The sequence below is a fragment of the Flavobacterium sinopsychrotolerans genome, from assembly GCF_900110375.1.
Taxonomy (GTDB): domain Bacteria; phylum Bacteroidota; class Bacteroidia; order Flavobacteriales; family Flavobacteriaceae; genus Flavobacterium; species Flavobacterium sinopsychrotolerans.
Genome location: NZ_FODN01000002.1, coordinates 115,343 through 230,685, shown reverse-complemented (window position 1 = coordinate 230,685; position 115,343 = coordinate 115,343). Strand labels below are relative to the sequence as shown.

Below are 115,343 nucleotides of genomic sequence, written 5' to 3'. Positions count from 1 at the left end.
ACTAAGAAATTTCCAGCAGGAGATTTTCAAGTACCTTGTGCGTTAATCATTGGGACACGCAAGCCTTCAACTGATTTGAAAACATCATTGAATAATGCTTTACGTGAATATGACGTAGCGGTATAAATTATTGAAGCTCCAATTTTAAGTTCCAAATTCCAATCGATACGTCAATTGGAATTTGGAATTTATTTTTTTCCAATTTTCCTCTTCAGATATTTCTTTTTGGTAATTTTTCTTTTGAATTGGGTTGTTTTTTCTAGAAGGATCGCGTGTAATTTTTCCTCAGATTGATTGCTTAACTTGGCGTAAGCCTTTGCTACCACTTTTACCATCGTTTTGGACAGCCACATTTTCTTGAAATTATCCATTCTAGCTTCTATAGATAAATCTTCGAACTTCATTCTATTTAAATCTATCAGATAGAAATCATATTTCCCAGAATCCTTTTTCACAACTAGGGTATTTCCAGGCGAATGATCCAAAAAATTGACCTTTCCCTCATGCATTTTATAGGTAAAGGCCGTAAATTGCTCCAAAATCACATTGCGTTCCCCAAATAACGGATCATGTATCAATTCGCGAATGGTAAAATCATAATCTATTTGTTGACAAATGTAATAGCTATCCCCCAAAAGCCCGAAACGGTTGCGATTCTCGATGTAGGCAATGGGAAAAGGAGTTGGTATGTTATGGGCCAACAAATAATTGGCATAATCAAAAGAACGCTTTGCTTTGGTACTTCGAAAAAAAGAATAAATAATAGATTTTAACAGTCCTGGTTTATCAAAAAATTTGATATTTACTTTCTCATCGCCCAATATATTAGATTTTATGGTATTCCGAGAGCCTTTAACAATCAAATCTCCCTCAACAAAAAAACCTGCAACCAATTGAAGAATAGAATTTTCCTGATGTATATATTGGGGATGAATGATAATTTGCACGATGTTTTTATTTTATTTTGGTTTAAAAGTATAAAAAATAGTACTTTGCACCAAGAAATAGTTTTATGAAGAAAGTTTTAATTATCCAAAATAAGCGCATCGGTGACGTTTTAATCAGTTCAGTGATTGCTAATAATTTTAAAGCAAAATATCCAAATAGCGAAGTTCATTTCATGGCTTACGATTTTACAAATGGTGTTCTCATGAACAATCCAAATATTGATAAAATTATTTCAATTAATGATAAGGAATTAAAAAAGCTTCCCGTTTTATTAAAATTAATTCTTCAAATTAGAAAGGAAAAATATGATATTATTTTTGATCCCTATTCCAAAACACAAAGCAGATTAATCTGTAAATTTTCAGGTGCTAAACAAACAATTGGCCACAAAAGCCGAAAAAAAATAGGAAATTTTGGCTATTATACACATCCGGTAACGATCTCTAAAGAAAAAACCAAAATTTGCGGGAAAGCCATTGAAGACAGAATCCATTTATTAAATCAAGCCGGTAATTTTGAACCTATAGATTACGAACCTAAAATATTTTTATCTGAACAAGAAAAAAAAGAAGACTGGTTAAGTAAATATTCAAATAAGAAAGTTATTGTTCTGGGTGTTTTAGGAAGTACCCCTCAAAAATCAATGCCCTATGAATATGTAGCCGAAATAGTTGATTTTATATCCTCTAAATATGATGTAAATATTCTTTTTAACTATGCACCACATCAAAAAGAAGAGGCAGAAAAAATTTACCAAATGTGTAAAAACAAATCCAATATCATTTTGGACGTTTATGCCAAAAATATTCGTGATTTCATCAAAATAATGAACCATTGTACTCTTTTAGTTTCAAATGAAGGAGGAATAGTTCACATTGCAAAGGCTTTGAATAAACCTACTTTTACTATTTTTTCCCCATATGTTAACCAGGATCACTGGGCAAGTTTTGAAGACGGTAAATTTCACCATTCTGTTCATTTACTGGAAATGAAACCAAATCTATTTGATAGTTTTACTTTTGAAGAACGCAAAAAAATAGAAAAAAATCCTGATGAACTATATAAACAATTAACTCCTGAAATGATACTTCCTGCACTGGATATTTTCTTGAAGAATAATTTGTAAATAAAATTATTCTTAATTATTTCAGAATACCATAATCAGTCCAATTTTTATTTTGCTGTTTAGTCTCTTCTCGGATATTTCTATTCTTATTTATTGATTCCGGAGTTGCGTATCCTCGAGGGTGATCTAAGTGTAAACAAACGGTGCTATAGCGTATTTGTTTTGATTTAATTCCATGATTGATCAGTCGTTCTCCTAACTCTCTGTCTTGGCCTCCGTATTGCATTCTTTCATCAAATCCATTTACAGCTAGAATGTCTGTCTTCCATCCAGAAGCATTATGTCCATTCCAACTTGGAGTAGTAGGTGTTAAAAAATTTAATATAGTGCTTAACAAACCCGTTGCATCAACTTTGTTATTTTTAAACGATATTTTCATTCCGTTTTTCTTTAACCAAGAAACATCAAAACACAAATCCGAATAGATATCTTCCTTTGTAATTTTCTTTGATAATTCAATGGGCAATTTATGATACCCGCCCGAAAGAAAATATCCTTCTTCTCTAAATTTTATATGTTGCTCTACAAAGTCTGGTCTAGGAATACAATCTCCATCAGACATCATAATATAATTGGTAGTACAGGCTAAAATTGCTTTATTTAAAATCGCTGATTTCTGAAACCCTTTATCTTCATGCCAAACATGAATAATTGGATAAAACACTTCTTTTTTTAATTCTTCGATTAAATCTGATGTCTCTTGACGGGAACCATCATCGGCAATAACCATTTCGAAATTACGATATGTTTGTGTATTATAGCCCCAAATTACTTTTTCAAGCCATTCGGGTGAATTGTAGGTACTGATAACAACTGAAATATTCTTTTGCATAATGCGGCAAAGATAATCTAAATTTGTTAATTTTGTTTTTCATAAAAAGAAATAATAAGGATGCTTTCTGTAATAATCCCCACATATAATGAGATTGACTACATCGAAGACGCCATAAAATCGGTAGCCTTTGCAGATGAAATAATCGTAATAGACTCCTACAGTTCCGATGGTACCAAAGAAAAATCGCTTAGTTTAGGTTGCACTGTTTTAGAAAGAAAATTTGACAATTTTTCCAATCAAAAAAATCATGCGATCTCTTATGCAAAAGGGGATTGGATTTTATTTCTCGATGGAGACGAAAGGGTAAGCCAAAAACTTAAACTAGAGATTTTATCAGTGATCAAAAATGGAAAACACTCCGGTTATAAAATCAGTTTTCCTCATTTTTACATGAATCGTTTTTTATACCACAAAGTAGATCGAGTAATCAGGCTAGTTAAAAATAAAAATATCAAATTTACTGGTGATGTCCATGAGAAATTAGTTGTTGAAGGAAGTATTGGGACTCTAAAAAATTTCATGATCCACTATACCTATAAAGGATTATCCAATTTATTACAGAAAAAAGATTCTTATGCTTGGTTTCAAGCGAAAACATCTTATGAAAGAGGGAAAAAAGCAACTTATTTCCATTTAATCTTCAAACCTTTTTATCGTTTTTTTTCTTCTTATATTTTAAAGAGAGGTTTTATGGATGGTGTTCCCGGACTAGCTTTGGCTAGCATCAATGCCTATGGTGTTTTTTCTAGATATGTAAAAATTATTTTAATCCAAAAAGGATTAAAATAATTTCAATTTACCAAAACGCAGTTTCAATTTGAATTTCAATAGACTATCCTCTCCCTTTATATCAATTCGCATGATTTCAAAAGGATTTTTAAAGGGAAATTTATTGATTTTATTTCCTATTCTCAATCCCATTTTAATATTATTTTGTTCCAAAACTGATTTAAACAATGTTTTCTTAGACTCTTTTTTAGGAAAATTACCATAGGGATAAGCTACAGCATTATAAACTTTTAAATCATTTTCTTCAATAATCTTAAAACATTTTTCGAAATCTTCATTAATTTGAGTCTCGGTTAAAGTTTCATATTTTTTATGTGCATAGGAATGTAATCCCAACTCAATCCAAGTGCCTAAACTTTGCAGTTTTTGCATTGTCATTATTGGCTCTTTGCCTTCATTCCATAAATCGGTTTTTCCAATATAACCAAAAGGAATAAAAAAAGTAGCTTTCAAATTGTATTTTTCAAGCAAAGGAACTGCATAAATAAACTGATTATCAGTTACATCATCAAAGGTGATAACAATACTTTTTTGAGGAATGGCAGTCAAATTTTCTAATTCAGAAAGGTGAAAAGTGGTAAAACCACTTTCAGCTAAATGACAAAGCTGCCTTTCTAGCTTTTGTACAGAAATAGTAAGTCCACTACTAACCTTCTCAATGTTAGTAATATTATGATACATTAAAATGGGTAATCGAGTCATTATACAAATTTAAGTTTAGTAAATAAATGTAAAATTATTACATTTGCTTTGAATATACCTCAAAATAGAAATCAAAATAATTTGGAACCAAAAATAACTGCATTAGCAATCACTTTAAACGAAGAAGATAACGTGAAAAGATATATCCAAAGTTTATCTTTTGCCGATGAAATTATTTTTATAGATTCGAATAGTACGGATGCCACAGTTGCAATAGCTAAAGAACTTGGTGTAAAGGTAATCCAAAGAAATTTCGATGATTTTTCAAAACAAAGAAATTTTGCCGTTGAACAAGCTAAAAATGATTGGATAATTTTTTTCGACTTAGACGAAATTATCACTCCGGAACTAGGAAAAGAAATTGTCTCTACAATTTCATTACGAAACGATTTTGTGGCATATTATATAAATAGAAATTTTTTTTTTCTAGGAAAACAAATTAAACATGGTGGTTGGCAAACTGATAAATCCATTAAAATATTCAACAAAAAAAATTGTTCCTATAACGGTAATCTGGTCCATGAGTCGATTAAAACGAAGGGCAAAATAGGTTTCTTAAAAAATCGCGTCAATCATTACAGTTATAAAAGCTTTGATAAATACAATGAAAAACTAAATTTATACAGTCAACTACAAGCAGAAACTCTATATCTAAAAAACAAGCGACCTAATTTATATCATTTTTTTATTCGTCCATGTTACCGCTTTTGGTGGCAGTATATATGTAGGTTAGGTTTTTTAGATAAAAAAGAGGGCTTCATTTTAGCTTATGTTCATTCTTTTGCAGTATTTAAACGATATTTGCAACTTTGGATGATGTATAGAAAAATCGAGTAACTTATTCGACATATATTGAGAATAAGTAGAATACAAACCTATTCAATGCTGAATTCTAAAATGCACTTGTTTAGTACCAAATTAAGCAAATACATTTTTTTTATGACCCATAAAAACAAGCAATTAAGAGATTAAAATTTCACAACAATCGCCTGCATAAGTTAAACCCTTCAAGTTTATTTTAATTAACAAGATAGTTTTATCCTAAAAATTTAATTCAGTACTGGTTTAATATTGGCTTCCAAAAATCAATCACTTTAGGTTTATTGATACCATGACAACCAAACGGAAGTTGGTTGTTATTTAATCTTAAAGCAATTTCTGGCTTACGATCAATTGCAAAATTTAGGGCTTCCTTATAGTCTGGGATTCTAAAGTCCGCACTTAATTCAGGGGCTTTAATAGACCAAAAAACATCTTCAATGGCATAAATTTTCTTCTCTTTCGCATTCAAAAAATCAAAAATAAAAGACTCATTTCGTTTTGCAATAAGATAATGTGATGCCGTTTTACGTAACGAAAAACCACCATTACCAACTTTATAAAAAATCTGCTCGCGTTCATTTTTCTTTTCGGATCTAAACTTCCTGGCGATTTTATTAAAATACTTTAACCAAATAGAATCTTCAGGAGTAGCAATCCAAGGAGCACCTATATAATCATAACCTTTTCTACACCATTCCATTAAATCATCTTTAAAAACAAAAGCATCCAGTTGATAAATCAAAATAAACTCAGAATTGATGAATCGTTCATAAAACGGAGCTGATAAAAGCAATTCATTATAGCCGTCAATGCTTTCAAAATATTTTTTAGGAAAATTTTCTACACTTATATTGGTAAACTCACTGGTAATATAGCTATTGTCTAATCCTTCTGGTTGAACTAGGACAATTTCATAATTTTTTAGCACTTTAGCACATTGCAAAAATGATTTCTCCTCAAGTTCACCAAAATAAGTCCTATAAATGGGGATAATCACTTTTACTGTATTTTTCATATTTTTTTCGAGTTAATTTAAATCTAATAATAAACAAAACACTATTAGCTATTAATACTTTTTTTCGTAATCGGAGTTCGCAATTTTACCCGATTGATCAATCTTCCATGAGCTCGAATTATTGGCCGATTCAAAATAATAACTTTGCTCCTCGGAAAGATTATTGATGTCTAAATACCATCCTCCATGGACAGCTACATAAGGGTAATCCGTACGCAAAGCCGATTTAAACTTCTTGTTTTTTCTGTGATAAAAAGGTTTATACAATGCGAAGGTAGTATCGATGTCTGCATCAAAAAACCCTTCTCCAGCATTTTTTTTCCAAAATTTAGATTCCCAATTAACAACTTTGTCTCTATTAGGATTGGTTAGCGGGATATCATCTATTTTTAATCCAAAGCCAACTTTTGTTCGTTTTCTGTTCGCTGACAGGATCGACTGAAATTTTACTAAAAAATCCTCCAAACAACTGTCTAAAGGAACAATGTCAGGATCCGTTACAACATAGTAACCATTAGCATATTTAACAAATAAATCATATTTTTTCCAAAAAACCAAATGCCCATAATTTTTATTTAATCTATGAATAGTAACCTCATTTTGAATTTCATCAAAATACTTTAAAAGAGGCTCATAAGTGGAATTATTGTCAATAATGACTATCCGTGAAAAACCTCTTGACAATAAGAAATTAATTAATTTCCTCAAGTATTCAAATTGATTAAAACTGGTTATAATAATCGGAACGGATTTTGACTCGGCCAGTGTGAATTCTTTGTAGTTTAACCTCAACAATTTGTATGTATAAAAACAAATTCGAATATAGAAATATTTAAAAATCATCTAAAATATTAAATTAAGACATAGAAGCAAATCATCATACATTTGTAAAATTGATTGTACAAAAGTCATACAAAAATACTCATATAATCGATAAAAACGATCTAATTTAGAATTAAATTTAGGATTAATCCCAGTTATAATAGTTATTTTTGCAACTGAAACTATTTTGAATTCCATGAATACAAACGACGAAATAAATAAAGCCTACGAAGTCATAAAAGAAGGCGGAATCATTCTCTATCCTACGGACACCGTTTGGGGAATTGGCTGTGATGCTACAAATCCGGAAGCAGTTGCCAAAATTTACAAACTCAAACAAAGAGCCGAAACGCAAAGCATGATTGTTTTGATGAATGGCGAGAAGATGATGTACAATGTTTTCAAAGACATTCCTGAAGTAGCCTGGCAAATCATTGATCTATCCGAAAAACCTACGACCATAATCTTGGACAAGCCAAGAAATGTAGCTCCAAATTTAGTTTCAGGAGACAACTCATTGGGAATTCGTATTGTAAAAGAGCCTTTTTGTTTTAAGTTGATGGAAAAAATGAAAAAACCATTGGTTTCAACATCTGCAAATATCTCCGGACAGCCTACTCCTATTGCCTTCAAAGATATTAGTCCGGAAATTATAAAAGGTGTAGACTATGTTGTAAATTTGCATCGCGAAAAAATCGCAGGTAAACCTTCGACAATCATAAAATTGACGAACGATTCTCAGGTGAAAGTGATTCGAAAATAGTTTGCAGTATTCAGTTTCCAGTTTTCAGTTTAGCAACTTTAGACTTTAGACTTTAAACATTTTTAAAATGAGCATTAAAACTTCATATAAAGAAGCCTTAAATAATAAAATTTTCGAAGTCATCTCTCAAGCTTCCCAAGAACTTAACGTTGACAGTTATGTGATTGGTGGCTTTGTTAGAGATTTACTTTTGAACAGAGACTTTAAAAAAGACATTGATATAGTTGCCGTTGGCAGCGGAATCGAATTGGCTTTAAAAGTTTCTCAACTACTTCCTAATAAACCAAAAGTTCAGGTTTTCAAAACCTACGGAACAGCGATGTTACGCTTTGAAGATACCGAAATTGAATTTGTGGGCGCTCGTAAAGAATCCTATCATTTTGAAAGCAGGAATCCAGTTGTAGAAAACGGAACACTGGAAGACGACCAAAACCGTCGTGACTTTACCATAAACGCCTTGGCTTTATCCTTAAATGCTGAAAATTTTGGAGAATTATCCGATCCTTTTAACGGGCTTGAAGACTTAAAAAACAAAATAATCAGAACACCTCTGGATCCAGATATTACTTTTTCTGATGACCCGTTGCGCATGTTGAGAGGAATTCGTTTTGCGAACCAACTAGGCTTTGAAATCGAAGGAAATTCGTTGAACTCTATAACCAAAAACGCAGACCGAATTAAAATCATTTCCGGAGAACGTATTGTTGATGAATTGAATAAAATACTTTTGACAGACAAACCTTCTGTAGGATTCTTGCTATTATTCAAAACTGGACTTTTAGATATTATTCTTCCAGAATTGACTGCGCTGAATCAAGTTGAAGAAATTGAAGGTCACACACACAAAAACAATTTCTATCACACATTAGAAGTCGTTGATAATATTTGTCCAAATACGGATGATGTTTGGCTGCGTTGGGCGGCATTGTTACACGATATTGGAAAAGCACCAACCAAACGCTTTAATAAAAAACAAGGATGGACTTTTCACGGACATGAATTTCTTGGTGGAAAAATGGCGAAAAAAATATTTGAACGTTTGCACATGCCTTTGAATCACAAAATGAAATTTGTACAAAAAATGGTGATGATGAGTTCGCGTCCAATTGTTTTATCCCAAGATACAGTTACAGATTCTGCCGTACGCCGTTTGGTTTTTGACGCTGGAGAAGATGTTGAGAATTTAATGACACTATGCGAAGCGGACATCACTACCAAAAACCCTAATAAGTTCAAGAAATACCATAATAATTTCGAAATCGTCCGCAAGAAAATTGTGGAAGTCGAAGAGCGTGATCAGGTACGTAATTTTCAACCACCAATATCAGGTGAAGAAATTATGGAAAAATTCAACTTAAAGCCTTCAAAAGAAATTGGAATGCTGAAAGAAGCTATAAAAGAAGCTATTCTGGAAGGAGAAATTCCGAATGAATATGAAGCAGCATACCAATTTATGCTAAAAAGAGCAGCAAAAATTGGATTAAAGATTAACGCTTGTTGAATTAACAATTAATTACATTTCAAATATCTTTGTACAAATTAATTTCAAACAATGAAAAAAGAGAATAATTACGTTATCATTTGGTTGTTATCAGGATGCTTATTATTGTTTATGATGGTTGTAGTGGGAGGAATTACCCGATTGACAAATTCCGGTTTATCAATGACCGACTGGCATTTAGTTACGGATACTTTTCCGCCACTGACAGAGGAAAAATGGTCACAAGCCTTTGAAGAATATAAAAAATTTCCTGAATATCAAAAAATCAATATCCACAATAATTTTACGCTAAGCGATTACAAATTCATCTATTTTTGGGAGTGGTTTCACCGTTTTATAGGACGCATTATTGGATTAGCATTTATAGTTCCATTTGTGTATTTCTTGTTCAAGAAACGTCTTTCGACAGAAACAATCAAAAAATGTGTTGTTTTGCTTTTCATGGGCGGTTTTCAAGGATTTTTGGGCTGGTTCATGGTTCGCAGTGGCTTAATTGATAATCCGGACGTAAGTCATTTTAGATTGGCATTACACCTCACATTTGCCTTTATAACGTTTGCTTACACACTTTGGGTCGCTTTGGATTTAATCTATCCAAACAAAGCGACAGTTATACTTCCATTGCGAAAACTAGCACGCGTTACATTCATAGTTTTAATATTACAAATTATTTATGGCGGATTTGTTGCCGGTTTAAATGCGGGTTTAATTCATAATCACTGGCCATTAATGAGTGATGGACAATTCATTCACGACAGTGTTTTCATAGAGAAAAGCACCTTATTTCTGAATCTAATCGAAGGAAAAAGCGGCGTTCAGTTTGTACATCGAACCATGGCATATGTTGTAGTTGGATTGATTCTTGCACTTTATTTCACCAGTAAAAAACACACTCTTTCCTCGTTACAGAAAAAAGGAATCAACATCTTGGTATTAATCGTATTTTTGCAATTCACATTAGGTGTCTTTACGTTGCTTTACAGTGTTCCACTTTGGTTGGGATTATTACACCAAGTAATGGCTTTCTTTTTACTGACAGCAATGACATTCACTTTACATCGATTATCAAAATAAAAACATACTAACGAATACACCTGACTATATTGTCGCATTTCTTTGTTCATAAACATAAATGTCTAAACTTGCTGCTCAAGATAAATTTTTAGATTTATCAGATTATGGAAGACCATTTGGAAAGTTCCTAGCCAATCAATTAAAAAATACCCGCTTTACTCCCATTCATGTTACGTTACTTTTTGGTATTTCCGGTCTGATAGCAATTTATTGTATTCTGGACGGATCTTACTTTTTAGCAACTTTTTTCATCTTGCTTAAATCTGGAATTGATGCTGCCGATGGTGAACTGGCTCGCTTAAAAAACACACCTTCTTACACCGGAAGATACTTGGACAGCGTATTCGATATCATCCTGAATTTTCTCTTTTTAATGACGATTTGTTATGTCTCAAAAACATCATTTTGGCTAACTATTTTGGCCTTTATTGGTATTCAATTACAAGGAACTTTATACAATTATTACTATGTGATTTTACGAAATAAATCCGTTGGCGGAGATACGACAAGTAAAATTTTTGAGTACAAATCACCAAGAGCTTTACCAGGAGAAACGCAAAAATCGGTCGATATTTTGTTTCGTATTTACACTATCGTTTATGGAACATTTGACAAGATAATTCACTTTCTCGATAAAGATGCATACAAAGTAAAAACCTTTCCTAACTGGTTTATGACTTTGGTTTCTATTTATGGTTTAGGCTTTCAGTTATTAATTATAGCAATTATGTTACCATCAGGTCTAATCAATTATATCATCCCTTTTTTCATTCTCTTCACGGTATTGATTTTTGTACTAATTGGCATTCGCAAGACGTTTTTTAAGGTATAAATTCATCATAGAGAATATCTATATCCAAAACACAAATTTCTCATTACCATTAATTTAGAATCAAACACTTGTAGTTATAATTTAACATATATTTCGATTTAATAAATCCCCTCAATACATATTAGACAATCCCATCTATAGGAATTATACAACAGATTCACAGAATTGTATAACAATCAAACAGCTTAAAATCATCAAATTTGTAAAGAACAAATAGTAATTTAAAACTTAGATATTATGCCAAATTCAAAAGAGATTGAAGGAAACTGGAATGAGTTGAAAGGAAAACTTAAACAGAAATTTGCCGATTTGACGGATGATGATTTACTATACGAGGAAGGTAAAGAAGATGAAATGTGGGGTAAATTACAACAAAAATTAGGCAAGACACAAAAAGAAATTAAATCATTATTTGATTAATTTTTAAATCCTAAAGGTACTTAAACTGTTTCAATTGTTAGACTCAAAAATTTCCTTTTAGGATTTTCTGAGTCTCTTTGAAACAGTTTTTTTTGTGCTCTAAAACTACCCAATCCACGTCTTAAAATCGGATACTTTTTCTCTACTCACAATCACATCTTCATCCTTAAAAGAGGGCAAAATAACTTTCAAACGAGAGTTGCTGTACACAACAATTTCTTTGATTGCTTTCAGCGGAATTATAAATTTTCTGCTGATTCGAAAGAAATCTGCAGGATCCAATTCCTGCTCTAAAAGTTCCAAAGTACATTCGATTAAATAATTCCTATTGTCAAAAGTATGCAAATAAGTGCCTTTATTTTCGCTAAAAAAACATTCGATTTCATCTATCGAAATCACTTTCAAATGTTGGCCTATTTTTACCGTAAATCGTTTTTTATAGTTTTTCTCAAACGGATTGATCAACATTCTTTTGATTTGCTCAAAATCGATTCCCAAGCTTTGTGGTTGTGTTTCCTGTTTTGGCAAAAGCGACTTGAATTTAGCGACTGCAATTTCGAGATCATCTTCGTCAATGGGTTTCAAAAGATAATCGATGCTATTTAATTTAAAGGCACGAAGCGCATATTCATCATAAGCGGTCGTGAAAATTACGGCGCTCTTAATTTCAACTTTTTCAAATATTTCAAATGACAACCCATCCGACAATTGAATATCCAGAAAAATCAAATCCGGGTGCTCATTTTTAGAAAACCAATCAAGTGCTTCTTCAACGGAATGCAACATCACTCCTACTTGAATATTTAGTTTTTCCAGTTTTCTTTGCAGCAATCTGGCAGCTGGTTTTTCGTCTTCAATTATTATTGTTTTCATTTTTTAAGTTAGTGGTTAGAAAATAGAGAATGGAAGTTAGAGGTTTTACTGAATATTGAACATTTATCTTACTCCCATTTTTCACTTTTTTCTTTCTCCATCAACTCTTTTATTTTTTTCTCTTCCCAGTTTCTTCCAAAAATCCAATTGGGCAAGAAAACAGAAAATCCGTGCGCCACTATTCCTATTCCCCAAAAGAATGCCGTGAAGAAATTCTCTAATTTGAAATAGCTTTCTCCTGGATCTAAATCTCTAATATTAATGAATACGATCATTATGTTTACGGCTATATACACTACTAAATGCGTATAGAAACCTTTCAATCGCTTCACTTCCCGCTGGGCGGCAGCGTACTTATCTTCCGGCTGAAATTCTCCAAACTCAGAATTAAAATTTCTTTTCATCTCGATGTTATTAACTGACATTTATTTTTTAAAAAAGTAATTAAATTGTAATAGAAAAATTGTGAATTTATGTCCAAGTATCTTTTCTCCTATTTTCTTTTTCCATAAACTCCTTAATTTTTTGTTCTTCCCAATCTTTACCAAAAAACGGCATATAGTTAAAGACTTTCATACCATGAAAAATCACTCCAATTCCCCATCCTAACATTGGCCAAAAAAACCATAAATGCTCCGGAGATGTTACTAAATTTATGATTAGCAAAGCAATATTAAAGACAATATAGGCAGTCAAGTTCCCATAGAAACCTTTAATTTCTTCCACTTGTTTTTTCGCTTCAAAATAGCGCTCTTCATTTTGATATGTATTTTCCATGATTTTTTATTTAAATTTTTCTACGTTTAAAATGCTGTGATTCTTATTTCCAAGTTTGTTTATGCTCATCTTTGCGCAAAATTTCCTGAATTTTTCTTTGTTCCCAATTGGAACTGTAACCAAAAACCTTGAAAGCATGCATCGTTAATCCAAATCCCCATCCGGCTGCAGAAAACCAAAACCATTGAAAATGGGGCGAAAACGTCAAATTGATGAAGATTAAAAATGGAATTACACAACAGTAAGAAATCAAGTTCCCGTAAAATCCTTTGAGTGCATCCACTCGTTTTTTGGCTCTGTAATAAGCGCTATTTTCATTGGTGGTCGTCGTTGTTTCCATAACCGTAATTTGTTTTGTTAAAATAGGTATTTTAACCGTAAATGTTTGTTCATTTTGAGCAATCAGAACTTTTCTATTGGAGATGATTCCATATCGGTTAACGATATTTTGCAACCCAACTCCTTGTCGATCTTGCAAAAATTCTTTCTTTTGATAATCGTTTTGAACCGCCAGATAATCGCCCTCCACGAAAATCCTGATGTGCAAGGGTCTTTGCTCACTAACCACATTATGCTTCACCGTATTTTCCAATAAAAGCTGTAAAGAAAGCGGTACGACTTTGGCTTCAGCCGAAATTGCAGTTGTGGGCATTTCATAAAACAAGCTGTTCTCAAAACGCATTTTTAATAAATTCATGTAGGTTTTGGCAAAAGCCAGTTCTTCCTCAACCGAAACCAATTCCTTGTCTTTTTGTTCCAAAACGTAGCGGTAAATCTTGGATAACGAGGTTGTAAATCGCTGCGCATTGTCTGGATTTTCCTCAATTAAAGAACTTAAGACATTAAGGCTGTTAAAAAGAAAATGAGGATCAATTTGGTTCTTTAAACTTTCAAACTTCGCATTTGCTGTTCCTGCGATGATTTTCTGTTCTTTGACTTTATTTTCATTGTACGCTTTGTAGAAATGTAAAGCATGAACTCCTAATAATATGATGAAAGTGATAATTGACGATTCAATGTAATTTGAAGGAGTTTCATTTGCTAAAAAATCTGTCATTGATTTTTTTTCTACTATAACGTTCAAAAAGATACGAAGTAAAAAAATTGTAAATAAGGAAATGAGAAAAGAGCCGACAAACCCAATAATTATTCGCTTTACAGCATAAATATTATCTTTAAAAACTTTGTCCAAAAATACAAACAACGCTGCGTTAACAAGATACAATGCAACACTGTAAAGCATGCAATATAAAAAGTGAACGTATAATCTAGGGCTAAAAACCTCATTCCCAACTGAAATAAATTCAATTAGAAGGGATACTAAAAAAATCACAACCCCAATAAATAAAGCTTTAAGTAAATGTGGTTTTATATACATCATTCTCTTTTTTTCAATAGTTACTATTCTCTATTTTGTTTCTTAAAAACGAATAATTAGAAACAATCAATAGATTTACTTACAATTCTTCTGTGCTGTTAAAGCTCTTTCTAAACCCCATTTTGGAGAGAAAGGTGTTTCCGGTTTAAAAGTAGCAAAAAGTCCAATAGCTTTTTCAATTTGCGCACACATTGGTTTGGTATCGGTTCCCCAAAATTGAGCACCACCAATTTCAAATTCGGCTTTACCAAAAACAACTCTTGGATTTTCCGGAGCAATTGCCTGTGCTTTTCCGTACAATTCCATAACCGTTCCGGATAATTTTTGCCCGTTTGTCATTGGGTCAAAAGCAATCCAAGCAGTATGAATCATCGCTTGCATCACCAATAATTCGGCATTATTTGGATTTTTATCCATTTCTATATCCAATGATTTTTGTGCTTTAGAAAGTAATAAAGTCATTTGATCTTTATCCTTGGTTCTAAAAGCAGTTGTAGTATTTACTAATGCAACGTAATAATTAGGCAACCAACTTGTTTTTTCCGCAGCGGAAATTCTTTCAAATAAATCCGAAGCTTCGGTGTTTTTTCCTTCGCCCCATAACTGGAACGCTTTCCCCATTCCTTGTTCGAATTGCCCTTGAGCAGATACTAAACTACAAATAAAAAATGCGATTGTTGTGATAATTTTAGTCATGATTTCTTGGTTTTAAATGGTTATTTTTTTGATGATTGAAACTTTCTAATTAATTTATACTTCAAAAGTATATCGGTTTCTATTGGTTTAAAATTTATAAATACTGAACTGTAGAATTTGATGGATGAATTGTATTTTTTTTAGTTGCAAAGGTTCAAAGGTTCAAAGTAACAGAGTTAAAGTTTCGCAGTCTTTGAACCTTACTATCTTTGCTTCTTTGAACCTTTACAAATTCCTCAACTGATTGTCTTTTTTATCATTACTAATTGTCCAAAAGAATCCTACGAAGAAAAAACGATCTGCAGTAGGAATAATTTCTTTTCTGTTGTAAAAGCCTACATTATCTGGATTGTTAGCATATTCGTATCCAAATACATTCTGAGAACCTAAAACATTGGAGACTGAGAAATATAAAATCTTTTGTTGACTCAATAAATACGCCCAATTGAAACTCAAACTGTTGTACGATTTAGTTTTTCCATTCATGAATTTCGTTTCGTTAGGATTGTTGTAGGGACGCCCGGAACTGTAGGAATTCGTGAAACCAATTTGCGATTTCCAATCATTTATCCAGTATTTAGTGACGATTGACAAGCTGTGATCCGCAACAAAACTTGGTGTGACTTGAGAACTGAAATTTTTATAATCTCTCTCCGTATCGATGTACGAATAGGAAACCCAATATTCTAAGTTTTTGATTGATTTTCCGTCTCTCCAGAACAAATCCAGACCTTTCGCATAACCAGATCCTGAATTATCGTAAACCGAATTATACGCTGCCATTTGGGTGTCGAATTTTACTAAATCACGATAGTCTTTGTAATAGGTTTCAGCACGAAATGTTTTTCCGTTTTTACTGTACTGAAAATTCAAAATGTAATGCGAAGCTTTTTCGCTTTCAAATTGATTGTTGTTGGAATATTTGATGTATTCCGCACTTGGAGTTTGGGTAAAATCGCCATACGCAAATGAAAACTGACTATTTTTAGCCATTTTATACGCAAATGAAATTCGAGGTGAAATAGCAGTTTCGTCAAGCAAATCATTATTCGAAGCCCTTACCCCTATTTTGGCAGCCCATTTTTTAGAGAAGAAAATATCAGCTTCAGTATAAACAGCTGCTATGTTCGAATCGTACCCATTGGTGAAAACCAAACCTGAATTTTCGTTGAAATCTTCATTGAATTGGGTCGCAAAATAATCCGCTCCAAAGGAAAGTTTCACTCTTTCTGAAAAGCTTTTTCTTAATTTTAATTTCAAATGAGCTGTATTTTCATCATTCGCCACTTTATCTGAATCTAAATTTATTTTGTTGTTGCTGTAGCCATAACTCAATCCAGAAGTAATTTGCCAATTGTTCCCAAAAACGCCTTTGTAAGACGAATTCAAATAAAAATTATTGTTATTTAAATCCACTCTGATTTTCTCAGGCGAATTGATATTTTCCTGATTAATGTCAAATTTAGACGAATCAAAAGCAGCGTAGACTTTCAAAATTCCATTATTGAAGTTATAGCGATACACCGTTTCTCCTGACAACGATTGAAAAGGACTGTTCCAATCCACGTTTTGAGGTATAGCAGCTTGATATGGTGCTAAATTGAGGTAATTCGCATTGACGCTCAACGAACTTTTTTTCCATTTTTGGGTATTTCCAATACCTAAACCTACAGTCATTAATGATATTTCGGTTTTATTTTGGTCTGGCTCATCTTGTGTATTCAACAATAAAACACTCGATAACGCTTCGCCATATTCCGCTGAATAACCACCTGTAGAAAAAGACATTCCACTGAACAGAAAAGGAGAAAACCTACCTCGTGTTGGCAAATTATTTGTACTTGCGCCATACGGTTGCGCCACCCGAATTCCATCTATAAAAGTTTGTGTTTCATTGGCCTCGCCACCCCGAACAAACAATCTTCCGTCCTCACCTACCGTTTGTGTTCCCGGCAACGTTTGCAAAGCCGCAATAATATTTCCCGCAGAACCAGCAGTTGTTACAATATCCAATGGTTTCAAAACCGAAACTCTGGCTTTGTCACCGGCTTCTAATGTTCCGGCCGTAATAACAACCGCATCGAGCGATGTAACACTTTCTCGTAATTTGATGGTTTTATTTTGGAAAGTAGCCACATCAATCACTGTTTTAGAAGTCTCATAAATCAGGAAACTCACTACCAAAGTTTGATTTCCTTTTGCAGTAGTCGTAAAACTAAAATCACCCGTTTCGGTTGTTGAGGCGCCATCATAAGTCCCTTCTATAAAAACATTAGCGCCAGAAACCGGTTTCCCTTTCTCATCCACCACTTTCCCTGAAATTGTATTTTGTGAAAAAATAGTCAGGCTGAATAATAGAATTGCAAAAGTGAAAATCGATTTAAGGCTTCTTTTCAAATGATTGGATTGTTGAGTAAATGATGGTTTCATGATGTTTGATTTTGATAAAGCAAATATCTATCGCAAAAATCAGAAACAGAAAAAGTTAATACTGAACTGTTGAAATTATAGGATGAGTTGTTTAATCAATAAATTTTATGACCTCTGCAAAACATCTTAGTGTTTTTTCTGCCACTGATTTATAATTTGATTCCTTTTAGAAATTGAAATAATTAAAAAAACAGGTAATAAATAAGGTCCTATTTATTGCCAATAATATAATTTTAACCTGTGAATCTGTGGCTGATTTTGTAAAACCGTTTGTTTTCTATTTAATTGGTATTGTTAATGATAATTTTATTACCATATAATGAAAAACCTTAAATTTGTGTACATTCAAATTCTGAAAAAATGAAAAAATCTATCTTTTTACTTGTATTACTTTGCTTTAGCACGACAATATTCTCTCAGGAAAATACACCCACATTTGATGAAAAACTGGCAAAATCCCTGAATGCAGATAAATATGGTATGAAAAAATATGTTTTTTGTTTATTAAAAACAGGAACTAATACAACCGCAACTAAAGAGGAAACTCAAAAATTATTTGAAGGACACATGGCTAACATCAGTAAATTGGCCGTGGAAGGAAAGCTGGTTGTGGCAGGCCCTTTTATGAAAAATGATAAAAATTATCGAGGTATTTATATTTTTAATGCCAGCAGTATCGAAGAAGCCAAAACATTTGTGGCGACAGATCCTGCGGTACAATCGAAACTTCTGGAAGCAGAATTAACGCTTTGGTATGGAAGTGCTGCTTTGCAAGAAACACTGAAAATTCATTCTAAAATTGCCAAAACTAAAATGTAACAACATATACCGCAATTTGTTTTGCTCAAATTTATAAACTATGATAACCGAAAAAGAAAAAATGATTGCCGGAGAATATTATTTGGCAGGCGATCCTGTTTTAGTAAAAGACAGACGAAAATCTAAAAATTTACTCCACCGATTAAATGTTACCGAATACAGAGTAACCAAAAAAGCACGGGAAATTCTAAAAGAACTCATTCCTAATGCAGGAGCAAATCTTTACATTGAACCTCCATTTTTTTGCGATTACGGATATAATATCAGTTGTGGAGAAAATGTCTATTTCAATGTAAACTGTGTCGTTTTGGACTGCGCAAAAGTCACTATAGGTTCCAATGTATTTTTTGCTCCGGGCGTTCAATTGTACACCGCAACACATCCGCTGGATGCTGAACTGAGAAAAACACTAGAAAATGCATTGCCAATAACCATCGGCGATGATTGCTGGATTGGCGGAAATTCCGTTATTTGTCCGGGTATTACCATTGGAAATGGTTGTGTTATTGGCGCAGGTTCTGTGGTTACAAAAGACATTCCTGACAATTCTTTGGCGGTAGGAAATCCGGCAAAAGTGATTCGGAAATTGAATGAATAATGAATATTGGAATTACAATTTCTCAAAACTAAATTTTCCTATCTTTGTTATAACAACTTAAACAAATCATAATGAAACATCTTAAAACATTTTTAGTCTTGGCACTTATTGTTGTCGCAAACTCTGTTTCGGCACAATCCACTTTTGATAAATGGCCTGCCATAAAAGAATTTCACGAAGTAATGTCGCAAACTTTCCATCCTGCAGAAGAAGGAAATTTGGCTCCAATAAAAGCACGTTCGGAAGAAATGATGAACAAAGCAGCGATGTTATTAAAATCAGATATTCCAACAGAATTTAGAACTGATGCAATTTTAGCTTCAGCGGAACGATTACAACTAAAAAGCAAAGCACTGCATAAATTAGTGAAGTCTAATGGAGCCGATGCCGCAATTGTGAAATCAATTACTGATTTACACGACACTTTCCATGAAATTGTGGGACTTTGTTCCGATGCAAAAAAATAAAAAACTAAAGCCTAATCAACCGATTAGGCTTTCTTAATTAAAATACAAATGCTACAACTCAATAAGATTCATCATATCGCTATTATTTGTTCCGATTATCAAAAATCAAAAACGTTCTACACGAGCGTTTTAGGACTAACAATAATTCAGGAAATTTACCGTGAGGAAGACAATCGTACAAACTTGATTTGGCACTTAACGGAGAATATGTGATAGAATTATTCTCATTTCCAAACCCGCCAAAACGTCCTTCCACGCCTGAAGCGGCTGGTATGCGTCATTTAGCTTTTGAAGTGAATGACATTCAAAAAACACGAGATTATTTAGTGAATAAAAATATAACTGCAGAAGCAATTCGTGTAGATGAATTTACTCAAAAAAAATTCTTCTTTATCGCAGATCCAGATAATTTACCAATAGAATTTTATGAAAAATAAATCGTTTTTGTTTGCAAAAAAGTAAAAATACTACCAAAATCGTAAAAGAAAATAGTCTAACCTTTTTTTCAATTCAAATCTGATTTTGTTTCTTTAATTTTGTAATACTCAGACACATTACTTTTTTCAAATGAACAATACCACACAAATTAAAAAAAATTATCGCTTCATTAAAGTTCAAAAACTAGTTATTGTATCCATACTAATTGGTTTTCTAGCGGCTTTTTTAGGTGTTATTTTAAAAAACACAACCGAATATTATGAAGAAATCTTTTTTCATCAAACGGTAGTTAATCCAATATTTTTAGTTATTTTTCCCGTTTTTGGATTGTCAATTATTTATTTTCTGCGCGAATATTTATTCAAGAAAAAAGAAAACAAAGGCATAAAAGAAGTTTTTGAAAGCACTAATTCCAATTCGAAGAATTTACCCAGTTATAAAATCCCTTCCCATTTTATTAACGGCTTTTTGACCGTTGTTTTTGGTGGCTCTACCGGAATAGAAGTTTCAACAGTTGTCGCTTCGGCGACGATTGGTTCTGTTGCGCAAAGGAAACAAAATGTATTCCGACAATATAAAACAGAGTTAATTTGTGCGGGAGTAGCGGCCGGAATTACTGCATTATTCAGTAGTCCAATTGCCGGTCTTTTATTTTCACTTGAAGTAATCTCCAGAAAAGTAACTCGGGCATTTGTATTAACAAACTTGATAGCAGTTTCAATCGCTTTTGGACTTATTTATTTGTTGGACGAAAAACCTTTATTTGCAGTACATAATATGATTTGGCATTTAAGAGCTATTCCCTACTTTGTACTTCTTGGAATTATTGCAGGAATAAATTCGGTTTATTTAACCCGTTGCGTGTTATTTTTCAAAGAACAATTTTCGAAAATAAAAGTGCCTTATTTCAAAATCATCTTCGGATCTGTGATTTTAAGCGTTTCTCTTTTTGTATTTCCTCAGCTTTATGGCGAAGGATATCATGCCATCAAAACTATTTTTATTAATCCAAATGGGATGGTACTTTCAGTTTCAATGGTACTTACTTTTATTGGAATTTTAGTTTTGAAACCTATTGTAACATCAGCCACTTTAGCTTCAGGAGGAGATGGCGGCGTTTTTGCTCCAAGTTTGTTTATTGGTGCTTTTTTAGGATTATTACTTGCATTGATTCTCAACACATATTTCAATGCCAATATAATTCCACTAAACTTCATCATAATAGGAATGGCAGCCGTTTTGAGTGCCAGTATTCATGCGCCTTTCACAGCACTATTTCTGGTTTGTGGTTTAACCAATGATTATACATTGTTTCTTCCAATTCTAGTAGTTTGTTTGATTTCAAAATACACGGCTAAAATGATTTATCCGTTCACCGTTTACACCTATTCTCCAAGTTTAGTAAAATAATTATCCATGCCAGTTCAAAAAATAAAAAGGAAATATCGTAAAACCAAATACATTCTGTATAAAGAAACTTTGGTTGATTTCAAAGAACATTTCTGGGCTTTTCTCGGTTCTTTTATAGGCATTGGAATAATAGCATATTTACAATCTCACACATTACCACAATCTGATGTGGTTTATTTAATCGGTTCCTTTGGCGCATCCAGTGTATTGGTTTATGGTGTCATTCAAAGTCCATTGGCACAACCCCGAAACCTTATTGGAGGACACTTGATTTCTGCAATTATTGGGGTTTCAGTATATAAATTCGTTCCGGATATAGTTTGGTTAACCGCTCCGCTTGCTGTTTCTCTATCTATCGTTTTTATGCAAATGACTAAAACATTACACCCTCCAGGCGGAGCCACCGCTTTGATTGCAATAGCTGGTTCTGAAAAAATTAAAAATCTGGGCTATTGGTATGTATTTTCTCCTGTTTTGAGCGGTGTACTTATTTTACTTGCCGTTGCTTTAATTTTTAACAACATGGCACACAGTAGACTATATCCAAATCATAAAAAATACCATCAATTTAGAAAAAGAGTCGTTACTATCTTTAAAAATAAAACAGACGAGTAAAAAACTATTAAAATGATATCATTCTAATCAAAATTCTAATTTATAAATATTATTTCCACTTAATATCCTGACTTGGCTGAACTTCCTATTAGCTCCATTCTTAAATGAATCTATACGCAAAAATATTATCAACAAATCGAAAATCTGAAATCTAAATCTAAAATTATATTTTACCTTTGGGCTTTCAATAAAAACAAAGATTATGGTTTATAAATTTAGAGTGATTCTAGACGCGGAAGAAGATGTTTTTAGAGACATTGCAATACTTGAGGACGATACTTTAGAAGATTTACACAATGCTATTTTCAATTCCTTTGGTTTTGACGGAATGGAAGTGGCTTCTTTTTATACTTGTGATGAAACTTGGAATCAAGAAGACGAGATTTCACTTTTTGATACCGGTGATGTTCCAGGCGAACAAAAAATCATGAGCGATTACCAATTATCAGATATTTTAGATAAGCAAAATACCAAAATTCTTTATGTGTACGACTTCATCAATATGTGGACGTTCCTTGTTGAACTTGCTGCCGTAGAAGATCAAGTTGTCGGTAATTTATATCCGGAAACTATTTTTTCTCATGGAGAAATGCCTGACGAAGCGATGGAAAAAAACTTTGAATCAGACAATGCAGATGATTACAATGATGAATTTGAAGATGGCTTAGACGAAGATGATTTGGATATGTTTGAGGGCGATGACAGTTTTGAAGACTATGGATTTGAGGAGAACTGGAATTAATTTTCAGATACAAAGATTCAAAGGCTTTTAAAATAAAGAGGTATGAGTACATTTAGAGACTTATTAATTTGGCAAAAATCTATGATTTTAGTTACGGATATCTACCAGTTAACAAATTCATTTCCAAAAGAAGAAATTTACGGTTTGACTTCACAAATCAGGAGAAGTTCAATATCAATTCCAAGTAATATTGCTGAAGGATATGGCAGAGACGGTAACAAAGATTATTTGAAATTTTTGAATATTGCGATAGCTTCATTATTCGAAATGCAAACACAACTTGAAATATCATTCAATTTAAAATATACCAACGAAATTCAATTTAACAAAATATACGGAGAAAGCAGAGAAATAGAAAGAATGTTAAGTTCATTCACTCGAAAAATTAAAGAGGGAATTTAAAACCTTAGTATCTTTGTCTCTTTGCTCCTTTGAACCTTATAAAAAAAATGATCAACTTATATAACACACACATCGAAAATTTATCCATTCACAGAGTGGGTAATAAAAGTAGAAACGAAGCTATTTTTTTATCGGAGCAACCGTTTAATCTGAATGATGAGATTGTGCCTTTGATGAAAGAATTTTTCTTTAAACCTTTTAGGGAAAAAGAAGAAAACTATTTTCAGTTCGCCCATGAAATTGATTTAGACTATAATGATATGTTCAAATTTGCAACGGAAGTTTTTGATAATCCAAGTACGATTCATGACGTTTCTAAAAAAATTACTACGCACTTATTTGAGCAGTCCAACCATCCTCACATCAAGAACGGTGAAGTTTATGTTACTTATTTAACGAACGTGAGCATTGATAATAATGTGGTGGATGCTATAGGGATTTTCAAAAGTGAAATACAAGCGGATTTTTTGCAATTTGAAGAAAAAGCAACACACTTAGAAATGATTTTACAACAAGGTGTCAGTTTGAATAAGCTAGACAAAGGTTGTATTATCTTTAATTACAAAAAAGAAGAAGGATACAAAATCTTAACGGTTGACAGTAACCGCTATGATGCCAGATATTGGCTAGAGCATTTCTTATCTGTAGATGCTTTTGAGGACGAAAACTTTATCACTAAAAAATACCTTAAATTCTGTCAGAACTTTGCGAAAGATGTCGTTTTCCCTGCCGAGGACAAGAAAGAAGAAGTAATGTTTATGAACCGTTCGGTAAACTATTTTGCAAAAAACGATGAATTTGAAGAGACAGAATTTTTAAATGAAGTATTAGACAATCCAGACCTTATTCCAGAGTTTAAAAACTACAAAATGGACAAAGGAGAAAAGTACAGCATTGAAGATGTAACCACTTTTCCTATTGCTAATGCCGCCGTTTCTGATGCCCGAAAATCAATCAAAAACGTCATTAATTTAGATACGCACATTCAAATCAAAATGGATTTCATCAATCCTGAAAGTGCCGAAAAATATGTTGAAAAAGGCTGGGACGAGGAAAAACAAATGTATTATTACTTAGTTTATTTTAACAAAGAAGAGAAAAGTTAGCATGCAGTAATTAGTATTCTGTCGCAGTTTAAAGAGCGATAATTAAAAATATATCAATCTCCAATTACGAAAGTAGTTGGAGATTTTTTTTGAAATAAACGCAAAAATCAACCTCTCAAATTTGGTTTATTTGTAAATTTACGACTCCAAAAGCCAATAAAAAATGACGCCTAATTTTTTCAAAGAAAGTCCGTTCAAAACCTTGATTTCATTCCATAAGCTTATCGAAGCTTTGGAAGAAATTGCCATTAGCAATGTAGATTATCGAGCGAATTATGCCAAAGCATTACTTAAAGAAATTAAGCCCTTTCCTGAATTTAGAACTGGCATAGAAAATTTGGATTTAATTCACGAAAACGAAACTTTAATCCAACATTTACTGGCTGATTTGTTCCCGACCGCTTTAACGAACAATGAAATCAAAGCAGTTACGATTCCGTTTCAGAATTTTACTTTTAATTACACCGAACGCTTCAAAAAAATAGTAAACGAAGCAGGTGTATTATTTGACATGGCGATTCGTGATTTTGACGAACATCAATTCTATGTTATGAGTTGTACGCTGATTTTGAATGAATTTTATGGTCAGAAAATTGATTTTAACAAACCTTTATTTTACGATATTCCAAACAAAAAAGGAATTATGAATCAGTACCGTATTTTGTACAATGCTGATTTTTTAGAAATAATTGCAACTGATAAATCACCAAAACTATCACAAGACGACATCGATTTGTTGATGGATAATTATGATGACCTTGCTTTATGGAAAGAGAAATTTCCGGTTGAGAGTTGGATTCTAAAAGGTTTTGGCATTGCTATTCTTTTTGATGCAACTACCGAAAGTTCCATTTCTAAGTTGAAAAGTAATCTCTTGAAACCAGAAAGAGAACAAATAGCGCTACAAGAAAATTTCGAATCCATTTTTCGTTCCATTTTCAAAATAGCCGATTTAAGAGTTGGCGTAATTATTTACAATGCAGAGGAAGATAAATTTGTAAAACCTAGTTTGAATGATACCAGTCTGACTAGTTTTATCCTGTCTAACACAGAAGAAGTAACTTGCAAAAATGCACTGTTGGGTTGCTCTTTTGAAAATTTATTGGAAAACAATAAAGTCCTATCCATTTCTAATGTTGAGAAATTTGCACTCGAACCCGGAAACCAAATACTTGGCAATCATTTATTAAAACAAAATATTCAAAGTTGTATTTTTGCACCAATTATAAAAAACGGAATCCTTTTGGGAGTTGTAGAACTCGTTTCTGCAAGTCCAAGAGACCTGAACAGTATTAATGCCAGTAAATTAGACTTGATTTTACCTTATTTAATTGATACGGTGGAACGTTACAATACGGATATGCAAAACCAAATTGAGGCGATAATTCAGAGAGAATACACGGCCATCCATCCAAGTGTATATTGGAAATTCCGAAAAGAGGCTCAGAAATATTTTCAAACTCAGACCAGAGATTATATTTTCAAAGAAATTGTATTCAAAGAAGTCTATCCTTTATATGGACAAATAGATATTAAAGGATCTTCCAATCACCGAAATGAAACCGTAAAAGAAGATTTAAAAAGCCAATTAAAAGCCCTTATCCATATTTTCAAAAATCAAAAATCAAAGACCAATTTAGTTTTATTGGAACAACGAAAATTTGAACTGCAATCCCTTCTGAAACAACTTGAATTTCCATTGAAAGCAGATACAGAACAGCAAATTCAGCTGTATATTGAAAATGAAATTCATCCAATTTTAAGAAACACCAAAACGGATTCGACCGGAGTAATTCTAGAAAAAAATTATTTTGAGAGTCTCGATGAAAAATCAGGAATGTTTTATCATTCCAGAAAGAAATTTGATAACGCCATGTCGATTATCAATAAAAAACTAGCTTCTATTTTGGATAAAAAACAAGCCGAAGCACAAAAAATATATCCTCATTATTACGAACGTTTCAAAACGGATGGTGTAGAACACAATCTTTATATTGGATCTTCTATTGCTCCATCAAAACCTTTTAACACATTGTACCTCCATAATTTAAGGTTGTGGCAGTTGCAAACCTTATGCGAAATGGAAATGGAACACCACCATCTCAAATTTTCTTTACCGTACGAACTCGATGTAACTTCATTGATTTTAGTTTTTAGTTCTCCCATTTCCATCCGATTCAGAATGGATGAAAAACGTTTTGATGTCGATGGCACATACAATGCCCGCTACGAAGTCGTTAAAAAACGCATTGACAAAGCCAATATCAAAGGAACCAAAGAACGGATTACCGAGAAAGAAAAAATCACTATTGTTTATTCGCACAATAATGAGGAAACCGAATATTTGAATTACATCAAGTTTTTACAATTCAAAAAAATATTAGAACCTGCAATTGAACAATTTGAAGTGGAAGAGTTACAAGGAGTCTCAGGCCTAAGAGCTATCCGGGTAAAAGTCTGCAATAAAAACACGGAGCAAAATCAAAAAAACTATTCCTATCAGGACTTATTGGACGAATTAAATTAAAGTTTAACCATTTTGAAGGCAATTACAAAAGCAACAACGGATATAATAATTCCTATCATAAAAAAATTATAAGCGACTCTCAATAAACGGTATTTTTTTTCGAGAACGACTCCCAAAAAATATAAATCTTTGATCATCGAATTATACAAATACCCTCTATCTTTCATCATTTCGTTGATTGCCCATTGATACTCATTTAAAGGCATTTTATAGAAATTTCCAAAGAAAAGTAAATTCACTTTTTGGTCTTCGATATCTTGTCGGGTAAAAAAACCTTTGGTCACTTTTGGTCGTGTAGAAAGTATTGCAAAAATAATGGTAATCACACTGGACATTAACATGATAAAAGTAGGAATCATCAAATGAGAATTACTTGGACTGTCTAATTTGGGAATTAAGGTAGAAAGTGCTATGGAAATAATAATGGCATTTACAGACAGTAATATATTAGCTTTACTATCGGCAATACCACTCAAAGTAGTGTGATTATTCAATGTTACCCTAAATAAAGTATCAATCGCGCGATCTGGTTTTTCTTCCTTTTCTCGTTTTTTTAATTCTTTATCAAATTCTTTACTATTATTCAATTCCATTTTGTTCCTTTTTTTCTGTAGCCGTTTTATATTTTTCTCCTTTAATGGTTGCCAAATTTTCAAGGCAAAATCCGTATAATAGTGATGTTTGTGTGTTAAAAAATCTAAATTTTCAATAACCCAATCGGCATCGGAATACGTCTTTTCACTCATACTTTGCCATTCTAATCGCAAAGCATTGCAGGTTACTGTGTATTCATCACTGGAGAGATGGTAATGATCCGCATCCCTGATTATTTTTTCAACAAGTGTTTTCGGCACATATCCATAGGTTGTAGCACGAATTAAACCAGCCACTTTCTCTATGTAAGTCGCTGATTTTCCTTTCTCTTTTAAAAAATCAGTCACAATTACTACACTAGACTCTTCATGATTATCACAACCCTTAATGTATCCCGTATCGTGAAACCATGCTGCAAGGAGCAAAATCTCTTTATCGGAAGGGTCTATATTTTCAGCATCAACGAGTATATTGACCGCCGCAACAACATCAATTGTATGATTTAGATTATGATAGGTATATGAGGAAGAAAGTTTATCTTTGAACAATTTATCAACAAAATCTTTGGCCTGTTCTATTAGATTCATGGACATATTTTTATACTACTAAATTATGAAATTATTTTCGGATAATTGTTTTATTACTTTCAATAAAGCAGGTTTTATATTATTGTTTACGGGACTTATTTTTCAATCATGTGCAACTCATCATGCACAATTTGGAAAAAACATCAATAATCCGGTTACCCAAAACGCAACAGACAGTTCTAAAATTGCGCATACCTTTTATTTAATTGGTGATGCAGGTAATGCCAATGAAAAAAAAGCGCAGCAAACACTACGTTTATTGGAAGAACGATTAAAAAAAACAAATAAAAACAGTACTCTTTTATTTCTTGGTGATAATATTTATCCAAAAGGATTGCCTACTGCTGACCATCCAAATGAACGAATTATTGCCGAAAGTAAATTGACAAACCAACTCAAATTATCCAAAATTTTCAAAGGACAAACTATTTTTATACCTGGTAACCATGATTGGTACAGCGGAATTAAAGGATTAGAACGACAGGCTAAATTTGTAACGGAATACCTCAACGATAAAAAATCATTCCTTCCCAGAAAAAGCTGTGGTATCGATGATTTAGAAATAAATAAGAACCTGACACTCATAACTATCGATAGCCAATGGTTTTTGGAAGATTGGGATAAAAGTCCAACAATAAATGATGACTGTACTATCAAAACTAGAGAAGCATTTTTTGTCGAGTTGGAAAGTGTTCTGAATAAAAACCAAGAAAAAATAATTATTCTGGCGGTTCATCATCCTTTGATGACTAATGGATCACATGGTGGCCAGTTTTCAGTAGAGAAACAACTTTTTCCATTGGAACAAAAAATTCCGCTACCCGTTTTAGGTTCTTTACTAAATCTTATACGAAAAACATCTGGGGCGAGTCCACAAGACATTCAAAATAAACAATATGCACTTTTTACCAAAAGAGTAAAAACGCTGTTACAAGATAACGATAATGTTATTGTGGTGTCAGGTCATGATCATAATTTACAATATATTGAAAAAGATAATATTAAACAAATTATCAGTGGTGCCGGTTCTAAATCAGAGGCTGCAAAAGCAATTTACCCTAATGATTTTTCTTATGGTCGAAATGGATATGCTAGATTAGCTGTTTATGAAAATGGGGCTGCTAAAATTTCTTTTTATGGTAATGAAAACGATAAAGAAAAACTCATTTATGAGCAATTGGTATTAAATGAGAAGGATGATTACAGCACAAAAAAATTTCAAACATCATTCGATAAAACTACCACAACGACAATATATTCAGAACGACAAACTAAAAAAAACGGATTCTATACATTTCTTTTTGGAAAGCATTTTCGAAAATACTATAGTTTACCAATAGAAGTAAAAACAGCTACTATTGATACTCTTTTTGGCGGTTTAAAACCAAAACGTGCAGGTGGTGGCCATCAGTCACGATCGTTGCAACTCATTGATAAAGATGGAAAAGAATATGTCATGCGGGCATTGAAAAAAAGTGCCTCCCGTTTTCTGCAATCAGTAGCATTCAAAGATCAATTCATAGCAAATGAGTTTGAGGATACTTATGCAGAAAATTTCTTATTTGACTTTTATACAACTGCCCATCCTTATATGCCTTTTACAGTTGGCAATTTAGCTGAAAAAATTGGCGTTGCACATACCAATCCTGTACTGTATTATATTCCAAAACATAAAGCATTGAGTCATTTTAATGCTGATTTCGGAGATGAATTATACATGGTAGAAGAGCGTCCAACGGATAGTCAAATAGCAGTAAAGAGTTTTGGAAATCCTCCAGCGATTATCAGCACGGATGATTTAATGAAAAATCTTCACAAAGATGAAAAATATACAGTAGATGAAAGTGCTTACATAAAAGCTCGCTTATTTGACATGCTCATTGGAGACTGGGACAGACATGAAGATCAATGGCGTTGGGGAGAATATAAATACGGCGAAAAAATTACTTACAAACCTATTCCTCGTGACAGAGATCAAGTGTTTACGAAATACGATGGTGCCTTACTTTCTTTATTGATGAATATGCCGCTATTACGTCATATGCAGACATTTAAAAAAGACATAAAAAATGTAAAATGGCTCAACCGAGAGCCTTATCCGTTAGACCTCGCTTTTCTTAAAACTTCTGATGAAAATGATTGGCTTAAACAAGCAAAATACATCCAGGAAAACCTTTCAGATGCTGACATAGATGCTGCTTTTCATAATTTGCCGGTTGCTGTTATGGATGAAAGTGTTGACGATATTAAACTTAAATTAAAAGCACGAAAAAACCAGCTACAGCGTTACGCATCAGAGTACTATAAAGTATTACAAAAAACTATTTTGATTGTTGGCACCGATAAAAAAGACAAATTTATACTACAACGAATAGCAAAAAACAAACTTGAAATCAAAGTATATCGATTAAAAAAGGAAGGTGAAGAATTATTATACACCAAAGATTTCACATCCCCAAAAACCAAAAATATCTGGGTTTACGGATTAGATGACGACGATATTTTTGAAGTAAAAGGAACGGCAAAATCCGCAATAAACATTCGATTGATTGGAGGACAAAATAATGATTCCTACGTAGTAGAAAACGGAAAAAAGGTAAAAATTCATGATTTTAAATCAAAAGCAAACATGTATACTTTAGATTCAAAAACTAAAGTTAAGATGTCAGACGACTATGAAACCAGTCTTTATGATTATGAAAAGCCGAAATACAATGTTTTTTCAGGATTACCAAATATGGGATTTAATCCAGATGATGGAGTAAAACTAGGTTTTATTACAAACTACACTGTTAATAATTTCAATCAAAATCCATACACACAAAAACACACTTTTAAGGCCAATTACTTTTTTGCCACAAAGGGTTATGAACTTACCTATAATGCTCATTTTCCAAAATTAATTGGCAAATGGGATTTAGATTTAAAAAGTCAATTTACAAGTCCAAATTTCACTATTAATTATTTTGGGTATGGAAATGAGACTGTTAATAATGACGAAATTTTCGGAAAAGACTTCAATCGAGTGCGCATACGCATGCTAAAAGTTTTACCATCCATTAAAAAAGTGGGGCTCTATGGCAGCGAAATCAATTTTCAAACCAGTTTTGAAAGCATCACCATTGAAGAAACTATGAATCGCTTTATAGCTATGTCAGGAACTATTAGTCCTTCCGTTTTTGAAAACCAACAATTTGCTGGAGCAACATTAAAATACAGTTTTGATAATTATGATATTCCATCATTTCCTTCCATTGGAATGGGATTTTCGATAGCAGCAAGTTGGAAAGTTAATTTGAACAACACCAAAAGAAATTTTCCAACTTTGGAAAGTAAGCTCAACTTCAATCACAAAATTGATGCTAACGGCAAATTAGTTTTAGCAACTATTTTGAAAGGAAAAGTGTTATTAAATGGCAATTTTGATTTTTACCAAGGCGCTACTTTAGGAGGCGATTATGATTTGAGGGGTTTTAGAAACGAACGTTTTTTAGGAAACCAATCTTTTTACCAAAGCAGTGACTTACGTTGGAATCTAGGAAAAATTAAAAGGAGTATTTTACCCATGTCTTACGGCATCTTAGGTGGTTTTGATTACGGTAGAGTTTGGCAAAAAGACGACAATTCGGACAAATGGCACCAATCTTTTGGTGGTGGAGTTTGGCTCAATGGATTGAATGTATTGACAGCCAGAATGACATATTTTAAAAGTGCAGGTGAGGAAGCTCGATTTGTTGTTGGTTTAGGATTTGGATTTTAGCTTTCTGATACTGACTTCATAGACGCTGCCTCCAACACTTTTAGTTCTTTCATCTGCAAAGAATAATGTATCGTTGTCCTTAAAAGAAATAGCTTCTTTTTGAGAAAAATGGTTTAATTGGAGTACTGTTTTGGTTCCTTTTAAAAAATTATCATCTTTAAAATTTTCAAACATGAAAATTTTATCATGGGTCAAAACAGCAATTTTAGTTTCGTCTGGACTTATAGTTGCACTAGTTATGGCGCAATGATTATAATTCGTACAAGTTTTAAATTCTCCCATCAAAACGGCTTGATGAAAGCCTGGTGTATTGGGAATTTTATATAAAAAAGCAGTACCGTCAAACCCTTTACTTCGGTTTTTAGTGAAGAGATAGAAATTATTTTTAAATTCAAAAAAACCCTCAACATCATAAAACATTTCTGTTTTTTTTGGTGGAAAATCTTTTTGTTCCGGATAGGCAAATGAAATTTTATAAACAGGATTTGTACTTTCAGTAGATAATGCGTTTTTATCAATTTTGTAAATGCTTAAATCTTTTCTTTTATTATCATTGTTGCCAAAATCGCCAATATACAAGTTTCCTTCGGCATCTTTTGTAATGTCTTCCCAATCGATATTCTCCGTATTCTCAATCGTTATGGTTTTCTCGATTCTGCCTTCTGCATCTATTGCATAAATTGAATTGGGATTACCTCTGTCTTCTAGTGTCCAAAGCAGATTCGTTTTTGGAAAAAAAACAATTCCTGACACTTCCTTCAACTTTTTAGGCAAAGAATACAGTGTTGTTAAGCCTTCAGTATTTTGCTGACAAGCCAATAAAACGAAAATAAATGAGAGTGAAATATATTTTTTCATCTTTAATACCAATCAAATTTAAATAATAATAATAATAATAATAATGCTATTCTTAAGTAATTCCCAAGGCTTTTACCCCATTAAAAGCACAATACAGTTTATATTTTGCCTGTCAATGAGTTGCTACTTTTAAAATTCCGAGTAATAAATTGAAAAGCGGCACTCATGATTCTTCCCATTGATTTCGCCTTTTTAAAATTCAAATCATTCGTGTACCGATAGAGTTCTAATTTTAATTGATTCAGGTTCTCTTGTGGAGCAATAACATCTTCTCCCATGATTTCCAATAATCGCTTAATCCGATTTTCGGCAGAAATAATTCTTTTTGCCAAAACTGATCTTTCCTCATCTTTATATTGTTCAATGGAGCTATTTTGAAGTTTTTCTTTTACCAATTTTACCATTGGATAATTTTCTTTAAAAAACTGAGGTCGATATACTTTAAAATTGCCTTCATAACATTGCTGATCAAAGTCTATAGCTCGTATTTTATAGACGACATGATCAAAATCGTGGGTTGGGACAATTACATAATTATAAGAACGCATATCTCCCAGCAATCGGATCATACAGCGTTCATTAAATTTCACAAACTCTTTTGCTATTTGTGCCTTTTCTGTTTCGGTGCAGTCTGCCAAAAGTGTTTTTATAAACACATCACCAGGAATTCCCATGATATGTTCCTCAATCAAAGTGTCTTTATAAACCAGAAAATTTATTTTATCCGGAGAAAGAATATGTTCTAATTCAAGTCCATAAACGCGGGAAGCATCAGCTTTTTTAATATAAAAATGGGTATAATTGTCATTTAGAATGTTTCTGACTTTTATTCGAAAAGGCTTCGAATTTCCAAAAGTGCAATAATCAATTGAATCTACATGCAAAAACTTGATAATCCCCAGATTTCCATCAGAATGCAACAGTGAATAGATTTTTTTCAGATTCAAATCAATTTCTTCTCTTTCAAATTCGGTGTAGTATACTCTAATCCACAAAGTATCCTCATCGTTTTTATCGTAGACCGTCACAGATCCAGAAAAACGTAATAAATCATCGTAGAAAATAGAAACTTTTGAAATCCGATCAAACCGTTCTAAATACTCCAAAAGGGAATCATTTATAGGGTAAGATGGTTTTTTGAAAAGCATGACTGGCTCACTCATTTGGAAAAAAATTTAATACAAAATTACAATAAATTAAGCTGTTGGATGGGAATAGTTTTGAATTTTATAGTTATCGATGTCAGACCAATTCCTAGATAAAAATATTTACAATTCATGCATAACAAGATTCATAAACTGATTCATATAGAATTAAAAATAGTAATTTACTTTTCTCTATAAATGCTAAATAAAATAAAAAACTTACTATTTAAAAACGGAAAAAACCTTCTTATAGAGTATCTGAATATTTAATTAATGGATACAATCTGATCTTTTAAATCTTTTTTAGACACACTAAAATCAAAAATATAAACATAAACACTTAATTTTAAGAAAGTTCTCATTAATAATTATATCACTGTCCGAAAAATATCTTTATTTTGTAAAAAAAATGGACTTCGATATATAAACTTTATATTTGAATAACCACTATATTTAAAATATTAAAAATATACTAATGACAGATAAGCTTGACCTCTATTTCAAGGCTGCACAATCAGCTAAGATTGGTATTTGGAAAATGAATTTATTAACTAATCATATTTTTTGGGATGCAGTTACAAAATGTATTCTTGAAGTTTCTGATGATTTTGAACCTGTTAACGGTAGTGGAATAAATTTTTACACTGTAGGTGAGAATAGAGATAGAATTAAAAGTCACATCGAAAGTGCTATTCAGGAAGGAATTTCTTTTGACGATAAATTTCAAATCACCACAGCTAAAAATAATATCAAATACATCGAATGTATTTGCCAAGTAGAAATCATTAATGGAAAACCTGTAAATTTATTGGGTACTTTTCAAGACATCACAAATGAGCAAAATTTAATTAATGAACTTCAGTTAAATGTAGAAAAATTTTCGTCCATTTTTTCCAGCGCTAATGATTCTATATTTATTATTGACACTTCGAATGGAGTTATAACCGATTGTAATCCAAGATCGTCTGACCTTACCGGATATGATTTTTTAGAATTAAAAGGCTTCCACAATTCAAAACTATTCCCAGAAGAATCTAGAAAACAAGTCCGTTTTATTTTGAATAATAATTTACACAAGAACGAATATACTGTAGACGAAACGTATATAATAACAAAATCCGGAAAATCAATACCTGTAGAAATAGCTTCGGGTAAAAAATTTCAGGTAGATAACATCACCTATCTAGTTTGTTTTATTAGAGATATCAGCGAAAGAAAAAATGTCGAAAATAAATTGAATTTGCTTTCACTCGTTGCCTCCGAAACTACAGATACAATAGTAATTGCAAATCCAAACGGACAAGCACTATGGGCAAATCAGGCTTATTTAGACCTTACAGGTTTGACTATGGAAGAAGTAATAGGCCAAAAACCTGGTTACTTATCCGCAGGGCCTGAAACTGACTTACAGACCTCCCTATTGATGCAAAAAGCGATTAAAAATAAGGAAAGCATAAAAATTACAATACTCAATTATAATAAAAAAAAGGAAAAATATTGGTTTGAATTGAATATTACTACAGTATTTGACAACAATAATAATTTCATGAACTTTGTAGGTGTAGGCCGAAATGTGACTTCAAGAATTGAAAAAGAGCTAGATCTTAAACGTTTGTTAGATGTTACAAGCAGTCAGAACAACAAATTATATAATTTTACCCATATTGTTTCCCATAATATCCGTTCCCACACTAGCAATTTATCGATGATCATTGATGTGATTGAAAACACTGAAAATATTTCAGAGAAACTTTCCTACATTGATTTGTTTAAAGAAGGAACCGAAAAATTATCAGAAACAATTGAATATCTGAATGAAATTATAACGATTCAGCAAAAAACAAATATTGAGAAAACTAAAATTTATTTAAAGCACGAAATCGAAAAAACAAAAATGGCATTGAGTTTAGCTATTAAAGAAAGTAAAATAACAATTACAGACACTATTCCAGACAACCTGATTGTTACTGCCATTCCTGCGTATTTAGATAGTATTTTACTCAATTTATTCACTAATGCAATAAAATACAAATCTCCGGAGCGTAATCCAACATTAGAAATAGGATATGAGATTATTGATGATTACACTATTTTAAAATTCAAGGACAATGGATTGGGGCTGGATTTAAAGAAAAACGGACATAAACTTTTTGGAATGTATAAAACCTTTCACGGCAATGAAGATGCAAAAGGGATTGGATTATTTATAACAAAAAACCAACTGGAAGCTATGAATGGTAAAATCGAAATAGAAAGCGAAGTGGACCAAGGTTCTAATTTTAAAATTTATTTAAATGAAAAATAAATTAACCTACATCATTGACGATGATAAATTAACATTGAAATTAATGAGTATTCTCATTTCTAAAAATAAGTTTTGTGAAGAAATTCAGTCTTTTAATAATCCACAATTTGCAATAGATAAATTGAAGCAAAATTACCATAATGATGAGACTCTTCCTGATGCCATTTTATTAGATTTAAATATGCCAGTCATGGATGGATGGCAATTTTTAGATGAATTCATTTTGTTACCTATAGAAAAAAGAATTTCAATTTTTATCATGACTTCGTCAATCGACCCGATTGATATTGAAATGGCAAAAAAATACAAAGTCGTAAAAGACTATATTGAGAAACCGATTACTACTATAAAATTAGATGCGCTTTGCAAATTAATTGGAGATATAAACTAATTTTAATTGAAATAGTAACAAATTCCTTTCTTACTCGTCCTATATAAAAATATAAAAGATGAACCCATTGGAAACGATACTCTCTATTAAAAATCTCAACAAGCGTTATGGTACATTACAAGCCTTGAATAACGTTTCGTTTGATATCCAAAAAGGTAATGTTTACGGAATTCTGGGACCTAACGGTAGCGGAAAATCAACCACGTTAGGAATTGTTTTGAATGTGGTCAATAAAACATCCGGAGAATACAACTGGTTTGGTGGCACAATGGAAACACATGAAGCACTAAAAAAAGTAGGCGCTATTATCGAAAGGCCAAATTTTTATCCTTACATTACTGCTAAGGAAAACTTAGAATTGGTTTGCAAAATCAAAGGAATCAACTATGCTAAAGTCAATGAAAAGCTAGAATTAGTTGGTTTAGTGGACCGTCAAAACAGTAAATTCAGTACTTTTTCTCTAGGAATGAAACAACGATTAGCAATAGCTTCTGCACTATTGAATGATCCTGAAATATTAATTCTAGACGAACCTACTAATGGTTTAGATCCACAGGGAATTCATCAAATTAGAGATATAATCAAACAAATTGCCGCAAAGGGAACTACTATCCTACTCGCTTCACATTTATTGGACGAAGTGGAAAAGGTCTGCACACATGTTTTAGTTTTAAGAAAAGGCAAAATTTTATATACCGGTTTAGTCGACGGAATGTCAGCAAACGATGGTTTCTTTGAGTTACAGGCAGATGATATTGAAAATTTAATAACAGTTGTAAAAATTCATCCTGCCGTTAAGAATGTTGTGAAAGGGGATGGAAAAGTTTTGGTTTATTTGAAAGATACTCTGGAAGCAAAAGATTTGAATCGATTTCTTTTTGAAAAAAACGTAGTATTAAATCATTTAGTTAAGCGTAAAAATAGTTTGGAAGAGCAATTTTTAGAATTGACAAAAAATCTATAACAAATGCCCTCTTCAATCTTATTATTACATCTAAATCCTAATTTAAAATGAAACGACTTCTCTCTATAGAACTACAAAAAATCTGGAAAAATAAAGCAAGCCGCGTTTTGACTTTGACTTATTTTATTCTTCTAACCTTTATCGCATTAATAGCTTCTATCAAATTTGATCTTGGTATTTTCAAATTTCATCTGGCGGAGATGGGAATATTCAATTTCCCATTTATTTGGCATTTCAATACTTATATTGCGGCTATATTAAAATTATTTTTAGCCATTGTAATCGTATCCATGATGGCAAACGAATACAGTTATGGCACTCTTAAACAAAATTTAATTGATGGAATGAGTAAAAAGGAATTTATTCAGTCTAAATTTCTAACTGTTGTTTTATTTGCAACAGTATCTACTATTTTTGTTTTTATAATGTCAATCATTTTAGGATTTAGTTTTTCTTCATACACTGAATTCAGCATTATTTTCTCAGATTTAGAATATTTATTAGCATATTTCATAAAATTAGTTGGTTTTTTCTCTTTCTGTCTGTTTTTAGGAATATTGGTCAAACGTTCTGCATTTGCACTTGGATTCCTATTAGTTTGGAATATTATCGAGGGAATCATCAAAGGAATTTTGACCTTCAAAATATTCCCGGAAAGCAACACAGCGGCTTCAATTATGCAGTTTTTCCCTTTAGAATCAATGTCGAATTTAATTGTTGAGCCATTTACCCGATTATCAGTGGTAAAAAACTTAGGAACTCAAATTGGATTGGATAATATTAAAAAATATGATGTGGAATTATCATCCATTATTATTGTATTATGCTGGACAATAATTTTTATTTACCTATCCCACAGACTATTAAAAAACAGAGATTTGTAGTATATTTGTAAGGCTATGAAATGTGTACAAATAATTTTGGTATATGCCTTTGTATGTTGCTATATTTCCGTAGCCTCTGCACAATCCATTTTGGTAGATGATACTAAAAATGCACAACAACTTGTAGAAAATGTATTAGTAAACAGCTCTTGTGCTACAATATCAAATACTGTAGCTACAGGAGATGATTATTCCAGCAGTGCTAAAAGCTATGCCTATTTTAATGCTGGAACCAGTAATTTTCCTTTTAAGGAAGGAGTGCTTTTGAGTACTTGGAGCAGCCAAAATTCCGTAGGTCCATTTGTAATTAACAGAGGCGGTGGAGACTCCCAATGGCTAGGTGATTCTGATTTAGAACAAGCATTAAATCTAACACAAACTAAGAATGCTACTGTTCTGGAATTTGATTTTATACCATTGACAAATTTCATTAGTTTCAATTATATTTTTGCTTCTAATGAATACCAAGATTATTTCCCTTGTGCATTTTCAGATGGATTTGCTTTTTTGATAAAAGAAAAAGGAAATGCAGATCCGTATCAAAATTTAGCAGTAATACCAAACACATTAACCCCTGTGTCTTCAATGAATATCCGTCCCACTATTTCTAATTTCGATACAGGAGATGGAATAATAAATGGATGTTCAGCCAAAAATGAGACTTATTTTGGAGGATATAACAATAGTTCCAGCCCAATAAATTATAGTGCTCAGACAATCGTTCTAAATGCCCAAACTAACGTTATTGCGGGTAAACTGTATCATATAAAATTAGTGATTGCCGATGATCAGAATAATGACTATGACTCAGCAGTATTTCTTGAAGCAGGAAGTTTTTTACCAAAAATTGACTTGGGTCCGGATCGATTATTATCAACAAATAATCCTATTTGTTTTGGCGAAAGCTATACCATAGATCCTAAGTTAGCATCAACTTATACTTACAAATGGTTTAAAAATAATCAAGAATTACTAGATACCACTCCTACTTATTCTGTTACCAGTCCAGGAATCTACAGAGTTGAAGTACTCTTGACACCAAATTGCATCGCATCCGAAGACATAAAAATTGAGTATACTCCTGCAATCGATTTAAAGAATACCACACTTGCACAATGTGATGATAATAATGATGGAATAACTGTTTTTGACTTAACTAAAGTAGATGCCATTGTAAAAAACAACTTAGGGAATTTAAGCATGGTTGCATATTACGAATCTTTAGTTGATGCTGAGGCCCAAATCAATTCAATACCAAATCCATCTTATTATACAAATACCAGTACGAATCAAGCCGTATTCGCTAGGGTTACTAATTCTTTTGGATGTGAAAATTATGCCGAAGTAAAACTAATTATTTCAAATGCTACTATTTCTATACAAGATCCTATTTCAACTTGTGACGGAGATGGCATTGAGGATGGTTTAACTGAATTTAATTTAAATACTCAAGTCACACCTCAAATAGTGACAGGTTTGCCAGCGGGATCTATCGTTGAATATTACTCAAATCCAACAGATGCTATTGCTGAACAAAATCAATTATCAAATGCTTTTATAAATACGGTTCCGAACCAACAAATTATTTATGCCAAAATTTTAAATGGTCCTGATTGTTATTCTGTAACTCCTATAACACTGAAAGTAATCCAGTTTGACCCACCAAATTTTCAAGAAGAATTTTTATTTCTATGTGAAGGATCTACAATTAGTTTAACTGTGGATACTGGATTTTCAAACTACTTATGGAGTACAGGAGCAACTTCAAATAGCATAAGAGTTAATTCTCCCGGTGAATATTCTGTAACTGTTACAAATGGAAATGGATGTCAACAAACAAAAAAATACAGTGTAACAATTTCTGGAATTGCAACAATTACAGGAGTAAAAACAAATGATTTTGCTGGAAAAGAGAATTCAGTAACAATAGAGTACACCGGAATTGGAAATTATGAATTTTCTATGGATGGATCTTTTTTTCAGGATAATCCAATTTTCAATGGAGTCGCATCAGGAGAATATCTAGTATATGCCCAAGACAAAAATGGTTGTGGTTTGTCACTGCCTTTTGTGGTTTACGTATTAGATTACCCGCTTTATTTTACCCCAAATAATGATAACTATAATGATATTTGGCAAATTAGAAATTTGAATACTTTGCCAAAATCGACTTTATTTATTTTTGACCGTTATGGGAAGTTATTAAAACAATTGACTTCATCAGACATTGGTTGGAATGGAACTTTTAATGGTTTACAGTTACCTGCTGATGATTATTGGTTTCATCTCAATTTTGAAAATGGCAATAAAATAAAAGGTCATTTTTCATTAAAAAGGTAAGAATTATTTTTCTATTTTTAGCAAATGAAAAAAACATTACTATTTCTTTTTACTCTTTTTTCCATAAGTTGTTTCTCGCAGTTTAGCAAAACACATTATATTCCGCCATTGACTTGTGCTACAAATTTAGCAGGAGATCATTATTTATATATTTCTACTCCAAGTACCACCGATGTTAATTTCAAAATTATAGCAAATGGAGTAACTATTGTTAGTGATGTAATAAAAAACACTGCGCCTTATATTTACTTTGTAGGACAAGGTTCCGACACACAGTTATTTACTCCAAAAACTAGTATTGGTATTGTAACTAACAAAGGATTTATAGTAGAAGCTGAGGATTTAATTTATGTAAGTGTTAGGGTTAATGCTGGATTTTCAAATCAAAATAATTCATACAATCACGCAGGTGGACTAGTATCCAAAGGAAATAGTGCTCTTGGAAAAGAATTTAGATTAGGAGCAATGTTAAATCCTCTTTACGATCCGAGTCTGCTGAATTTTGCTTCAATACTGTCAACAGAAAACAATACCAAAGTCACTATCTCAAACATTCCAATTGGTACAGTGCTGTCAAACGGTCTCATTATTTCAGGAGACATAAACATTACTCTGAATAAGAACGAAAGTTATGTTTTAGCTTTAGAAAATTATAACAATACTGTTTCCAATAGCTCTAAAATGATTGGCGCCTTAGTACAATCCGATAAACCAATAGTGGTCAATTCAGGTTCTTTTGGAGGAAGCAACAGTTCAATTCTTAATGCGCAAGGAAATGTGCCTGGTAGAGATGTAGGTTTTGACCAAATTGTTCCATTAGAAAAAACGGGGAAAGAATATATCTTTGTAAAAGGTCTTGGTAGTGATGAATTAGAACGTGTTTTATTGATAGCCAGTACAGACCAAACTAAAGTTTTTGTAAACGGTTCTAGTAGTCCTATAACAACTTTAAGTAAAGGAGAATATACAGTTATAGACGGCAGTCAATTTATTGATGGAAATTTATATATTACAACTTCCGAAAATGTTTCTGCTTACCAAAGTATAGGGGGCGATTTTTCACCTGCAAATCAGAATTTATTTTTTGTTCCGCCCTTAAATTGTGCGACACCTAACATTGTTGACAACATTCCAGCTATTGAATCCATTGGAAATACCTATTATAACGGCGGACTGAATATCGTTACTGAAGCGGGTGCTACTGTAACCATAAATAACAATCCGATTAATGCCACTGCTGTTCCTGTAATAGGGAATACAAATTATGTGAGATATACTCTTTTTAATTTGACAGGAAATGTTGCGGTCAAATCTACGAGACAAGTTTATGTTTCTTATTTTGGTACAAATGGCGCTGCGACATATGGCGGTTATTATTCCGGATTTGATACTAAACCGGAGATTGTCACTGATAAAATTTCGGTAGCAAACTCTACATGTATTCCTAATGTTATTTTAAAAATAAGTACTTTGTCCTCTTACGATACTTTTCAGTGGTACTTCAATGATAATCCAATCAATGGAGCTAATTCAAATTCATACACACCCATACAATCAGGATATTACCAAGTAAAAGGGAGTATTGTAGGTTGCCCAAACACGGTTCCTATTTTCTCAGACAAGATTCCTGTGAGCGATTGCCCATTGGATTCAGATAACGACGGTACCAATAACAACATTGATATTGATTTGGATAATGATGGAATAACTAATAATCTTGAAGCCAATTTTTCGCTGTTCAATCAGTCAAATACCACCTTAAGTCCTGATTACAATGCTACGATAACAGGTAGCGGAACCATTACTGGAAAACCATTATATGGATTTGTATCTGAAGTTCCGGCCGGAATAACAAATTCTGTATCCTATAGCTTAAATTTAACAAAAACAGAAAGCATTGCCATTAATTATATAGCACAGGATAATCCAAACCAAACTACCGATATTTCTGAATATTTAAATGCTGAAGGGGATTTTATAATAAAAGTACCTACCGATAAAACGATTACTTTGACAGATCCGAAAAATCAATTACTAGTGGATACTAACTATGACGGAATTTTTGAAAGCGGCGTAACTGAATATTCATCTTTCGAAATCCGTTTCAGACTAAAAAGCACAACTCCATTAGCTGCTGGTTTAGGAAGCTTTCAATTTTCATCCTATCTTACTAATTCAGTTACTCTGTCTCATACCAATCTTTCTGACACAAAAGTAAACAAAGCTATTTTTACAATAAGTCACATGCAAACTTATGATTCGGATTCAGATACAATTCCAGATTTATTAGATATTGATAGTGACAATGATGGCATTCCAGATACCATAGAGTCACAAGGAAAGGGTTATACCGTTTTTTCTGGAACTGATTACAATAAAAATGGATTAGACAATGCATTCGAACCCGGAATTATACCAATAGATACCGATTCAGATGGAATTCCTGATTCTCTGGATTTAGACAGTGATAATGATGGTATTTATGATTTAGTAGAATCGGGCCATAATGCTAATGATACCAATAAAGATGGAATTATAGATGGAAGTGTTGTTTCTTCTGGTACAAATGGTTTATTTGACGGACTTGAGACGAGTCCAGATAGTGCAAAACTAGATTATACTATTTCTGACACCGATGCTGATGAAACTTTAAATTACATCGATTTGGATAGTGATAATGATCTTTGTTTTGATGTAACAGAAGCCGGTTTTAATGACCCTGATAATGATGGATTATTAGGAAATTCTCCCGTACTGGTAAATTCAAAAGGTAAGGTTACAAGTGGTGTTGGCTATACAACTCCAAATAATGATTACACCATTACCGCTCCAATAGAAATTACTGTTCAACCACAAGCATTGCCGACGTGTGAACTAGAAAACACATCAATTACACTGGTAGATAATGGCGGGAATGCATATCAATGGGAGCTTTCAACAGATGGAACTACTTGGAACCCCATTTCAAACAATGCAGTTTACAATGGTACTACAACAAATACTTTACTTATTACCAGCGTTACAAATGCTATGCAAGGTTATAAATATAGAGTGCAATTAGAAAAAAGTGGTAATTCCTGTGGGTTAATTTCCGCTGAAACGTCTTTGACCGTTTATGCTTTACCCATCGTAAATAGTGTGACAATTGTTCAGTGTGACAATGACAGCGATGGTTTTTCTGATTTTAATTTGACCGTAAAAAACGGGGACATTTCTTCTAATACAGTGGCGGAAAAATTCACCTATTACACTTCACTTGTTGGTGCGGAAAGCGCAGATCCTGCACAATTAATTCCAAATCCAATAACTTTTACCAATACCATAGCAGGAAGTATGTCAGTTTGGGCACGGGTAGAAAATTCAAATGGCTGTATCAAAACCGCCCAACTTAATTTGATAGTTTCAACGACTCAAATTCCAGCCTCATACGTTAAGACTTTTAGCATCTGCGACGATTTAGGCGCGGTAAATGATGATACGGATGGTATCGCTACATTTGATTTTAGTACCGTTACAACTGATATCCTAGCAATTCTTCCTCTGCAAAGTTTTCCATATTCCATAAAATACTATAGAAATGAAGCTGATGCCCTATCCGAAAACGACGAAATCATAAATACAACAAACTATAGAAACGAGGGCTATCCCAATGAACAAAAAATATGGGTTCGTGTAGAAAATACCGCTGATAATGCCTGTTATGGTTTGAGCCCTATAATAACATTGAAAGTAAATCCAAAACCTAATATTGACACAAACGAAGATTTTGAAGAAAATGAATTGGTATGTTCGAATCTTCCTGCTTTTTTTGTAACACTCAACGCTGGAATTCAGGACGGTTCACCAACCACTGATTACACGTATATCTGGTATAAAGACAACAACCTTCTTGCAGGTGAGACGAATTATACTTTGGATGTAAATCAAGAAGGGAATTATGCTGTAGAAGTCAGTTCTCTTGCCGGCTGCAGCAGAACCAGATACCTAAAAGTAACCGCTTCAGATGTTGCGAAAATCACCAGTATTGACATAGTAGATTTATCCGATACAAACACCATAACGATAAATGTTAGTGGACAAGGAAATTATGAATACAGTGTTGATGCCCCTTCTGGACCATTTCAGCAATCTAATTTCTTTACTGATGCACCTGCCGGAATTCATGAAGTATACATCAATGATAAAAATGGTTGTGGCATTGTTAACCAAACGATTGCTGTAATTGGCGCTCCTAAATTCTTTACTCCAAATGGCGACGGCCAAAATGATTATTGGAATGTAAAGGGAGTAAATGCTGATTTCAATAAAAACGCTACCATCTATATTTATGATCGTTACGGCAAATTGCTAAAACAAATAGTTCCGTCTAGTCAAGGTTGGGACGGTACTTTTACAGGACAGCCTTTACCTTCTGATGACTATTGGTATACTGTAAAACTAGATGACGGAAGAGAAGCCAAAGGACATTTTAGCTTAAAGAGATAAAATAATCATTGAGGCATGTCACCATAAATAGAAAGAGCCTACACATCATAGTGATGAGTAGGCTCTTTCTATTTATGGTGTCGGGCTATCCACGCTACTTCGGTAGCTCGCTGCTATCCCTCATGCAAATCCCTGATTACAAGAAAATCCCACATTCCAGCAATTGAAATTTAGGAACTAATAGCATTAAATATATTCACAACTAATTCCAATTCTTTTAATTACAATTCAATTGTATAAACCTGCATCATAAGCAGAGTCATAAGGCATTGACAAAATTTAATACAAATTCTTTAAATTCACATGTGAAAAAGCTTTGAAAATCTCAGTTAAAAATACAATCGTACCACTAAAATTAAATCATAAAAAAAGCCATTCGAATCAACGAATGGCTTTTCAATCTTATAAAAAATAAAATTAGATTTTAAATCTTTTTCTATCAGTTTCCGTCAAATATATTTTTCTCAAACGAATAGATTTTGGAGTAACCTCAACATATTCATCTTTTTGAATGTACTCTAAAGCTTCTTCAAGAGAGAAAATGATCGGTGGGATAATTCTCGCTTTTTCATCATTTCCAGAAGAACGAACGTTAGATTGTTTTTTCTCTTTAGTTACGTTTACACACATATCATCACCACGAGAGTTTTCTCCAATTACCTGACCTTCGTAAATTTCAGCATTTGGTTCAACAAAAAACTTACCACGATCTTGCAATTTATCGATTGAATAAGGAATAGCTTTTCCTTTTTCCATAGAAATCAATGAACCTTTGTTACGTCCAGCAATTTCTCCTTTGTAAGGCTCATACCCAATGAAACGGTGTGCCATAATAGCCTCACCAGCAGTAGCAGTAAGCAATTGATTACGCAATCCAATAATTCCACGTGATGGAATATTAAATTTTACAATCATACGGTCCCCTTTTGTTTCCATACTTAGCATTTCACCTTTACGCATAGTAACAAACTCAACCGCTCTACCCGATAGTGTTTCTGGTAAATCAATAGTTAATTCCTCAATTGGCTCACATTTTTTACCATCAATTTCTTTGATGATAACTTGTGGCTGACCAATTTGTAATTCATAACCTTCTCTTCTCATTGTTTCAATAAGAACAGATAAGTGAAGTACTCCACGACCAAAAACCATAAATTTATCAGCAGAATCAGTTTCACCTAACTTCATAGCTAAGTTTTTCTCTAATTCTTTTGTCAAACGATCTCTAATATGACGAGAAGTTACAAATTTACCCTCTTTACCAAAGAAAGGAGAGTCATTAATTGTAAACAACATACTCATAGTAGGCTCATCAATAGCAATAGTTTGTAAAGCTTCCGGGTTTTCAAAATCAGCGATAGTATCTCCAATTTCAAAACCTTCTACTCCAATAATTGCACAAATATCACCAGCAATTACTTCTTGAACTTTTTTACGACCAAGTCCTTCAAAAGTATGTAATTCCTTAATACGTGATTTGATTATTACACCATCTCTTTTACACAAAGATATTGGCATTCCTTCTTTCAAAACACCTCTTTCTAAACGACCAATAGCGATACGACCTGTAAATGCTGAGAAATCTAAAGATGTAATCAACATTTGAGGAGTTCCTTCTGATACTTTAGGAGCTGGAACATTTTCAATAACCATATCTAACAATGCTTCCACATTATCAGTTACATTTTCCCAATGATCAGACATCCAGTTATTTTTAGCGGAACCGTAAACAGTTGGAAAATCCAATTGCCACTCTTCAGCACCTAATTCGAACATCAAGTCGAAAACTTTTTCATGCACTTCTTCAGGAGTACAGTTCTCTTTATCAACTTTATTAATAACAACGCATGGTTTTAAACCAAGGTCTAATGCTTTTTGTAATACAAAACGCGTTTGTGGCATAGGCCCTTCAAAAGCATCTACAAGTAGACAAACTCCATCAGCCATGTTCAATACACGCTCTACCTCACCACCAAAATCGGCGTGACCAGGAGTATCGATAATGTTGATTTTTGTTCCTTTGTATACTACAGAAACATTCTTTGAAGTAATAGTGATACCTCTTTCACGCTCTAAGTCGTTGTTATCAAGGATTAAGTCACCTGTGTTTTCGTTATCACGAAATAACTGACAGTGATACATAATTTTATCAACCAAAGTTGTTTTACCGTGATCGACGTGGGCAATAATTGCAATGTTTCTAATAGATTCCATCTGTGATTTTTAATAGGTGCAAAGGTACACTTTTTTTTTGTATAAAAATATATTTGTGCAATAGTTTACATATTGTTAATCGTTTAGGACCTAAATAAACATTTAAATAAGTTTAAAATCTTATTTAATAATTTCGCATTAATTATTTATATTTGATTAATGAAAAATCAATCCAATCAAATCGCCATAATTTACATTCTCATTTTAATGTTCATTTCGATTATTTATTATAAATCACTCCAGAATTATACTTTTGATAGCAGTCATCAGTATTTGTATTTCATAAAAGACATCTTGTTTGTACTTTTTTCAGGAACAATTCTGAAATTCATTCTAACTCAAAACAACACAAAGAGCTTTGCCATTTACCAGAAATTAAAAGATACTAATCAAGAAATTAAAGAATCAAATGACAAATATGATATTGTTGCAAAAGCCACAAGCGATACTATTTGGGATTGGAAAATTCAAGAAGACAGCTTTAATTGGAACAAAGGAATCAACAATATTTTTGGTTACACAGAAAACCAGATAGGAGATAATTCTAATTGGTGGTTTGATAAAATTCATCCAGAGGACAGCATCAAAATGTCTGTTAAATTATATTCTTTTCTTGAACAAAAAACAGAAAAATGGCAGGATGAATATCGATTTAAGTGTGCTGACAACACCTATAAATATGTATTAGATAAAGGTTTTCTTTTAAAAGATGAAAACGGAAAGGCAATAAGAATGATTGGCGCCATCCAAGATATCACTAAACAAAAAGAAGAAGAACAACGTCTTAAACTTTTAGAAACCGTAATTACACAATCTAAAGACTCAATAATTATCACCGAAGCACAATCCTCTGAAGGAACAATTCCTAAAATCATTTACTCGAATCCTGCATTTTCTATTATGTCCGGATACCATTTCAATGAAATTATTGGTAAATCCCCTAGTATTTTTATAGGTCCAAATTCCGATATGGAGGAGCATAAAAAACTAATCAAAGCTATAAATGATAAAAAAGAATGCCAAATAGAAACCATTAGTTATACCAAGAAAAACGAACAATATCTCGTCCGATTTTCAATGATTCCTGTTTACAATTCTGAAAACGAACTTTCGCATTGGATTTCGATTCAAAGAGACATTTTCCAAGAAAAAAAGCAAGAAAAAGAGAAAGAAAAATTAATAATAGAATTAATTCAAAAAAATAAAGATCTAAAGCAGTTCTCTTACATAACTTCACATAATCTCAGAGCGCCATTATCTAATTTAACTGGCTTACTTAATTTAATAGAAGATATTCCAATTGAAAATTTAGAATTAAAAGAAATATTAAATGGTTTTAACAAATCAACTCATTTATTAAATGAAACCATCAATGACTTAGTAAAAGTTATTGTAATCAAAGAAAACTCTTCGTTACAAAAAGAAGCTATCCAACTAGAAGAAATCTTCGCTAAAGTTATTAACCAGCTAAGTTTTCAAATTGAATTATCGAAGCCTACAATAAACATTAATTTGAAAAAAGTTGCTGTTTTAAATTCAAATAAAGCTTATCTAGAAAGTATAATCCTAAATTTAATAACTAATTCTTTAAAATTCAAATCCGAAAACCGAAAACTTGAAATAAACATTACCGCAAGCAAAATTGGAAGCTCAGTAATAATCATCTTTTCAGATAATGGTATTGGTATTGATTTAAAAAGAAATCGCGATAAAGTTTTTGGCCTTTATCAAAAATTCCATAAATATCCGGATAGCAAAGGATTAGGCTTATATTTAGTAAAATCACAGGTTGAAACTATGGGAGGCACAATAAATATTGATAGCGAAGTCAATAAAGGCACTACATTTACGTTAACTTTTAAAAGCTAATAACAAATGTTTAATCAAATTTTATGCATCGATGACGACCCCATAACACTTATGTTATGCAAAAAAGTTATTACCAAGTCCAACTTTTGCAATGAAATTATCACTTCACAAAATGGAGAAGAAGCGCTTCATTATTTCAACACAATCAAAACCTTAAACACAAAGAATCATCCTCAGTTAATCTTTTTAGATTTAAATATGCCTATAATGGGGGGATGGGAATTCTTAGATCATTTTAATAGCGTCGAGTATTCCGAATTCAATTCCATAAAGGTCGTTATTCTCTCCTCAACAATAGACCCTGAGGATTTAGAAAAAGCAAAAAACTACCCTATGGTAATTGACTTTCTATCGAAACCCATCACCAAAACAATGCTTGAATACTTAAGAAATAAACTAGAATAAACCAAAATAAAAAATAAGGATATAAAAAAAGCTCCCAATAATTGGGAGCTTTTTTTATATATTTAAATTTGTAATAATTACAATTTAGCTACAAGTTTCGTTAATTTAGATTTTAAATTAGACGCTTTATTATCGTGTATGATATTTTTCTTCGCCAATTTATCAATCATAGATATTACATTTGACAATTTTGAAGTAGCATCAACTTTATCAGTAGCTATTCTTAATGCTTTGATTGCATTACGAGTAGTTTTGTGTTGGTATCTGTTTAATACTCTTCTCTTTTCGTTACTTCTAATTCTCTTTAGAGCTGATTTATGATTTGCCATTTTATTGCTTTTTTATCTTTTACTATTTTTTTGTAGTCCGTAAGGGAATCGAACCCCTGTTACCAAGACGAAATCTTGGCGTCCTAACCCCTAGACGAACGGACCATTATCCCCTAAGTTTTATCAATCTAAATCAAAAATTGAATTTTGTAGCCCGTAGCGGAATCGAACCGCTCTTACATGGATGAAAACCATGCGTCCTAACCGATAGACGAACGGGCCATTTTCCCTCTAAGTTCAGGAAGACTTTAATCTGCATTTTAAGAATTGTAGCCCGTAGCGGAATCGAACCGCTCTTACATGGATGAAAACCATGCGTCCTAACCGATAGACGAACGGGCCCTGCTTCTCTAATGCGGATGCAAAAATACAACTATTTTTGAGACGCACAATAGCTTGTGCTAATTTTTTTTATTTTTTTTAATATGCCTTCGCAAATAGCACTCTTCCTACTGAGCTTTCCCCAGTAAAAACACAGCTTCCCGCCTCTTCTACCCTATCTAAAGGGATGCATCTGATGGTAGCTTTAGTCAGGTCTTTAATCTTCTCTTCAGTAGCTGCAGTTCCGTCCCAATGTGCTGATACAAAACCTCCTTTAGTATCCAAAACTTCTTTAAACTCTTCAAAACTGTTTACTTCAGTAATATGCGTATTTCTATAATTCAATGCTTTTTCAAACAATTCTTTTTGAATTTGCACCAATAAATCGCTGATATAAATTGCGATTCCGTCTTTAAAGACAACTTCTTTACTTAATGTATCTCTTCTTGCTACCTCGAAAGTTCCATTTTCTAAATCTTTGGGACCTACAGCAATTCTAACTGGCACTCCTTTTAACTCCCATTCAGCAAATTTAAAACCGGGCTTTTGAGTGGTTCTGTCATCAAATTTCACTGAGATGCTTAATTTTCGTAAAGCGGCTGTCAAAACATTTACCTCAGCTCTTATAGCATCCAATTGCTCATCTGTTTTATAAATAGGAACAATCACTACCTGAATAGGCGCTAAACTAGGGGGCAGAACCAATCCTTGATCATCTGAATGCGTCATTACTAATGCACCCATCAAACGAGTCGAAACTCCCCAAGATGTCCCCCAAACATGTTCTTGCTTTCCTTCGGCATTTGCAAATTTTACATCAAACGCTTTAGCAAAATTCTGACCTAAGAAATGTGAAGTTCCCGCTTGTAATGCTTTCCCATCTTGCATCAAAGCTTCGATACAATACGTCTCTTCCGCTCCGGCAAAGCGTTCGGTTTCAGTTTTTAATCCTTTTATAACTGGAATTGCCATGAAATTCTGAGCAAAATCAGCATATACATTCATCATTTTTTCTGATTCTTCCACAGCTTCTGCTTTTGTAGCATGAGCAGTATGTCCTTCTTGCCATAGAAATTCCGCTGTTCGCAAAAATAATCTGGTTCTCATTTCCCAACGCACCACATTAGCCCATTGATTAATCAACAACGGTAAATCTCTGTATGACTGAACCCAACCTTTGTATGTAGACCAAATAATAGCTTCACTTGTAGGACGAACGATTAATTCCTCTTCTAATTTTGCATTAGGATCGACCATTAACTTGCCCGGTCTGTCCGGATCGTTTTTCAATCTATAATGAGTCACAATTGCACATTCTTTTGCAAATCCTTCCGCATTTTTCTCTTCCGCTTCAAACATGCTTTTTGGAACGAATAATGGAAAATAAGCATTTTGATGTCCTGTTTCCTTAAACATTCGGTCTAATTCAGCTTGCATTTTTTCCCATATCGCATACCCGTAAGGTTTAATAACCATACAACCTCTAACTCCTGAATTTTCGGCTAAATCGGCTTTTACAACCAACTCGTTATACCATTTTGAATAATCTTCCGATCTTGTAGTTAAGCTCTTACTCATATTGAATAGTTTGGCACAAATTTTGCATTAATAATTTTACATAAATAGTTCAGCAAAACTAACTATTTTTGCAATGTGCAACAATAAAAAACTCCATATATATGAAAACGAGTACTCTTTCCTTCCAAAACGCATCATTATACTACATTGTTGGATTTTTAAGCATCCTATTGACATCTTGTGGCTCCTATCAAAACAGCTCTTACTATGATTCTGATGGAATATATGGTAACCGTTCCGATAGAGCTGTCGAGACAGAAACACCAAATAACCCGAACAATCAATATAAAGACTACTTTGGTTCTTTGCAAAACAATAACCAACCAGTTGAAATCTTTACAGATGTTGAAAATTACAATGATTATAGCTTAGAAAACGATACACTACAAAATAACGGATCTAACTATCCCGGTTGGGGAAGCAACCCTAAAAGCGTAAGCATTAATGTATATGATACTGGTTGGGGAATGAACAATTGGTATGGAAATAGTTGGTACGGAAATAACTGGGGATGGAATGGCGGATACGGTTGGGGCTTGAACGTTGGTTTCGGCTGGAACAACTGGGGTTGGAATAATTGGTATGGAAATAATTGGGGTTGGAACAACTGGTACGGAAACAACTGGGGATATTCAAATTATTACAACAACAGAGTGTACTCCCACAACCCAGGCCGAAGAGGGTCTGTATACGTAAATTCTGGGAACAGTAATAGAAATTCTGGGAATTATACAAGAACACAAAGCACTACTATTAATAGGAGAGCAGTAAATTCCGATTATAGAAACAATAATAACTCTAATTTCGGAAGAGGAACATCTAATCGCATGAACCAGACTAGTCCTACTTTTTCAAGGAACCAAGGACAATCACAAAACAGATCTTACAGCACTCCAAACAGAAGAGACAACACTAATAGTACTCGTAACCAAAGTAACACGCCCACAAGATCGTACACACCAACTTCTAGAAACGACAACAATTCTAGATCATACAGCCCAAGTTCTAACAGCAGCTCTAGATCTAGTAATTCTAGTGGTAGCGGAAGATCAACTGGTGGCGGAAGAGGTGGCAGAGGATAATTTAATTCCACTACTATATTATATAAATTAAAACTTTAGAAATAGATGAAAAAATATATATTTTTATTTGCCTTAGGCCTGACTGTAAGCGTTGCTCAATCACAAGAGATCTCTGATGCGATGCGGTATTCACAAGATAATTTGAATGGAACAGCTCGTTTTAGAGCGATGAGCGGTGCTTTTGGAGCACTTGGCGGCGATTTATCTTCTTTGAATGTAAACCCTGCAGGTTCTGCCGTTTTTTCAAATAACCAAATGACTGTAACTCTAAGTAATTTTGACACCAAAAATAAGTCCAATTATTTTGGCACCGCAACAACCGAGAAAGAAAACACATTTGATTTGAATCAAGCTGGAGCTGTTTTTGTTTTCAATGACAAAAACTCAAACAGTGATTGGAAAAAGTTTTCATTAGCGATAAATTATGAAAACACCAATAATTTTGATAATGCCTTGTTTTCGGCGGGAACAAATCCAAACAATTCTATAGATCAATATTTTTTGAGTTATGCCAATACCGGAAATAATGGTGCACCGGTACCGCAACAGTTTGTAAATACAGAATTTGGGGAATCTATTTCAGATTTATATTCTTTTTTAGGCAGTAATTTACCAAACAATCAATTCCCTAAATTAAATGGTTTTGATGCACAACAAGCTTTTTTAGGCTATCAAGCTTTTGTCATTAATGCAGCAGATGAAACCAACAATAATTCTACTTACTCCTCAAACGTGCCTGCAGGCGGAAACTATTATCAGGAAAATTCGGTTTACAGCACTGGATATAATGGAAAATTATCTTTCAATGCCGCAACTTCATACAAAGATAAGTTGTTCATCGGACTGAATCTAAACTCCCATTTTACTGATTACCAAAAGTCATCGAGTTTTTATGAAGACAATAATGCTCCATTAACTAGCGAATATACTGTTTCAAGACTGCGTTTTGACAATGATTTATACACTTATGGAACTGGATTTTCATTTCAATTAGGAGCCATTGCAAAATTGACGAATGAAGTTCGTTTGGGATTGGCGTATGAATCTGCAACTTGGTATAGATTAACAGATGAACTATCACAAAGTCTTGTTGCTGTAAGTGCTAACACAAGTGGAGAATTACCTTCTGATATTGTAGATCCGCAAATCATCAATATTTATGAGCCTTATAAATTACAAACTCCTAGCAAGTTAACCGGAAGTTTTGCATATATTTTTGGAAAATCAGGATTAATCAGTATCGATTATGCAATGAAAGATTATAGCAACACTAAATTCAAACCAGAGAATGATTTTTATTTTAATGGTTTAAATAATAACATGAATGCATTACTTGACACCACCGGAGAATTAAGAATTGGTGCTGAATATAAAATTGAGGCTTTGAGCCTGAGAGCAGGATATCGTTACGAGCAAAGTCCTTATAAAAACAAAGTCACTATTGGTGATTTGACTGGCTATTCAGCAGGTTTAGGATACAGTTTTGGTTCAACCAAAGTAGACTTAGCCTATTCGTATGCTAAAAGAAATTCCCAACAAGGATTTTTTGGTCAAGGATTTACTGATGGCGCAAAAATCGATGCCATAAACAACAATGTTTCGCTAACATTAGCTTTTGAATTGTAAATTCATCCAATAAATAAAATTTTAAATCCGTTTCGTGATTATGAAACGGATTTTTTTTTAGCCCTGATGGTAGTGAAAATCCTCCCGATTTTTTTCGGGAGATTGCAACATACAGCAGGAATAGCTCCACAAAAAATCTGAAAAGAAACTGAAACAAGTTCAGTTTGAATAAAAAATTGTAATTTTGCAAAATTCCCAAATTATCGGGATTCTAATGTTATGAGAACTAAGTCGTTAAAAAAGAATAAAATAAACGTAATCACTCTTGGGTGTTCAAAGAATGTATATGACAGTGAAGTGCTTATGGGTCAGCTTCGCGCGAGCGGAAAAGACGTTACACATGAAGCACCTGAAGCCGAAGAAGGAAATATTATTGTAATAAATACCTGCGGATTCATTGATAATGCCAAGGCTGAATCAGTGAATATGATTCTGGAATATGCTGATAAGAAAGAAAGAGGATTAGTTGATAAAGTGTTCGTTACCGGATGTTTGTCTGAACGCTACCGTCCAGATTTAGAAAAAGAGATCCCAAATGTAGATCAGTTTTTTGGAACTACAGAGCTGCCACAATTATTGAAAGCTTTAGGAGCAGATTACAAGCATGAATTATTGGGAGAGCGATTGACTACTACCCCAAAAAATTATGCATATTTAAAAATTTCAGAGGGTTGTGACAGACCGTGCAGTTTTTGTGCAATTCCATTGATGCGAGGAAAAAACGTTTCGCAAACCATTGAAAAATTGGTAAAAGAATCAGAAGGTTTAGCCAAAAATGGTGTAAAAGAATTAATCTTGATTGCTCAGGATTTGACCTATTATGGCTTAGATATTTACAAGAAAAGAGCTCTTGGAGAATTACTGGAAGCGTTGGTAAAAGTAGAAGGAATCGAATGGATTCGTTTACATTATGCTTTCCCTACCGGTTTTCCAATGGAAGTATTAGAAATCATGAAACGCGAGCCTAAAATTTGTAATTATATTGATATTCCGTTGCAACACATTTCAGATTCTATTTTGAAATCAATGCGTCGTGGAACCACTCAAGAAAAAACAACAAAATTATTGAAAGATTTCCGTGCTGCTGTTCCCGGAATGGCTATTCGTACGACTTTGATCGTGGGATATCCAGGAGAAACACAAGAGGATTTCAACATACTGAAAGATTTTGTTCAAGAAATGAAATTTGACAGAATGGGTTGTTTTGCTTATTCTCACGAAGAAAATACGCATGCATATTTACTGGAAGATGATGTTCCTGACACTGTAAAACAAGAGCGTGCCAATGAGATTATGGAATTACAATCTCAAATTTCTTGGGATTTAAACCAGGAAAAAGTAGGTCAAACGTTCAAATGTATTATCGACAGAAAAGAAGGCGGGCATTTTGTAGGTCGTACTGAATTTGACAGTCCTGATGTAGACAATGAAGTCCTTATTGATGCATCCAAACATTATGTAAAAACGGGTGAGTTCGTAATGATAAAAATTATTGAGGCTACAGAATTTGATTTATATGGAGAACCAATATAATTTTTCTTGAGATCATTTTAAACTCATTTTAAAACGCTATTTATGAAACACATTCAATCTATTCTAATTTTCGCATTTGTATTATTATCCTCCAGTATAATTTCCGCACAATACGGGAATGGGGGATATAATAATGGTTACGGTAGTAATCGTCGAATGAATAGCGGAATGGATCAAACCAGAACACAGGAAAAACCAAAAGAAATACCTGTTGAAGTAACGGTAGGAAAAATAATGGAGCGACTAAAACCAGAACTCATTCTTGATGAACTTCAAGCAATTGCAATCTCTAATATCCTCAACGAAAGTATAAGAACTCAAGGTATACTAATAAAAGCTGAAGTTAGCCAAGAAGATAAAATAAAAAATATTCAAGCTCTTTCAGAAACCACTGATAGAAAAATAATGGAATTATTGAATAAAGATCAAAAGGAAAAATATATTGCTCTGAATGAAGAAGCAAAAAATCCAAAAAAATCTAAAAAAAAATCTAAATAATTGAGTGCAGCCCATTGTTAAATAAACCTACATGAGAAAAATTTTTTATTGCCTTATTTTTGCTGTCATCGTGAGTTCTTGCTCAACAAATCCTTATAAAAAAAGTGAGAAAGTTTATGACTCTCAACTCAAAACATTAAAAGAAAAGATTTCAAGCAAAGAGCCACAAACATTACCCGTTATTCCTCACGTAGAAATAAACATTGATACCTTATACACCAAACAATTACATACCTATAAAGACACTCTTTTTAAAATGGGATCGACTCCGTTGCAAAACGGAATTAATACGGAATGGATAGGCACAGTAAATTTTAATTTACGAAAGCCTAACTTCGTTATCATTCATCATACTGCGCAAGATTCGTTACAACAAACTATAAAAACGTTTACTAAAATAGAAACTCAGGTAAGTTCCCACTATGTGATTTCTGATGATGGAAAAGTCGTTCAAATGCTGAATGATTATCTTAGAGCTTGGCATGCCGGTAATGGTTCATGGGGGAAAAACACAGATATCAATTCGACATCAATAGGAATTGAATTGGATAATAATGGCTCTGAAGTTTTTTCCGAATTACAAATCAATAGCTTACTGGCACTTTTAACTAAATTAAAAAAAGACTACAATATTCCTACACAAAATATCATAGGTCATTCTGATATTGCACCTACACGAAAAAAAGACCCAAGTGCTTTATTTCCTTGGAAAATTTTAGCAGAAAAAGGTTTTGGAATTTGGTCTGATGCGTTTTTAGAAACTGCTCCGAGTGATTTTAATGTAGAACAAGGATTGCGAATTATAGGTTATGACACTAAAAACCTACCCGCTGCAATCACTGCATTCAAATTACATTATTTACAAACTGAAGTAAACGAACTTTTAGATGAGAAAACAATAAATACGATTTACTCTATTTATAAACAGCAATAATTAGTTTAGAATTATACAAAAAAAACGGTTTTTTGAATTATTCAAAGAGCCGTTTTATATTTAAATCATTTTCATACAACATATTTAATAGCTCTAAAATAGACTTAAAACTATTTATAAAACTTAAATATAAAAAAACTGCCAAAATACTAAAACAGTATCTTGGCAGCAAAAAAAAAAAAAATATTGTAGGAATTAGAACGAATATGTTGTTGCCAATAAAGCATAGGCAGTCAAACCTTTTGGTGCAGCATCGCTATCCGCAAAAATATCTTCTGAAGCAGTATCTAAACGAAATTCAGGAATAATCGTTAAATTTCCCACCTTATAATTTAATGATAAAGTGTTTCCAATGACACTGGTACCGGCAAGCAGACCAAGTCCTGGAGTAGCTTCTTTGGCGTCTAAATATTCTAATCTGTAAGCAAGACTCAATGATTCTTTCAAAGCAATATTTGCATATCCAACTAAGGCAAACCATTCTCCATCCATGTCACTGTCAAAATCATTAGTAGTCATTGCATATGTGCCATTAAAACCTAAAGAAAAGGTATCACTCAATTTTTTTGTCCCTACAAAATCAAACTGTGTTTTATTTTCATCAGATGAAGGATTGCTACTTCCAGATGTTACATTAAAATAAGCACTTCCGGTGTCCCCCAAAAATGCAAGTTGTCCAATAAACGTTTTTTGTGTAGAACCTGCATCAATTGTAGATTTGAAATCAGTTGGGTTAGAAACTCCAGCCATGAAACTAAATTTTCCTGAAGTATATTGCGCTTTTACACCCGTATTAAAAAATGGACCATACGTAAATGCATAAGACATACTGTAGTTTTTATTATCTACTGCATCCAATAATTCATATCCTATGTGAGTCCCAAAACTACCAGCAGTTACTTTGAATTTGTCTGAGAACTCATAGGTAAAATTCAATTGCTTAATCATAAAAGTAGTCGAATCGTCATTATACGTAAATTGAGCGGCTCTGCTACCAAAACCCAAGTCAACAAAAACAGAAGCTTTCCCCATTTTATGAGAAGCTTCGATGGAAGCCATTCCCAATTCAAATGAGTTATGAGAATTTGTGAAACTGGTTAAGCTATTATCTATTCCGGAAAAATCATATTTGTAATACGCATCAGCAGATCCGGCAAAAGTAGTAGAGGGCGCCGGTGTAGTTTCTTGTGCAAATGTTAAAGTTGTTGTTAGCAATAATGCTATGGCTGCTAATTGTTTTTTCATCTTTAGTTGGTTTTAGTTAGTAATCTAGTTGGTGATTTTTTGGTCTTGGTTAATACTATTTAGAAATTCAGGAATTCGGTATTTCACGAAAAACATGTTTTTTTACCGCTTTTTTGACCTGAACTTTCCTTTGATCTGAGGCGAATTTATTAACTTTTATAACACTTGAAATACTATTTCTAACTTTTTTACTTTGATTTGAGAAGAATTATCAATAACGAAAAATGAACAAAAAAAAATGGGTATTCCATATTTATACGTAATTATTTTAAAAATTCAATAATAACTTTTTAAAGACAATACCCTAATTTTTACATACTAATTTATTAAAATAAGTATTTAAAATCAAAAATAAGCTTTAAAAAACTAAATTTTAAATTTTAACCATACAAAAAATACACTTTAATAAATATTAAAAAAAACAAGCTGGAACTATACTTTTTAAATACGAAATAATAAACAGCTTAAATTCCACTGCCTTTTTACAAAAAAAGCACTTAAATTGGCGTGCATTTGAACCTTATCATTACCATTATAAAAGCCTCAATAATTTTACTTTTTTATGAAAATTTTAATGGTACGTAAATTCCTTTTTTAGTACATTTAATACATGATTCAACTACTATGCAGAACTTTTGTATTGTTGTTATTTATCACTTTCTCCTCAGTATGGGTTAGTGAGCAGTTTGCTATGCTGGATAACGAGAAAAAATATGATTTTTACGAGCAATCCGAAAAGAACTCAGAAGAAAATAATTTGGAAAATAAAACAAAAACAGTTTTTATAGATACAATTGAAAGTATCAATTGTTTCGAATACTCCACATTCAAAGACAAGAACATCAATTCCTCCGACTTGTTTAGAGCAAAAGAATATGCTTTAAAAAATGTGACTCCTCCACCAAAGCACGTATAACTGATTACAGTTTCGCTAAAATAATAAAATGGGCTTCACAAAAACTTCATTAAATCTATCTATATCCCAAAAAAATGAAAAATATATTCACAATACTCACGCTATCAATAACAGTGTCATTAGTGGCGCAAACACATCAAATCACCAAACATAACGGAATAAAAATGGAAGTAAATTTCATTAAAACAGCAAATAATTTAGTGTATTACACCACCTTAGAAAGCAAAGAAGAAAAAAGCATTAGTCAATTTGCAATTTCTCAATTGCTAGAAAAATCAAAAACAGAAGCTAAAACTATATCTGAAAAAATAGCGCTTTCAGGAAAAGCCGATTATAAGAAAGTTATTGTATTGAAACCGTCTCAAACCGAAGGCTTACAAGAATCCGGAATTATCACGAGTTTTTTAGGAAAAACAAAAGGAGAAACCAATCAATCTTTTTTGGATGAAGCAGAAAAAAGATTAAAACAAAATGCAGCGCTCAAAGGATCTCCATTTATTGTAATTGTTTCCGATAAACCGAAAAATTTGAAAGCGGTAATGTACACCTATTAATGGAACAGCTTACGTTAAAAGTTTTTTAACCAAAAAAATCGAGAATAGATTTGCTGTTGCAAATTCCGTTCTCGATTTTTTAAATGTATCTTCTTTTGTTTCAGAAAATAGTAACTGCTATTCGATAATCAGGGATTTCATATTCATGAATTCTTTGATTCCTATTGTTCCCAATTCTCTTCCATAACCGGATTTCTTTATCCCTCCAAAAGGGATTCTGGAATCCGAACGTACAAGGGAATTTACAAAAACATTACCCGCCTCTATCTTTCTCGCTAACTGTAAAGCATTCTCACGGTCTTTGGTCCAGATTGCAGAAGCTAATCCATACCTGTGATTATTGGCAATTGTTATGGCATCATTTTCATCTTTAGCTCGAATAATAGTTGCCAATGGTCCAAAAGTTTCTTCCTGAAACGCAACATTATTTGAATCCACAAAATCAATTACAGTAGGTTGAAAATTACACTTTTCCCGCTCCCCGCCTACTATTAGTTTTGCTCCTTGTTGCAAGGATTTCTCCAATTGTTCCGCTAATTTATCGGCTAAGTCCAAGCGGGCTAATGGTCCCATTTGGATTCCATCCTGCAAAGGATTCCCCTGTTGTAACAATTGCACTTTTTGAGCAAAAAGCGCAGCGAATTCATCCGCAACTTTTTCGGTAACAATAAATCGTTTGGCACAAATACAAGCTTGTCCGGCGTTGAGCATTCTGGACTGGGTTGCTACTGTCGCCGCTTTTTCAAGATCAGCATCATTCAAGATGATAAAAGCGTCCGAACCACCCAATTCCATTACCGATTTTTTAATGTGTTTTCCAGCCAATGAAGCTACAGAAGAACCAGCCATTTCACTTCCAGTTAAGGTTACGCCGCAGACAATATCTGAAGCAATTACACTTTCGACTTGAGGAATATCAATGCTTATTTGTTGAAAGATGCCTTCGGGAAAACCAGCTTCCAAAAACGCACTTTCAATAGCTTTGGCACAGCCTATAACATTTGGAGCATGTTTTAAAAGAGTTACATTACCCGCCATAATCGCTGGAGCAGCATATCGTAATACTTGCCAAAAAGGATAATTCCAAGGCATAATAGCAAAAACAGCTCCCATTGGATCATAAACAGACATACTCTTGAAAGGGGTATCATAATATTCATCTTTCAGCATCTGTTCGGCATTTTCGGCATAAAAATCACAATTTCCTGCTGATTTTTCTACTTCAGCAATGCTTTCAGGTAAAATTTTCCCCATTTCATTGGTAATCAGCAATCCTAATTTTCCTTTATTTTCTCTTAAAACATGAGCAAGGTTTTGCAACTTACCTGCTCTTTCCTGAAAAGAAGTAGTTTTCCATTTTTTAAAAGCACTTTCGGATAATTGTAGTTTTTTATTGAGTTGTATATTCGTCAAGACTTCATGCTCTGCAATAACTTCTTGTGAAAATGGGTTTATCGATTTAAATATCATGGTCTTTATATTTTAGTATTTTGAAAAATTAGAACTTGTTTTCTGAATTAATTAAAAAAAGGCTACACTATAAAGCATTCACATTTAAAGAAACCTAATAAAAGCAAAAGCTTAATTTGATTTTTAAAAGCTACTAATTTAGACAACTCTTAGATTACAAAAAACACATTCAAAGGTTCTTTCAGAGCACTACTTACTTTTCAATTTTAAGAATTAATTTCCAAAAAAATAGTGTCCAACAGCTCAAAAACTTTTTCTTTATCCAATGGCTTTGTGATGTAGTCATTAAAACCGCATTGCATTATTTTTTCTCTATCCTCAAAGGAAGAATAAGCCGTCTGGGCAATAACCGGGAGTTCTGGTCTAATTATTTTTATTTGTTCAAATGCTTCATAACCGTTTAAGATCGGCATTTTTATATCCATAAAAACCAAACTAATATTTGGATTTTCGGCACAAATTTTTACTGCTTCCTGTCCATTTGAAGCACGCAAAACAGTATGTTTTTTAGATTCAATAATTTTCTTTAATAACAGGAAATTAATGTTATCATCTTCGGCAATCAAAATAATTTCATTCTCGTGATTTCCTGAAAAAGATATTTCTTTTCTTGGTATTAGCACTTTTTCTGTGTAATCAAATTTCAATGGAATTGAAAATGTAAAAACGGATCCAAAGCCAATTTTAGATTCTACTGTTATTTCCCCACCCAACATTTTGACATATGCCTTAGTGATGGATAAACCTAGCCCTAATCCCGTTAACTCTGTAGATGCATCATCTTCAATTCTTCTGAAACGATCAAAGATTACTTTCAAATAATTTTCACTAATTCCTAAACCCGAATCTTCAATAATAAACTCTAAAAGCCCTTTTTCTTTGTTTATTGTATATCCAAAAGCAACAAAACCTTTGTCCGTAAATTTTATGGCATTGGTAATTAGATTAACAATAATTTGCTTTAATTTAGTTTCGTCAGTTAGGATATTTCCTTGAATTTTATCTGAATTTTCGAAAATATAAAAATCAATATCTTTCTCTTTAGGAATGGTAACTTTGATAGAATTATACAGTTCCGTAATGCATTTTTCTAAATCCAGACCTTTATAATTTGGTGCAATTTGATTTGCATCAATTTTAGACATTTCAATTAAATCTTCAATAATAGAAACTAAATTAGTTCCGCTATTTTTTATAATTTTTAAATATTCTACTCTTTCCTTTTCCGTCAGATTAACATCTGCTAATAAATCACTAAATCCCATTATGGCATTCATTGGAGTCCTGATTTCATGCGATAAATTAGCTAAAAAAGAAGATTTCAACGTATCGCTTTCCTCCGCTTTTTGTTTTGAAATTTCTAATAATTTCCTTTGATTGTTATTTTCTTCAAAAAGGTTACCAATATATCCAAACTCACCCTTAGCTTTCTTTAAGGCTTTTATTGCTTTTGTATTGCCTGTTTCCAGTATACTTTTAATTAATTTTAAAGGATTATAAACCCATCTTTTAGTATAATAAACAAAAATCAAAATATTTATTAAAGAAGCAACAACAACAATAAAAAGAATTTCTTTTGTTTTGCTGTAATTTAAATTGAAAGGTCTTTTAAAAAGTAATTTGCTCACCACTTCATTTTTCCAGTCCTTTAAATCCAATCCAACAGTTACAAAATCGTCCTCAGCACTGATTGCATAATCAGCAGCAGCCAAACTTACTTTAGAACTACTGATACCGCCTAAAGAATTAAAAAAAGATTCGTCTAAAAGTCTGGCCATAAAAAAATAACCTGAAGGTTTTGTTTTATTTTTTTTAGGGTCATTTGAAGGATGGATTGTTGCGCCAAAAACCTCAACAATTCCTTCTGGGATTCTCAAATAGAATCTTTTTAATCTAGATTTATAAAGCGCAGCCATCATTGCTTTTGGAATAAAATCAAAACTTTTAATCTTAGCTGAGTTTGTTTTATTTATAATTTGTTGGTCTAAGCCATAAACGCCTATATAATCTGCTTCATAAGATTCAAATTCACTTAACAGGTGTTTATTATACCATTTCTCATCCTCTGTTTTAGTAAAATTCACCAACTCATCCCAAAATGTAACATCAATAACTACTGCTGTAGGTGTTTTAGAATTAAGCCTGAATAAAGACTTTACTTCATTATGATATTGGTTGTATGTAGTTTTATAAAAATGATCCTCTTCTTGGATTGTGTAGAGGTATAGTGAAGTGTAAAGTATTAAAAAGAATACACTTGTTGATGCTATTAACAACAACATTTTAAAATAGGTATTTAATTTAAATAATCTCTTCATGATATGGACAAATAAAAAGGCAACTAAATCATCTTACCCATATTTTTGTAGGATATATCACTTTTTTTTACTGCGCAAGTTACCTTTTTTTATTCTAAAAAAAAACTCCATTCAATAAATCTGACGGTATTAATTAGAATAACACTTTACTTATCAACGTAATACTTTCTTGGAAGCGATTTAATCTTAATACATGACACTTTCAAATCACTTCTTTTCAGTTCAGTTCTGATTTTGTTGATTTTTTAAATAATATATTTTTCCAATTTCTCCAAGATGAACCAATAATCCAGCTCTATTTTCTGATTTTATTTTATTAAAAAAAATCTTCCATTATGGAAAACCGTAAAGAATGTATAAAAAATAGACTGTAATTTGTTTAAAATAAATATTTTAAGTCATATCTAAACAAATTAAACATACTGATTAATACAAATAATAACTAAAAATTAATAACCAATACATTATAAAATCATGGATTTAAAAGACCAAATTAAAGTAATTGCAGACCGAACAAAACACAAAGATCAAATACAAACTGAAGAAGCTACAAAAAATGCATTTGTGATGCCTTTTTTACAAAGTCTCGGTTATGATGTTTTTAATCCTTTAGAAGTTGTTCCCGAGTTTATCGCAGATATTGGAATTAAAAAAGGAGAAAAAATTGACTATGCTATTTTTAAAGATGGAAATCCAACAATCTTGATTGAATGCAAACACTGGTCACAAAACTTAAACATTCACGACGGACAACTATTACGATATTTTCATGTTTCAAAAGCCAAATTTGGAATTTTGACGAATGGAATAGTGTACCGGTTTTATTCCGACTTGGTTTCTCCAAACAAAATGGATGAAAAACCATTTTTAGAATTCAATATTACAGATGTAAAAGACAATCAAATTGAAGAATTGAAAAAATTTCATAAAACCAATTTTGATGCTGAAAGCATTGTAAATACTGCAAGTGAATTAAAATTCATGAATGAATTAAAACATATTTTAAATCAAGAGCTTACAAATCCAACATCCGAATTTGTCAAACATTTTGCAAAACAAGTGTATCCAAGTGTTGTAACCGCCAAAGTTTTAGAACAATTCACAGAATTAACAAAAAAATCTATTCAGCAACATATTAGCGATTTAATCACAGAAAGATTAAAAACTGCGTTATCAAAAGAAGATGAAAAAAATAGTGAGGTTAGTATTTCAACAGAAAAAAATTTAGAAGATATAAGTAAAGTAAATACAACTGAAGAAGAATTAGAAGGTTTTATGATTGTTAAAACAATTTTGCGTCAAAAAACTGCTGTGAACCGAGTAACTTTTAGAGATGCTCAATCCTATTTTGCTGTTTTCCTTGACGACAATAATCGAAAACCAGTATGCAGGCTTTACTTAAATGGAGGTAAAAAATTTATCGGAACATTTGACGAGACAAAAAAAGAAACTAAAAACGAAATAAAAAATTTAGATGAAATCTTTGATTATTCTGAACTGCTATTAAAGACAATAGAAGCGTATGAAAAATAAACGTTTTACAGTTACTGGAAGAATAGCTAAAAAGACGAAAATTTTTATCCGAAATGTTTAAATTAAACCAAAAAAACTACCTTAATCAGGTGGTTTTTAAATTCTTATAAAATGCTACAAAGGAATATTTTCGTATTTTCTCTTAGGAGTGATGCTTACTTTATTTTCAAGCATACTAAAGACTTTTATCAATTTGCGTCGGGTATCTTGCGGTAGGATAACCTCATCTACAAAACCACGCTGCGCTACAGTATACGGATTCGCAAACAAATCGGCATATTCTGCTTCTTTTTCTAAGAGTTTTGCTTTATGGTCTTCGGCTTCATTAATTTCTTTCTTGAAGATAATTTCCGAGGCGCCTTTGGCTCCCATCACTGCAATTTCGGCAGTTGGCCAGGCAAACTTCGTAATTGGGAAGTATTGTTTCATACTTGCGATTCATGAAAATAATGGGCGACAAATAAAGTGGTTTTTACCGTAAAGCGAAGTAGCTTACAATCAAAATTTTTACCTTTTCTTAAATGAACATAGTGCATATTCTAAATATAATATATAAATTTAATAATCTATTAAATATTTAAAAATCATTTATTTACGAATAAAAATATCCTGTTTTTAATTTAAAAATAAAAATCATGAAACTACTTATTCTTTATGGAACTACAGAAGGGCAAACCCGCAAAATTGCTCATTTTATAGAAGCTATATTACATAATGCGGGACACCAGGTAACAATTGCTGATACCACCGACGAACCACCAGCACCGAAGGGTTACGATGCTGTTTTGATTGGTTCTTCCATACATATGCACAAATACCAATCTGCCGTGAAGCATTATATAAAAAAACATGTTGCTGATTTAAATCAAATTCCCGGAGCTTTTTTTTCAGTATCTCTTGCTGCGGCATCTGGTATTGAGGATGAACATCGCGAAGTTCAAAAAATAACAACTGATTTTTTGGAACAAACCGGCTGGAAGCCTTTGATGACTGCCCAAATTGCAGGTGCATTGAAATATACTGAATATGATTATTTTAAACGACTTATCATGAAAATGATTTCTAAAAAAGAAGGCGGTGCAACCGATACCTCGCAGGATTATGAATACACTAAGTGGGATGAAGTGACAAAATTTGTAAATGAATTTGCAAATAAAATATCTCACAAGTCTTAATTTATATATTTTAGCTTTTAAATTCAGTTTTATTTCCTGTAAACAAATCACATTATGAGAAAAAATAATTATCCTCTTTTTTTAATATTAATAATTACTTATTCAGCCTGTTTCGCCCAAAAAAAAGCTTTAAAAGAAACGGAATATAAATACGTTCCAGATAACTTGGAATTATACAACACCATAGTTGCAATGGATAGTACTTTTTTTCAAGCGTATAACACTTGTAATTTAGATAAACAAGCTGCCATATATTCAGATAATATCGAATTTTACCATGATAAAGGAGGCTTAATGACGGTTAAACAAGACTTAATTGATGGGACTAAAAATAACATCTGTGGTAAAGTGACCCGGGAATTAGTGAAAGGAAGCATTGAGGTTTATCCCATAAAAGATTTTGGAGCCATTGAAATGGGACTCCATAAATTTCATAACAATACTGAAAAAGAAAGAATGCCTTCTCAATCCAGTAAATTTATCATTTTTTGGAAAAACGATAATAATATCTGGACTATCACAAAAGTGGTTAGTTTGCATTAATACTCCTTACAAACCAAAAAACCACCTTCATCAGGTGGTTTTTAAATTCTTAAAAAATGCTATAAAGGAATATTTCCGTGTTTTCTATTAGGAGTAACACTTACTTTATTTTCGAGCATACTAAAGGCTTTTATCAATTTGCGTCGGGTGTCTTGCGGTAGAATAACCTCATCTACAAAACCACGTTGCGCTGCTGTATACGGATTTGCAAATAAATCAGCATATTCCGCTTCTTTTTCCAAAAGTTTTGCTTCATGGTCTTCGGCTTCATTGATTTCTTTTTTGAAGATAATTTCAGAGGCTCCTTTGGCTCCCATCACGGCGATTTCAGCAGTTGGCCAGGCAAAATTCATGTCGGCACCAATGTGTTTCGAGTTCATTACATCATACGCTCCACCATACGCTTTACGGGTAATTACAGTCACTCTCGGCACGGTTGCTTCACTAAGGGCGTACAACAATTTCGCACCGTGAACGATAATCCCGTTCCACTCTTGGTCGGTTCCCGGTAAAAAACCCGGTACATCCACCAGAACCAATAACGGAATATTAAAACAATCGCAAAAACGGGTAAATCGTGCTGCTTTTTTCGAACTGTTCACATCGAGACAACCGGCTAAAATCATAGGTTGGTTGGCTATAATTCCAATGCTTTTTCCTCCCAATCGAGCAAAACCAACAAGGATATTTTCGGCATAATTTTTATGAATTTCAAAAAACGAATCTTCGTCAATAATTCCACCAATCACCTCGTGCATATCGTAGGGTTTGTTGGGATTATCCGGAATGATAGTTGCTAATTTTGTACGAACCTCATCATTCAATTCATAAGGTAAATTATGTGCTTTTTCTTTGTTGCTCTGTGGCAAATAACTCAACAAGCGTTTCAAATCCTCCAGACATTCCACATCATTAGTCGAAGTGCAATGCGCCACACCCGATTTAGTCGAATGCGTACTCGCTCCACCCAATTCCTCCGAAGTTACGGTTTCATTGGTTACGGTTTTTACCACATTCGGCCCGGTAACAAACATGTAACTGGTATCTTCAACCATCATCGTAAAATCAGTCATGGCTGGAGAATACACGGCTCCACCGGCGCAGGGTCCCATAATTGCGGAAATTTGCGGAATCACCCCTGAAGCTTGTACGTTTCTATAAAAAATATCGGCATAACCGCCCAAAGAACGAACTCCTTCCTGAATACGTGCTCCACCAGAATCATTTAGACCAATCATAGGCGCTCCCATTTTGACTGCCATATCCATCACTTTGCAGATTTTCTCAGCATGGGTTTCGGATAATGAACCCCCAAAAACGGTAAAATCCTGAGCGAAAATATAAACCAATCTCCCATTTATGGTTCCGTATCCGGTAATGACTCCGTCGCCGTAATACAGTTCTTTTTCCATTCCAAAATCAGACGTTCGGTGCGTCACCAATATCCCAATTTCTTCAAAAGAACCTTCGTCCATCAAATAATTCACACGTTCTCTTGCCGTCAGTTTTTTATTCGAATGTTGTTTTGCAATTCTATTTTTACCACCACCCAAATGCGCTTCGGCAATTTTATCGTTTAATGTATTTATTTTGTCTTTCATATTATTCTTTTTTAACCGCTAATTCGCTAATTTTATTTAAAACCATTATTTTAATTTAGTAAGCGTACGATTTTTTGATCTTCAAAATATTGTTTTAAAGCTACCTTCGCAGCGATTTCGGCTTCTTGCGCTATTTGATTTTTTAACATTTCGGCACTGTAGTAATTCTTGACAAAATGCGTGTCAAATTTCCCGGAACGAAAAGCCTCATGTTCAAAAACAAATTTCCCAAAAGGCAATGTTGTCTGAACTCCTTCTACATGATAGTCTTCAATAGCCTTTATCATAATTTGAATGGCTTCTTCACGAGTTTCTCCATAAGTGATTAATTTGGCCAACATTGGATCATAATAAATAGGAATATCCATGCCTTGTTCAAAACCATTATCCACACGAATTCCTTCGCCAACAGGCAATTGGTAAACATCCAAATGACCCACACTAGGCAAGAAATCATTCATAGGATCTTCGGCATACACACGCAATTCCATCGCGTGTCCTTTTATTCTCAAATCTTCTTGTTTGATTGTCAATGCTTCTCCTCTTGCCACTCTTATTTGCAGTTCGACCAAATCGGTTCCGGTAATCCATTCTGTAACGGGATGTTCAACCTGCAAACGCGTATTCATTTCCAAGAAGTAGAAATTATTATTTTCGTCCAATAAAAACTCGACCGTTCCAGCCCCTAAATAATCACAGGATTTAGCCACCAAAACAGCAGCTTCACCCATTTTTTTACGCAATTCCGGTGTTAAAACCGAAGAAGGCGCTTCTTCAATTACTTTTTGGTGACGACGCTGGATGCTGCATTCTCTTTCGAACAAATACAAGACATTCCCATGACTGTCCGCCATAACTTGTATTTCGATATGCCTTGGAGAACCCACATATTTTTCAATAAAAACGGAACCATCTCCAAAAGCAGCAATTGCTTCACTGATGGCACGATCCATTTGAGATTCGAAGTCAGCTTCGCTTTCTACCACACGCATTCCTTTTCCACCACCTCCAGCAGAAGCTTTAATCAGTATTGGAAAACCAACTTCCTTGGCAACGACTTTTGCTTTTTCGACATCCGTAATGGCTTCGTCAAAACCGGGAACCATTGGAATATTGTATTGCTTAACGGCTTCTTTAGCCGCCAGTTTACTTCCCATGATTTTTATTGCTTTCGACTTTGGACCAATAAAAATGATGTTATTTTTTTCGGCTTCTTCAGCAAAATCAGCATTTTCACTCAAAAATCCATAACCAGGATGAATAGCATCCACGTTTAAAGATTTTGCAACTTCTATAATTTTACTTCCTAACAAATACGATTGACTCGAAGGTGCTTCTCCAATCCAAACGGCTTCATCAGCAAATTTTACGTGCGGTGCATTTCTGTCGGCAGTTGAATACACTGCTACGGTTTTTATGCCCATTTTTTGTGCGGTTTTCATCACCCTGATGGCAATTTCCCCTCTATTGGCAACTAATAATTTTTTCATAATCTTATTCGAATTCAATTAACAACTGACCTTTATCAACGGCATCTCCCATCAATACCGAAATGGTTTTAATAACGCCATCGCGCGGAGAAAGGAAACTATTTTCCATTTTCATGGCGCCAAGAATAATTAAATTATCGTTTTCTTTTACAGTTTGTCCTACCACAACACTAATTTCTAGAATTAATCCGGGCATAGGTGCTTTGATAAAATTGACTTGTTTGGTAAGTCCCGTTTCGAATCCCATTTCCTTAATTAAAATGTCCAATGGATTTGAAATGGCAACGGTGTACGTGTTGTTGTTTACCTTGACAGTATAGCTTTTTTGAAGAAAATCTGAAGTGACGATTTCCGCTTGATAAGGAGTGTTTTCGTGTAAAATATGGAACTTATTCGTTTCCACACGCACTGCATCCAGTTGTGAAACACTTTCCTTTTCCAAATCAAAATGGAAAGTATCATTTACATTTACTTTATAACCAATACTCATACATGTATTTATTTAATTGGTTGTAAAAATAAGTAAAGAAAACGTTTTCGTAATCGAAAAATAAAAGTTTTATGCTAATTTGTTATAGTTATCAGAAAATAAATTTATAACACTAACAATCCAAATTCTCGCAGCGTTTTAATAGGTTTTGAGTACCAAAATAATTCAAAGTCCTCCAGATGTAATTCGAAATCAGCTTTAACTTCTTGATAATTATAAATTTTAACATTCGAAACAGAAATTTTCAGCAGCATTTCAACCAACCATTCTCCTTCCTTTTTATTCGTTTGAATAGAGAAACTTTCCTTTTTATCATGAAAAGTCAAAGTCATCATTTCCCAAGAATTACCTTTTTTGGATTTTGTAAAATGTTCTACAAATGGCTTCCCACCTAACCAAACGATTTTTGCGGTAGGTTTACTGTTGAAATCATCGTCTTCCTGTAAGGCATCAAAAATAAAATCGGGGGAAATTTTAGTCTTTGGAATTTTAAACTCGAACCAATCCTGCAATTCATAATCAAAACATATTCCGTGCATGAAATTGAACAAGGATTTCTTGAGTCCAAAACTGAATTTATCATGATCGATTCCTGTTGAATCCGTATAATTAATATCGTTATTGGCGAAAGTTCCAATCACTTCGGTTTCTTTTATCACACCAAATTTCTCCGGGTACAAGCCCACTGGACTGTGCGCAGTCATCGCAAATTGATGCCAAAATCCGGATTGTAATACACCAACTTCAAATAATTGACGCACCATTTCGAGACTGTCCACCGTTTCCTGAATGGTTTGTGTAGGATAACCATACATCAAATAGGCATGAACCATAACGCCTGCTTCGGTAAAATTTCTGGTGACTTTGGCGACTTGTTCTACCGTTACGCCTTTATCTATTAGTTTTAATAATCTATCGGAAGCAACTTCGAGACCACCAGAAACCGCGATACAACCGGATGCTTTTAGAAGCAAACATAAATCTTTAGTAAAACTTTTTTCGAATCGAATGTTCGTCCACCACGTCACTGCTAATTTCCTGCGAAGAATTTCAAGAGCCAAAGCACGCATCAAAGCCGGAGGAGCCGCTTCGTCAACAAAATGAAATCCGTTCTCGCCCGTTTGAGCTATCATTTCCTCCATTCGATCGCACAATAAATTGGCCGCAACTGGTTCGTAAATTTTGATATAATCCAACGAAATATCGCAAAACGTACATTTCCCCCAATAGCAACCGTGCGCCATGGTGAGCTTATTCCAGCGACCGTCGCTCCACATGCGGTGCATTGGATTCACAATTTCGATAACCGAAATATATTTATCCAAAAGCAAATCCGAATAATCCGGAGTTCCCACTTGCGATTGTTTATAATCGTGTTTTAGGGAATTATTTTTGTAAACGACTTTTCCGTCTTCCAACAGAAAAGTTCTTTTATACAAATTGTAATCTGTCTCGAAATTTCGGGATTCAATATTGGAAACTAATTCTTCGATTGGTGCTTCGCCATCATCCAATGTTATATAATCGAAAAACTCAAAAACGCGAGCATCCGAAAGCGAACGCAATTCGGTATTCGGGAAACCACCGCCCATTGAAATTTTAATACTCGGATAATGCTTTTTCACCCATTGTGCGGAACGAAAAGCCGAATATAAATTCCCTGGAAACGGAACCGAAATCAAGAATAATGTAGGTTGAATAGTTTCTATTCTCTCTTTTAGAATTGAAAGAAGTAAATTATCAATATAGGTTGGTTCTTGTTGCAAGGCTTCATACAATTCGTCAAAAGAATTAGCAGACCGTCCCAAACGTTCTGCATAGCGGCTGAAACCAAAATTAGCATCTACACATTCGACTATAAAATCAGAGATGTCTTCCAGATACAAAGTTGCTAAATGTTTCGCTTTATCTTGCGTTCCCATTGTTCCAAAAGCCCAATCGAGTTCTTCCAATTGCGCAAATCGGGACGCTTCCGGCAAGAAATCCTCCTGACAAATTTGAAGCGCCAATGTTGGATTTTTCCCTTGAAGGAAAGCAATTACAGGATTGATTGTTTTTATATATTCATCTTGCAAAGCGAAAATACGTTTCGAATTATCTGAGATTTCTCCAACTTTAATCTTTAAACCTGAAACTTTAAACAAATTTTCAAGTCCTTCTTTCGAAAACAATTTCAAAATCACTTCGATACCCAAATCCGCTTGAACAGACGCAATATTTTTGGTATTCAGAAACCCTTTGATATAAGCAGTTGCCGGATACGGCGTATTCAGTTGGGTAAAAGGAGGCGTAATTAAGAATAATTTGGTTTTCAAAAGAAATAAGTTTGGTGCAAAAATAAGGGATATTTATTGTTTTTCAACAAAAGAAACAACTTGCAGTTATTCGAGTAAAATTGCGTAATTAATTGAATTAAATCTCTCGAAAAACAATGTCATTTCTGCATTTTGATACTTACCATTTCAAATATAAAATTCATACAAAAATTAATATCTTTCAAGCTAAAACCCTGATTTTTTATTTACTTTTGTGTACAAAATTCCCACAATGAAGCTTAAAGTCCTACTGCTGTTTATTTTATTTCACCAATGTGTTGTTGTTTTTTCTCAAGAAACAAATCCAAACTCATCCAATAAAATTTTATTGGAAGATAAAAATGGTCATTTAATTCAAACTTTGGATGAGCAAAACGAGTTTTTGAAAATTCGGGAAGAAAAAAGGAAAAAAGAAATCCTGAATTTAAAAAAAGTAAATCTGAATTTGAAAACAACAGCTACACAACAAGCTGTAGAAATGTGTACCAATGGAAGCTTCGAACAATATGAAACTATCAGTGGAAGTAGTTCTCTCAAGAATTTTCTTTATACCATAGGTGATCCTCCTGGACCAACGCAATGCCGCTCTATTACCAATACCGCCAATTCATACATCAATCGGCATGACCCTAATAATATGAATATTATGGCAACGGGAATTTCTTCAAATTTAGTTGATCCCTATATGGGAGATATTAAAGCATTTGATCAATATGCTCTTAAAATTAATTATGAAAACTCATCTACTTATGGTTCTATTGTTCAAGGCAAAAGGTTTAAAACCAATAATGAAAATTATCTAAAATTCAACTACAAAGCAGTATTACAAAGTGTATATGACAATAGCCATACTGATAATCAAGCATTTGTAAAAGCACGAATTTTAGATAAAAACGGGGTTGTCGTAAATGAATTTTGTTTGGTGGGTGACGAAAAAAATTGCATTTTCACTAAAGTTCCGAGTCAAACTTCTTCTTATGTTACTCTATATACTGCCAATTGGCAATCTGGACTATTAGACATTTCTTCTATACCTAATAATGAAGAATTTACCGTTGAATTTATGGCTTCAAGATGTGGATTGGGTGGACATTTTGGGTATATGTATGTAGATGATATTTGCTTATTACATTCTGCAGAAAATTTACAAGGATCAGTAGAACTAGACCCATTGAATAAAGTTTGTCCTAGTTTACCAATTTCTGTATGTGGAAATTATACCGTTCCTAATTCGGGTGGGATTTCTGCAACGGTAAAAAAAATCACTTTAAATGTATATAACAGTAGCAACGTATCTGTTTATAACACCTCTACAACCTCAAGCTTAGACACCACAAATAAAAAGTTTTGTTTCACCCTGAATGCTGCTGATTTTACAAATAGCACCAATGCCAATTATAATGTTGGAGTACTAGTAGATTATGATATTTCTGGAACTTCTTGTACGGGAACTACATTTAATTCGGCGACAGATCCTGACGCAAATCCAGGCTGGGATATTTCTTTTTTAAATTGTACTTCAAGTTGCGCTATTAATGTAACGACTGCAAAAATATCTCAATGTGATGCAAATCGTGACGGAAGCGAAAATTTTGATTTATCAAAATTAAATTCTTTGTTGGTAACTTCAACTACAGGTTTAAATTTTAATTATTACAAAAATTACAATGATGCAGAAGCTAACTTGAATGCAATTGCCAATTTTACAAGTTATCCAAGTTCTAGCACTTCTATTTTTGTTAGAGTGAGTAAAGATGCCACTTGCTACAAAATAATTTCTGCAAGTTTAGAGGTAAAAAATCCAACGGCAAATATTACAGGTATTCTAAATGTTTGTTCAGGAAGCACTGTATTAACAGCTTCTTCAGGATCATCCTATCTATGGAGTACAGGAGGTACTTCGCAAAGCATAATAGTAACTTCTACAGGAAATTATTCTGTTACTGTTACTGATTCTTTTGGATGTAGTAGCGATGCTAGTGTTTCTATAGAACCTAGCCAAACTGCTGTTTCACCAATTTTGCAAATCACTCAACCCTCCTGTTTTTCTACCACAGGAAGTATAAAAGTAACTTCAACTGCATCACAATATAGTTTTGATGATGGTTCAACTTGGAGTACAAACGATACAAAGAGTAATTTGTATCCCGGAACGTATTTAGTGAAAATAAAAACCATAAATGGATGTACTTCTTATTCTCAAAGTGTAACCATTACAGCTGTCTCAACTTCATATCCAAATTATAACTATACCAATCCTTTATTTTGTGGGGATGTAGGCAGTATTACTATTACGACGCCATCTGCATATTATAGTTTTGATGATGGTGTAACTTGGGTAAATTATGCTACTGCAACCAATCTTTCTCCAGGGAATTATAAAATTCGCACAAAAGATTTACAAGGTTGCATTTCTTCGGCTAACAATGTACTTATTAGTAGTAATACGCTAGAAACTCCAACTTATACTTTGGTACACCCTGCATGTAATGTAGCTGGGAGTATCACCATTAATACTATTTCAGATTTTTATACTTTTGATGGAGGTACAACATGGGTGACGAGCAACACAACGAACAATTTAAACTCAGGAAGCTATTCGTTAGGGATTAAAAACGCTTTAGGTTGTACCTCCTATTATACTTATGTTTATTTAAATGATTTTAAATATTTATATCCTGAATATACTACTGTGCAACCGGTTTGTGGCAGCAATGGAAGCATCACTATTACTACAGTTTCAGATTTTTATAGTTTTGATAATGGTGCAACTTGGACTACCAATAATGTAGCAGATTTACCTTATGGGAATTATCAAATAAAAGTAAAAAATAGTGCGGGATGTATTAGCGCTGCTAATTATGTTTATTTGTACCAACCCTACTTGTATTCACCAATTATTAGCATCGAACAGCCAACCTGTGGTGTAAACGGAAAAATCACGATTAATTCTCTATCAGATTTTTATAGCTTTGACAATGGTGCAACTTGGACAACCCTCAATACTAAATCATTACCTCCAGGAGTTTACACAATAATTATAAAAAACAGTATTGGTTGTACTTCCTATCCAACGGGTGTTTATTTAAATAATCCAAATATAGCCGCACCAACTTATACTGTTATTCAGCCAACATGTACTACTGCAGGTAGTATTACAATAAATACAATTGCAGATTTTTACAGCTTTGATGGAGGTTATACTTGGGGAACCTCTTCTTCCCTATCAAATATTAATTCTTATGGATATTACAATATTTCTATAAAAAACAGTTTAGGATGCATATCAAATAGTATAAATATTTCGATTAATAATCCTAGTCTTCCAGATCCCGATTATATCGTTACAAATCCAAGTTGCGGAAATATTGGCAATATTACATTCAACAGCACCGCAGATTACTATAGTATAGATTATGGTACAACCTGGAGTACAAATCCTATCTTTAATAATTTAAGCACAGGATATTACTATCTAATGATAAAAAAGGCGAATTGTTCATCCCGATATATTTCTGTTTATTTGGATTCTGCACATTTAGCATCACCAAAATACACAATAGTAGAACCCGCTTGTGGAACAAAAGGCAGTATTACAATCACTACCACTGCTGATTTTTACAGTATAGATGGTCAAACTTGGGTTACAAGTCCTATTTTTTCAAATCTTTCTTCAGGATATTATTACCCATATATAAAAAATACTCAAGGTTGTGTTTCGAACTCGAATTCTGCAAATCTTCAAACTTTTTATCTTCCTACTCCTACTTTTACAACAACACAACCCACTTGTGGAAACGGAGGAAGTATAACTTTTACAACTACTGCAACAGAATACAGTATAGATGGAGGTAATACATGGAGCACCAATCCTACATTTACCAATCTTAATTCTAGCTCTTATTATTTGGTAGTAAAAAATGCTTCTGGATGTACTTCTTATTCTTATAACACCTATGCTACATTAAATTCATATTATTTACCTAATCCTGATTTTACATTGGTTCAACCAACCTGTGGTATCAATGGAAGCATCGCTATTGCAACAGTTGCCGCTTCATATAGTTTTGATGGTGGTAATACTTGGTCAACAAACCCTACCCTCTCTGGACTAACGTCGGGATATTACAATATTGTTATAAAAAATGCAACTGGCTGCAAATCTTATGGCATATCGATATACATTAACCCTTTTTATCTTCCGAATCCAAATGTAAAAGTGATACAACCTAGTTGTGGAAATGGAGGAAGTATTACCATCACTACTCCTGCTGATCAATATAGTTTTGATGGAGGTACAACTTGGACTACCAATCCTATTTTATTAAATCCTGCATCATCATCCTATATTATTGTTATCAAAAATACGACTGGTTGCAAATCACAGTCACAATATTTCTACATTAATAAATATTACTTACCCTCACCAAATATAACTTCCATTCAGCCAACTTGTAGTTCTCCTTCTGGGACTATAATAATAAATACTACTGCAGATCAATACAGTTTTGATAATGGTGTAACTTGGACCACAAATCCTATAAAGAAAAATCTAACTGGTGGTTCTTATAATATAGTAATAAAAAACACATTAGGTTGTATCTCATACGGCAGTTATATCTATATTAGCTCACCACCCGCAGTTCCAGCTGCACCTGTTGTTCAGATTGTTCAACCTTCTTCTTGCGGAGCAACTGATGGTAGCATTACCATAGCAACAACTGCTATAAGCTATAGTTTTAACGATGGAAACAGCTGGACCACAAACCCAACAAAAATAAATGTAGGGGCTGGTACGTATATTATTAAAATCAAAACAAATTCTTATAGTTGCGAATCATCAACAACAGTTGTAAATTTAAGTTCGGGCACTACAATTGCCGCTCCTACTTATACTTCAACTCAGCCAAACTGTAGCTCTGCAAAAGGCTCTATTACAATTACTACAAGTGCTACAACATATAGTTATGACAATGGATTAACCTACTTTTTTTCCAATACAAAAACGGATCTTTCCCCAGGAATTTATTACATAAAAATTAAAAATTTAGCTGGTTGTGTTTCAGATGCTGCCACAGTCACTATTTCACCATTATCAGCGCTTCCTGCACCTGCCTACAAAGCAAGCCAACCAGATTGCACCAACTTTACAGGATCACTAACCATCGATACCGTAGCCGATTTTTACAGCTTTGATAACGGAATCACATTTGGTACATCAAATACAAAATCTAATGTATCACCCGGAACTTATAATTTAATGATTAAATATAATTCCGGCTGTATTTCCCTGAGTGCACCCATTACTATAGATTCTGCTCCTACAATTCCAGCAGCACCACAAGTTGTAGTTACAGACCCTACTGGTTGTGGCTCATCTACAGGAAGTATTATGGTTTCTACTGTTGCAAATCTATATAGTTTTGATGATGGTGTAACTTGGAATACGAGCAATACTGCTAGTTTATCTCCTGGAAATTATTTAATCCGAATAAAATATACAAATGGTTGCCCTTCGATTGCCTATGCTGCAACCATCAATACACCTCCAAACGCACCTTCAACTCCAATCTTAAACGTTTCTCAACCTGTGAGTTGTAGTAATCCGTTTGGTTCAATTTCCATTACAAGTGCCGCTTACCAGTATAGTTTTGACAATGGCGCAAATTATTCGACCAATCCAATTTCAGGAAATTTAGCAGCTGGAACCTATTTAGTTCGGATTAAAAATAGTAGCGATTGCGAGTCTGTAGCATTATCTGTAAAAATTAATCCTCCAACTGATTATCCAGTAAATCCTTCATTTATAACTATTCAGCCAGACTGTAATAATCTTAAAGGGACTATTATAATTACCGATATTGCCGCAGAATATAGTTTTGACAATGGAGTTACTTGGAAAACAAATACAATGCAATCAAATCTTGACCCTGGAACATATCATATAAAAGTAAAAAACAGCATTGGTTGTATTTCAAATGCTACCACAGCTACACTAATTCCTTTTACAAATTTTACTCCGAAACCTACATTAACAAATCCTCAAATCTTCTGTATCCAACAAAATTCAACTTTAAGTTCAATTGCAATTACGGGTCAAAATATAAAATGGTATGACGCTCTAACAAATGGAACACTTTTATCAGACACAACTCCATTACAAAACGGAATCACTTATTATCCCTCGCAAACTACTAATAGTTGTGAAAGCGAAAGAATTCCAGTTCTTATAAACATCCAAAATACACCTGCTCCAACTGGAAATGTAAATCAAAGTTTTTGTACGACTCAAAATCCTACGGTAAGTTCAATTGTAATTTCGGGTAACTACATAAAATGGTATAATAGTCTTGGATTTCTTTTGTCTAGTTCAACTCCTTTACAAGATGGGATAACATATTATGCTTCGCAAACAGAAAACAACTGCGAAAGTCTTAATAAACTAGCTGTTACTATTTCGCTAATAAACACTTTACCCGCAAATAATTATGCTGAATTATTTTGTGATGATTTGAATGACGGATCCGAGAAAGTGAATCTATCAGTTTACGATTCTAAGTTAATTTCAAATACTTCAGGATATACTTTTTCTTATTATTCGACTTTTTCAGGTGCAGAAAATCAATTGACAGGTAATCAAATCAATAATTTTTCAAATTACAACTTAACTTTAGGCGACAACAAAATTTACGTTCGCATCAATTCAAATACCCCTTGTTATGCCATTGTTGAATTGAAATTAACCCTTGTATCGAAACCAATTATTACAATTCCTGATGTTGTTCCCATTTGTGAAAACAATTCCATTACTATTGATGCCGGATTAGGTTTCGATACTTATTTGTGGTCAACAGGTGCAACGACATCTACGATAGTTGTTGCAAATCCAGGAATTTATTCTGTTAACGTTACTACTAATTACAGTACAATTTCATGTTCGACTACTAAGAATTTTGAAGTACGAAAATCAAACGTTGCCAATATAAATTCTGTAGAGACGAAAGATTGGAGCGACGATCAGAATACAATCACCGTTTTTGCATCCGGAGAAGGCGATTACGAATATTCAATTGACGGTATTCATTTTCAGGATAGCAATCAATTTTCGGCATTATATAGTGGTGAATATACCGTACATGTCAGAGATAAAAATGGTTGCGGAACCGCCACAGATGAAGTCTTTTTATTAATGTATCCAAGATACTTCACCCCAAACGGTGATGGTTTCAACGACACTTGGAATATTAAATTTTCAGACTTGGAAACCAACTTGACTGTAAAAATATTTGACCGTTATGGAAAATTAATCAAAGAATTAATCCAAAATAACGATTGGAACGGAACCATGAATGGACACGAACTTCCATCCGATGATTATTGGTTTGTAGCAACCAGAACTGATAGAAATGAATATAAAGGCCATTTTAGTTTGAAGCGATAACAAATTATCAAAATTTATGTTCTTTTTTGCTTACCATCAACAACGAAAATAAAGAGATACAGGCTGCCGTACTTAAATAAAACCCAACATAGGTTAAACTATACTGAGTTGCTAACCAAATCGCAATCATAGGTGCAAAAGCGGCTCCAATAATTCCTGCCAAGTTAAATGCCAAAGAAGTTCCTGAATAACGAACATTAGTAGGAAAGAGCTCCGATAAAAAAGTCCCCAAAGGACCATAAGTAAACCCCATCAAAGCCATTCCAACACATAAAAACAAAGTAACAAGAACTGAACTGCCGGAATTCAAGAAAAAAGAAAATGCAAAACCAAAAATAGCAATCGCAATTGTTGCGTAAATAAGCATTTTTCTTCTGCCAATGCGATCCGCAAATAAAGCCGAAACAGGAATAAAAAGTGCAAAAAACAATACCGAAAACAATTGCATCAATAGAAAATCTCTTTTGGAATAACCCAAATCAGAAGTTGCCCAGCTAAGTGTAAAAACCGTCATGAGATAAAAAACCAAGAAAGTAGTAATCGCTGCAAATGTGCCAAAAATCAGTTGGTTTTTATAAAATTTTAGTAAAGTAAAAAATGGGATTTTAACTTCTTCTTTCTCTTTTTTAGCGTTTTCGAAAGCAGGAGTTTCGGTGATTTTTAATCGGATATAAAAACCTACGACAACCAATAATGAACTCGCTATAAACGGAATTCTCCATCCATAATCAAGAAAATCTTCGGAAGTCAGTGTATCGGTCAAAATCAAGAAAGTACCACCCGAAAGCAGCAAACCTATTGGCGCTCCAAGTTGCGGAAACATTCCGTACCACGCTCGCTTATTAGGTGGAGCATTTTCGATAGCCAGTAATACCGCTCCACCCCATTCACCACCTAAACCAACTCCTTGACCAAAGCGACACAACATCAATAATAAAGGAGCTGTAATTCCAATACTGGCATAACTTGGTAAAAAACCAATACAAACTGTTGAAATCCCCATCGTTAATAACGCAATTACTAAAGTGGTTTTTCGGCTAATTTTGTCTCCATAATGACCAAAGACCGCAGAACCTAAAGGTCTGGAAAGAAAAGCAATCGAAAATGTCGCTAAGGATAACAAAACGGAATTAGTACTATCTGTTGAAGGAAAAAACAATTGAGGAAAAACTAAAACTGCAGCATTAGCATAAATATAAAAATCAAAAAATTCTATAGTGGTTCCAATTAAACTGCCAAAAAGAACATGTTTTAATGAGTTTTCATTGGAATGCTTTAAATTATCTTTCATAAAATTGTTAATTTTTCTTGATAAAAATGACACTATTTTTCGAAAGTAACAAATATTATAGTTCCAATTATTATTGGTAAATTAGCAACATATAAAACTTTATTATGCCAACCGACTGTATCAGCTATCAGAATTCAGGATATTTCTCTTCTTTGATGAATGATTATTTAGAAAAAAAAACAAAATTACAATCCTTATACAACCGATTTCCAACACTTGAGAACTTTGAAGCACAAATTCAAGAAAAGCAGTTAAACTTCAATGAGAACGGTACTCTTAAAAGACAAATATTAGTTTCCTCATTAGAAAAACAATATTCAAAAGTTGAAACTTCGGTTTTGACCAAACAAAATATTGAAGATTTAAATAACCCAAATACATTCACTGTTACAACAGGACATCAGTTAAATTTGTTCAGCGGACCTTTATATTTTTTGTATAAAATCATTTCGACAATTAATTTGACAACCGAATTAAAAGCGAAATATCCAACGTATAATTTTGTACCCATTTACTGGATGGCGACCGAAGACCATGATTTTGAAGAAATCAATTATTTCAACTTTAAAGGTAAAAAATTCCGTTGGAACAAAGAAAGCACAGGTCCTGTTGGGCGCTTGTCAACTGAAGGTTTAGCTGAATTTCTTGAAGTATATACTTTGGAATTAGGCTCCAGTACAAATGCAGATACGCTAAAAAAACTGTTTGAAGATTCCTATCTCAATCACGATAATTTAGCCGATGCTACTAGATTTCTGGCTAATGCGCTTTTTGGCGCGTATGGTTTGGTTATTTTGGATGCCGATAATGCTGACTTAAAACGCAACTTTATCCCTTTTATAAAAGAAGAATTGCTACAACAATCCTCCCATAAATTAGTTTTGGAAACTGCTGAAAAATTAAAAGAGTATACAGTTCAGGTAAATCCTCGTGAAATCAATTTGTTTTATATCGAAGATGATTTACGAGAACGTATCATCTTTGAAAACGATAGATACAAAGTAAATCATACAAAAATTGAGTTTTCTGAAACAGAAATTCTAATATTATTAGAAAATCATCCGGAGAAATTCAGTCCAAACGTGATTATGCGTCCATTATATCAGGAAGGGATTTTACCTAATCTTTGCTACATTGGCGGAGGCGGAGAAATTGCCTATTGGTTAGAGCTAAAATCTTTTTTTGCTGCTGCAAAAGTAACTTTTCCAATCCTATTGCTTAGGAATTCTGTACTATTGGCAACCGAAAAGCAAGCTAAAAAAGTAGATAAACTAGATTTGAACTGGGAAGATTTATTTTCGAAACAGGCGAATTTAGTAACTACTAAAACCAAAGAATTGTCAGATTTCCCAATCGATTTAACGCATCTAAAAAACCAATTGCAAAAACAATTTCAGGAGCTTTATGATGTAGCGAACAAAACCGACGAATCTTTCCTTGGAGCTGTAAAAGCGCAAGAAACCAAACAAATAAAAGGATTAGAAAATCTGGAGAAACGTTTACTGAAAGCACAAAAAAGAAAACTGAGTGATGTTTTACAACGCATAACTGAGTTGCAAAACGAATTATTCCCTAACCAAAGTTTACAGGAACGCCAAACTAATTTTTCGGAATTTTATTTGGAATTCGGTGAAAATCTGATTCCAACATTGGTCAAACAACTCAAACCATTGGACAATAAATTTGATATTATTGTACTTTAATTAGATAACTGTTATTTGAATGCCGAATTTGTAAAAATAATCAATAAAAAAATCCTATTTTTGCACAAAATTTAAAAAATAAAAGATGGCTACTAATAGAACATTTACAATGATTAAGCCTGATGCTGTTGCTAACGGACACATCGGAAACATACTTTCAATGATTACAAATGCAGGTTTCAAAATCGTTTCTTTGAAATTAACACAATTAACTGTTGCTGATGCACAAGCTTTTTACGAAGTACACGCTGCAAGACCTTTCTACGGTGAATTAGTTGAATTCATGTCAAGAGGACCAATTGTTGCTGCTATTTTAGAAAAAGACAATGCAGTAGAAGATTTCAGAACTTTAATTGGTGCTACAAACCCAGCTGAAGCTGCTGAAGGAACTATCCGTAAAGCATACGCAACTTCTATTGGAGAAAATGCAGTTCACGGTTCTGATAGCGATGAAAATGCAGCTATCGAAGGTGCTTTCCATTTTGCTGGAAGAGAGCAGTTCTAGTATTCAGTTTCAGTCGCAATTGACAGTTACGAATTATAATAAATTAGAAAATCCCGTTTCAAAATTGAAACGGGATTTTTTTATATCAAAAATCTGAAATCTAAAATCGTTAATCAACAATCTAAAATCACTACCTCAAAACCACATCTTTCAACACATCACGTCTTAATTCCTCATTAATCATCGCCACAATTTTAGACTTTCCGTGACTTAATTCTTCACGCAAAACAGACGAAGTCAACTCAACATACAACGTACTTCCTTTCAAAACCACATTATTCGTATAACTGTTCACACCATTACCCATTAGATTTTTCCACGCATCTTTCACGTCAATTTGATCCATTCCGGGTTGCAGTTTATTCACGTGAATAATTTGTTTCAAAACATCCCCTATCGTACTCTGATTATTTAGTCGTTTTGCCATCGCCCAGTAAATTTATTGGTGTTGCTTTCTTGTAATGATATTCTGTTTTTTCCTTGTTCAACAGTACTAATTCTTCCGCTGATACAGCAATCAACTCCTCACTCCACTTCATATAAGGCGTAGAATAATCTAAAAAAACTTTGTCATCCACAAATCGAAACGTTACGTTTTCATACGTATCATTCACTAAAAAAGTTCCGTCTAATTGCGGCATCACTTTCTTCCGAATCCCTTTATTATTCTTTATTTCAAAATAATCATACACTTCATTCATCCCGTATTCCTTATCCTTTATGGAATCAAAAACAACCTTCTCCACTTCCCAATACCCGTTTATTTTCGAAATATCTTCTGGCTTAATCTTTTGCTGACAAGCCACAAAAAGAAATGCTAAAAATAGAATGCTAACTGTTTTTTTCATAATACTAATTATTTTTAGGAGCTGTTTCCTGCTTTTCGCTTCAATCTTTTTATACGCTGAAAAAGCGTCTAAAAAGGATTTACGCTGCAATCAGGGCTGGAGAATTCGATATAAATCACGTTTGTTCTAATTACAAAGTTACTCTTATTAAATTCAAAGAAAACAAAAATAGTGGAAACACATTAAACTATTTTCTATATTTTTGGTCTTAAAGGAATTAGAAATAAATCAGTAGCAAAATGTCAAAAATAATCTATAGTGTCCTTATATTATTATCATTTTGTAGTAGCTGCAGTTCAGATACTGCTGAACCAACTCCTACTCCCACTCCTGCAGAAACACTCTATTTCCCGCATTTGACTAGTTCAACTTGGGAAACAAAATCAATTGCAAGTTTAGGTTGGAAACAAACCGCCGTGCAACCATTATTAGATTATTTGGCACTCAAAAATTCTAAATCTTTCATCATTCTTGTAAATGGAAGAATCGTAATGGAAAATTATTTCAACGGCCATGACGCTAATGCTTTTTGGTATTGGGCAAGCGCTGGTAAAACGCTGACCTCAACAGTAACAGGAATTGCACAACAAGAAAGCCTAATCAACATTAACAATAAAGTTTCGCAATACATAGGAACCGGTTGGACGAGTTTGCCTTTAGCTAAAGAAAACTTGATTACAAACAAACATCTACTCAACATGACTTCCGGATTAGATGACAGCACGGATGATGTTGATCCAATAAACCTAAAATACAAAGCCGATGCAGGAACGCGTTGGGCGTACCATAATGTATATGTAAAATTACAGGATGTGATTGCTCAAGCCAGCGGTCAAAACTGGAATACCTATTTCAACACCAAATTAAAAGATAAAATAGGAATGGATGGCGCATGGTTTCAATTAGGCAATAATTCTGTTTATGGAAGTAACACTCGCTCCATGGCGCGTTTCGCCTTGTTAATCTACAACAAAGGAAAATGGGAAAGCAATACCATAGTGAATGAGAACTATTTAAATGAAGCTACAAACACTTCACAAAATATAAATCTGGGTTACGGCTATTTATGGTGGCTAAACGGAAAACTAAGTTATCATTTACCACAAAGCCAACTGCAGTTCAATGGTAGTTTAATACCAACAGCTCCTGCCGATATGTATATGGCACTGGGGAAAAACGATCAAAAAATCTATGTTATTCCAAGCAAGAAAATGGTCGTTATCCGAATGGGCGATGTTGCAAATCCAGACAATCCAACGTTTACCTTATCCGATTTTGATGAAACGTTATGGCAAAAAATTAGTGCTTTATACCAATAAACCTACTTGCTTTTCAAACTTTTCGTAAAACCCAAAACAAAGGAAACCAAACCTATTATCAGTAAAAAATAATAAAAACCAAGACTTTTATCTCGGACAAGATTTGCCAATATAAATGAAATGATGCTTACTAAATAAAGATACATCGGAGGTGTATTTTTTAAAGAAGAGAAATCCATTCTAATTATTATTTAAAAAAACTATCTACAAACTCATATTTATTAAAAACCTGCAAATCTTCAATTCCTTCGCCTACACCAATATATTTTACAGGAATTTGAAATTGATCGGAGATTCCAATCACAACACCACCTTTTGCAGTTCCGTCTAGTTTAGTAACAGCCAAACAAGTAACTTCAGTAGCCGCTGTAAATTGTTTCGCTTGTTCAAAAGCATTCTGACCGGTTGATCCATCCAAAACCAATAACACATCATGTGGCGCGTCTCCAACAACTTTTTGCATCACTCGTTTTACTTTGGTCAATTCATTCATCAAATTAATTTTATTATGCAAACGACCTGCAGTATCAATAATAACAATATCTGCATTTTGAGCCACTGCTGATTGCAAGGTATCAAAAGCCACCGAAGCCGGATCACTTCCCATATCTTGACGAACAATAGGAACGCCTACTCTATCCGCCCAAATTTGCAACTGATCGATTGCTGCTGCTCGAAAAGTATCGGCTGCACCAAGAACCACATTATAACCTTGTTTTTTAAATTGATACGCTAATTTACCAATGGTAGTTGTTTTACCAACACCATTAACACCAACTACCATTAAAACATAGGGTTTTGTCTGAATTGGAATTAAAAACTCAGTACCCTCACCAGAATTAGTCTCTGATAATAAAGCAGCAATTTCTTCTCTTAGAATTTGATTGAGTTCTTCTATTCCCATATATTTATCTGAAGCAACACGACTCTCTATTCTTGTAATAATTTTCAGAGTCGTATTGACACCAACATCTGATGCAACAAGAATTTCTTCTAAATTATCTAAGACTTCATCATCCACTTTTGACTTTCCGGCAACAGCTTTCGTTAACTTCGAAAGGAAATTTGTTTTTGATTTTTCAAGACCTTTGTCTAATGTTTCTTTTTTCTCTGATGAAAATATTCTTTTGAAAAAACTCATTGTATAAATAGTATTAAGAATGAAGTATTTAAGTCCGAAGAACCAATACGTTTTCTAATGGTAAATATAGAAAATAAAAAAGCTACTTCCGAATGAAAGTAGCTTTTCTATATAATGCTAATTGAATATTATTTCTTTTTCAAGAATTCATCAACTGATTCCGGAGTCATAATAGATTCTACGAATGTATATGCACCTGTTTTAGGAGACTTCACCATTTTGATGGCTTTTGATAATCTCTTAGAAGCTGTCTGTAACGTTGCTACTGTTTTCTTTGCCATGACTAATAATTATTTAATTTCTTTATGAACAGTTACACGCTTCAAGATTGGATTAAATTTTTTAATCTCTAATCTGTCCGGAGTATTCTTTTTGTTCTTTGTTGTTATGTATCTTGAAGTTCCTGCAACACCTGATGTTTTGTGTTCAGTACATTCTAAAATTACCTGGATTCTATTACCTTTCTTTGCCATCTTGCTATTTTTTTATTTTGGAAGGGATTATTTAATAAATCCTTCTGACTGTGCTTTTTTCAAAACCGCAGCGATTCCATTTTTATTAATTGTTTTTATCGTAGATGCAGCTACTCTTAGAGTAATCCATCTATCTTCTTCTGGAAGATAAAAACGCTTTTTAACTAAGTTTACAGAAAATTTTCTCTTAGTTTTGTTCATAGCGTGAGAAACGTTATTTCCTACCATCGCTCTTTTACCTGTAAGGTCACAAACTCTTGACATTATACTTATCTTTTATCGTTATTCAAAATCAGGGTGCAAAGAAAAGAAAAATAAACCTATTAACCAACAATATTATCGTACATTTTTTAAAATTTCTTTCTGTAATAGTTCCAAACTTTTATTTACCGCTCTATCTATCACTTTTTCACGGGGTTGACCAAAATTAAATTCTTCAACAATTATTTCATTTGGAGTAGCCAATGCAATAAAAACTGTTCCAATTTCTGCATTTGAGTCCCCTTTTGACGGTCCGGCATTTCCTGTTGTCGCAATTGCATAATCAGTTTTCATCATCGCTTTCACATTCAAAGCCATCGCTGAAACCACTTCTCGGCTCACGACAGAATATTCACTTATCAGACTTTCAGGAATACCCAAAACATCAATTTTAACCTCCGTTGCATAGGAAATCACACTTCCTTTAAAATATTTTGAAGAACCTGAAACTGATGTTAAAACTTCCGCAATCTTACCTCCTGTACAACTTTCGGCAGTCGAAATAGTTTTGTTTTGTTTTCCCAGCAGCTTTCCTACTACCACTTCAATAGTTTCATCATCATCAAAACCCACAATGATATCATGAATTATTGCATCTAGTAATTTTACATTTTCTTCAATTGCAGCTTCTAGTTTTTCTTTATCGATACCCCGTGCAGAAAGCCTTAAACGAACTCTTCCTGGTGCGGGTAAATATGCCAATTTAATGAATTCAGGAAGGTTGTTTTCCCAGTCTTCTATACGTTCCGCCACCAGACTTTCGCCTTGTCCGTACGTGAGAATTGTTTTATGGATAATATAAGGACGCTTGTATTCCCGAACTACTTTCGGTATGATTTCATGCTCCACTAGATATTTCATTTCGTAAGGAACTCCGGGAAGTGATACAAAAACGGTGTTTTCCTTTTTCATCCACATTCCTGGCGCTGTACCCACCTGATTGTGAAGCACCATACATTTTGACGGAACGAGTGCCTGGTCTCTATTAATTTGTGATGCTGTTCTGTTCATCACACGCTCAATGAGCTCGATGACATGCTTTTCTACTGCTTTATCAACGATTAATTCATCTTCAAAATAATCACAAAAAGTTTTCTTGGTAACATCATCTTTCGTTGGTCCTAAACCACCCGTTATAATAACCAAATCGACTTTGTTTTGAAGCGACGCAAACGTATCTAAAATATGCTTTTTGTCATCGCTTATTGAAATCATTTCGCTAATTTCAACACCAATTTTATCTAATGATTTGGCAATAAAACACGAATTCGTATCGACAATTTGACCTATTAAAATTTCGTCACCAATCGTAACTATGGTTGCTTTCATTTTTCTAGTGCTATTTATTTTGTGAGATTGTAATCTAAAAAAGGATTGTGTAAATTAGTACATTCCAGTTTTTTTTGCGTGAGGTATAAAAGTGAAAATCCTCCCGATTTTTATTCGGGAGATTACTTCACCTAACAATTATTTTCATAGGAGTTCAATAAACTTCGTTTACAACGGACAGTCTGACCAATATTACAAATCAAAGTCTTTTTTAATTTCTTTGATCGCCTCTTTGACCTGATTCTTTACACTCTTAAAAGTTTCTTTGATATCTTTCTTCTTGCCTTCCGCTTTGGTCCAAGCTTCTACCTGAAGAATCTCTTCAAAAGCTACATTAAGTCCTAACAAATCAAGTGTAGGCTTGATTTTATGTGCGTATGCGTAAGCATGTTTGTGATCTTTCTTTTTTATTCCCTCTTTGATTTGCAATAAATCATCTGGAACTTCAGTAACGAACAAAGTCAAAATTTCATTTACAAATTCCGGATCGTTATCTGAAAGTGCGTACACTTTTGAAAGGTTGTAATTTATAGCCATTATTTTACTTGTATTCTAAATAGTTGTTGTCCTTCTAAAAAACCTTCTAAAACATCATCTGGCTTTACTGCCGCAACTCCTTCTGGAGTTCCCGTAAAAATAATGTCACCAATTTTTAACGTAAAAAACTGAGAAACATACGAAATCAGCTCATCAATTTTCCACAACATAAGACCCGAATTACTCATTTGCACGGTTTTACTATTATTGGTTAATTCAAAAGTAATATTTTCTAATGAACTAAATTGATTTTTCGGCAAAAATTCACCTATAACCGCCGAGCCGTCAAATGCTTTTGCTTTTTCCCAAGGCAACCCTTTTGCTTTTAATTTATCTTGTAAATCCCGAGCGGTAAAATCGATACCCACACTGATTTCGTCATAATATTTATGCGCAAACTTAGGCTCGATGTACTTCCCCACTTTACTTATCTTGACAATAATTTCAATTTCATGATGCACATCTTCCGAAAATTCCGGGATTACAAATGGGTGTTGTTTCAATAAAACTGCCGAATCCGGCTTCATGAAAACTACGGGTTCCGTGGGCCTTTCGTTTTGTAATTCCTCAATGTGATTGGTATAATTTCTACCGATGCAGATTATTTTCATAACTTGGATTCTGGGTTTTTGGTCTTGGTTTTTTGGTTTGAAAACATCTTAATTCCAATACCTAATTACCCAATTCCTTAATACCTATTTCGTATTCAGTTTTCTTAATTTTATTGCGGTTAAAACTTTTTTGGTGTACAACGGAAAATCAGCATTTTGAATCCAACTGAAATAACCGGGTTCTGTTTCTAAAATTTTATCCACTTTTACTCCTTTGTGTTTTCCAAAAGTAAAAATCTCTTCATTGTCTTTATCAAAAGCAATCATTCCGGCAAAATCAGCGATTTTCTTTCTTGTTGTAAACTCTGATAATAATTTCATGTCGTTTTCCAGTTCCGGATAACGGTCCAGTTGCGCTTTCAAAATTTCATAAGTCGCCATGGTATCTGCTTCTGCAGAATGCGCATTTTCAAGCGTTTTTCCACAATAAAATTTGTGTGCTGCACCCAATGTTCGTTCTTCCATTTTATGAAAAACGGTCTGCACATCTACTGAAACCCTACCTTTCATGTCAAAATCTACTCCGGCACGCAACATTTCTTCTGCCAATAACGGAATATCAAAACGATCCGAATTAAATCCAGCCAAATCACTGTCTTTAATCATATTATAAACCTGTGCAGCCAGTTCGTTAAAAGTAGGTTCATTTGCCACTTTTTCATCGGTGATACCATGAACAGCCGTTGTTTGCGGCGGAATTGGAATCGTTGGATTTACCAACCATGTTTTGCTTTCTTTATTTCCGTTTGGAAAAACTTTGAATATTGAGATTTCTACAATTCTATCTTTTCCGATATCAATTCCTGTGGTTTCAAGATCGAAAAAGCAAATTGGTTTATTGAGTTTGAGTTCCATTTTTAAATTTTGTGTGGATACAAATATAGAAATTTGGGTTTAATTTCGTTTAGACTTCAACATTTAAAGTTCCATAAAACCTCAAAAAAAGAAAACCCGATTGATTTTTAAAAATCAATCGGGTTTTTATTCTAATTATTAACTTTTAAACATCTCTGTTTACATCAAAAGCTTCTAAGTATTCAGCGACTCTTTTTACGAAACTACCTCCTAAAGCTCCATCTACCACTCTATGATCATAGCTGTGCGATAAGAACATTTTCTGACGAATCCCGATAAAATCTCCTTCAGGAGTTTCAATTACTGCCGGCATTTTACGGATTGCTCCAAGAGCCAAAATCCCAACTTGCGGCTGATTCAAAATCGGCGTACCAAAAACACTTCCAAAAGTTCCCACATTCGTAACCGTGTAGGTTCCGCCTTGTGTGTCGTCCGGTTTTAGTTTTCCAGCTTTTGCGCGACCTCCTAAATCGTTTACCGCTTTGGCCATTCCTACTAAATTCAATTGATCCGCGTTTTTAATAACAGGAACAATTAAGTTTCCGTTAGGTAACGAAGCCGCCATTCCAAGGTTGATATTCTTCTTCTTGATAATATAATCGCCATCAACAGAAATATTCATTCCCGGATAATCTTTTATCGCTTTCGCAACTGCTTCCATAAAAATTGGCGTGTACGTCAACTTCTCACCTTCTCTCTTTTCGAAAGCATTTTTATTTTTCTCTCTCCATTTCACAATATTCGTCACATCCACTTCAATGAATGATTGTACGTGAGCCGAAGTTTGTACCGAAGCGACCATGTAACCCGCAATTAACTTGCGCATTCTGTCCATTTCTATAATTTCATCACCACCACTTACAGATACCGGAGCTGCTTTTTGAGCCACTGGAGCTGATACTGGTTTTTGAACTGCAACAGGAGCCGAAACTACTGGTTGGCTTGTTCTATTTTTTACGTACTCTAAAATATCATTTTTAGTCACTCTTCCCTCTTTTCCTGTTCCAGAAATTGCTGCTAATTCTGCAACAGAAACCCCTTCTTCTTTGGCAATATTTTTCACCAATGGCGATAAGAATTTTTCAGAATCAGAGAAATCTACCGGAGCTGCAACACTTTCTTTGGCAGCATCCACTATTTTTGTCACTTCAGCAACTATCTCAGGAGCAACCGCTTCTTTAACAATTGACTCCAATTCTCCGCCTTCGGTTTCAATAATTGCGATAGTTTGACCCACTTGAACTAAATCATCTTTTCCAAACAATTGTTCGACCAAAATTCCAGAAACTTCACTTGGCACTTCACTGTCTACTTTATCAGTAGCAATTTCGAGAACTGCTTCATCCGCTTCAATTCTGTCTCCAACTTCTTTTAACCAGTTTGTAATGGTTGCTTCTGCAACGCTTTCTCCCATTTTAGGAAGTTTTAATTCAAATCTTGCCATATTGTTAACCTAAAAGGTGATATTAATTTTCAGTTTGCGAAATTACTAAATATTTCAAATATAAATTACATTAAATGTAATTTTTTACTCTATTTCTATAATCTCACCTCTCTCGTTACTATTGTTACTTCCTATTAAAAAATTAGCTGTTTTAGGAATAATTTTAAAGGTAAACCCTTTATTCCTTGAAGATTCGAGAATTGCGATACATTCTTTGAAAGAAATAAATTCATTATCCAGAATAATTTCAGTTCCCCTTCCACTTATTAGCGAATACGAAATTACCATTTTTTCTGTTTTTAAATCGTGAAACAGGACTTTTTTTTGCAAAACTAAACGGAGTTTATCCGCTAATTTCTCGTTATCCGAATACAATAGATATGATTTTGGCGCGATTTTTATTCCTGTCTTCCCTTGAAACATTTTTACCAAAGAAAAAAAGACAATTCCTATTTTCATAAAAAGCGAAAATAATAAAGATCCCGAACCGTCTGGATCAAAATGCTTTTTGTAAAAGAAATTCATCGCTTCCTGAAACCGCTTCATATACGTTTCGTCCTTAATGGTGCTTTCTCCTTTATAATGGATTACAGTCGTTTCATGGAAATAATAATTCGACTTTCCTTTTTGCAAAATCCGATACGACAAATCAATATCGTCAGAATACATGAAACAATCTTCATCAAATCCGCCCACTTCAAGATATAAATCCCTTTTGAGGAACATAAAAGCACCTACGAGAATATCTACTTTTCCAGTTTGGTTTTCGTTTAAATGTTGCGCGTAATACTTCCCGAATGTTCCAGAAAATAATTTGTATAAACCCGTAATTTTGGTAAAAGCAACCCAAGGTGTAGGAATACCTCGTTTACCTTCGGGCAGAAAATTCCCGGTTCCATCGATGAGTTTGCATCCCACGATTCCTAAATTATTCTTCTCGACTGCGCTCGAAGTGACAAAATTTAAAATTTTTATAAAGGTATCTTCGGCGACAACCGTATCTGGATTGAGAATGCAAATATATTCACCTTGCGCTTTTGCTACGCCAATGTTATTGCCTTTTGGAAAACCAAGATTCTCTTTGTTTTGAATGAGTTTGACGTTTGGAAAACGTTGTTTCATCATTTCACAGCTGTCATCGGAAGAATTATTATCGATGACAATGATTTCACCGTCAATGGTTTCTAAAGCACTTTGAACGCTTAAAACACATTGTTCCAGAAAAAACCGAACGTTGTAATTGAGGATGATGATGGATAGTTGCATTGAGCAAATATAATTAGAAAACTTGCCAATTAAAAAATTAGAAAATTATCTTAATAATTTTTTGAGAAGACTTGGATTTTGTTTGTTGTTCCAAAAAAGAAGCAAGTCAATTTGTTTTTTGTCCTTTAAAATAGTGTAGTATAACGTTGTTTGTTTTGAAATAACTAAAGAATAAATTTTACGTTTTGGACTATATCTTCCAATGGTTGGATTTTGACTCAAAGCATCAATAAAGCTGTAAACTAAATAGTGCAAATTTCTCAACTTCATTAGTATTCCATTTTCTTAAAATAAAATCAATTTCATCTAAAAAGGTCAATTCCGCTAAAGTTAACCAATGAATATAATACTTCATTAAGTGAGATTATATTTCTTTTTAATTTCAGCCATAACTTGTGAATGTGACTTACCAAGTCCTTGCTCACTTTGTTTTAATCCAATTTCAATCAGTTGCTTTACCTGTTCAGGAAGTTCATCCCAAAAGTCATCCTGATTTTCGGTTTCTAAATCCGTTTTTGATTGATATAAAACAGTTTCCTCCTCCACTGATGGGAGTTTTTCATTTGTTTTATATTTTTTTGAATTAGAATCCATTACACTTTTTTTTGAATATCAAATATACACTTTTTTTAGAGGATTAAAAACACAAAAACATATTATTACTTAGCCCCGATGGAAGGGAAAATCCTTTTTGTTCTTTCTTTAAGAACAAAAAGATTGGAATGACAGCGGGAACGATAGCCACAAATAAAACCAAATCTTTCGCTCCTAAAAAATAGGCTTCCTTTTTTAGTTTTAACATTACTTAAACCACAAAAACTTGAAACTTGATGTAAATGAATTACTTTTGCAAAAAAGTTATGTTTCGCAACGCAGGCATAGCTTTCAATTTATAACTCATATCTTACAAAGTGAATTACCTTTCTGTAGAAAATATCTCGAAATCTTTTGGTGAACGTACGTTGTTTAAAGACATCTCGTTTGGAATTAATAAAGATCAAAAAATTGCCTTCATAGCCAAAAACGGTTCTGGAAAAACGACTATTATGAGTATCATTAATGGTCTTGAAGAATCCGATACTGGTCAAGTTGTATTGAGAAAAGGCATCAAAATGGCGTTTCTTTCGCAAAACAATAATTTGCAGGAAGAATTGACGATTGAAGAAAGCATTTTCGCGTCGGATAATGAGACTTTGAAAGTGATTGAAGCGTATGAAAAAGCATTAGAAAATCCGGAAGATGAAGAAGCCTACCAAAAAGCTTTTGACGGAATGGATCAGCACAATGCGTGGGATTTTGAAACACAGTACAAGCAAATTTTGTTCAAGCTGAAGTTAGAAAATTTCAAACTGAAAGTAAAAAATCTTTCGGGTGGACAGAAAAAAAGATTGTCACTTGCTATCATTTTGATTAATCGTCCTGACTTATTGATTTTGGATGAACCTACGAATCACTTAGATTTAGAGATGATTGAATGGCTGGAAAGCTATTTTGCCAAAGAAAATATTACGTTGTTTATGGTGACACACGACCGTTTCTTCTTGGAGCGTGTTTGTAATGAAATCATCGAACTGGACAACGGAAAATTATACCAATACAAAGGAAATTATTCGTATTATTTAGAGAAAAAAGAGGAACGCATCGCATCCGAAAATTCGAGTGTAGATAAAGCGCAGAATCTTTTTGTGAAAGAACTGGAATGGATGCGCCGTCAACCAAAAGCGAGAACGACTAAGTCTAAATCGCGTCAGGATGATTTTTATGAAATCAAGGAAAAAGCACAAAGTCGCCGTCGTGAGAATAAAGTAGAGCTTGAAATTAATATGGAACGTATGGGAAGCAAGATTATCGAGCTTCACAAAATCTCCAAAAAGTTCAAGGATCATGTCATCATGGATAATTTCAGTTTTGATTTTCAACGTGGTGAACGCATTGGAATCATTGGAAAAAATGGAACCGGAAAATCGACTTTTTTGAATTTATTGACCGGAACTATTCCTCTTGATGGCGGAAAAGTGGTGATTGGCGAAACGATAAAAGTGGGTTACTACACGCAAAGCGGAATCAACCCAAAACCGGGTCAGCGTGTGATTGATGTGATTAAGGAATACGGAGAATTCATTCCGTTGATGAAAGGGAAATTGATTTCGGCTTCGCAATTGTTAGAGCGTTTCTTGTTTGACGCTAAAAAACAATATGATTTTGTCGATAGATTGAGCGGTGGAGAGTTGAAACGTTTGTACTTGTGTACGGTTTTGATTCAGAATCCGAACTTCTTGATTCTGGATGAGCCTACGAATGATTTGGATATCGTGACGCTGAATGTTTTGGAAAGCTTCCTTTTGGATTATCCGGGTTGTCTTTTAGTGGTTTCTCACGACAGGTATTTCATGGATAAAATTGTGGATCACTTATTCATTTTTAGAGGTGATGGTGTGGTCGAAGATTTTCCTGGAAACTATTCTGACTTTAGAGCCTACGAAGACAGTACTGATGTAGCTCAAAAAGAGGAAAACAAAGCCGAAAAGAAAGACTGGAAACAAAACAACCCAACTGGAAACCTGACGTTCAACGAGCAAAAAGAATTTCAAAAAACCGAGAAAGAAATCAAGGATTTAGAGATTCAGAAAGTAGCTATCGAACAATTATTTTCGGACGGTAAAATTGCCGAAGCTGACATTGAAAAGAAAGCGAATGAATTGAGAAACATCATCAATAAAATTGAAGAAAAAGAGGAAAGATGGTTTGAGCTGAGTGCGAAAATAGAAGGATAAAAGCCTCCTAACCCCCGAAGGGGAATAGAAGTAGATAATAATATTTTTTACAACCCCAATAGTTTTAGCGGTAACGTTGAAATGTTGGGGTTTGTTGTTTTCCGTAATAAAGTAAGAAAAATTATAAAATATATAGAATTCCATTGATAGTTTGTAGTTAATTTTACATATTTTTGAGAAAAATAAAGTTAACCGCTTGTCAAATTTTGCCACACAATTTTGGGTAGATTGAGTTTGTTGTATTAGAGCAGTATACAATTTGACGGTATTTCAACAGAAAAACCTGAACTAACATATGAAAAACATAGAAAACGAATTCAAATTTGAATATACTATCGACTATGATAAAGCAATAGTAGTTTCAGAGTTCACTAATGCGTTAAATGCTATTTCAAATCAATATGAAAAATTTCTTAATGACAAATATGGTTCTGAAAGGCCTGAAGCAGAATTATGTGTACAAAAAATAGAGAAAGGTAGTATTGTAACAACTTTAGTCGAATATTCATCATTTATTTTGCCGTTTATTGGTGATATAAATACGGTCTTTGAATTCGGTAAATACATAAAATCTACTTACGACTATCTTCTAAGTGGCAAAAAAGAACTTAACGAAGAAAAGCTAGACTTAAAAGACTTAAATAATTTTTTAAAAATAATTGAACCCGGCACACACACAAATAATAACGTTTTCATACAAATTAAAGGAAAAAATAACAACGTTGTTCTAAATCCTTTATCAGCAAATGAAACTGAGTCCCGAGCAATTAGAGATAAAATTAAAGAAGAAAAAAAAGAATTATCTCAAAAAGGAAAAAAAATAGAATATAAACAAGCATTATATCTAGAACAAATTAAAAGAAATTTAGATTCTAAAAAAGGGAATAAAGGAGTTATAAAAGAACTAAATGAAAATAGTTTAAATCTAATATGGGAAAATGAAGATGAAAAACAAGAAATGTTAAGCTGTGACGATAATCCCTTCAAGATGATTTTTATTGTAGATGTCGAAATCGTGGAAGTAAACTCAGAGACTAAACTTTATAAAATAATTAAAGTTCATGAAATTATAGAACCATAAAAAACTCCCGCTCTTCGAAGTATATAATAATTCTAGGTTTAGCTGCGTAATAGTCTCTGACTTTGCGCCCATATAATGAGCAAAAAACTTTTGCCTGACAATAAACAATAGCCACAACATACCAAACTATTTTAAAACTTGACTAAAAAATATAATTATGAGATGGACAATTTTGTTATCGGCAATACTATTATTCGCATGCAATAAGAAAGAAACTCAACGCACCACAGTTGCTAAGGATACCATAATGGAAATTCCTGAAACGACTAAAGTAGTAAAGGCTGAAAAGCCAGAAAATTTGGTTCCTAAGCAATATTCTAATGAACGTTTCAAAGAAGTAACTGTGGAACGGATGGATAAAAATAAATTTCGAGTACGCGGAAAAGGGCAAATATTTGAGGCAAATTTCAACTGGATTATTGAAGACGGACACGACGAATTAAAGACGGGGTTTCAGACGACTGATGCGGGAGCTCCCGAGTGGGGTAACTTTGGCTTTACAATTACTGTTGAGAAAAAACGAGAAAATTCTAAATTGACCCTCGTTTTGTTTGAATCAAGCGCTAAAGATGGTAGTCGCCAACATGAACTGCCAATTGTTCTTTTTTAAGTTTAGCCCGCTCTTAAAAGCTTGCAATAGTTCTTGATTAAGCTATGTAAATGTCTCTGACTTTGCGCGCAATAGTAGTGATAAAAAAACCACAACAAAATCTAATTCTGTTGTGGTTTTTTATTCTGTAAATCTGAAGTTTCTACCAAGGAATCGGATTGTAATCTTTCAAGAACTTTCCACACCAATGCTTTCCTGTATTGATTCCGTCAAACAATGGATCCATCACTCGTGCTGCACCATCCACAATATCTAATGGCGGCTGAAAATCTTCTTCTTCCTGTTTTCTTTTGGCTAATTCTGCGGGATCTTCGTCGGTTACCCAACCGGTGTCGACTGCATTCATAAAAATTCCGTCCTTTGCCAAAGTTCCTGAAGACGTATGCGTCAGCATATTCAAGGCGGCTTTGGCCATATTGGTATGCGGATGGCGGTCTTCCTTGAAAAAGCGATGAAACTTCCCTTCCATTGCCGAAACATTGATGATGTGTTTTTTTCCGGTGTTGTCTTTCTTCATCACTTCCGAAAGACGGTTACACAACACAAAAGGTGCTACCGAATTTACGAGTTGCACTTCAATCATTTCGGTGGTTTCTATTTGTCCCAAACGCAAACGCCAGCTGTTAGTTTTTCTCAAATCCACTTGCTGTAAATCGGCATCAAGTTCTCCTTCCGGAAAAACTTCGTTTGCCACCAATGCATTATCAAACGAATACGGAATCTGCGATAATTTGGCGGAAGCCCGCAACCCAATTCCAGGTTCTGGTCCGTGCCAAGTCACCGGCATATTCTGATTAGAGGAAGCGCCTGCTGTTAATACTTTTAATTCATCCAAACAATTGGTATGATCCAGCAATAATTCTTGTGCTTGTTTTGGCAAAGAACCGATGGAGCGTTCTTCGTTTTCCATCAAATGCGTGTAAAATCCCGCAGGACGTCTCACGGTTTGCGCCGCATTATTAATTAAAATATCCAAACGTTCGTACTTTTGCTCTATGAAATTGCAAAAAATCTCTACACTTGGAATATGTCGTAAATCCAATCCGTGAATTTTCAAGCGATGTCCCCAATCCATAAAATCGTCTTCCTTAGAAAAACGCAAAGCCGAATCCACCGGAAAACGAGTCGTAGCAATAACGGTTGCTCCACCACGCAATAGCATCAACGTAATGTGGTAGCCAATTTTTAAGCGAGAACCAGTAATAACAGCAACTTGTCCCTTTACATCGGCGGTTTGAAAACGTTTGGCATAATTAAAATCCCCACAATCGGTACACATCGTATCGTAAAAATGGTGCATTTTAGTAAACTCTGTTTTACACACATAACAGTTTCGTGGAGTTTCCAGTTCCAACTGCTCTTTGTGAAGGAGATCATGCGAAGCCAATAATTTGGGCGCCATAAAAATACTCGCTTCACGGGCATGCCGAATTCCAGTTTCCTTTCGGGCGGTTCGGTCCCGTTTTTCCATTTTGCGTTTGGCAGCCACTTTTCCGTCTTTTTTTCTACGGGAAAGTTCGTCACGGTCTGGTCTGGAAAACATTCCTGCGGCTTTGATTAAAGCCGTTCGTTGTTCTTTTGGGATATCAAATATTTGGTCGGTATCGGTATTTAATTGTGCCAAAATAGCGATGCATCGGTCAATTTCTTCCGAGCTTATCGCAGTTTTATGTTCTATCTGTTCAATCATTATCGTAAAAAATGGATATTATTCTTCTGCAAATTCCAAGGGCGCAAAGATAGGCTTTAAAGTGAATAGTGAGTGGTGAATAGGAATTATTCAAGCACTATACTTCTCACTATTCACTTCTAACTCCTTATGACTTTTTTGTATCTTCGCGCCTACTTTGCAACTATCTTTATGTTATTCCAAATAAAATCGTATTTACAATTCCTTTGGCACTCTAAGAATGAGCATGCCGTACATTCCCCATTTGTGTTTAGTTTGCTGACGAAATGTTTCTATGATAAAAAATCAAAACCGGAATATGCTGTTTTAAAAAAGTACAGAAATTCGCTTTTAGCAAACAATAATACAATTGAAGTAACTGATTTTGGTGCGGGTTCTAAAGTTTTCAAATCGAATAAAAGAATTATTGCCAAGATTGCTAAAACGGCTGGAATTTCTCCAAAACGAGCCGAATTATTATTTAGAATCACCAACTATTTTCAGCCCCAAAGTATTTTAGAAATTGGAACTTCGTTAGGATTGGCGACTTCGGCGCTTTCTTTAGGGAATTTAAAAGCAATAATTACAACGCTTGAAGGTTGCCCTAATACAATGGCAATTGCAAAAAGTCAATTACAATTGTTCCATTTTGATAATGTAAATCCAGTTGTAACCGAATTCAGTAGTTATTTAGATGACCTTCGACTTTCGACTTTCGACTTTAAACTCATTTACTTCGACGGAAACCACTCCAAGAAAGCGACTTTAGACTATTTCGAATTATTACTTCCTACAATTACGAACGAAACGGTTTGGATATTCGATGATATCCATTGGTCAGCAGAAATGGGAGAAGCTTGGAAAATCATCAAAAAACATCCAAAAGTGACGGTAACTATTGATACGTTTCAATGGGGATTGGTATTTTTCAGAAGAGAACAACCAAAAGAACATTTTGTGATTCGAATTTAGATTATGTACATTTAAACTCCAAAATAACACCTCATGGACGTCAAACAAATTTTCGAGAATAATCAGCACTGGATTGCCAAACAACTTCAATCTGACGAGAATTACTTTAAAAAACTATCCGAAGGACAATCCCCTGAATTTCTTTATATTGGTTGCTCTGACAGCCGTGTTTCTGCCGAAGAACTCATGGGCTTGCAACCAGGACAGGTTTTTGTACATCGAAACATTGCCAATATGGTTCCCAATACCGACCTGAATTCCATGTCCGTTATCAATTATGCCGTAGTACATCTAAAAGTAAATCATATTATCGTTTGCGGACATTATGGCTGTGGCGGTGTACATGCGGCTATGCAACAATCTGATTTGGGTATTTTGAATCCCTGGCTAAGAAACATTCGCGATGTGTACCGAATTCACAGGAAAGAACTGGACGCTATAGCAAATGAGGGAGAAAGATATAAAAGACTTGTGGAATTGAATGTACAGGAACAATGCATCAATATCATCAAAACTGCCGAGGTACAAAAAGCAAACAGCGAACGCGATTTGAAAGTTTATGGATGGATTTTTGACATTCATACCGGTACACTAATTGACCTAAAAATAAACTTTGATGAAATATTGAAGGATATCAAAGAAATTTATAAAATAGCAACATAATTAACTGCTCTTTTAAATGGAGTTTTAGCTGCAACGTAGGGGAACAGAATCTAATTCAGTTTTCGTAATCAATAATCAGGTGAATAGCATGCAAAAAAAATGACAGCCATTGCTGACTGTCATTTCTAACATTGAATTAATTATTCCTTATTCTTTAGCTCTTTTCATTTCTCCTGATTTTGCTCCCATTCTGTTCAATGTATACATCGGTGCAAATTTCAATTTTAAACTAGCAATTTTTCCGTTATCGTCACCTGAAAGTCCTTCTTTTTCAACAGTGTTTTTTCTGCTGTCAAGTGCTTCATACATCAATTTAATTTCATCCCAATCTTCACGAGAATAGGCATCTTTATTCGTTTCAACTGTACTAACAAATTGTTGATACACTCCAAGGATATTGTCTTTGTTTACCCAAGTAAAACTCATGTCATCCCCTATTTTTCCTTCACCAAACAAAGCATTTCTAAGTTGTTGTTTTGGGTTTGCAGCTACAGCAGCTTGAGCATTCTCTTGCATTTCAGCTTCATATTTAGCTTTCAAAGCTTCATATTTAGCAGTTGCAGCATCAAGACGTTCTTGCGCTTCTGCATTGTCTTTCATATTGGCTAAAGCTGCTTGAGCATCTCCGCTTCTTAATTGATACGTAGCTTCAATTCCTTGCCAGTTTGCTTTAGCATCCTCTGAAGCAACATTTCCTAATGAATCAACATACGTTACATATGTATCTACCGTTTTTTCTGCTTGTTCAGCTTTTTCATCCTTACAAGATGTAAATCCAATAGCGATTAATGCTATTCCTAATGCTAGTTTTGTATTTTTCATAATTTTGATTTTATTAATTATCTAAACAAATGTAAATAAAATTACAATATAATCAATAAACAACCAAAAATTATATAACTAATTTAAATAATTGTGAAATAAAAAACGTAAAAGTGTGAATTATATAAATTGATATTGAAATTATGTAAAATTTAAAACTTGGATTTAGTGTATAAAAAAAACCTTAAAATGAATGTTTTATGAAAACAAGCCAAAAATTAAAATTTGACGTTTAAAATTTGAAGCCCTTTAAGTTGTAACAAATTTAAAAAATAACTACTTATTAATAATTCAAAAGTCTTTTGTACTTTTAAAATCTAATTTAATAGGACCCTACGAACAGTCGAAGGTCAAAAATCATATATTCTAATGGCAAACCCGCTAATCAAAATAACCAATATCAAACGAGATTTTGTACTTGGAAATGAAATCGTTTATGTTCTCAAAGGCATTGATTTAGAAATAAATAAAGGCGAATATGTAGCATTAATGGGACCTTCAGGATCTGGAAAATCAACTTTAATGAATTTACTAGGCTGCTTAGACACGCCAACTTCCGGAAGTTACATTCTGAACGGAAAAGACGTCAGCCAGATGAAAGATGATGAATTAGCTGAAATTCGAAACAAAGAAATCGGATTCGTTTTCCAGACTTTCAACCTTTTACCCAGAACAACTGCCTTAGACAACGTGGCTTTGCCTATGATTTATGCCGGTTTTTCTAAATCCGACAGAAACAAACGCGCCACTGAAGTTCTAGAACAAGTAAATCTTGCCGACAGAATGGACCATCAGCCCAATCAACTTTCGGGAGGACAACGCCAGCGTGTGGCCATTGCCCGTGCTTTGGTCAACAAACCGTCCATCATTCTTGCCGATGAGCCTACCGGAAATCTGGACAGCAAAACATCGCTTGAAATCATGAAACTTTTTGGAGACATCCACGCCAATGGAAACACCGTGATTTTGGTAACACACGAGGAGGAAATCGCTGCTTATGCACACAGAATCATCCGCTTGCGTGACGGACTTATAGAAAGCGATACGACTAAATAGTTTTTTTTAGGAGCTATTTACGGCTATCCGCTTGTATCTCTTTCTTGTTATTCTTCCTTCGTCTGAATAACAAGAAAGAGGATACCGCTTGTATCCGGGCTAGGAAATCCCAATCATGATTGCGTTTAAAATCCCAAATAACACCTACCAAAAAATGAAAATCGCCATCCTTACCTGCGAAAAACTTCCCGATTTAAATCCCGAAGATCAAAAAATAATTCCGGCATTAGCCAAACATAATATAGAAGCCACCGCCGCAATTTGGAATGACAAAAGCATTAATTGGACTGATTTTGATTACTTGATTTTTCGCAATACTTGGGATTATTTTGAAAAAGAAACCGAGTTTAAAATTTGGCTTGACCAAATAGAGAAACTGGGAATCAAAACACTCAATCCTATTACAATAATCAAGCAAAACATCCATAAGTTTTACTTGCGTGAAATGGAACAGCAAGGAATTATCATTTTGCCAACCGTTTTTATTGACAAAACAGACCATCTTAATCTTGCAGAACTGATTCCTTCGCATTGGAAAAAAGCGGTTATAAAACCAGCATTTTCGGCAGGATCCTATCTTACCGAAGTTTTTGAAAAATCCGAAATCCAAGCAATAAGTGAGAAATATAAAAGCATCGCTGCTGAAAAAGAGTTGCTTTTACAGGAATTCATGCCTGAGATTCAAACATTAGGAGAAACCTCTTTTATCTTTTTCAATAAAAAATTCTCCCACGCGGTCAACAAAAAACCCGTTGATGGTGATTTTAGAGTACAATCACTTTTTGGAGGAAAATACACTTTGGTTCATCCAAGTTCAGAAATGATTCAGAAAGCCCAAAAAATTGTCGACACTTTTAAGGAAAACCTATTATATGCTCGTGTAGATGGAATTCTTATTGACGACGAACTTTATTTAATGGAAATTGAATGCATTGAACCCGATTTATATTTCAATCTGAGTGAAAACGCAATGGAACGATTTGTTGCGGAAATAGTGGAATTAATACGCTAAATTTGTTTTTTTAAATAAAATAAACGGTAGATGAAAGTATATACAAAGACTGGAGACAAAGGAACAACGGCACTTTTTGGCGGAACCAGAGTCCCAAAAGACCATGCCCGAATTGAAAGTTACGGAACTGTTGACGAATTGAATTCTCATATTGGTCTCATTCGCGATCAGGAAATGAACAGTCATTACAAAGAAATTCTTATCGAAATTCAAGATCGTTTGTTTACTGTTGGTGCTATTTTGGCAACGCCACCTGAAAAAGAAGTAATGAAAAACGGAGAACTTCGTTTGAAAAAGTTAGGAATTATAGAATCGGATATAGAATTATTGGAAAATGAAATTGACGCTATGGAAGAAGCATTACCGCCAATGACTCATTTTGTACTTCCTGGCGGACATACAACTGTGTCATATTGTCATATTGCGCGTTGTGTTTGTCGCAGAGCAGAGCGTTTAGCGGTCCATTTAAGCCACAATGAACCCGTTGCTGAAATCGCAATCAAGTACTTAAACCGACTTTCTGACTACCTTTTTGTGTTGGCACGAAAGTTGTCTCATGACTTGAACGCTGCCGAAGTTCAATGGATTCCAAGGAAGTAGTTGGCAGTTTACAGTTGTAAGTTTACAGTTAAAAGCTGAACACTAAATACCGAATACTGATCACTAAATAAAACGTTCTTAACTTTAACTAAAAATAAATGATTTTTTACTTGTCTTTTTCAGTAAAAAATTTATTTTTGCACAAAACTAAATCGACAACACATGTATTGGACATTAGAATTAGCATCTTATTTAAGCGATGCACCGTGGCCTGCTAACAAAGACGAACTTATTGACTACGCTATTAGAGCAGGAGCTCCATTAGAAGTAGTAGAAAACCTTCAATCTATAGAGGATGAAGGCGAGATATATGAATCAATGGAAGAAATTTGGCCAGATTATCCTACTGACGAAGATTATCTTTGGAATGAGGATGAATATTAAAAGGTAAACCAAAAAAAAGTCTCAAAAGAGGCTTTTTTTTGGTTTAAATTTACAGAAGTACACAATTAGAAATAAAAACATATCATGAGTTTCATAAACAGTATCATTAAAGTCTTTGTTGGCGATAAGTCACAAAAAGATGTCAAAGCTTTACAACCTTATCTTAATAAAATAAAAACTTTTGAGGAACCACTAAAGGCATTATCCCATGATGAACTCAGAGGTCGAACGATCTTTTTTAAAGACAAAATAAAACAAGCTCGTTCAGAAAAAGACGCGAAAATCGCAGCTCTGAAACAAGAGGTGGAAAGCATTGTAGATATTGACAAAAGAGAAGATATTTATGTCGCTATTGACGCCCTTGAAAAAGAAGCTTACGATATCTCTGAAAAAACATTGATGGAAATTCTTCCGGAAGCTTTTGCAGTGGTAAAAGAAACAGCAAGACGTTTCAAAGACAACTCTCAAATAGTGGTAACGGCAACGGCAAAAGACCGTGAACTTTCAGCAACTAAAAGTTATATCACTTTGGATGGTGATACTGCGATTTGGGCAAATTCATGGAGTGCTGCAGGGAAAGAAATTACTTGGGACATGATTCACTATGACGTACAATTAATTGGCGGAATGGTTTTGCATGAAGGAAAAGTAGCTGAAATGCAAACCGGTGAAGGAAAAACATTAGTGGCTACTTTACCACTTTACTTAAATGCGTTGACTGGAAAAGGGGTACATTTAGTAACTGTGAATGATTATTTGGCAAAAAGAGATAGTACTTGGAAAGCGCCATTATTCGAATTTCATGGTATGACTGTTGAATGTATTGACAATTACCAACCAAGTTCAGAAGGAAGAAAAAAAGCATACGACGCTGATATCACTTACGGAACCAATAATGAATTTGGTTTTGACTACTTAAGAGATAACATGGCACATTCGCCAGAAGATTTAGTGCAAAGAAAACACAATTACGCCATTGTCGATGAGGTCGATTCTGTTTTGATTGATGATGCCAGAACACCATTGATTATTTCAGGTCCGGTTCCGCAAGGAGATCGTCATGAATTCATGGAAATGAAACCAAAAATTGAAAACTTAGTTAGTTTACAACGTCAATTGGCGAACGGTTTCTTGTCAGAGGCAAAAAAATTAATCAAAGAAGGAAATACCAAAGAAGGTGGATTCCAATTATTAAGAGCTTACAGAGCATTACCAAAAAACAAAGCATTAATTAAATTTTTGAGTGAAGAAGGAATCAAACAATTACTTCAGAAAACAGAAAATCAATACATGCAGGATAACAAAAGAGAAATGCACAAGATTGATGAGGCATTGTATTTTGTTATTGAAGAAAAAAATAATCAGGTAGAATTGTCTGACAACGGAATTAAATACCTTTCTGGAGATACCGACTCTGACTTTTTTGTACTTCCGGACATTGGAACTGAAATTGCCGCTATCGAAAAGAAAAAATTAGACAAAGACGCTGAAGCAGAAGAAAAAGAACAATTGTTTCAAGATTTTGGTATAAAAAGTGAGCGTATTCATACCTTGACACAACTTTTGAAAGCCTACACTTTATTCGAAAAAGATGTAGAGTATGTAATCATGGATAACAAAATCATGATTGTTGATGAGCAAACCGGTCGTATCATGGACGGTCGTCGTTATTCTGACGGATTGCACCAAGCGATTGAAGCCAAAGAAAATGTAAAAATCGAAGCCGCTACACAAACATTTGCAACAGTTACGTTACAGAATTATTTCAGAATGTACAACAAACTGGGAGGAATGACTGGAACAGCCTCTACTGAAGCAGGTGAGCTATGGCAAATATATAAACTGGACGTTGTAGAAATTCCTACCAACAGAGGAATGGCCAGAAAAGACAAAGAGGATTTTATTTATAAAACGACTCGTGAAAAATTCAATGCCGTTATCGAAGACGTAACTGAATTATCTAAAGCAGGAAGACCAGTTCTTATTGGTACCACTTCTGTAGAGATTTCAGAATTATTAAGCCGAATGTTGAAAATGAGAGGCGTTGCACACAATGTCTTGAATGCAAAAATGCACAAACAAGAAGCACAAATTGTTGAAGAAGCTGGAAAACCTGGAGTGGTAACTATTGCAACCAACATGGCTGGTCGTGGTACCGATATTAAATTATCTGCCGAAGTAAAAGCCGCTGGTGGATTAGCAATTGTAGGAACAGAACGTCATGACTCCCGTCGTGTGGATCGTCAGTTACGTGGTCGTGCAGGACGTCAAGGTGATCCGGGAAGTTCTCAGTTTTATGTTTCTCTTGAAGACAACCTAATGCGTTTGTTTGGTTCCGAAAGAGTGGCTAAAGTGATGGACAGAATGGGATTGCAGGAAGGTGAAGTGATTCAGCATTCCATGATGACTAAATCTATCGAACGTGCTCAGAAAAAAGTAGAAGAAAACAACTTTGGTGTTCGTAAACGTTTATTGGAATATGATGACGTTATGAACGCACAACGTGAAGTAGTGTACAAACGTCGTCGTCATGCATTGTTTGGAGAGCGATTGAAATTGGATATTGCAAACATGCTTTACGATACTTGTGAATTGATCGTTGATCAAAACAAAGCATCAAATAATTTCAAAAACTTTGAATTCGAATTAATTCGTTATTTCTCTATTACTTCACCAGTTACTGAAAGTGAATTCAGTAAATTGAGTGAAATGGAATTAACCGGTAAAATATACAAAGCTACGCTGGAATATTATACGGAGAAAACCGAAAGAAGTGCCAGAGAAGCATTCCCAATCATAAAAAGTGTTTACGAAGATAAAAACAACCAATTTGAACGTATTGTAGTTCCTTTTACAGATGGAATCAAATCGTTGAATGTGGTTACTGATTTGAAAAAAGCCTACGAAACTGAGGGAGCTCAACTGGTGGCTGATTTCGAAAAAAACATCACTTTATCTATTGTAGATGAAGCTTGGAAGAAACACTTACGCAAAATGGATGAGTTGAAACAATCCGTTCAACTTGCCGTTCACGAACAAAAAGATCCATTACTTATTTACAAACTGGAAGCGTTCAATTTGTTTAGAGCAATGATTGACAATGTAAATAAAGAAGTGATTTCATTCTTGTTCAAAGGTGATTTACCAGCTCAGGAAAACCAACAAATTCAAGAAGCGAAAGAAGTTGCTCCGGTAGAAGATTACACGACTTCAAAAGATGAAATCGTAAGTAGCGAAGCTGCAAACCGTGAAGCTGGCCAAACGCAACAACGTCAAGTTACCGAAACTATCGTGAGAGATATGCCAAAAATTAATCGTAATGATAACGTAACGATTCAAAACGTGGCCAACGGACAAATACAAGAAATGAAATACAAAAAAGCCGAAAGCTTAATCGCTTCTGGACAATGGGTTATCGTGAACTAATAACCGTTTCGATTCCTTAAAATTAAATTCCTCAATTACGAAAGTAGTTGGGGAATTTTTTTATGCTGAATTTTTATCCTGAATTTATTTCAGGATCTCATTCTCAGGATTTATCCTCAATTCTTTTTCAGGATTTATTCTGAATTTATTTCAGAAGCCATTCCCGCCTTACGCTACAAGCTATTTGGTTTCAAACCCTTTTTCTAGCCGCTGGCAGGAGCTTATTTTAGTCGCTCTGCCACCACCAGAAAAAAGTTGTTTTCAACCAGCATAGGCTTTCCGCTGCTGTCGGGGCTAGGGATTTGAGGTAAATAACTCCGTTTACGTTTTCCCATAATAATCCTACAAGTAAAGAGTATATCTTCGAAAAAAATGAATAGCTGCTTTATTTTCATAAGTATTTTCAGCGATTTATTTATATATTTGAAAATAAATAAAATCTGATGTTTATTAGACCTATCAAACCAATTATGATGTGATAAGCCTTATAACGTTAGACCTATATATTAGTTGTGCGTAATTTAAATGAAAATCACGATAAAAATGGACGCTAAAGTTGAAAAATATAAAGAAATAGCTTTAAGAATTTTATCACCGATTAAGTTAATAGATGACAAAACAAAAGCCGATAAAAACTTTATATTTTCAGCAAAAAGATGTCCAACCATAAATAGACTTCCGGACTATTATTTAGTATATTTTTTGTTTGCAGATTTATTAAAATACAAAGACTTAGGCAAATTCGAAAAAATAGCTTGGTCTTTTCCTATTGAATACAATGGAAAAGCATTTTTAATTGAATATAGAAAATTTGGAATTGGTATTTTTGTAAATGAGATTGAAAAAGACCAAGTTGAAGCAAATGAAATTGTAAACAAAATCATCAGAGCGGTTAAAGCGGTTAAATTGTATTATAACTATGTAGCAGGAGAAGGTGTAAAAAAATCTGAAATTAATGTAAATAATTTTAATTTTGATTTATTAGAAAGGTTTAATTATTTAAAAGATTCTTAAAAAAATCAATATTCTAAGTACGAGAAAAATAAAGGGAAGACTAAAACCGAAAATTTAACAAATGGTGGAAAAATAGTAAGTAGATTAGATTATAAATTTTTAAAAAACTCTAACCATCTTGCTATATCGACAATAGAAGCTTTCTTTAGTTGGACAGAACATCTTTTTATTCATATTTCTATAATTGCTCAAAATATTTCAGACGGAGAACAAATTTCAAAATTAATCGAAGCTGAATGGAAAACTAAATTTACTACTGCAATTCCTTTATCAAATAAAGAAGAAAATAAGTTTTATAATGAACTTTTATTAGTAAGACAACAAATGAGAAACTTTGTTGCACACGGAGCTTTTGGAAAAAACGGAAATGCATTTCAATTTCATTCAAAAACTTGCGCAGTTCCTGTATTAATGAGACACGATAAGATTAAAAATAAATTTGATTTTCAAGGAAATTTAAACTTCAATAATGAAGAAGTTATCAAGTTAATCGAAAATTTTATTGATTATTTATGGAATAGTAAATACAAAACTGTGATGCTCTATACTCAAGAATATTATTTACCAACAATTGTAACTCTAGCGAAAAATGGAGTTTATAAAGAAGCTATTAAAAGTATGGAAAATATGGAAAAATTTGTAGAAAGACTTTCAAATCAACTAGATAATTCCGCAAATATGGATTGGTAATAAACTACGCTCAATAGCCGTTTGGTAAGATTGCGAATTTAGTGATAAATTCACGTTTAAGTTTCGCAAGAAATTTTACCAGCTCCGCAAAACAATCCTAAAAACAAATAATTTTTTCCTAAATGCTGCGCAAATGTCTCTGACTTTGCGCAATTTTAAGAATCTGTGTCCATAGCGAAACGCACTTAATGAAAAGAAAATACTAAATCCCCTCACAAGACAAGATAATCCCCATAAACGTTTAAAATACTGCAAACTACTTTAAACAACAAAGGAGGTAGAACAGCCATTAGTGTCTCCTCCTTTATTACGGTACTAAAAAAATACTTTTAAGTAATTTATAAGAATTCAGTTTTCGATTCTCTTATAATTTTACCAATTGTTTTGCAATCAACAAAAGATCCTTTTCATTTATTTCCGGTGGATTTGCCAGAGCAAATAACTGTTGTCCAGGCCTGCTCACAAATGCCGTTTGCCAGCCAGCCCAATTTGCCCCAGCAACATCCCAACCATGAGCTGCAATAAGCATACAGTCCTTAGATTCAAATCCCATTTTTCTTGCAGCCCAATTGTAAGCATCATAATGTGGTTTAAATTTACCTACGTCTTCAACACTTAATCGATCATCAAACAAATCATAAATACCCGCATTTTTCAATTGGGATTCAACTGCTTTATTGGATGAATTGGTAAACGAAACTAACTTATACCCCTCTTTTTTCAATAGTATCAACGCTTCTTTTACTTCAGGATGCGCTGGTAAAGATAAAATTGGTTTAATTGCTTCGCCAGCTTGTTCATCAGTTATGACAACACCATTATTAAGACCTACCATCTTTAGTGCTGCGCCTCCTATTTTACCAAAATCATGATATTGATTTCCTACTGTAGTTACTAATGAATACTGCAACATTGTTGTAAACCAAAGCGATACTAAATCAGGTCTACCTCCTAAAGCATTTCCTATACTTTTTTTCATCACATTCAGGTCTAATAATGTTTCATTAACATCAAAGAATAAGACCTTCGGACGCTGGTATTTTTGCTCATCCGTTACCCCAATAGAATTCCCTTTTGCAGTAAAAACAAGACTCGGAGCCACAATTCCTAATCCGCCCACAGCTATCGCCTTATTAATAAAATTCCGTCTGCTTTTTTTAAATTCTTTCATTCTTATTTATTTAAATTATATTTTAAAAACATACCTAATAGTATGTTTTTGATTAAAAAAAATTATCTTAAAAGATCTATATAACGTTCTACTGCTAATAGATAATCCTCTAAAACAACATCATTATTGTACAATTTTCGAATTCCTCTAACACCTTCAAATGCACTGATTAAAAAAACTGCGACGGAAGAGGTACTTACCTCCCTAGCAATCAAATTATCTGCTTTTGCTTTTTCTAACAACTGAATTAGTGCTAATTTCCATTCTTCAATAATTTTTTTTAATGCCAATTGATACGCTACTTCACTATCCGAAATTTCATTGATAAGATTACTCATTGGACAACCAGATTGTTTCTCTTCAATTGAAAAATTTTTAATTCGCTCGCAAAAAACGGTTTTTAAAATCAAAAATGGATCTCCTACTTCTAGCAAAGGAAGAATCATATTGTCATAAACTCTACTCTGAATCCTATTACTGATAACCGCTAGACCTAACTCTTTTTTATCTTTAAAATGATGGTAAAAAGCTCCTTTTGTAAGCTTTGTTTCCTTCATCACCCTATCAACACTAATAGCGTGAAAACCATTTTTATAAAACAATACAAATGCTTTATCGATAATTAATTGTCTGGTCAACTCCGATTTAATTTCTTGTTTCATATTACGAATATACTAAAACATTCCTACTGGTATGTTATTATCTAAAATAAATAACATTACTATAACATTATAAAAAACTATTTCACGTTTTCAGCAAAATACCGTTCTTCAATTCGCTTGATGTCTTTTATGGAATTTTTGGCCCAAGCCAAACGCTTTTCTAAGATTTCATTTTCGGACAAATGCCAATCAATGTTTGAGTTGCGCAATCGATTCGTCAAGTTTTGAATGATTATCGCCGCCGAAACCGAAATATTTAAACTTTCGGTAAAACCAACCATAGGGATTTTTAGAAAACCATCGGCACGATGTAAAATTTCTTCTGATAATCCGTCTCTTTCTGTTCCAAAAAATAAAGCACTCGGTTTCGAAATATCAAAATCTTCCATCAAACAATCATTCTCATGTGGCGTGGTAGCGATGATTTGGTAGCCTTTGCTTTTTAATGTATCCACACAATTCGTAATGCTGTCGAATGTATTGATGTCAACCCATTTTTGGGCACCCATCGCAATTTCCTTATCGATACTTTTTCCGTACCGTTGCTCAATCACATTTAATTCCTGAATTCCAAAAACCTCACAACTGCGCATTACAGCACTCGTATTGTGCATCTGAAAAATATCCTCAACAGCAATCGTAAAATGCTTGGTTCTGTTTTCCAATACTTTCAGGAATTTTTCTTTGCGGTTATCAGTTAAGATATTTTCAAGAAAATTGAGATAATCAATATCAATCATTGCGGATTATTTTTTGGCAAAAATACTAAAAAAGACTAGCTTTATCTCCTAATGTATTTTACAAATGAAAAAGAAATTGGTGGTTTTAACCGGAGCAGGAATTAGTGCCGAAAGTGGCATCAAAACCTTTCGTGACAGTGACGGATTATGGGAAGGTCATAATGTCTTGGATGTCGCCACTCCGGAAGGTTGGCATAAAAACCCGGCTTTGGTGCTTGATTTTTACAATCAAAGACGAAAACAACTCAAAGAAGTAGCACCTAATTTAGGGCATCAAATTCTGGCTGAATTAGAAAAGGATTTTGAAGTTTTCATCATTACTCAAAATGTGGATGATTTACACGAACGTGCCGGAAGTTCTAATGTGTTGCATTTGCATGGCGAATTATTAAAAGTCAGAAGTACCAAAAATCCAAATTACATTCTGGATTGGCAGGAGGATTTGAATTTTGGCGATTTCGATGAAAATAAAAATCAATTGCGTCCACATATTGTTTGGTTTGGCGAGGAAGTTCCAGCGCTTGATGAAGCAATAACACTAACTCAAAGTGCTGATTACTTTGCTGTTATAGGAACGTCATTGCAAGTATATCCTGCGGCAGGATTAATCGATTTCACAACGAGAGAAACGCCTATTTTTTATATTGATCCAAAACCTATAAAAATCCCAAATCTTAGAAATCCATTGGAAGTCATTCCAGAAGTAGCTTCAAAAGGAGTTGCTTTTATGAAAGAAAAATTACTCAATCAGTAACAATTACATTGGCAATCGCAATAAAATAATTTTAGTTTCAATAACAAATTCCCTCAAAAAATCTAAACTTATACCCCATAACTTATAACTTATAACTATTTTTGTGCCTTTCGAACAAACAACTATACAATGACTACTTTAAACGAATTGAATGCTATATCGCCAATCGACGGAAGATATAGAAACAAGACTATTTCACTGGCTCCATTTTTCTCGGAAGAAGCCTTAATCAAATACCGCGTATTGGTTGAAATTGAATATTTCATTGCTTTGTGCGAAGTGCCTTTGCCACAACTTACAACCGTAAACCCAGATGTATTCGAAAGCTTACGCAACATTTATAAAAATTTCTCTACGGAAGATGCGCTTTGGATAAAAGAAACCGAAAAAGTGACCAACCACGATGTAAAAGCGGTGGAATACTTCATCAAAGATGCTTTTGAAAAATTAGGATTATCCCAATACAAAGAGTTTATCCACTTTGGATTGACATCCCAAGATATTAACAATACGGCGATTCCGCTTTCGACAAAAGAAGCTTTCGAGAAAGTATACATGCCTTCATTGATTACTTTGACTTCTAAATTAAAAGATTTAAGTGTTGAATGGCGCGATATTCCAATGCTTGCACGTACGCACGGACAACCAGCTTCTCCAACGCGTTTGGGTAAAGAAATTGGTGTTTTTGTAGAACGTTTAGAAGAGCAAATGCGTTTGTTGTTTAATGTACCTTTTGCAGCTAAATTTGGCGGAGCAACCGGAAATTACAACGCGCATCACGTGGCATATCCACAAATTGACTGGAGAAAATTCGGAGGAAAATTTGTAGAGGAAAACCTTGGTTTACACCACTCCTTCCCTACTACACAAATAGAACATTACGATCATTTCGCTGCATTTTTTGATGCGTTGAAAAGAATCAATACTATTATTATTGATT

General features: G+C 33.6%; 98 protein-coding genes, 3 tRNA genes and 2 pseudogenes (2 of these 103 running past the window's edge). 56 read left to right on the top strand and 47 right to left on the bottom strand.

Annotation, left to right across the window (positions count from 1 at the left end; all coding sequences use genetic code 11):
- Positions 1-126: the end of a 2,3,4,5-tetrahydropyridine-2,6-dicarboxylate N-succinyltransferase gene (locus tag BMX64_RS05300; protein ID WP_091166874.1), read on the top strand. The gene continues 690 nt to the left of window position 1, outside the view; 126 of the gene's 816 nt are visible here — the last part of the coding sequence; its start codon lies off the left edge, out of view; it ends in the stop codon at positions 124-126.
- 62 nt (positions 127-188) lie between these two features.
- Here the strand turns inward: BMX64_RS05300 and BMX64_RS05295 are convergent, their stop codons facing one another.
- Positions 189-947 (bottom strand): lipopolysaccharide kinase InaA family protein, encoded by a 759-nt coding sequence (locus BMX64_RS05295; RefSeq protein WP_091166872.1) that lies wholly within the window; start codon positions 945-947, stop codon positions 189-191.
- A gap of 65 nt (positions 948-1,012) precedes the next feature.
- On the opposite strand from BMX64_RS05295, the gene BMX64_RS05290 reads away from it, so the two are divergent.
- The gene (locus BMX64_RS05290) at positions 1,013-2,074 is read left to right on the top strand and encodes a glycosyltransferase family 9 protein (RefSeq protein WP_091166870.1); all 1,062 of its coding nucleotides are present in this window, start codon (positions 1,013-1,015) and stop codon (positions 2,072-2,074) included.
- Positions 2,075-2,090: 16 nt separating this feature from the next.
- Here BMX64_RS05290 and BMX64_RS05285 read toward each other — a convergent pair whose 3' ends face one another.
- Positions 2,091-2,906: a glycosyltransferase family 2 protein gene (locus tag BMX64_RS05285; protein ID WP_091166868.1), complete on the bottom strand. Its 816-nt coding sequence runs from the start codon at positions 2,904-2,906 to the stop codon at positions 2,091-2,093.
- A gap of 60 nt (positions 2,907-2,966) precedes the next feature.
- Here BMX64_RS05285 and BMX64_RS05280 point away from each other — a divergent pair, with 60 nt between their 5' ends.
- Positions 2,967-3,698, top strand: a complete 732-nt coding sequence (locus BMX64_RS05280; protein ID WP_244273234.1) for a glycosyltransferase family 2 protein — start codon at positions 2,967-2,969, stop codon at positions 3,696-3,698.
- On the opposite strand, the gene BMX64_RS05275 is transcribed toward BMX64_RS05280, so the two are convergent.
- Positions 3,690-4,400, bottom strand: coding sequence for a polysaccharide deacetylase family protein (locus BMX64_RS05275; RefSeq protein WP_091166864.1), 711 nt, complete (start codon positions 4,398-4,400; stop codon positions 3,690-3,692). The two genes, BMX64_RS05280 and BMX64_RS05275, sit on opposite strands and share 9 nt — an antisense overlap.
- Positions 4,401-4,448: 48 nt before the next feature.
- On the opposite strand from BMX64_RS05275, the gene BMX64_RS05270 reads away from it, so the two are divergent.
- The gene (locus BMX64_RS05270) at positions 4,449-5,237 is read left to right on the top strand and encodes a glycosyltransferase family 2 protein (protein WP_244273232.1); all 789 of its coding nucleotides are present in this window, start codon (positions 4,449-4,451) and stop codon (positions 5,235-5,237) included.
- A 217-nt stretch (positions 5,238-5,454) separates the two neighbouring features.
- Here the strand turns inward: BMX64_RS05270 and BMX64_RS05265 are convergent, their stop codons facing one another.
- Both BMX64_RS05265 and BMX64_RS05260 read right to left on the bottom strand, forming a co-directional pair.
- A complete protein-coding gene (locus BMX64_RS05265) occupies positions 5,455-6,237 on the bottom strand; it encodes a DUF5672 family protein (protein ID WP_091166862.1) in 783 nt (260 codons plus the stop codon).
- 51 nt (positions 6,238-6,288) lie between these two features.
- On the bottom strand, positions 6,289-7,029 hold the full coding sequence (locus tag BMX64_RS05260; protein ID WP_167543022.1) for a glycosyltransferase: 741 nt from the start codon (positions 7,027-7,029) through the stop codon (positions 6,289-6,291).
- Between the two features lie 226 nt (positions 7,030-7,255).
- On the opposite strand from BMX64_RS05260, the gene BMX64_RS05255 reads away from it, so the two are divergent.
- The 5 genes from BMX64_RS05255 (at position 7,256) to BMX64_RS05235 (ending at position 11,649) form a co-directional block, all read left to right on the top strand.
- Positions 7,256-7,822, top strand: a complete 567-nt coding sequence (locus tag BMX64_RS05255) for an L-threonylcarbamoyladenylate synthase (RefSeq protein ID WP_091166859.1) — start codon at positions 7,256-7,258, stop codon at positions 7,820-7,822.
- Between the two features lie 67 nt (positions 7,823-7,889).
- Positions 7,890-9,323, top strand: coding sequence for a CCA tRNA nucleotidyltransferase (locus BMX64_RS05250; protein ID WP_091166856.1), 1,434 nt, complete (start codon positions 7,890-7,892; stop codon positions 9,321-9,323).
- A 51-nt stretch (positions 9,324-9,374) separates the two neighbouring features.
- Entirely contained in the window at positions 9,375-10,397 is a 1,023-nt protein-coding gene (locus BMX64_RS05245) for a COX15/CtaA family protein (protein ID WP_091166855.1), read from the top strand.
- Positions 10,398-10,455: 58 nt separating this feature from the next.
- Complete coding sequence (locus tag BMX64_RS05240; protein ID WP_091166853.1) at positions 10,456-11,229, top strand: CDP-alcohol phosphatidyltransferase family protein; 774 nt, start codon at positions 10,456-10,458, stop codon at positions 11,227-11,229.
- 237 nt (positions 11,230-11,466) lie between these two features.
- Positions 11,467-11,649 carry a CsbD family protein gene (locus BMX64_RS05235; RefSeq protein WP_091166852.1) on the top strand — a complete coding sequence of 61 codons (183 nt, stop codon included), beginning with the start codon at positions 11,467-11,469 and terminating at the stop codon, positions 11,647-11,649.
- Between the two features lie 105 nt (positions 11,650-11,754).
- Here BMX64_RS05235 and BMX64_RS05230 read toward each other — a convergent pair whose 3' ends face one another.
- The 6 genes from BMX64_RS05230 to BMX64_RS05205 form a co-directional block, all read right to left on the bottom strand.
- The gene (locus tag BMX64_RS05230; RefSeq protein WP_091166850.1) at positions 11,755-12,522 is read right to left on the bottom strand and encodes a LytR/AlgR family response regulator transcription factor; all 768 of its coding nucleotides are present in this window, start codon (positions 12,520-12,522) and stop codon (positions 11,755-11,757) included.
- Between the two features lie 68 nt (positions 12,523-12,590).
- Positions 12,591-12,947, bottom strand: a complete 357-nt coding sequence (locus BMX64_RS05225) for a 2TM domain-containing protein (protein ID WP_244273230.1) — start codon at positions 12,945-12,947, stop codon at positions 12,591-12,593.
- A gap of 46 nt (positions 12,948-12,993) precedes the next feature.
- Positions 12,994-13,299 (bottom strand): 2TM domain-containing protein, encoded by a 306-nt coding sequence (locus tag BMX64_RS05220; RefSeq protein ID WP_091166846.1) that lies wholly within the window; start codon positions 13,297-13,299, stop codon positions 12,994-12,996.
- Between the two features lie 43 nt (positions 13,300-13,342).
- Complete coding sequence (locus BMX64_RS05215; protein WP_091166843.1) at positions 13,343-14,677, bottom strand: histidine kinase; 1,335 nt, start codon at positions 14,675-14,677, stop codon at positions 13,343-13,345.
- A 75-nt stretch (positions 14,678-14,752) separates the two neighbouring features.
- On the bottom strand, positions 14,753-15,373 hold the full coding sequence (locus BMX64_RS05210; RefSeq protein ID WP_091166841.1) for a hypothetical protein: 621 nt from the start codon (positions 15,371-15,373) through the stop codon (positions 14,753-14,755).
- 225 nt (positions 15,374-15,598) lie between these two features.
- Positions 15,599-17,803: a TonB-dependent receptor gene (locus tag BMX64_RS05205; protein ID WP_091166839.1), complete on the bottom strand. Its 2,205-nt coding sequence runs from the start codon at positions 17,801-17,803 to the stop codon at positions 15,599-15,601.
- A 360-nt stretch (positions 17,804-18,163) separates the two neighbouring features.
- Here BMX64_RS05205 and BMX64_RS05200 point away from each other — a divergent pair, with 360 nt between their 5' ends.
- The 10 genes and pseudogenes from BMX64_RS05200 to BMX64_RS05155 all read left to right on the top strand — a co-directional run bounded on the left by BMX64_RS05200 (position 18,164) and on the right by BMX64_RS05155 (position 26,927).
- Positions 18,164-18,622, top strand: coding sequence for a YciI family protein (locus BMX64_RS05200; RefSeq protein ID WP_091166837.1), 459 nt, complete (start codon positions 18,164-18,166; stop codon positions 18,620-18,622).
- 40 nt (positions 18,623-18,662) lie between these two features.
- Entirely contained in the window at positions 18,663-19,220 is a 558-nt protein-coding gene (locus BMX64_RS05195; protein WP_091166836.1) for a sugar O-acetyltransferase, read from the top strand.
- A 71-nt stretch (positions 19,221-19,291) separates the two neighbouring features.
- Complete coding sequence (locus BMX64_RS05190; protein ID WP_091166834.1) at positions 19,292-19,687, top strand: hypothetical protein; 396 nt, start codon at positions 19,292-19,294, stop codon at positions 19,685-19,687.
- A gap of 48 nt (positions 19,688-19,735) precedes the next feature.
- Positions 19,736-20,124, top strand: a pseudogene (gene gloA2, locus BMX64_RS05185) (SMU1112c/YaeR family gloxylase I-like metalloprotein).
- Positions 20,125-20,254: 130 nt separating this feature from the next.
- Positions 20,255-21,535: a chloride channel protein gene (locus BMX64_RS05180; RefSeq protein WP_091166832.1), complete on the top strand. Its 1,281-nt coding sequence runs from the start codon at positions 20,255-20,257 to the stop codon at positions 21,533-21,535.
- A 6-nt stretch (positions 21,536-21,541) separates the two neighbouring features.
- A complete protein-coding gene (locus tag BMX64_RS05175) occupies positions 21,542-22,150 on the top strand; it encodes an HPP family protein (protein WP_091166830.1) in 609 nt (202 codons plus the stop codon).
- A 202-nt stretch (positions 22,151-22,352) separates the two neighbouring features.
- Positions 22,353-22,892: an IS1096 element passenger TnpR family protein gene (locus tag BMX64_RS05170; RefSeq protein WP_091166829.1), complete on the top strand. Its 540-nt coding sequence runs from the start codon at positions 22,353-22,355 to the stop codon at positions 22,890-22,892.
- 42 nt (positions 22,893-22,934) lie between these two features.
- Positions 22,935-23,294 (top strand): four helix bundle protein, encoded by a 360-nt coding sequence (locus tag BMX64_RS05165; protein WP_091166827.1) that lies wholly within the window; start codon positions 22,935-22,937, stop codon positions 23,292-23,294.
- 47 nt (positions 23,295-23,341) lie between these two features.
- Positions 23,342-24,400 carry a nucleoid-associated protein gene (locus tag BMX64_RS05160; RefSeq protein ID WP_091166825.1) on the top strand — a complete coding sequence of 353 codons (1,059 nt, stop codon included), beginning with the start codon at positions 23,342-23,344 and terminating at the stop codon, positions 24,398-24,400.
- A gap of 163 nt (positions 24,401-24,563) precedes the next feature.
- Positions 24,564-26,927, top strand: coding sequence for a GAF domain-containing protein (locus BMX64_RS05155; protein WP_091166823.1), 2,364 nt, complete (start codon positions 24,564-24,566; stop codon positions 26,925-26,927).
- Here BMX64_RS05155 and BMX64_RS05150 read toward each other — a convergent pair.
- Entirely contained in the window at positions 26,924-28,108 is a 1,185-nt protein-coding gene (locus BMX64_RS05150; protein ID WP_091166821.1) for a Pycsar system effector family protein, read from the bottom strand. The two genes, BMX64_RS05155 and BMX64_RS05150, sit on opposite strands and share 4 nt — an antisense overlap.
- A 25-nt stretch (positions 28,109-28,133) precedes the next feature.
- On the opposite strand from BMX64_RS05150, the gene BMX64_RS05145 reads away from it, so the two are divergent.
- A complete protein-coding gene (locus tag BMX64_RS05145) occupies positions 28,134-31,868 on the top strand; it encodes a metallophosphoesterase (protein ID WP_091166819.1) in 3,735 nt (1,244 codons plus the stop codon).
- On the opposite strand, the gene BMX64_RS05140 is transcribed toward BMX64_RS05145, so the two are convergent.
- Both BMX64_RS05140 and BMX64_RS05135 read right to left on the bottom strand, forming a co-directional pair.
- Complete coding sequence (locus BMX64_RS05140; RefSeq protein WP_091166817.1) at positions 31,851-32,726, bottom strand: SdiA-regulated/phytase-like domain-containing protein; 876 nt, start codon at positions 32,724-32,726, stop codon at positions 31,851-31,853. The genes BMX64_RS05145 and BMX64_RS05140 overlap by 18 nt on opposite strands.
- 98 nt (positions 32,727-32,824) lie before the next feature.
- The gene (locus BMX64_RS05135) at positions 32,825-33,889 is read right to left on the bottom strand and encodes a hypothetical protein (RefSeq protein ID WP_091166815.1); all 1,065 of its coding nucleotides are present in this window, start codon (positions 33,887-33,889) and stop codon (positions 32,825-32,827) included.
- Between the two features lie 457 nt (positions 33,890-34,346).
- Between BMX64_RS05135 and BMX64_RS05130 the strand changes: the two genes are divergently transcribed.
- From BMX64_RS05130 to BMX64_RS05105, 6 genes are all read left to right on the top strand, one after another.
- The gene (locus BMX64_RS05130) at positions 34,347-36,176 is read left to right on the top strand and encodes a PAS domain-containing sensor histidine kinase (protein WP_091166814.1); all 1,830 of its coding nucleotides are present in this window, start codon (positions 34,347-34,349) and stop codon (positions 36,174-36,176) included.
- A complete protein-coding gene (locus BMX64_RS05125) occupies positions 36,166-36,567 on the top strand; it encodes a response regulator (RefSeq protein WP_091166812.1) in 402 nt (133 codons plus the stop codon). The genes BMX64_RS05130 and BMX64_RS05125 overlap by 11 nt, the downstream gene beginning before the upstream one ends.
- A gap of 67 nt (positions 36,568-36,634) precedes the next feature.
- Positions 36,635-37,531 (top strand): ABC transporter ATP-binding protein, encoded by an 897-nt coding sequence (locus tag BMX64_RS05120; protein WP_091168992.1) that lies wholly within the window; start codon positions 36,635-36,637, stop codon positions 37,529-37,531.
- Positions 37,532-37,578: 47 nt separating this feature from the next.
- Complete coding sequence (locus BMX64_RS05115; protein ID WP_091166810.1) at positions 37,579-38,415, top strand: ABC transporter permease; 837 nt, start codon at positions 37,579-37,581, stop codon at positions 38,413-38,415.
- Positions 38,416-38,430: 15 nt separating this feature from the next.
- On the top strand, positions 38,431-40,755 hold the full coding sequence (locus tag BMX64_RS05110; protein ID WP_091166808.1) for a T9SS type B sorting domain-containing protein: 2,325 nt from the start codon (positions 38,431-38,433) through the stop codon (positions 40,753-40,755).
- 24 nt (positions 40,756-40,779) lie between these two features.
- Entirely contained in the window at positions 40,780-45,240 is a 4,461-nt protein-coding gene (locus BMX64_RS05105; RefSeq protein ID WP_091166806.1) for a T9SS type B sorting domain-containing protein, read from the top strand.
- A gap of 417 nt (positions 45,241-45,657) precedes the next feature.
- Here BMX64_RS05105 and typA read toward each other — a convergent pair whose 3' ends face one another.
- Positions 45,658-47,454: a translational GTPase TypA gene (gene typA / locus BMX64_RS05100; protein WP_091166805.1), complete on the bottom strand. Its 1,797-nt coding sequence runs from the start codon at positions 47,452-47,454 to the stop codon at positions 45,658-45,660.
- A gap of 159 nt (positions 47,455-47,613) precedes the next feature.
- On the opposite strand from typA, the gene BMX64_RS05095 reads away from it, so the two are divergent.
- Together BMX64_RS05095 and BMX64_RS05090 are read left to right on the top strand one after the other, a co-directional pair.
- Positions 47,614-49,323, top strand: a complete 1,710-nt coding sequence (locus BMX64_RS05095) for a PAS domain-containing sensor histidine kinase (RefSeq protein WP_091166803.1) — start codon at positions 47,614-47,616, stop codon at positions 49,321-49,323.
- A gap of 6 nt (positions 49,324-49,329) precedes the next feature.
- Positions 49,330-49,728, top strand: a complete 399-nt coding sequence (locus BMX64_RS05090; RefSeq protein WP_091166801.1) for a response regulator — start codon at positions 49,330-49,332, stop codon at positions 49,726-49,728.
- A 77-nt stretch (positions 49,729-49,805) separates the two neighbouring features.
- On the opposite strand, the gene rpsT is transcribed toward BMX64_RS05090, so the two are convergent.
- The 5 genes from rpsT to proS form a co-directional block, all read right to left on the bottom strand.
- Positions 49,806-50,057 carry a 30S ribosomal protein S20 gene (gene rpsT / locus BMX64_RS05085; protein WP_091166799.1) on the bottom strand — a complete coding sequence of 84 codons (252 nt, stop codon included), beginning with the start codon at positions 50,055-50,057 and terminating at the stop codon, positions 49,806-49,808.
- Positions 50,058-50,090: 33 nt separating this feature from the next.
- A tRNA-Glu gene (locus BMX64_RS05080) sits at positions 50,091-50,162 on the bottom strand.
- A gap of 45 nt (positions 50,163-50,207) precedes the next feature.
- Positions 50,208-50,279 (bottom strand) — tRNA-Glu (locus BMX64_RS05075).
- A 48-nt stretch (positions 50,280-50,327) separates the two neighbouring features.
- Positions 50,328-50,399, bottom strand: a tRNA-Glu gene (locus tag BMX64_RS05070).
- Between the two features lie 78 nt (positions 50,400-50,477).
- Positions 50,478-51,956, bottom strand: coding sequence for a proline--tRNA ligase (gene proS / locus BMX64_RS05065; RefSeq protein WP_091166798.1), 1,479 nt, complete (start codon positions 51,954-51,956; stop codon positions 50,478-50,480).
- 101 nt (positions 51,957-52,057) lie between these two features.
- Here proS and BMX64_RS05060 point away from each other — a divergent pair, with 101 nt between their 5' ends.
- From BMX64_RS05060 to BMX64_RS05040, 5 genes are all read left to right on the top strand, one after another.
- On the top strand, positions 52,058-53,038 hold the full coding sequence (locus tag BMX64_RS05060) for a hypothetical protein (RefSeq protein WP_091166795.1): 981 nt from the start codon (positions 52,058-52,060) through the stop codon (positions 53,036-53,038).
- Between the two features lie 45 nt (positions 53,039-53,083).
- Positions 53,084-54,664, top strand: a complete 1,581-nt coding sequence (locus BMX64_RS05055) for an OmpP1/FadL family transporter (RefSeq protein ID WP_091166794.1) — start codon at positions 53,084-53,086, stop codon at positions 54,662-54,664.
- A 219-nt stretch (positions 54,665-54,883) separates the two neighbouring features.
- A complete protein-coding gene (gene rimO, locus BMX64_RS05050) occupies positions 54,884-56,197 on the top strand; it encodes a 30S ribosomal protein S12 methylthiotransferase RimO (RefSeq protein ID WP_091166791.1) in 1,314 nt (437 codons plus the stop codon).
- A 42-nt stretch (positions 56,198-56,239) separates the two neighbouring features.
- Positions 56,240-56,695 carry a hypothetical protein gene (locus tag BMX64_RS05045; protein ID WP_091166789.1) on the top strand — a complete coding sequence of 152 codons (456 nt, stop codon included), beginning with the start codon at positions 56,240-56,242 and terminating at the stop codon, positions 56,693-56,695.
- 31 nt (positions 56,696-56,726) lie between these two features.
- Positions 56,727-57,629, top strand: a complete 903-nt coding sequence (locus BMX64_RS05040) for an N-acetylmuramoyl-L-alanine amidase (RefSeq protein ID WP_091166787.1) — start codon at positions 56,727-56,729, stop codon at positions 57,627-57,629.
- A 195-nt stretch (positions 57,630-57,824) separates the two neighbouring features.
- Here the strand turns inward: BMX64_RS05040 and BMX64_RS05035 are convergent, their stop codons facing one another.
- Positions 57,825-58,874: an outer membrane beta-barrel protein gene (locus BMX64_RS05035; RefSeq protein ID WP_091166785.1), complete on the bottom strand. Its 1,050-nt coding sequence runs from the start codon at positions 58,872-58,874 to the stop codon at positions 57,825-57,827.
- Between the two features lie 610 nt (positions 58,875-59,484).
- On the opposite strand from BMX64_RS05035, the gene BMX64_RS05030 reads away from it, so the two are divergent.
- Together BMX64_RS05030 and BMX64_RS05025 are read left to right on the top strand one after the other, a co-directional pair.
- A complete protein-coding gene (locus tag BMX64_RS05030; RefSeq protein WP_143056056.1) occupies positions 59,485-59,790 on the top strand; it encodes a hypothetical protein in 306 nt (101 codons plus the stop codon).
- 74 nt (positions 59,791-59,864) lie between these two features.
- Positions 59,865-60,344, top strand: coding sequence for a hypothetical protein (locus tag BMX64_RS05025; RefSeq protein ID WP_143056055.1), 480 nt, complete (start codon positions 59,865-59,867; stop codon positions 60,342-60,344).
- A 117-nt stretch (positions 60,345-60,461) separates the two neighbouring features.
- On the opposite strand, the gene BMX64_RS05020 is transcribed toward BMX64_RS05025, so the two are convergent.
- Both BMX64_RS05020 and BMX64_RS05015 read right to left on the bottom strand, forming a co-directional pair.
- On the bottom strand, positions 60,462-61,814 hold the full coding sequence (locus BMX64_RS05020) for an NAD-dependent succinate-semialdehyde dehydrogenase (protein ID WP_091166780.1): 1,353 nt from the start codon (positions 61,812-61,814) through the stop codon (positions 60,462-60,464).
- Positions 61,815-62,020: 206 nt separating this feature from the next.
- A complete protein-coding gene (locus BMX64_RS05015; RefSeq protein WP_091166778.1) occupies positions 62,021-64,132 on the bottom strand; it encodes a response regulator in 2,112 nt (703 codons plus the stop codon).
- A gap of 474 nt (positions 64,133-64,606) precedes the next feature.
- Here BMX64_RS05015 and BMX64_RS05010 point away from each other — a divergent pair, with 474 nt between their 5' ends.
- Positions 64,607-65,665 (top strand): type I restriction endonuclease, encoded by a 1,059-nt coding sequence (locus BMX64_RS05010; protein WP_091166775.1) that lies wholly within the window; start codon positions 64,607-64,609, stop codon positions 65,663-65,665.
- A gap of 114 nt (positions 65,666-65,779) precedes the next feature.
- Here the strand turns inward: BMX64_RS05010 and BMX64_RS05005 are convergent.
- Positions 65,780-66,067 (bottom strand): annotated as a pseudogene (locus BMX64_RS05005) (carboxyl transferase domain-containing protein); the annotation flags it as partial.
- Positions 66,068-66,300: 233 nt separating this feature from the next.
- Here BMX64_RS05005 and hemG point away from each other — a divergent pair.
- Both hemG and BMX64_RS04995 read left to right on the top strand, forming a co-directional pair.
- Positions 66,301-66,840 (top strand): menaquinone-dependent protoporphyrinogen IX dehydrogenase, encoded by a 540-nt coding sequence (hemG, locus tag BMX64_RS05000; protein ID WP_091166771.1) that lies wholly within the window; start codon positions 66,301-66,303, stop codon positions 66,838-66,840.
- Positions 66,841-66,894: 54 nt separating this feature from the next.
- The gene (locus tag BMX64_RS04995; RefSeq protein WP_091166769.1) at positions 66,895-67,383 is read left to right on the top strand and encodes a nuclear transport factor 2 family protein; all 489 of its coding nucleotides are present in this window, start codon (positions 66,895-66,897) and stop codon (positions 67,381-67,383) included.
- A 59-nt stretch (positions 67,384-67,442) separates the two neighbouring features.
- Here the strand turns inward: BMX64_RS04995 and BMX64_RS04990 are convergent, their stop codons facing one another.
- From BMX64_RS04990 to BMX64_RS04975, 4 genes are all read right to left on the bottom strand, one after another.
- Entirely contained in the window at positions 67,443-68,984 is a 1,542-nt protein-coding gene (locus BMX64_RS04990; protein WP_091166767.1) for an acyl-CoA carboxylase subunit beta, read from the bottom strand.
- A gap of 50 nt (positions 68,985-69,034) precedes the next feature.
- A complete protein-coding gene (accC, locus tag BMX64_RS04985) occupies positions 69,035-70,474 on the bottom strand; it encodes an acetyl-CoA carboxylase biotin carboxylase subunit (RefSeq protein WP_091166766.1) in 1,440 nt (479 codons plus the stop codon).
- Positions 70,475-70,478: 4 nt separating this feature from the next.
- Positions 70,479-70,964, bottom strand: a complete 486-nt coding sequence (locus BMX64_RS04980) for an acyl-CoA carboxylase biotin carboxyl carrier protein subunit (protein WP_091166764.1) — start codon at positions 70,962-70,964, stop codon at positions 70,479-70,481.
- Between the two features lie 104 nt (positions 70,965-71,068).
- Positions 71,069-73,279 (bottom strand): B12-binding domain-containing radical SAM protein, encoded by a 2,211-nt coding sequence (locus tag BMX64_RS04975; RefSeq protein WP_091166762.1) that lies wholly within the window; start codon positions 73,277-73,279, stop codon positions 71,069-71,071.
- A gap of 232 nt (positions 73,280-73,511) precedes the next feature.
- Here BMX64_RS04975 and BMX64_RS04970 point away from each other — a divergent pair, with 232 nt between their 5' ends.
- Positions 73,512-80,720 carry a T9SS type B sorting domain-containing protein gene (locus BMX64_RS04970; RefSeq protein WP_091166761.1) on the top strand — a complete coding sequence of 2,403 codons (7,209 nt, stop codon included), beginning with the start codon at positions 73,512-73,514 and terminating at the stop codon, positions 80,718-80,720.
- A 7-nt stretch (positions 80,721-80,727) separates the two neighbouring features.
- Here BMX64_RS04970 and BMX64_RS04965 read toward each other — a convergent pair whose 3' ends face one another.
- The gene (locus tag BMX64_RS04965) at positions 80,728-82,011 is read right to left on the bottom strand and encodes an MFS transporter (protein WP_091166758.1); all 1,284 of its coding nucleotides are present in this window, start codon (positions 82,009-82,011) and stop codon (positions 80,728-80,730) included.
- Between the two features lie 104 nt (positions 82,012-82,115).
- Here BMX64_RS04965 and bshC point away from each other — a divergent pair, with 104 nt between their 5' ends.
- Both bshC and BMX64_RS04955 read left to right on the top strand, forming a co-directional pair.
- Entirely contained in the window at positions 82,116-83,714 is a 1,599-nt protein-coding gene (gene bshC / locus BMX64_RS04960; protein WP_091166756.1) for a bacillithiol biosynthesis cysteine-adding enzyme BshC, read from the top strand.
- A gap of 85 nt (positions 83,715-83,799) precedes the next feature.
- Entirely contained in the window at positions 83,800-84,219 is a 420-nt protein-coding gene (locus tag BMX64_RS04955; protein WP_091166755.1) for a nucleoside-diphosphate kinase, read from the top strand.
- 130 nt (positions 84,220-84,349) lie between these two features.
- Here the strand turns inward: BMX64_RS04955 and BMX64_RS04950 are convergent, their stop codons facing one another.
- Together BMX64_RS04950 and BMX64_RS04945 are read right to left on the bottom strand one after the other, a co-directional pair.
- Positions 84,350-84,646, bottom strand: coding sequence for a DciA family protein (locus tag BMX64_RS04950; RefSeq protein ID WP_091166752.1), 297 nt, complete (start codon positions 84,644-84,646; stop codon positions 84,350-84,352).
- Positions 84,627-85,067 (bottom strand): lipocalin family protein, encoded by a 441-nt coding sequence (locus BMX64_RS04945; protein WP_091168988.1) that lies wholly within the window; start codon positions 85,065-85,067, stop codon positions 84,627-84,629. The genes BMX64_RS04950 and BMX64_RS04945 overlap by 20 nt, the downstream gene beginning before the upstream one ends.
- Positions 85,068-85,306: 239 nt before the next feature.
- Here BMX64_RS04945 and BMX64_RS04940 point away from each other — a divergent pair, with 239 nt between their 5' ends.
- Positions 85,307-86,386 carry a serine hydrolase domain-containing protein gene (locus BMX64_RS04940; protein WP_091166750.1) on the top strand — a complete coding sequence of 360 codons (1,080 nt, stop codon included), beginning with the start codon at positions 85,307-85,309 and terminating at the stop codon, positions 86,384-86,386.
- 187 nt (positions 86,387-86,573) lie between these two features.
- Here the strand turns inward: BMX64_RS04940 and ftsY are convergent, their stop codons facing one another.
- The 11 genes from ftsY to BMX64_RS04880 all read right to left on the bottom strand — a co-directional run bounded on the left by ftsY (position 86,574) and on the right by BMX64_RS04880 (position 94,897).
- Entirely contained in the window at positions 86,574-87,527 is a 954-nt protein-coding gene (gene ftsY, locus BMX64_RS04935) for a signal recognition particle-docking protein FtsY (RefSeq protein ID WP_091166749.1), read from the bottom strand.
- A 128-nt stretch (positions 87,528-87,655) separates the two neighbouring features.
- Positions 87,656-87,808: a DUF4295 domain-containing protein gene (locus BMX64_RS04930; RefSeq protein WP_072675716.1), complete on the bottom strand. Its 153-nt coding sequence runs from the start codon at positions 87,806-87,808 to the stop codon at positions 87,656-87,658.
- Between the two features lie 9 nt (positions 87,809-87,817).
- Complete coding sequence (gene rpmG / locus BMX64_RS04925; protein ID WP_017495179.1) at positions 87,818-88,000, bottom strand: 50S ribosomal protein L33; 183 nt, start codon at positions 87,998-88,000, stop codon at positions 87,818-87,820.
- 27 nt (positions 88,001-88,027) lie between these two features.
- Positions 88,028-88,264: a 50S ribosomal protein L28 gene (gene rpmB, locus BMX64_RS04920; protein WP_024980263.1), complete on the bottom strand. Its 237-nt coding sequence runs from the start codon at positions 88,262-88,264 to the stop codon at positions 88,028-88,030.
- Between the two features lie 72 nt (positions 88,265-88,336).
- Complete coding sequence (locus BMX64_RS04915) at positions 88,337-89,590, bottom strand: CinA family nicotinamide mononucleotide deamidase-related protein (RefSeq protein ID WP_091166747.1); 1,254 nt, start codon at positions 89,588-89,590, stop codon at positions 88,337-88,339.
- A 192-nt stretch (positions 89,591-89,782) separates the two neighbouring features.
- On the bottom strand, positions 89,783-90,127 hold the full coding sequence (locus BMX64_RS04910) for an Hpt domain-containing protein (protein ID WP_091166745.1): 345 nt from the start codon (positions 90,125-90,127) through the stop codon (positions 89,783-89,785).
- Positions 90,127-90,738, bottom strand: a complete 612-nt coding sequence (locus BMX64_RS04905) for a fumarylacetoacetate hydrolase family protein (protein WP_091166743.1) — start codon at positions 90,736-90,738, stop codon at positions 90,127-90,129. Before BMX64_RS04905 ends, BMX64_RS04910 begins: the two co-directional genes overlap by 1 nt.
- 84 nt (positions 90,739-90,822) lie before the next feature.
- A complete protein-coding gene (locus BMX64_RS04900) occupies positions 90,823-91,593 on the bottom strand; it encodes a 3'-5' exonuclease (protein WP_091166741.1) in 771 nt (256 codons plus the stop codon).
- 145 nt (positions 91,594-91,738) lie between these two features.
- Positions 91,739-93,037, bottom strand: coding sequence for a dihydrolipoamide acetyltransferase family protein (locus tag BMX64_RS04895; protein WP_091166738.1), 1,299 nt, complete (start codon positions 93,035-93,037; stop codon positions 91,739-91,741).
- 84 nt (positions 93,038-93,121) lie between these two features.
- A complete protein-coding gene (locus BMX64_RS04890) occupies positions 93,122-94,303 on the bottom strand; it encodes a glycosyltransferase family 2 protein (RefSeq protein ID WP_091166736.1) in 1,182 nt (393 codons plus the stop codon).
- A gap of 354 nt (positions 94,304-94,657) precedes the next feature.
- The gene (locus tag BMX64_RS04880) at positions 94,658-94,897 is read right to left on the bottom strand and encodes a hypothetical protein (protein ID WP_091166732.1); all 240 of its coding nucleotides are present in this window, start codon (positions 94,895-94,897) and stop codon (positions 94,658-94,660) included.
- A 317-nt stretch (positions 94,898-95,214) separates the two neighbouring features.
- Here BMX64_RS04880 and BMX64_RS04875 point away from each other — a divergent pair, with 317 nt between their 5' ends.
- From BMX64_RS04875 to BMX64_RS04865, 3 genes are all read left to right on the top strand, one after another.
- On the top strand, positions 95,215-97,077 hold the full coding sequence (locus tag BMX64_RS04875) for an ABC-F family ATP-binding cassette domain-containing protein (protein ID WP_091166731.1): 1,863 nt from the start codon (positions 95,215-95,217) through the stop codon (positions 97,075-97,077).
- A gap of 295 nt (positions 97,078-97,372) precedes the next feature.
- Positions 97,373-98,158, top strand: coding sequence for a hypothetical protein (locus BMX64_RS04870; protein WP_091166728.1), 786 nt, complete (start codon positions 97,373-97,375; stop codon positions 98,156-98,158).
- Positions 98,159-98,315: 157 nt separating this feature from the next.
- A complete protein-coding gene (locus tag BMX64_RS04865; RefSeq protein ID WP_091166726.1) occupies positions 98,316-98,768 on the top strand; it encodes a Gmad2 immunoglobulin-like domain-containing protein in 453 nt (150 codons plus the stop codon).
- Positions 98,769-98,910: 142 nt separating this feature from the next.
- Here the strand turns inward: BMX64_RS04865 and BMX64_RS04860 are convergent, their stop codons facing one another.
- Positions 98,911-100,458 carry an SDR family NAD(P)-dependent oxidoreductase gene (locus BMX64_RS04860; protein ID WP_091166724.1) on the bottom strand — a complete coding sequence of 516 codons (1,548 nt, stop codon included), beginning with the start codon at positions 100,456-100,458 and terminating at the stop codon, positions 98,911-98,913.
- A gap of 171 nt (positions 100,459-100,629) precedes the next feature.
- Between BMX64_RS04860 and BMX64_RS04855 the strand changes: the two genes are divergently transcribed.
- Both BMX64_RS04855 and BMX64_RS04850 read left to right on the top strand, forming a co-directional pair.
- Positions 100,630-101,409, top strand: coding sequence for an O-methyltransferase (locus BMX64_RS04855; protein ID WP_091166722.1), 780 nt, complete (start codon positions 100,630-100,632; stop codon positions 101,407-101,409).
- Between the two features lie 33 nt (positions 101,410-101,442).
- On the top strand, positions 101,443-102,072 hold the full coding sequence (locus BMX64_RS04850) for a carbonic anhydrase (protein ID WP_091166720.1): 630 nt from the start codon (positions 101,443-101,445) through the stop codon (positions 102,070-102,072).
- Between the two features lie 147 nt (positions 102,073-102,219).
- On the opposite strand, the gene BMX64_RS04845 is transcribed toward BMX64_RS04850, so the two are convergent.
- Positions 102,220-102,894, bottom strand: a complete 675-nt coding sequence (locus BMX64_RS04845) for a hypothetical protein (protein WP_091166717.1) — start codon at positions 102,892-102,894, stop codon at positions 102,220-102,222.
- Positions 102,895-103,263: 369 nt separating this feature from the next.
- Between BMX64_RS04845 and BMX64_RS04840 the strand changes: the two genes are divergently transcribed.
- From BMX64_RS04840 to BMX64_RS04810, 7 genes are all read left to right on the top strand, one after another.
- Positions 103,264-103,950, top strand: coding sequence for an ABC transporter ATP-binding protein (locus BMX64_RS04840; protein ID WP_091166715.1), 687 nt, complete (start codon positions 103,264-103,266; stop codon positions 103,948-103,950).
- A gap of 154 nt (positions 103,951-104,104) precedes the next feature.
- Positions 104,105-104,962 carry an ATP-grasp domain-containing protein gene (locus tag BMX64_RS04835; RefSeq protein ID WP_091168984.1) on the top strand — a complete coding sequence of 286 codons (858 nt, stop codon included), beginning with the start codon at positions 104,105-104,107 and terminating at the stop codon, positions 104,960-104,962.
- Positions 104,963-104,992: 30 nt separating this feature from the next.
- Positions 104,993-105,562, top strand: a complete 570-nt coding sequence (locus BMX64_RS04830) for a cob(I)yrinic acid a,c-diamide adenosyltransferase (protein WP_091166713.1) — start codon at positions 104,993-104,995, stop codon at positions 105,560-105,562.
- Positions 105,563-105,724: 162 nt separating this feature from the next.
- Entirely contained in the window at positions 105,725-105,946 is a 222-nt protein-coding gene (locus tag BMX64_RS04825) for a DUF2795 domain-containing protein (protein WP_007138072.1), read from the top strand.
- An 84-nt stretch (positions 105,947-106,030) separates the two neighbouring features.
- Entirely contained in the window at positions 106,031-109,372 is a 3,342-nt protein-coding gene (gene secA, locus BMX64_RS04820; protein WP_091166711.1) for a preprotein translocase subunit SecA, read from the top strand.
- Between the two features lie 543 nt (positions 109,373-109,915).
- Positions 109,916-110,386, top strand: a complete 471-nt coding sequence (locus tag BMX64_RS04815; protein ID WP_091166709.1) for a hypothetical protein — start codon at positions 109,916-109,918, stop codon at positions 110,384-110,386.
- A 324-nt stretch (positions 110,387-110,710) separates the two neighbouring features.
- A complete protein-coding gene (locus BMX64_RS04810) occupies positions 110,711-111,076 on the top strand; it encodes a hypothetical protein (RefSeq protein WP_091166707.1) in 366 nt (121 codons plus the stop codon).
- Positions 111,077-111,440: 364 nt separating this feature from the next.
- Here the strand turns inward: BMX64_RS04810 and BMX64_RS04805 are convergent, their stop codons facing one another.
- The 3 genes from BMX64_RS04805 to BMX64_RS04795 form a co-directional block, all read right to left on the bottom strand.
- Positions 111,441-112,247: a haloacid dehalogenase type II gene (locus tag BMX64_RS04805; RefSeq protein WP_091166705.1), complete on the bottom strand. Its 807-nt coding sequence runs from the start codon at positions 112,245-112,247 to the stop codon at positions 111,441-111,443.
- Positions 112,248-112,309: 62 nt separating this feature from the next.
- On the bottom strand, positions 112,310-112,909 hold the full coding sequence (locus BMX64_RS04800; RefSeq protein ID WP_091166702.1) for a TetR/AcrR family transcriptional regulator: 600 nt from the start codon (positions 112,907-112,909) through the stop codon (positions 112,310-112,312).
- 77 nt (positions 112,910-112,986) lie between these two features.
- Positions 112,987-113,649, bottom strand: coding sequence for a TrmH family RNA methyltransferase (locus tag BMX64_RS04795; RefSeq protein WP_091166700.1), 663 nt, complete (start codon positions 113,647-113,649; stop codon positions 112,987-112,989).
- Positions 113,650-113,713: 64 nt separating this feature from the next.
- Between BMX64_RS04795 and BMX64_RS04790 the strand changes: the two genes are divergently transcribed.
- Both BMX64_RS04790 and purB read left to right on the top strand, forming a co-directional pair.
- A complete protein-coding gene (locus tag BMX64_RS04790; RefSeq protein ID WP_091166698.1) occupies positions 113,714-114,403 on the top strand; it encodes an SIR2 family NAD-dependent protein deacylase in 690 nt (229 codons plus the stop codon).
- Positions 114,404-114,532: 129 nt separating this feature from the next.
- Positions 114,533-115,343: the 5' portion of an adenylosuccinate lyase gene (purB, locus tag BMX64_RS04785; protein WP_091166696.1), read on the top strand. Its footprint extends 536 nt past the window's final position; 811 of the gene's 1,347 nt are visible here — the first part of the coding sequence; it begins with the start codon at positions 114,533-114,535; its stop codon lies beyond the right edge, outside the window.

Coding starts and splice junctions, on each gene's coding strand:
- BMX64_RS05290 (WP_091166870.1), top strand. CDS start 1,013: ATGAAGAAAGTTTTAATTATCCAAAATAAGCGCATCGGTGACGTTTTA.
- BMX64_RS05285 (WP_091166868.1), bottom strand. CDS start 2,906: ATGCAAAAGAATATTTCAGTTGTTATCAGTACCTACAATTCACCCGAA.
- BMX64_RS05280 (WP_244273234.1), top strand. CDS start 2,967: ATGCTTTCTGTAATAATCCCCACATATAATGAGATTGACTACATCGAA.
- BMX64_RS05275 (WP_091166864.1), bottom strand. CDS start 4,400: ATGACTCGATTACCCATTTTAATGTATCATAATATTACTAACATTGAG.
- BMX64_RS05265 (WP_091166862.1), bottom strand. CDS start 6,237: ATGAAAAATACAGTAAAAGTGATTATCCCCATTTATAGGACTTATTTT.
- BMX64_RS05255 (WP_091166859.1), top strand. CDS start 7,256: ATGAATACAAACGACGAAATAAATAAAGCCTACGAAGTCATAAAAGAA.
- BMX64_RS05250 (WP_091166856.1), top strand. CDS start 7,890: ATGAGCATTAAAACTTCATATAAAGAAGCCTTAAATAATAAAATTTTC.
- BMX64_RS05245 (WP_091166855.1), top strand. CDS start 9,375: ATGAAAAAAGAGAATAATTACGTTATCATTTGGTTGTTATCAGGATGC.
- BMX64_RS05240 (WP_091166853.1), top strand. CDS start 10,456: ATGTCTAAACTTGCTGCTCAAGATAAATTTTTAGATTTATCAGATTAT.
- BMX64_RS05235 (WP_091166852.1), top strand. CDS start 11,467: ATGCCAAATTCAAAAGAGATTGAAGGAAACTGGAATGAGTTGAAAGGA.
- BMX64_RS05230 (WP_091166850.1), bottom strand. CDS start 12,522: ATGAAAACAATAATAATTGAAGACGAAAAACCAGCTGCCAGATTGCTG.
- BMX64_RS05225 (WP_244273230.1), bottom strand. CDS start 12,947: ATGTCAGTTAATAACATCGAGATGAAAAGAAATTTTAATTCTGAGTTT.
- BMX64_RS05220 (WP_091166846.1), bottom strand. CDS start 13,299: ATGGAAAATACATATCAAAATGAAGAGCGCTATTTTGAAGCGAAAAAA.
- BMX64_RS05215 (WP_091166843.1), bottom strand. CDS start 14,677: ATGTATATAAAACCACATTTACTTAAAGCTTTATTTATTGGGGTTGTG.
- BMX64_RS05210 (WP_091166841.1), bottom strand. CDS start 15,373: ATGACTAAAATTATCACAACAATCGCATTTTTTATTTGTAGTTTAGTA.
- BMX64_RS05205 (WP_091166839.1), bottom strand. CDS start 17,803: ATGAAACCATCATTTACTCAACAATCCAATCATTTGAAAAGAAGCCTT.
- BMX64_RS05200 (WP_091166837.1), top strand. CDS start 18,164: ATGAAAAAATCTATCTTTTTACTTGTATTACTTTGCTTTAGCACGACA.
- BMX64_RS05195 (WP_091166836.1), top strand. CDS start 18,663: ATGATAACCGAAAAAGAAAAAATGATTGCCGGAGAATATTATTTGGCA.
- BMX64_RS05190 (WP_091166834.1), top strand. CDS start 19,292: ATGAAACATCTTAAAACATTTTTAGTCTTGGCACTTATTGTTGTCGCA.
- BMX64_RS05180 (WP_091166832.1), top strand. CDS start 20,255: ATGAACAATACCACACAAATTAAAAAAAATTATCGCTTCATTAAAGTT.
- BMX64_RS05175 (WP_091166830.1), top strand. CDS start 21,542: ATGCCAGTTCAAAAAATAAAAAGGAAATATCGTAAAACCAAATACATT.
- BMX64_RS05170 (WP_091166829.1), top strand. CDS start 22,353: ATGGTTTATAAATTTAGAGTGATTCTAGACGCGGAAGAAGATGTTTTT.
- BMX64_RS05165 (WP_091166827.1), top strand. CDS start 22,935: ATGAGTACATTTAGAGACTTATTAATTTGGCAAAAATCTATGATTTTA.
- BMX64_RS05160 (WP_091166825.1), top strand. CDS start 23,342: ATGATCAACTTATATAACACACACATCGAAAATTTATCCATTCACAGA.
- BMX64_RS05155 (WP_091166823.1), top strand. CDS start 24,564: ATGACGCCTAATTTTTTCAAAGAAAGTCCGTTCAAAACCTTGATTTCA.
- BMX64_RS05150 (WP_091166821.1), bottom strand. CDS start 28,108: ATGAATCTAATAGAACAGGCCAAAGATTTTGTTGATAAATTGTTCAAA.
- BMX64_RS05145 (WP_091166819.1), top strand. CDS start 28,134: ATGAAATTATTTTCGGATAATTGTTTTATTACTTTCAATAAAGCAGGT.
- BMX64_RS05140 (WP_091166817.1), bottom strand. CDS start 32,726: ATGAAAAAATATATTTCACTCTCATTTATTTTCGTTTTATTGGCTTGT.
- BMX64_RS05135 (WP_091166815.1), bottom strand. CDS start 33,889: ATGAGTGAGCCAGTCATGCTTTTCAAAAAACCATCTTACCCTATAAAT.
- BMX64_RS05130 (WP_091166814.1), top strand. CDS start 34,347: ATGACAGATAAGCTTGACCTCTATTTCAAGGCTGCACAATCAGCTAAG.
- BMX64_RS05125 (WP_091166812.1), top strand. CDS start 36,166: ATGAAAAATAAATTAACCTACATCATTGACGATGATAAATTAACATTG.
- BMX64_RS05115 (WP_091166810.1), top strand. CDS start 37,579: ATGAAACGACTTCTCTCTATAGAACTACAAAAAATCTGGAAAAATAAA.
- BMX64_RS05110 (WP_091166808.1), top strand. CDS start 38,431: ATGAAATGTGTACAAATAATTTTGGTATATGCCTTTGTATGTTGCTAT.
- BMX64_RS05105 (WP_091166806.1), top strand. CDS start 40,780: ATGAAAAAAACATTACTATTTCTTTTTACTCTTTTTTCCATAAGTTGT.
- typA (WP_091166805.1), bottom strand. CDS start 47,454: ATGGAATCTATTAGAAACATTGCAATTATTGCCCACGTCGATCACGGT.
- BMX64_RS05095 (WP_091166803.1), top strand. CDS start 47,614: ATGAAAAATCAATCCAATCAAATCGCCATAATTTACATTCTCATTTTA.
- BMX64_RS05090 (WP_091166801.1), top strand. CDS start 49,330: ATGTTTAATCAAATTTTATGCATCGATGACGACCCCATAACACTTATG.
- rpsT (WP_091166799.1), bottom strand. CDS start 50,057: ATGGCAAATCATAAATCAGCTCTAAAGAGAATTAGAAGTAACGAAAAG.
- proS (WP_091166798.1), bottom strand. CDS start 51,956: ATGAGTAAGAGCTTAACTACAAGATCGGAAGATTATTCAAAATGGTAT.
- BMX64_RS05060 (WP_091166795.1), top strand. CDS start 52,058: ATGAAAACGAGTACTCTTTCCTTCCAAAACGCATCATTATACTACATT.
- BMX64_RS05055 (WP_091166794.1), top strand. CDS start 53,084: ATGAAAAAATATATATTTTTATTTGCCTTAGGCCTGACTGTAAGCGTT.
- rimO (WP_091166791.1), top strand. CDS start 54,884: ATGAGAACTAAGTCGTTAAAAAAGAATAAAATAAACGTAATCACTCTT.
- BMX64_RS05045 (WP_091166789.1), top strand. CDS start 56,240: ATGAAACACATTCAATCTATTCTAATTTTCGCATTTGTATTATTATCC.
- BMX64_RS05040 (WP_091166787.1), top strand. CDS start 56,727: ATGAGAAAAATTTTTTATTGCCTTATTTTTGCTGTCATCGTGAGTTCT.
- BMX64_RS05035 (WP_091166785.1), bottom strand. CDS start 58,874: ATGAAAAAACAATTAGCAGCCATAGCATTATTGCTAACAACAACTTTA.
- BMX64_RS05030 (WP_143056056.1), top strand. CDS start 59,485: ATGATTCAACTACTATGCAGAACTTTTGTATTGTTGTTATTTATCACT.
- BMX64_RS05025 (WP_143056055.1), top strand. CDS start 59,865: ATGAAAAATATATTCACAATACTCACGCTATCAATAACAGTGTCATTA.
- BMX64_RS05020 (WP_091166780.1), bottom strand. CDS start 61,814: ATGATATTTAAATCGATAAACCCATTTTCACAAGAAGTTATTGCAGAG.
- BMX64_RS05015 (WP_091166778.1), bottom strand. CDS start 64,132: ATGAAGAGATTATTTAAATTAAATACCTATTTTAAAATGTTGTTGTTA.
- BMX64_RS05010 (WP_091166775.1), top strand. CDS start 64,607: ATGGATTTAAAAGACCAAATTAAAGTAATTGCAGACCGAACAAAACAC.
- hemG (WP_091166771.1), top strand. CDS start 66,301: ATGAAACTACTTATTCTTTATGGAACTACAGAAGGGCAAACCCGCAAA.
- BMX64_RS04995 (WP_091166769.1), top strand. CDS start 66,895: ATGAGAAAAAATAATTATCCTCTTTTTTTAATATTAATAATTACTTAT.
- BMX64_RS04990 (WP_091166767.1), bottom strand. CDS start 68,984: ATGAAAGACAAAATAAATACATTAAACGATAAAATTGCCGAAGCGCAT.
- accC (WP_091166766.1), bottom strand. CDS start 70,474: ATGAAAAAATTATTAGTTGCCAATAGAGGGGAAATTGCCATCAGGGTG.
- BMX64_RS04980 (WP_091166764.1), bottom strand. CDS start 70,964: ATGAGTATTGGTTATAAAGTAAATGTAAATGATACTTTCCATTTTGAT.
- BMX64_RS04970 (WP_091166761.1), top strand. CDS start 73,512: ATGAAGCTTAAAGTCCTACTGCTGTTTATTTTATTTCACCAATGTGTT.
- BMX64_RS04965 (WP_091166758.1), bottom strand. CDS start 82,011: ATGAAAGATAATTTAAAGCATTCCAATGAAAACTCATTAAAACATGTT.
- bshC (WP_091166756.1), top strand. CDS start 82,116: ATGCCAACCGACTGTATCAGCTATCAGAATTCAGGATATTTCTCTTCT.
- BMX64_RS04955 (WP_091166755.1), top strand. CDS start 83,800: ATGGCTACTAATAGAACATTTACAATGATTAAGCCTGATGCTGTTGCT.
- BMX64_RS04950 (WP_091166752.1), bottom strand. CDS start 84,646: ATGGCAAAACGACTAAATAATCAGAGTACGATAGGGGATGTTTTGAAA.
- BMX64_RS04945 (WP_091168988.1), bottom strand. CDS start 85,067: ATGAAAAAAACAGTTAGCATTCTATTTTTAGCATTTCTTTTTGTGGCT.
- BMX64_RS04940 (WP_091166750.1), top strand. CDS start 85,307: ATGTCAAAAATAATCTATAGTGTCCTTATATTATTATCATTTTGTAGT.
- ftsY (WP_091166749.1), bottom strand. CDS start 87,527: ATGAGTTTTTTCAAAAGAATATTTTCATCAGAGAAAAAAGAAACATTA.
- BMX64_RS04930 (WP_072675716.1), bottom strand. CDS start 87,808: ATGGCAAAGAAAACAGTAGCAACGTTACAGACAGCTTCTAAGAGATTA.
- rpmG (WP_017495179.1), bottom strand. CDS start 88,000: ATGGCAAAGAAAGGTAATAGAATCCAGGTAATTTTAGAATGTACTGAA.
- rpmB (WP_024980263.1), bottom strand. CDS start 88,264: ATGTCAAGAGTTTGTGACCTTACAGGTAAAAGAGCGATGGTAGGAAAT.
- BMX64_RS04915 (WP_091166747.1), bottom strand. CDS start 89,590: ATGAAAGCAACCATAGTTACGATTGGTGACGAAATTTTAATAGGTCAA.
- BMX64_RS04910 (WP_091166745.1), bottom strand. CDS start 90,127: ATGGCTATAAATTACAACCTTTCAAAAGTGTACGCACTTTCAGATAAC.
- BMX64_RS04905 (WP_091166743.1), bottom strand. CDS start 90,738: ATGAAAATAATCTGCATCGGTAGAAATTATACCAATCACATTGAGGAA.
- BMX64_RS04900 (WP_091166741.1), bottom strand. CDS start 91,593: ATGGAACTCAAACTCAATAAACCAATTTGCTTTTTCGATCTTGAAACC.
- BMX64_RS04895 (WP_091166738.1), bottom strand. CDS start 93,037: ATGGCAAGATTTGAATTAAAACTTCCTAAAATGGGAGAAAGCGTTGCA.
- BMX64_RS04890 (WP_091166736.1), bottom strand. CDS start 94,303: ATGCAACTATCCATCATCATCCTCAATTACAACGTTCGGTTTTTTCTG.
- BMX64_RS04880 (WP_091166732.1), bottom strand. CDS start 94,897: ATGGATTCTAATTCAAAAAAATATAAAACAAATGAAAAACTCCCATCA.
- BMX64_RS04870 (WP_091166728.1), top strand. CDS start 97,373: ATGAAAAACATAGAAAACGAATTCAAATTTGAATATACTATCGACTAT.
- BMX64_RS04865 (WP_091166726.1), top strand. CDS start 98,316: ATGAGATGGACAATTTTGTTATCGGCAATACTATTATTCGCATGCAAT.
- BMX64_RS04860 (WP_091166724.1), bottom strand. CDS start 100,458: ATGATTGAACAGATAGAACATAAAACTGCGATAAGCTCGGAAGAAATT.
- BMX64_RS04855 (WP_091166722.1), top strand. CDS start 100,630: ATGTTATTCCAAATAAAATCGTATTTACAATTCCTTTGGCACTCTAAG.
- BMX64_RS04850 (WP_091166720.1), top strand. CDS start 101,443: ATGGACGTCAAACAAATTTTCGAGAATAATCAGCACTGGATTGCCAAA.
- BMX64_RS04845 (WP_091166717.1), bottom strand. CDS start 102,894: ATGAAAAATACAAAACTAGCATTAGGAATAGCATTAATCGCTATTGGA.
- BMX64_RS04840 (WP_091166715.1), top strand. CDS start 103,264: ATGGCAAACCCGCTAATCAAAATAACCAATATCAAACGAGATTTTGTA.
- BMX64_RS04835 (WP_091168984.1), top strand. CDS start 104,105: ATGAAAATCGCCATCCTTACCTGCGAAAAACTTCCCGATTTAAATCCC.
- BMX64_RS04830 (WP_091166713.1), top strand. CDS start 104,993: ATGAAAGTATATACAAAGACTGGAGACAAAGGAACAACGGCACTTTTT.
- BMX64_RS04825 (WP_007138072.1), top strand. CDS start 105,725: ATGTATTGGACATTAGAATTAGCATCTTATTTAAGCGATGCACCGTGG.
- secA (WP_091166711.1), top strand. CDS start 106,031: ATGAGTTTCATAAACAGTATCATTAAAGTCTTTGTTGGCGATAAGTCA.
- BMX64_RS04815 (WP_091166709.1), top strand. CDS start 109,916: ATGGACGCTAAAGTTGAAAAATATAAAGAAATAGCTTTAAGAATTTTA.
- BMX64_RS04810 (WP_091166707.1), top strand. CDS start 110,711: ATGAGAAACTTTGTTGCACACGGAGCTTTTGGAAAAAACGGAAATGCA.
- BMX64_RS04805 (WP_091166705.1), bottom strand. CDS start 112,247: ATGAAAGAATTTAAAAAAAGCAGACGGAATTTTATTAATAAGGCGATA.
- BMX64_RS04800 (WP_091166702.1), bottom strand. CDS start 112,909: ATGAAACAAGAAATTAAATCGGAGTTGACCAGACAATTAATTATCGAT.
- BMX64_RS04795 (WP_091166700.1), bottom strand. CDS start 113,649: ATGATTGATATTGATTATCTCAATTTTCTTGAAAATATCTTAACTGAT.
- BMX64_RS04790 (WP_091166698.1), top strand. CDS start 113,714: ATGAAAAAGAAATTGGTGGTTTTAACCGGAGCAGGAATTAGTGCCGAA.